Source organism: Jeotgalibacillus terrae, assembly GCF_016908195.1.
GTDB lineage: Bacteria > Bacillota > Bacilli > Bacillales > Jeotgalibacillaceae > Jeotgalibacillus > Jeotgalibacillus terrae.
The window spans coordinates 115,344-230,686 of the sequence record NZ_JAFBDK010000006.1 but is presented as its reverse complement, the minus strand read 5'-3'; the positions used below and the strand labels follow the sequence as shown (position 1 = coordinate 230,686).

Below are 115,343 nucleotides of genomic sequence, written 5' to 3'. Positions count from 1 at the left end.
TGAACGGCGTATTAATTGTAGCTGGTCAGCCGCTGATCAAAACGATTGTTAAAAGGTTTGAGCATAACCTGAAGATCCAGATGGCCATTGGCGCAGTTATTTTTATGGTGTCATTCGGCGTGACTGCTTATGCAGGAAGTTTTCAGGGTTTTCTAGCTGCAATGATCATTCTGACGATTGGTGAGATGCTGATCTGGCCTGCTGTGCCGACTATTGCCAGCAGACTTGCACCAAAAGGCAGAGAAGGTTTTTATCAGGGTGTTGTCAACAGCACAGCTACCGGTGGAAGAATGATTGGACCGCTGCTTGGCGGGATCATGGTGGATCTGTACGGCATGACGCCGTTGTTTTTCCTATTGATCGGATTAATCTTCGTCTCCATTTTTATTACATTCGTTTACGATCTGCCTTTGAAAAAAGAACAGGCAGCCGCTGCAGCTTAAAAAGACTTGCAAGCTTTCAGTCAATTGCATACAATAGGAAATAGTCATTTATAAAAAAGACGTTGAAAAGGAATAGTAACAGTAAGCAGCCGTTAAAAGAGAGTCTGTATGTGGTGAAAACAGACCGGCAGCACTGTGAACTCACCTTTGAGTCGATTATGTGAAAAGAAGTAGCATAATCCGTTTTCCGCGATAAGGATTTGAGCGCGTGTACACGAAATTGGGTGGTACCGCGGGAGTGTATAAGCACCTCCCGTCCCATAATTGGGGCGGGAGTTTTTTGTTTATTAAAGGTAATTTTTTACATTAGGAGGAACTGGTATGAGCTTTGATCATAAAGTGATCGAAAAGAAATGGCAAAAGCACTGGCTTGAAGAAAAAACATTTAAAACAGATGAGGATTTCACAAAGAAGAAATTCTACGCACTTGATATGTTTCCATATCCATCCGGCGCAGGTCTGCACGTAGGACACCCGGAAGGTTATACAGCGACTGATATTCTTGCGCGCTATAAGCGTATGCAGGGCTATAATGTGCTTCATCCGATGGGATGGGATGCATTCGGTCTTCCTGCTGAACAATATGCACTTGATACAGGTAATTCACCTGCTGAATTCACTAAGAAAAATATCGATACATTCCGCAGACAGATCCAGGAGCTTGGCTTCTCTTATGACTGGGATCGTGAAGTAAGCACGACGGATCCTGAATATTATAAATGGACGCAGTGGATCTTCCTTAAGCTGTATGAAAAAGGACTTGCTTATGTAGATGAAGTGGCTGTGAACTGGTGCCCGGCACTTGGAACAGTTCTTGCAAATGAAGAAGTTATTGACGGTAAAAGTGAGCGCGGAGGACATCCGGTAGAGCGTCGTCCGATGAAGCAGTGGGTGCTGAAAATCACTGCTTATGCAGACCGTCTGATTGATGACCTTGAAGAACTCGACTGGCCTGAAAGCATTAAAGATATGCAGCGCAACTGGGTCGGCCGTTCTGAAGGTGCTGAAATTACATTTAACATCGATAATACAAGCGAGAAGTTCGATGTGTTCACAACGCGTCCTGATACACTTTTTGGCGCAACGTATGCAGTACTTGCACCTGAGCATCCGCTTGTTGATCAAATTACAACAGCTGAGCAGAAACATGCAGTTGATGCATATATTGAAAAAATCAAATCGAAAAGTGACCTTGAGCGTACAGATCTTGCCAAAGAGAAGACTGGTGTATTCACAGGCGCTTATGCGATCAATCCGGTAAACGATGAGAAAATGCCAATCTGGATTGCAGATTACGTGCTCATGAGTTATGGAAGCGGTGCGATTATGGCTGTACCTGCCCATGATGAAAGAGACTATGAGTTTGCGACAGAATTCAACCTGCCGATCCGTGAAGTCGTTGAAGGCGGAGACGTTTCTAAAGAGGCTTATACAGGAGAAGGTAAGCATGTGAATTCAGGTTTCCTTGACGGGCTCGGGAAAGAAGAAGCCATTACAAAATCAATTGAGTGGCTTGAAGACAAAGGTCTTGGCACTAAAAAGATTACTTATCGCCTGCGTGACTGGCTGTTCAGCCGCCAGCGTTACTGGGGTGAGCCGATTCCAATCATTCACTGGGAAGATGGAACAATGTCAGGCGTACCCGAATCAGAACTGCCGCTTGAGCTGCCAAAAACAGAAAATATTAAGCCTTCAGGAACAGGGGAGTCACCGCTTGCCAATATTGAAGACTGGGTGAATGTCACTCATCCTGAAACAGGGATGAAAGGCCGCCGTGAGACGAACACAATGCCTCAGTGGGCGGGTAGCTGCTGGTATTACCTGCGCTATATTGATCCAACGAACAGCGAAGCGCTGGCTGATCCTGAAAAAATTAAACACTGGCTGCCGGTCGATATCTATGTAGGTGGAGCTGAGCACGCTGTATTGCACCTGCTGTATGCACGCTTCTGGCATAAAGTACTTTATGATATTGGTGTAGTACCAACAAAAGAGCCGTTCCAGAAGCTGTTTAACCAGGGAATGATTCTTGGTGAAAACAACGAAAAAATGAGTAAATCAAAAGGCAACGTCGTAAACCCTGATGAAATTATCAGAACACACGGTGCCGATACGCTGCGCGTCTATGAAATGTTCATGGGACCGCTTGAAGCATCTGTTGCATGGTCTGAAAATGGTCTTGACGGTGCTAGAAGATTCCTTGAGCGTATCTGGAGACTGCTTGTAACAGACGAAGGGAAGATGACTGATAAAGTTGCTGACCAGCACAGTGATGCACTAGAAAAAGTGTATCATCAGACTGTGAAGAAAGTGACTGAAGATATTGAAGGCATCCGTTTCAATACTGCGATCTCACAGCTGATGGTATTTGTGAATGAGGCATACAAAGTTGACGTCATTCCATCAGACTATATAAAAGGCTTTATTAAAATGCTGTCACCAATTGCGCCGCACTTAGCTGAAGAACTGTGGGAAAAGATTGGTGAAGGTGAACTGAGCTATGCAGAGTGGCCAACTTTTGATGAGTCCAAGCTGACTGATGATGAAGTTGAAATCGTGGTACAAATTAACGGCAAGCTGAAGAAAAAACTGATGGTGCCGCTTGAAGCAACACGTGAAGAAATGGAAGCACTAGCAATGGAGCAGGATGAAGTGAAGTCTGCAACAGAAGGCAAAACGATCCGCAAAGTCATTGCAGTTCCAGGTAAACTCGTCAATATCGTAGCAAACTGATGGTTTTGATTGTTATAATCTAATTATGCTTAAAAGGAAAGGGTGAAGAACATGTCTGAATTAAACACAATTACTGCAAGTGAAGTACAAAAGAAGCTTGAAGCAGGAGAAAACCTGAATCTGATTGATGTCCGTGAAAATGATGAAGTAGCTGAAGGGATGATTCCTGAAGCGACTCACATTCCAATGGGTGACATTTCAATGCACCTTGATGAGCTGGATCAGGATAAAGAATACATCGTGATCTGCCGCTCCGGCCGCAGAAGTGAAAATGTAGGCTGGTTCTTGCATGACCACGGTTATAAAGTAACAAATATGACAGGCGGAATGCTTGAGTATCAGGGCGAGACAAAGCCAAAAGCATAATAAAAAGCCCGTTGCCACATGAGTATTAGTGTGGCAACGGGTATTTTTGTGTTTTAAATTTGATTTGTAGTAATTAGTGAGGCTCTCACACAGCCGCAATCCCTCACTCAGCCGCATTACTCCCGGCAAGTCTTCCCGTCACAAGCGCAGAAGTAATATTATATCCACCGGTGTACCCGTGGATATCAAGCAGCTCACCGCACAGGAATAATCCTTCGCACTTCTTTGATTTCATCGTTTTAGGCTCAATCTCCTTAATAGAAACGCCTCCGCCTGTCACAAATGCTTTTTCAATGGACTGAGTACCATTTACTTTCATATCGAAAGCAGTCAGTAAAGCAGCCATACCGCGGATTTTTTCGGATGAAATAGTACCCGCCTGCTGGTCAGGGTCAATATCCTGATGCTCCATCAGGAAATGGATGTAGCGCTCAGGCGCGAGTCCTTTCCATACATTCTTAACGGCTTTTTTCGCATCATCCTTTGCCATCTGGTTCAGCTGCTGAAAGACGTTTTCGGCATTTTGTCCGGGCATGACATTGATCCGCACTGTCACCGGTGCACCTTTTTGCTTTTTCATTTCTTTTACTGCATATTGACTGCAGCGCAGAATCGCAGGACCTGATAAACCGAAATGCGTAAAGAGCATATCCATCTGGTGCGTGACAATCGGTTTGCCATTTTTCTTCAGTACACTGACTGCAGCATCGCGCAGCGCAAGTCCCTGAAGTGATTTGTTTTTTATAAACGGTTCGTCAGACAACAGCGGAACCTCTGTCGGGAACAGATCGGTTACAGTGTGTCCTGCTTTTTCAACCCACGGGTACCCGTCACCTTCAGAGCCTGTCTGAGGCACAGACTTACCGCCGACTGCTAATACGACTGCGTCAGCCTGAATCTTTTCCTCATTTCTCGTTTCAATTCCAACGACTTGTCCATCTTCGATCAGAAGATCTTTTACAGGTGCATTGGTTCTGATCTCTACATTTAATTCACCAAGTCTGTAGAGCAGGGCATCCACCACAGATTGTGCTTTATTTGACACAGGGAACATTCTGCCGTGGTCTTCTTCCTTCAGCGCCACACCGAGACCCTCAAAAAATTCAATGATATCTTCATTATTAAAGACTGAAAATGCACTATATAAAAAACGCCCATTACCCGGAATATGTTTAATAATCTCATCAATCGGCAGCCTGTTCGTTACGTTACAGCGGCCTCCGCCTGAGATCGCAAGCTTTCTGCCAAGCTTAGTTCCTTTATCAATCAGCAGTACGCGCTCTTTTTTTTCGCCGGCTGCAATGGCTGCCATTAGTCCTGAGGGGCCTCCGCCGACGATGATTACATCATATTTCATGTTGTTTCAACTCTTTTCTGCAATATGCATCTATTCTACCGTGCAAAACACGACAATTCAATGTGCTTATCATTGTCAATCACACTGAGCGGTAGTACACTCTTATATAGTGTGAAAATTCTTGTCAGATGATTAGGAAGTGAATATTAATAGATGTCTACATCAACGCTTGTCAGAGGTACGTTTATTCTGACGCTCGGTACGTTTATCTCAAAGTTTCTCGGACTTTTTTATGTGATTCCATTCAATGAACTCGTACGTGACGAGCCGGGTGCGCTCGCACTGTACGGATATGGATACATTCCTTATACGATTTTCCTTTCAGTGGCGACTGCTGGGGTACCGCTCGCAGTATCCAAGTTTATATCCAAATACAATACGCTCGGTGAATATGAAGTAGGGCGGAAACTGTTCCGATCCGGCCTGATCCTGATGACCCTGACAGGAATTCTGTCATTTCTGATTATGTATTTATTTGCGCCTGTATTTGCTGGGATGGTTATTGCCTCAAATGAGCAGCAGGTGAGCGTGGAGCAGGTCATTACGGTGATCAGAGCGGTCAGCTTTGCGTTAATCATTATTCCTGTGATGAGTCTGATCAGGGGCTTCTTCCAGGGATATGAATCGATGGGGCCGACTGCCGTTTCCAATGTCATTGAACAGATCGTACGTATTGTCTTTCTCCTTGGCGGGGTCTATGTTGTGCTCTTCGTAATGGAAGGCTCAATGACAGAGGCGATAGGGGTTGCGACGTTCGCTGCATTCGTTGGTGGGGCAGCAAGTCTTGCCCTACTCATATATTATTACCTGAAACGTAAGCCTCATTTAGATAAATTAAGTGCGACCGGTAAAAATGAAATGGATGTCTCGATTAAGGATATGTATAAAGAAATTGTTTTATACTCGATTCCTTTTGTACTTGTCGGCGTGGCAAATCCGCTGTTTCAGGTCATTGATACACTGACATTTAATAAAGCGATGGTGTCAATCGGTCTTGCAGCTGTCTCAGATCTTCAGCTGGAGATTTTGAACTTTACTACACACAAACTTGTCATTATTCCTGTGTCGCTTGCAACTGCGTTTGCGATGACGCTGATACCGGTGATTACGTCCAGCTTTTCAACAGGGAACTGGAATAATCTTAACAGACAGATCGACCAGACATTTCAGATTCTGCTTTTCCTGACGATGCCTGCAGCAATCGGGCTGGCACTGCTTGCTGAACCTGCTTACACGGTGTTTTACGGAGCGGATGAGCTTGGAACAGCCGTGCTGAGAACGTATGCGCCTGTTGCGATTTTATTTGCTATTTATACAGTTACTGCTGCGATGATGCAGGGCATTAATGAACAGAGATGGAGTGTGCTCAGCTTACTTGTTGGCTTGTTAATAAAGCTGTCACTCAACATTCCGCTCGTTCAGATGATGGAAGTCCAGGGGGCTGTACTTGCTACTAGCATCGGCTATGTGGCAGCAATCGTGATTAACCTGTTTGTCATTAAATATTATGCAGCTTATAAATACAGAATGGTTGTCAGAAGAACGATGCTGATGCTGATCTTTAATGTGATTATGGCTATACCGGTTCTCGCACTTTATTTTGGACTGGATCTTGTTTTCGATCCGGAAAACAGACTGCACGCAGTGATTATTTTAGCAATATGTGGGCTTGTCGGAGCTTTTGTCTATGCTGTCCTCAGCATGAAATCGCGACTTGCAGACAGACTGTTCGGTGACCGGATTACGCGTTTACGCAACAAATTTTCTTAAAAAGGATGTTTCTGATGAGACTCGACAAACTGCTATCGAATATGGGTTATGGCAGTAGAAAAGAAATGAAAAAATGGCTGAAGTCAGGTGCTGTCACCGTTGACGGCAAGCCTGTTAAAGACGGCAAGCAGCAGGTGAATCCTGAACATCAGACCGTTACAGTGAACGGGGAAGAAGTTCACTACAGAGAGTTCGTCTATCTGATGATGAATAAACCGCAGGGTGTCATTTCAGCGACTGAAGACGGGTTGCATGAAACGGTCATTGACCTGATTGATCCGGATTATCACCTGTTTGAGCCTTTTCCGGTTGGCAGGCTTGATAAGGATACAGAAGGGTTCCTGCTTCTCACGAATGACGGCGGACTGGCACATGATCTGTTATCGCCTAAAAAGCATGTGGCAAAGACGTACTATGCAAAAGTAGCGGGTCATGTAACAGAAGATGATATAGAAACTTTTGAAAATGGTGTCACACTGGATGATGGATATGAAACAAAGCCGGGGGATCTTGTCATTTTACAAAGCGGAGAAACCTCAGAGATCGAACTGACGATTACAGAAGGAAAGTTCCATCAGGTCAAACGGATGTTTCAGGCAGTCGGAAAGGAAGTTGTGTTCTTAAAAAGACTTTCCATGGGGCCGCTCGAACTTGATCCTGAACTCGAACCTGGGGAGTACCGTGAATTGAGTGAGGAAGAATTATTAAAATTACAGAATCGATAAAAGAACTGAGTCATCAGGTTTAACTGACATCCAGCTGACCCTTGGAGCGGGAAACGTAGACTCCCGCGGAAAGGGTCAGCTTTTTAAATCCTCACAATAACAAAACAAGAGCAGCGCTGCGGCGCTGCTCTTTTATACTTTCAATTTATGAAATTTTTACTTTCTTCTCTGTCGTTGTCCATTTGCCCCGACTAGGACTTGTCACTAAATCGTTATAGGCTAACACATTCAAATCCCTTTGAATGGTGCGAGGTGTAATGCCGAATTCATCTACCAAATCATTTGTAGTCACTGTTCCATTGTCTTTAATGAACATATAGACAGATTTGATACGCGTCAGCATTCTGTTCGTAGTTGGTTTCAAAAAACCACTCCCTCATCTTTTTTCCATGGCAATGACGACGGTTAACAGGTTATTCATGCTCAGAAATAAAATTGGATGCCTGACGACAGCCCCTTCTTATTCTTTTTCGACAATTATGATTGTCTGACAATTTCATTGTACACCCCCTTCAAGTAAAATTCCACCCTTTTGTACCTATTTACAAACTATTAACATTTTTTCAAATGAATCGTTCGTTATTGAAAGAAACAGAAACTTTTAGACAGATAAACCGTAAGTATTAAAAAGGGAGTGGGTTTATGCTGAAAGTACATATACAGTCAGGAAGTTACATACCGAATCAATCAACAATCCAACATATACATTTTCAGCTTCAACAGGGCGAGCTGCTTGTAATGATCGGATCTAACGGTGCAGGAAAGAGTACGACGCTGAAAGCGATCATGGGTCAGCTGCCATTTTTAGAAGGGGAAGTAGTATTTCAAAAAAACATACGTTACTCATTTATACCGGAAAGGCCTGTCTTTTATGACGAATTAACACTCCAGGAGCATTTGCAGTTTATTGCTGATATTGAAGAACTGCCGGAAGCGGAATGGAAGCCAAGAGCGAAAATGTGGCTTGAGAAATTTCAGCTGATGAAAGTGATTCATGAACTGCCGGGAACTTTTTCTAAAGGCATGCAGCAAAAAGCGATGCTGCTGCTTGCACTTTTAACAAAACCGTCACTGTGGATAATCGATGAGCCTTTTATGGGACTTGACCCTTCAGCAGTGAAGTTGTTCATGAAGCTGATTGAAGAGGAGAGGAAGAGGGGTGCAGGGATATTGATGTGCACCCATGTCCTTGATACAGCAGAGAAGATCGGAGACAGATTTGTGATTATTGCAGAAGGGACTGTGTCTGCTCAGGGAACGCTTGAGGAAGTATTGTCTCAGCATGGCGCTACGGATCTGTATGGCTGTATTCCGGAGGCTGAGTAACCTTGAAAGGTCTATTACTTACAAGAATCCGGAAAGACTATAATTATCAGTACGGCATTCTCAAGACAGCGATTGACTGGACTGTGATTGTCTACTTTATACTGCCGGTACTTTTTTTCACAGGTCTATTTTACAGATCGCTCTGGATAGAGCCTCCTGATTGGTTTAACTGGTTCGACTGGCGGCTTGCGGCACTCGTCATCGCGCTATCTGTACTGTCTTCAAGGTGGCGGACATTTCTTTATGAAGCGGACAGTGTCTTCTTAATAAAAAGAAGAAATCAGGTTGAATTAATTTTAAAGAAAAGCTTTATTTATAACTTAGTATTTTCATTTATGGAAACAGGCATAGTGATCGTTTTATTGCTGCCTTTTCTGATCAATTTTCTTTCAGTCAGCTGGCTCTCAGTATTTGCATTGTGGATTGCGGCTGCATCCTTACGTGTAAGTGGAAAAGCGTTGTTCTATTTTTCATGGCTGAGATTCAAAGGCTGGGCGCTTCAGGCTGTTGTCATCGTGATTGGAATTGTCCTGTTCATTGGTGCGTTTCCTTTCGTCTGGTTGAGTTTTTACGTGCCGTTCGCGGCTATGCTGCCGCTGATCATATTAATGGCAATCCTTCCTGTATTACTGAAAAACAGCCTGCTCTCTGCAAATAGAATTCTCGATCACGGGTTAAAGGAACGTGAATATAAGACGCGGCTCATTAAAAAAATGTTCTCAATGTCTTATGAAGTGGAGACACCGCCAAAAGCAAAAACACGTTCCAAGCCCTGGCTGTTCGGATACTCGCAGAAGATTTTTAAAAACGCCGGGCCAAAGCAGGCGCTGGCAGAGCTGTTCATCAAACATTATGCAAGGGATAGAGAATTTACCTATCATATTATGCGATTTTTCGGTGCATCAGGCGCATCAGGGTTCTTTGTTCCCACAGGCTGGGGATACTTGATTATCGTATCGTTTTTGGCATTTGGAACAGTCATGGTGCTTGGACAGATGTGGGCTCAGCTGATTGATCAACATGCGATCGGGGGCAAGTATAAAGCCAGGGATGCCTATTTTAAAGTCAGACGAATATTTAATCTGATTGTGATCGTTCCATATCTGATTTTTGCTGTCATCTATTTTATCTGAATCAAATTTCATGGTGATTCCACGAGTGAAATGTTCTATAATAGGACCATTATCAAAGAACGGAGTGAACGCGGTGACGATCAGCTGGACAGATGAAGCAGAAAAAAGAAGAGACGAGATCATCAGGGAACTCAGACAGCTAATCGCGATTCCGAGTGTACTGGATGAATCAGCTGCAGATGATAACGCCCCTTTTGGTAAAGAAGTAAAAGAGGCACTGGATTATTTATTAAACGCCGGTGAGTCAGCCGGATTCAAAAGTAAAAACGTTGGCAATATAGCAGGGCACCTGGAGATGGGACAGGGGGATGAGCTGCTCGGTATTCTTTGTCACGTTGATGTTGTACCGGCAGGCAAAGGCTGGTCGCATAACCCATTTGAAGGTGTTGTTGAAGACGGAAAGCTATTTGGCCGGGGTGCCATTGATGACAAAGGTCCGACAATTGCAGCTTATTTTGCAATGAAGATCATTAAAGAACTTGATCTGAAAATGAATAAAAGAGTCAGGATGATTATTGGTACAGACGAAGAAAGTGACTGGCGCTGTGTAGACCGTTATTTCCAGGAAGAAGAAATGCCTTCAATCGGATTTGCTCCTGATGCCGATTTTCCTGTGATTCATGCTGAAAAAGGAATCATGGACGCCGATTTCCATTTGACAGATTATGAACCTGACGTGCATGCGCCTAAGAGCGAAATGCATACGTTCTATTCCGGCGAACGCTACAATATGGTGCCGGATTATGCGAAGGCAGAACTGACCGTTCATGCTGAACAGACTTATCTGCTGCAGGAATATGAAGAATTTCTGAAGGAGCATGAATTAAGCGGAGATTTTTATGTGAAGAGCGGACTGCTTACGATGGAGCTGAATGGGCAATCTGCTCATGCAATGGAGCCTGACGACGGAATCAACGCAGGCATTATGCTGTTAAGATTCTTATGCATGTTCGGGCTCGATGCCAGATCAAAGGCGTTTGCGGGCTTTGCCAATAAATACTTATATAATGGTTCGAGAGGTGTTGCGCTTGGCATCGCAGGTCAGGATGACATCAGCGGTGATCTGACACTGAACACCGGTCTGATCCGTTATACAGAAGATCAGGCTTATTTCGGACTCAATATACGCTATCCGGTTACATATGATATGGATCAGAAGCGTGACTGGCTGAGTGAAGAAATGAAGAATCACCATATCCGGATTGATGTGAAAGATGATTCAAAGCCGCATCATGTCAATGGTGATGATCCTTTTATCCAGACATTACTGAAGGTCTATGAGAATCAGACCGGTGAAAAAAGTGAACTTCTCGCCATTGGGGGAGGCACTTATGCACGCTCACTTGAAAAAGGAGTAGCATTTGGCGCACTGTTCCCCGGAAAAGAAGATGTAGCACACCAGAAAGATGAATACATTGAAATAGAAGACTTATTAAAAGCCACGGCTATATACGCAGAAGCCATCTATGAGCTCGTCTGCGAAAAGGAATGATAGAGGGGGAGATCAGTTTGGGAACAATTCTTGTAAATGATCAGTTTTTAGACCGAGTAAACGGAACAGTGGATATTGAAGATCGCGGCTATCAGTTTGGTGACGGTGTATATGAAGTTGTCAGAGTATACGGCGGTAAAATGTTTACAGCGAAAGAGCATCTGACAAGGTTATTTGAATCTGCTGAAAAGATATTTCTGACACTTCCTTTCACGCTTGAAGAATTAACAGGCAGGCTGGAAAAGCTGATGGAAGACAATCAGCTTGATACAGGGATTATTTATCTTCAGGTCACACGCGGAGCTTCATCAAGACAGCACCACTTTCCTGACCAGTCAAGCGCAGTCCTCACTGCCTATACAAAGGAGGTAGCGCGTCCTGTTGCTGATATGAGCGCTGGTGTTAAGGCAATTACAACACCGGATGTCAGATGGCTGAGATGTGACATTAAGAGCCTGAACTTACTCGGCAACCTGCTTGCAAAACAGGAAGCAGTATCTAAAGGCGGCTTTGAAGCGATCCTGCACAGAGATAAAATGGTTACTGAAGGATCATCGTCCAATATTTTTATCATTTCAGATAACACGATGTATACGCATCCTGCTACAAATTTGATTTTAAACGGGATTACACGTCGTGAAATTTTAAAGCACTGCGCAGCAATTGGTCTTCAGGTTGCTGAAAAACCATTCACACTTGATGAACTGATGAATGCAGAAGAAGTCTTTATGGCAAGCACCACAGCTGAAGTCATGCCGTTAACACAGGTAAATGACGCACAAATCGCAAACGGCACACCAGGTAACTGGACACGTAAACTGCAGGAAGCATTCGAAGAAGCAGTTGAAAAACAATGCGGGGCATTAACAGAGACAATTACGCTGTAATCGTTAAAATTTAAAATGTGACATGTCAGTATAGGTATATTCAGGTGAGCGTAGCGGAAGGCGGTGACTCCGGGACGATTAGCGGGACAGCTGAGACCCCGCAGAGCGAAGCTCGAGGAGGCTCAGCGACCGCCTGCAGTGAAGTGAACCGGTTATACAGAAAAACAGGCTGAAGAAAAAGATCCCAGCCTGTTTTTTATATGAATATTTTGAGATTTTACCAAAAAAAGCTGCCCCTTGTAGTACAGGACGGAGACTCCCGCCCCAGGAAGGGACAGGTGAGACCCCGCAATGCGAAGCATGAGGAGGCTCACCGCCCGGGGGCAGGAAAGCGCAGTCCTGTACGGAGAGGGGCAGCGGTTCTATATTGTCATATTACTCTATTCATACCTGAACACGTCGCTCGACAGGTATCTCTCACCTGTATCACACGCAATAAACACCACAAACGAATCCTCAGGCAGTGTCTTTGCCACTTCTAAAGCCGCATAACATGCTGCACCTGATGAAGGACCGACTAAGATTCCTTCCTCCCGCGCAAGGCGGCGTGTAATATCATATGCCTGTTCATCTTCAATTTTGTGAATCTTGTCATACACTTCCTGATTCAAAATATCAGGAATAAAACCGGGGCTTGTCCCAACAAGCTTATGCTTTCCGGGCTTTCCTCCGGATAATACAGGAGATCCTGCCGGTTCAACGACATGCACCTGAAGATCCTGATACTTTTCTTTCAGCACTTCACCGGTACCTGTGATTGTACCGCCTGTTCCTGCGGTTGCAACAAATGCACTGAGAGGTTTGCCCAGCTGATCAGCAGCTTCAATAATTTCAAGTGCGGTGGATTTTCTGTGAGCGTCAGGATTAGCAAAATTCTCAAACTGCATAGGCACAAAGCTGCCTTCAATATCTTTAGCGAGCTCATTTGCTTTTTTGATTGCGCCAGGCATTTTTTCATCACCTGGTGTCAGTACCACTTCAGCACCGTATGCTTTCAACAGATTAATCCGCTCAGCTGTCATTGTGTCAGGCATAACAAGAATAGAACGGTAGCCGCGTGCTGCTGCATTCATGGCGATGCCAATGCCAGTGTTACCGCTTGTTGGCTCAATGATCGTAGAGCCTTCCTTTAATAGTCCCGCTTTTTCAGCTTCAAGCATCATATTGAAGGCAGCGCGGTCTTTTACACTTTTACTCGGATTATAATATTCAAGTTTTGCATAGACTGTCGCCCCTTTTTCAGGCTGCAGTCTGTTAAGTTTTACAAAGGGAGTATCCCCGATCAGTTCTGCAATATTATTGACTACTTTCATCATGATCATCCTTTCAAGACAGTTACGTGATTTCATTCTACCTTTAACCGCGCGGGGATTCAATTTAGACTGTCCAGACTTCCAAAAAACGTTATAATGAAGCAAGTACAGCATAATGGAGGATGACAATGGGAACACATTATTTCATTGCGTGCAAATTACCGTATAAAGTAAAAAACAAATTGTATGAGCTGCAGCAGGCTCACATGCAACAGGACTGTTTTAAAAAATATCCTGAACGCGATGACCTTCATATTACCTTGTCATTTTTTGGTGCAGTTTCAGAACAAGAGCTTAAGATTGTCTGCGCGGAGCTCGATAATAAGATTAAAAGCCATAAAGCCTTTCGTGTAACGTTTGATCGAATCGATACGTTTGGTCAAGAGTCTGCACCCAGGGTCTGGTGGGCAGGACCAAAACCTTCTGCACATCTGACTGACCTTTACCGGACCGTTCAGGACATTGCCGGGCTGATCAATAAAAATGAACATAGACCGTTTCGTCCCCATGTCACATTGGCGAAAAAGTGGAAAGGCGAACCGGTTGACGTATATAGAGGACCTGTTGAACCTGTAACAGGCTTTATAGATGAAGTTGTCATCTATGAAATTCATCCTGAAAAAAGACCAATGTATGACATATACGCCTCCTATCAGTTATCAGAAAGCGGTGAAAACGATGGCACAGTTAATTAAACTGCAGGATTACGTTTCAAGATACGAAAAAGATATGATTCGCTATCCTTCACAATATGTCAGGCTGAAAAAACAGCAGTGGACAAAAATTAAACAGCAGTGGGAAGATGGCGGTGTCTACCTTAATGAAGAGGAGATCCAGCGTTTTAAAGAAGAAGTGGAGGGGAAGGATGGGATCTTAAAGAGATTTAAGAAAATTCTTGTCCGGCATGAAGAAGAACCCGAAGTTGAAGAGGAGCCGGATGAAAGTGACGATCTTTCATTTGAACCTTCAGTCTATTATAAACCGGAGACATTAGATGATCTGAAGCACCTTTATCTCGATCAGCTGCTTCAGTTTCAGCTGAAATGGGCGAGCTCAACATTAACTGAAAAATCTTATGTGGATTCGAAATATCACCGGGATGATCACCTGAAGTTTTTCCTGCAGCGCTTTCCCGATACATTTCTATTAATGTATGAACCGATTCTTTTATTGAAGAAAGCGCCCGTAGAATTAGAAGTGCTATTGTTCACCCCGACAGCACTATGGTGCATATCCCTTCTTGATCAGGGTGAAGACACTGTGTTTGTGGGTTCTACAGAGCGTTTTTGGAAGGTGAAAAAAGGTGAAAGCGAGCATACACAGCTGAATCCGTTAATTTCACTGGACCGGACTGCATCTATTCTTCAACAGATATTCGATAAAAACGATGTGGACTTTACGATTCATAAAGCCGTTTTTTCAAGAACAGGGTATGTGGACTTTCCGGACATTCCATATGGCTATAAAGTCATCGATAAAAGGTCTATTCAAAAATGGCATGAACAACAACGCACGATGTCTTCTCCGTTTAAACATATGCAGATGAAAGCAGCCCGCTCCATCATTGAATATGCTCAGACAACCTCTGTCAAACGTATGCAGTGGAGTGAAGCGGATGAAGAGCTGCTGGGTGAACATGAAGAATGAAGAAAATCGCTGTCTTTAATCCTAATGCCGGAAAAGGGTTAAATCAAAAATCACTTACTTTATTGATTCCCGCCTTTAATCAGGCCGGTATTGACGTGTGGATTTCACGGGCTAAGCATGATATTGAAAACAGAATCAGAGAGTGGTGTGATAATCATCCTCTTGAAGAGGTTTGCTTTATCGTATCAGGCGGGGATGGAACGATGCATGAAGCAGTAAACGGGGCAGCAGGTCACAAGCATACAGTGTTTGCTTCCATCCCTGCAGGTTCCGGAAATGATTTTGCGAGACATTTTGGTGGGCTTAAACTGGATATGAACCTGCTTCAGCACCTATCACGTCTGCATAGTGAAGATCAGGATCTTATTACATACAGTATGATCAAAGAGCGGGTCGCCGTCAGTAATATGGGGGCAGGGTTTGATGCGGAGGTCGCATATTCTGCGAACCGCTCAAAAATAAAAAAGCTCCTGAATAAATTGTCAGCAGGTAAATTAGTGTATGTCGTCTTCCTGATTCAGCAGCTGCTCGTCTTTAAGCCTTATTCGCTTACAATCATCGCAGATAGACGTGAAAAGCAATTTAAACGCGTCTGGTTTACGACGATCTCGAATCAGCCTTATTACGGGGGTGGTATGAAAATTGCTCCGAATGCTGATACAAAAGACGGACTGCTGGATGTAACTGTTGTACATGGTCTGTCGAGAATAAAATTTTTACTGGTATTCTTAAGTGTTTTTAAAGGGTCCCACGTGACATTTAAAGAAGTGTATCAAGTCCGTTCTGCCCGAGTGAACTGTATAGCAGACAGAGACGTCAGGGTGCATGCTGACGGGGAGGATAACGGTCTGCTTCCTGCCGGACAGGCGCTTTCAGCACAAATCGCTGCTGATAAAATCCGGGTGGCAGGTCAGTTGGCTCTTGACGAATGACAGGTAAAAACGATAATATTTTAATTGGATAGCGCTTTGTGTAGCTGCTATCTTTTTCTATTCTATGAAGATATTAAACCACTCCGCTATAGAAGGTGAATGAATTGGAACATTTATTTGATGATCAGGACTGGGAGATCATATCTGCAGGAGGGGCTTCAGGAGAAGCTTTTTTCGCCAGATATCATGAACAGAAACTTTTTCTAAAGCGCAACTCATCACCTTTTTTAGCTGTATTATCAGCTGAAGGGATTGTGCCAAGACTAAAGTGGACTAAGCGCCTTGAGAACGGTGATGTGATTACAGCACAGCACTGGCTGAATGGACGTGAGCTTCATGCAGATGAAATGAACGGTCCCCGAATCGCTAAAATGCTGAAAAAAATTCATAGCTCCAGGCCATTAACTTCTATGCTGCAAAGACTGGGTAAAGAACCATACGATCCCTCTCTTATGTATGCGGAAGTGGCTGATACACTTGATACAGAACTGAAGTATCTGCCCCCTGTCAGGGAAGCACTGACGTTTTTGCGTCATAACCTCGACCAGATCTCGGCAGAAAGCTATGTTGTCTGTCATGGAGATGTGAATCATAATAACTGGCTTTTATCAGATGTAGATGAATTATTTTTAATAGATTGGGATGGCGCAATGCTTGCTGATCCTGCTGTTGATGTAGGGATGCTTTTATACTGGTATGTACCTGAAGCAGAATGGAGCAGTTGGATGGCCCATTACGGTGAGGAATTAACAGATGACTTCCGCCTGAGAATGAAATGGTATGTCGTCAGCCAGGCACTTGTCATGCTTCAATGGCAAAAAGACAAAGGCCGCCTGCACGACGTAACCAAATGGATGAACTTCCTGCAGCGCACCCAAAAGAAAGAAAACCTTAAGTAGCCTGATTCTTTTCTGGCAACATCAGAAGAGCACAGGCTATTTTTGATTTAAAAAATGCTTGTCACTATAAGTTCATGTACATGAACAATCGTATTTGATTGACAGGTCGTTTCAAAATGCTTATAGAGCTGGTTCTTATAGTGGAGGACGAGTGCTCACCGCACGGGGGCAGGAAAGCGGAGTCCTCCACGGAAATGAACTGCGTTTCATTAAACCAACTTACTTACAAAGGAGATCACACAATGAGAGCAAGGAATAAACCGTGGGCTGAAGACTATTTGCTGAAGCACCCGGAATACGTGCCGGCTGAACCTGAAACATTTAAAGGCAGCTGGAAGGCAGCAGTATTTGGAAATGATAATGAGCTTCACATTGAAGTCGGGTCGGGTAAAGGCAGATTTATTACTGAAATGGCTAAGATGCATCCTGATGTAAACTATATTGCTATTGAGCTTTCTGAAAGCATTGCAATTACTGCACTTGACCGCATGATTGAAGCAGGTGTACCCAATGCAAGACTGCTGACGATTAATGCAGAAATACTGGGTGATGTATTTGAACAAGGAGAAGTAGACCGCGTCTATCTGAACTTCTCAGACCCGTGGCCAAAAACCAGACATGAAAAGCGGCGCTTAACTTTCAAAAAGTTTTTAGATCTTTATAAAACAGTGCTGCCTGAACATGGAGAAATTCATTTCAAAACGGATAACAGAGGCCTGTTTGAATACTCCTTACAAAGCTTCTCAGCCTACGGTCTGCTCTTAACATACGTTAGCCTTGATCTTCATAACAGTGATTTTGAAGGCAATGTCATGACTGAATATGAAGAAAAATTTTCATCAATGGGCCAGCCAATCTACCGCTGTGAAGTGCGTTACTAATATAACAGCTCTGTTAAAGGTGGCTGTTGATTTCCGCTCCAGGGGGAACGCTTTCCGCAGGGCGTGCGGTGAGCCTCCTCACGCTTCGCGCTGCGGGGTCTCACCTGTCACGCTTCTCCTGCTGGAGTCGTCCCCCTTCCGCTCCAATCACCAGCTGTGCAAGAACAACATTGGACTTTAACTAAGCCAATAAAATATAAGAGACTGCTAGAAAATGCTGCAAGGTGGTAACTAAAATAAGTTTCAATGCAGCGGAAAGATTATATATCCTGTTATTTTTTGTATCAGGGTTTTTTTCTATGTTAATATGAAAGCGTATACATTAGGAGGCGATTCGAGTGGATTCTTTTAAGTTTGGTGACTGGGAGATTTACTGGCTGGATGGCGGTATCACCAATATGGATGGCGGAGCAATGTTTGGTGTTGTGCCAAAACCCCTCTGGTCTAAGAAATATCCTGTAAACGACAAAAATCAGATTGAACTTGTTACAGAACCTTTATTAGTCCGAACAGGTGAGAATAATATTTTGATTGATGCAGGCGTCGGATATGGGAAATATGATGAAAAGAAAAAGCGCAACTACGGAATAACACGAGAAGCGTCGATTGAACGCTCGCTCGAACAACTGAATCTGACAGTAAATGATATTGATACCGTTGTGATGACGCACATGCATTTTGATCATATCGGGGGCTTAACAACACCCGATGGGGAAAAGATGAGATCTGTTTTTCCAAATGCCGTGATCTACACAAGCGAAACAGAATGGAATGAGATCAGAGAGCCGAATATCAGATCGAGAAATACATATTGGAAAGAAAATTGGACAGCAGTTCAGGAGCAGGTAAAAACTTTTACAGATGAACTTGAAGTGTGTCCAGGTATGACAATGATTCACACAGGTGGCCACAGTGACGGTCACTGTATTGTGAAAATGGAGCAAAAAGGTGAAGTGATCCTGCATATGGCTGATCTCATGCCAACACATGCACACCAGAATCCGCTGTGGGTTCTGGCTTACGATGACTATCCGATGACATCTGTCTATGCAAAAGAAAAATGGGTTAAGGACGGACTGAATAACGGCTGGTGGTTCAGTTTTTACCACGATGCATATGTCCGGATGATTAAGTGGAATGAAACAGGTAAAGAAGTAACTGGTGAACTGAAAAGAACACCATTTCCTGATTAACCAAAAGGGGTGTCCAATAAAACTGGACACCCCTTCAAATATTATATTTTATACACGTCCATCACTGTGCCTGTTTTCGCATCAGCAATGAATTCAAATTGTTCAAGTTCACTGCCGTGGTGACGTGATATGCCTCCACGATATACTTTATTCTTTACTGCAAGTACCTGATGATCTTCTGGGTTCATCTGAATCCAGGAGCCATCAATCGGACCATCCTGCTTAAATTGATCTTTCACATTTTGAAGAACCTTTTCAGCAGAAGCCTGATTTGACTGTACAGCATTTGCACTCTGACTGATCACAACACCGGCTGTTAAGCCTACTGCTGCGCCAAGGGCTGCATCTTTCCAATTCATATGATTCACCTCCGGATATTCAATTCAATTTTAAGTATAGCGGATTCATCATTGTGATGCACCACATTTAAGAGCAATATCTTCCAATCTTAATCGTGGAAAGTGGAAAGGTGAAAGAAAGTTCTGTAAAATAAGATAGAATGCATTTATGAAAGGAAGTATACATAATGAATCAGGATACATTAGCGTTATTTAAACAATTGACCGAGCTCCCTGGTGCACCGGGTAATGAGCATGCAATCAGAAAGCTGATGAAAGAAGAACTGTCGAAGTACTCAGATGAAATTGTGCAGGATGGCCTAGGCAGTATTTTCGGATTAAAAAAAGGACCTGAAGACAGCCCGGTTGTTATGGCTGCGGGTCATATGGATGAAGTAGGGTTTATGGTAACCGGAATTACAGATAACGGTATGGTCCGCTTTCAGACATTAGGCGGCTGGTGGAGCCAGGTATTACTGGCACAGCGCGTTGAGGTGATTGCAGGCGATAAAAAGATCACTGGTGTCATCGGTTCAATTCCACCTCATCTTTTAAGTGAAGAGAAGCGGGCAAAGCCGATGGATATTAAGAATATGCTGATTGATGTAGGTGCAGATGATAAAGCGGATGCTGAATCAATGGGCATTTTACCAGGGCAGCAGATTGTGCCTGTATGTGAATTCACTCCAATGGAAAACAAGAAAAAGATTCTTGCGAAAGCATGGGATAACCGGTACGGCTGCGGTATTTCAATTGAACTGTTAAAAGAGCTGCAGAATGAATCACTGCCTAACACGTTATACAGCGGTGCGACAGTGCAGGAAGAAGTAGGACTCAGAGGGGCTCAGACTGCTGCTAACCTGATCAAACCTGATATTTTCTTTGCAATGGATGCAAGTCCTGCAAATGATATGACAGGGGATAAAAATGAATTTGGTCAGCTTGGCAAGGGGACACTGCTCCGCATTCTTGACCGCAGTATGGTGACTCATCGCGGCATGAGAGAATTCGTGCTCGATACAGCGGAGACAAACAATATTCCATATCAGTATTTCGTATCAGCAGGCGGGACAGATGCAGGCCGCGTTCACATCTCGAATGAAGGGGTACCGAGTGCGGTTGTCGGCATCTGTTCAAGATATATTCATACGTCAGCTTCAATGATCCATATCGATGACTATGCTGCTGCGAAAGAACTTCTTGTCAAGCTTGTGAAGTCATGTGACAAATCAACAGTTGAGTCAATCAAACAGGGTTCATAATATGAATCTTGCCGTTGGAACAGTCAATCCAGCAAAAGTTTCTGCAGTGAAAAGCTGCTGGAGCTTTGGTGAAGTGAGAGGGTTCAAAACTGAATCCGGTGTAAAGGACCAGCCCTTTGGTCACGATGAAACAAGACAAGGTGCCATCAACCGTGCTTTCAATGCAGCGGCATTGTTTGATGGTGCTTGCGGTATCGGACTTGAAGGTGGCGTTACAGAACATCAGGACGGTCTATATATCTGTAACTGGGGAGCACTTTTTGTCCCCGGCTTTAAAGAGACATTTACCGCTTCCGGGGCAGGCATCAGACTCCCTGATGAGCTTGCCGCTCCACTCCGGAATGGCGAAGAGCTGGGCCCGCTAATGGAACAGTACAGTATGCAAAAGAACATCAGACAAAATGAAGGGGCTGTCGGATTTTTTTCAAATGGTAGAATCACGAGAGCGCAGATGTTTGAACATATCGTTGAACTGCTGATAGGTCAGTGGGAATACGCAAAAAACAAATAAAAAAAGGGATCGTATGCGCGATCCCTTTTTGCTTATTCAGTCTCAAAAATATAAGACACAGCTTTTAAAGCCTGCTCCGGTGTTTCAACAGTAACCGTTGCCTTACGTGACAACTCCTTTAATGCATGGTGCAGCTTTTCCAGCCTGATCAGAATCAGCGGCTTATTCATCGTAAGTGCAGCAGAAGCATCCATCGCAGTATTCCACTGTTTATACTGCTCTCCAAACAGCGCAATCACAAGATCGGATTTTTGCATCAGAACCTGTGTTCTCAGATTGTTAAATGCAGAAGCTGCATCATCTTTAAAGATTGCATTCGGCTGTTCACCGAGGATTTCTTCACCGATGTCATCAGATCGGCTATGATTTTCCATCGGGCCTGTGAAATGTAAAGTGTAAGGGAGTGAAGACGCCTGGTCCTTCAGCTTTGCGCGCCAGTCACTGTGTATTTCTCCAGCAAGGTAAATCGTCAGTTCCATCAAATCTCCCCTTCTCAATATGTAATAATTTCAGTATAACACGCTGAATTTTTGACTGGAAATTATTTGACGGGGCAAAGGGTTGTCAAATGAACGCCGGATTAGTATGATGTATAGCGAATGGGTTCATAAGGAGGAAGACAATTGAAGAAACATCTGTTTATTTTATTTGTTATTTTCACATCCGCTGTACTTGCAGCTTGTAATACAACAATAGAGCAGGAAAGAGAAAAAACGCTGACAGAAGTTGAGGATATTTTCCTTGATGAAGCTGAGCGTCCGAATACTGAATTAGATGACCTTGAAGTCCACCTTCCTTACATGGCAGAGGTGGCTGAAACATCTGATCACAATGCTGTTATTGAAAAAAGCAACGAAACTTATGTGCTGTTTCATCATTTGAATGAAGAAGCAGGTAATGATGTCATTTATACGATGACAGAAGCTGCTGAAGCAGAGTGGCTGGTGAATGAAACGTTTGAAGAAAAAGACAGATTCGGTTATGTACTGCTTCGTCAGATTGATGAAGAGAACTATGAACTGACAACTGGTATGGACTATACGAAGCTGACGACAGTAACATCGTTAGAAGATATCAGCAGCAATGCAAAATGGATGATGGAAACGGTCAGATCAGCTGACTGGACTGACGACAACCCGGAAGAATAATCTTCCGGGCTTTTTTTATATCACTTAATGATGTGAAACAAAAATAAAAATCTCTTTACAACCTTTACAAGTGTCTTTACACTATTCAAGGGAGGAGAGATAAAAACATGAGCTTTCTTAAGAAAAAAGGCATACATATATCTTTTAAGACTTATTTAATTGACGGCTTAAGTTTTATGGCGCTCGGCCTGTTTAGTTCTTTAATTATCGGGCTGATTATGCAGACTGCCGGTAATGAACTCGGGATCACATTTTTGACTGAAATGGGCGTTCTTGCGATGGGACTTGCAGGACCTGCAATCGGTGCTGCTGTTGCATACGGACTGAAAGCCCCGCCGCTTGTATTATTTGCAGGGGTCATTACAGGAGCCGCAGGATACGCACTTGGCGGACCTGCAGGCGCTTATGTGGCAGCTGTATTTTCAACCGAAATCGGGAAACTGGTCAGTCAGTCCACAAAGATTGATATCATTGTCACGCCTTTTGTTACGATTGCAGCAGGCTATGGGATATCAGCACTTGTAGGTCCTGAAATTCAATCTTTTATGCAGGCAACGGGAGATACAATTGGCTGGGCAACTGAACAGAGGCCATTTGTAATGGGCATGCTTGTAGCAGGATTAATGGGGCTTGCGCTGACTGCCCCGATCTCAAGTGCAGCCATTGCGCTGATGCTTGATCTTGACGGGCTTGCAGCAGGTGCAGCAGCTATTGGGTGCAGTGCACAGATGATCGGATTTGCAGTTGCAAGTTACCGTGATAATAAGCTTGGAGGTTCACTGGCTCAGGCAATCGGCACATCTATGCTGCAGGTTCCGAATATTGTAAGAAATCCGCTGATTCTGATTCCGCCGACAGTAGCTGGTGTTCTGCTTGCACCGCTTGGAACGGTGTGGCTGCAGATGGAGAACAATGCCTCAGGAGCCGGTATGGGTACGAGCGGTTTTGTCGGTCAGATTATGACATTTGATACGATGGGTTTTACGCTTAATGTACTCATAATGGTCGTAATGTTGCATTTCATTGGACCGGCAGTCATCAGCCTGTTACTATCTCATTATATGTTAAAAGCGGGAATGATTAAGCCCGGTCAAATGAGAATCGACACAGGAGGAGTTAAACATGAAAAAGCTTGAATCAATTGAACAGTTTAATGAAATGAAAAATAACGGAAAGCATATTTTTATGTTTTCAGCAGACTGGTGCCCGGATTGCCGGGTGATCGAACCGATTTTACCTGACGTGGAAAGTAAGTATCCTGATCACCAGTTTATTTACGTAGACCGTGATGAGTTTATTGATATTTGCGCTGATCTCAGCGTATTTGGTATTCCGAGCTTTGTGGCTTTCGAAAATGGGACAGAGACTGGCAGGTTTGTCAGCAAAGACCGCAAAACCCAGGAAGAAATTGAACAATTCATCGACGGATTAAAAGTTTCATAATGAATCAAACAGCCCGGATCCTAAAATGAAATGCTTTAGGACCGGGTTGTTTTCGTGTACAATGAAATGCGGAGAAAAAATAATCAATAGACTTTATCAAGATGCATATAGAATGATTAAATTTCTGCACAGCTGTGATTGTAAGTAGCAGCGAGCTCAGGCAGAACGAAATAATCAAACCTGACAAGGAGGGGTACCATGGCTGAAAAAATGGACTCAATAAAAATGAAAAAGATTTTGACAGAGAAGCTTGAAAGACAGGGGCGGAATATCCGCTATAATCGTGAAAAAGATCAGCTTCGCGTAGAAAATGCAGATACAAAAAAGGGTATTGAAGTTTCCCTTCCAAGCGTTGTCGGAAAGTGGAATGAAAAGAAGGATGAAGCAATTGAAGAAACTGTGTATTATATAAACGAAGCCCTTGCAGTAATGGGCACTGAAACCGTGGTTGAAGAGGCAGAGAAGCAGATTTTCCCTGTGATCCGTTCAACATCTTTCCCGGAGGAGTCATCTGAAGGGATTCCATTTATTTTCGACGAGCATACAGCGGAGACAAGGGTGTATTATGCAGTCGATCTCGGCAAGACGTACCGCATGATCGATCAGCAATTTTTAGAGAAGCAATCCTGGTCAAGAGAACAGGTAAAAGAAATTGCGATGTTCAACGTACGCTCGCTTGATACTGAGATGAAGAGAGATGAAGTGGCAGGTAATGTATTCTATTTCCTTAACTCAAACGACGGCTACGATGCAAGCAGAATTTTAAACGAAGCTTTTTTAAAGGAAATGTCTTCAAAAATGGAAGGTGAAATGACGATTGCTGTCCCGCATCAGGATGTCTTAATTATTGGGGATATGAGAAATGAAACGGGCTATGACGTTCTTGCACAGATGGCGATGTCATTTTTTGCAGCAGGCCATGTTCCGATCACTGCTCTCTCATTCCTTTATGAAGAAGGCGAACTTGAGCCGGTATTCATTCTTGGTAAAAATAAAAGTAAAGATGAAGGAGATTCAAAGAAATGAATGTATTTTACAATGAAAAAGGCGTTGGGGAAGTACTGATTATTAAATTAAAGGACACACCGCGTCACGACAAAGCTTTTGAAGAAAAAGGGCAGGTTGTCCAGATTACAAATACTGAAACAGGCGAAGTGACCGGATATAATATCTTTGGTCAGCCTTCTGAGGAATTCAGATCATCCGGACCGGTAGAAATGGATGATGAAAAGCTTGCAAAAGTGAATCAATTGATTCAGGAAAGCGGATTTGATCATCAGATCGCCGCTGACTTTTCACCGAAGTTTGTGATTGGTCACGTTGAAGAAATGGAAAAACACCCGAATGCTGACAAACTGAATGTCTGCCAGGTGAACGTAGGGGAAGAACGTCTTCAGATCGTCTGCGGAGCACCAAATGTTAATGCAGGTCAAAAGGTAGTAGTAGCAAAGGTTGGCGCTGTGATGCCTAGTGGAATGGTCATTAAAGATGCTGAGTTAAGAGGCGTTCCATCGAGCGGCATGATCTGCTCAGCGAAAGAACTTGGACTGCCGAATGCACCTGAGAAAAAAGGAATTTTAGTACTTGAAGATGGACAGGCAGGAGAGCCGTTCAGCCTGTAAGAGAAATCCGCTCTGTTTTTATGACAGAGCGGATTTTTTCCACATTGTCTATCCATTTGACCAATTTTGTTTAAACGGCATGAAAATAGGTTAAAACCTGCTAGAATGAATGAGAACATAATAGAAAGAGTGATGTAGATGAATTGGATTCAAAAACTCTTGTCTTTCGTTCAAAGGCAGGATGAAGAATATATAGAAGAAGATGCTCCGAAAATAAAATCGGGTGAAAGCAGAAAAGATCTGCAGACCAGGGTGTCCTATCAGTATCCTAAAGGTGAATTCAGATTTCCGCTTATCCCTGATGAATCAGCAGCTAAAAAAGAGCGGGGAGAAAAGAAGGAAAAAGCAAAGGAACCGGAAAAATCACGAATCATTGAAAAAAGTCCGCATGCCGGTCCATTTAAGCCGACAGATGTACCGTCTCCTGTCTATGGGTTCAGGGAAAGGCCAAAAGCTAAGCCAGTACATAACAGTGAGCCTGTTGAATATGAAATCTCTTCATTCACGGAATTAAAAAGAAAAATTGCCCGTGAAAAAGAAGAAAAAGAGTCAGAGAAAAAGCCGGCTGAAGTTGACCAGCTTCAAAAAGCCTCATATCAGCAAGTCCCTGAAGAAAATGAAAGTGACACAGCTTCTTTAGGCATAGAACCTGAGCTGCCTTTGCAGGAGGAGGAGACAAGCCCGGAAGTACCTGCCCATGAGGTAGAGGAGCCATCCCAGGAAGAAGACCTGGTAGAACCAATCAATCAGACACCTGAGCCTGATCACCTCGAACCAGTTGATACAGACAGCACACAAGTCACTGATAACGAGATCACTGAACCTGAAAGCCCCATTGAAGAACCGGCAGCTCAGGTGCAGGAGTCTAACAATCAGGAAGCATCTGAACATGTTCAAAAATCAGATGACACCAAGCCCCGCAACCGCGTGCCATTCAATGTGATGATGCTGAAGCAGGATAAGCGCAAAAGGGCAGAAGAACCATATAATAAAGCAGAGACTGAAGTCAAAGAAGAAAAGCCTGTTCATACTGAAACAGCAGCTGAACCTGTGGAAGCATTTCCGCATTTCATGAAACCATCTCTTGATCTACTGGCCCCGCCTGTATTTGCAGAGCCGGATCAGGACTGGCTGGATTATCAGGCGGAGCTGCTAAATGAAACACTGTTCCATTTTAATGTGAATGCAACAGTAAAAAATGTCACACAGGGTCCTTCTGTCACCAGATTTGAATTATTTCCCGATAAAGGGGTTAAAGTAAGTAAAATTACAAGTCTGACAGATGATATTAAGCTTGGACTCGCAGCGAGGGATATCAGAATGGAAGCACCGATTCCTGGGAAGATGGCAGTAGGAATTGAGATACCAAACCCACACAGCCGTCCGGTGGCCATTAAAGAAATTCTTGCTCATGAAGATTTTCAGAATTCAGAGGCAGAACTCCCTGTTGCACTCGGACTTGATATTGAAGGGAAGCCTGTTATTACAGATATCAGTAAAATGCCGCATGGATTAATAGCTGGTGCAACAGGATCAGGTAAGAGTGTATGTATCAATTCCATTTTGATCAGTCTGATGTATCATGCCTCCCCTGATGATGTGAAAATGCTGCTGATCGATCCTAAAGTTGTCGAACTCGCACCTTACAACCATATTCCACACCTGGTGAGCCCTGTTATTACGGACGTGAAAGCTGCAACTGCAGCGCTGAAATGGGCTGTTGAGGAAATGGAAAGACGCTATCAGCTGTTTGCACATGCCGGTGTAAGAGATATTAAACGGTATAATCATAAAGTAAAAAATGAAGGCAACTATTCACAAAAGCTTCCGTACCTTGTCGTTGTCATTGATGAGCTTGCAGATCTGATGATGATGGCACCTGCAGATGTAGAAGAAGCTATCTGCCGGATTGCCCAGAAAGCAAGAGCTTGCGGGATTCATCTGTTAATTGCAACGCAGCGTCCGTCTGTTGATGTCATTACAGGTTTAATTAAAGCGAATGTGCCGACGAGGATCGCATTCTCTGTCAGTTCACAGGTGGATTCGCGTACGATTATTGACAGCTCAGGGGCTGAGAGACTACTTGGTAGAGGCGATATGCTGTTCCTTGAAAACGGCGCTTCTAAACCTGTGAGACTACAGGGTACGTTCGTTTCTGATGATGAAATAGACGATGTGGCAGCGCACGTCAAAAACGAACGCAAAGCGTCATATCTGTTTGAGCAGGAAGAACTACTGGCAAAAGTGGAGTTTCAGGATGAAGAAGACGAATTACTGACAGAAGCATGTGAATTTGTTATTGCGCAGGGCGGAGCATCAACTTCACTGCTTCAGAGACAGTTCAGAATCGGCTATAACCGTGCTGCAAGACTCATCGATATGATGGAGAAAAACGGCTGGATTTCAGAGTCGAAAGGCAGTAAGCCGAGAGATGTCCTGATGGCGCAAGAAGACCTGATGGAGCTTACTGAAACAGCGAAACCCGGAAAATAAACTGTTTATTTGTTCACAATTTAAAACGTGTTATAATAACAAAATATGTGCCAGAATGAAAGATCATTATATACTGTCGAATGCGGTCAGCGCATAAGACTGTTGGAGGTTCAACCATGACAAGTTTTCACTTTGTAGGAATTAAAGGATCGGGCATGAGTCCCCTTGCTCAAATTCTTCACGATATGAATCATGAGGTACAAGGCTCAGATATTGAAAAACGCTTTTTCACTCAAAAGCCCTTAGAAGATAGAGGTATTGAGATTCTTCCTTTTAATAAAGAAAATATTAAGCCCGGTATGACTGTGATTGCAGGTAACGCTTTTCCTGATGACCATGAGGAAATTCAGGCTGCACACGACCAGGGAGTAGAATGTATCAGATATCATAAATTCCTCGGGGATTTTATGAATAATTATATTTCTGTCGGTGTATCCGGTGCCCACGGTAAAACATCAACAACCGGCCTGCTTGCACATGTGATGCAGGGGGCAGATCAGACATCTTATCTGATCGGAGACGGATCCGGAAAAGGGTTTGAAGACAGTAAGTATTTTGTTTTTGAAGCCTGCGAATACCGCAGACACTTCCTGTCTTACTCACCTGACTATATGATTATGACGAATATTGATTTTGATCATCCTGATTACTTTGCTGATATTGATGATGTATTTTCAGCGTTTCAGGAGATGGCAAAACAGGTTAATAAAGGAATTATTGCCTGTGGAGATGATGATCATCTACAGAGCCTGGTTGCCAATGTGCCGGTATTATTTTACGGATTCAATGAAGAGAATGACTTCCAGGCACGCAACGTGGAAACGTCTGCAGCGGGGACGGCATTTGATGTGTTTGTGAGAAATGAATATTATGCTTCATTTGAGATTCCGATGTATGGAGACCATACAATTCTGAATGCTTTATCAGTGATCGCGATCTGCCATTACGAAGGTATACAGACAGAAGTCGTGCAGGCACAGCTGAAAACATTCGGCGGCGTTAAACGCCGTTTCACAGAGAAGCATATCGGCAGCAGAACGCTGATTGATGATTATGCGCATCACCCGACAGAGATTATGGCAACGCTTGATTCTGCTTCAAAGAAATATCCTGACAGAGACATTATTGCAATTTTCCAGCCGCATACTTTTACAAGAACACAGACGTTTCTTGAAGAGTTTGCAGATTGCCTGAAAAAAGCAGACCATGTATACCTGTGTGAGATATTTGGTTCAGCACGTGAAAATCACGGTAAGCTTTCTATTACAGATCTGCAGAACAAAATTGATGGAGCTGAAATTCTGTCAGCTGAAGATCCTTCTCCTCTTGGAAAGCATGATGACGGTGTGTTTCTTTTCATGGGTGCAGGTGACGTACAGAAATTCCAGGAGTCATTTGAATCGTGGATCAATGAACATAAGTGATATGATAGAAGCCGGGAGACAACCTGGCTTCTTTTTTTATTCTGCATGAAGGAAATTCGGAAATCTGTGTAGAATAGGGGAAGGGAGCGTTTAGGTAAGACAGGGCAAGGGTAATACCAAATTATAAATAGAAGGGAGCTGAAAGCAATTATGGAAATGTTACTTTATATCAGTGCGCTGCTTGCAGCGGGAGGATTTTTAATTTTATGTATTAGTCTGGCGGTTACATTAACTGCTGTTAAGAAGACACTCAACAGCCTGGCGGACACCGTTGCAGCGCTACAGAAGCAGCTTGACGGAATTACGACTGAAACAACCGAACTATTACATAAGACGAATGGTCTGGCAGAAGACATCCAGGGCAAGTCAGCTAAGCTGAACTCTGTCGTAGATGCTGTAAAAGGTGTTGGCACTAACGTTCAGCAGCTGAACAATTCGATCGGAAAAATTACTCATTCAGTCACTCAATCTGCTGAACAGAATGAAGAAAAGATTGCACAGGTTGTGCAGTGGAGTAATGTGGCAATGGAGATTCGTAACAAATGGAAAACGCGTAAGAAAGAATACGCTTCGACATCGACTGAAAGATACCCTGAACCTCAGCGCGCATTACCACCGGTTGATGAAAATCAAAAATAAACCAATGCAGGAGGATCAGTTATGGAGAAAAATAATAATTCAAGAGATTTCGTACTTGGCGCACTAATTGGCAGTATTGCAGGAGCTGTAACGGCGCTGTTTCTGGCACCGAAATCCGGCGGGGAATTCCGTCAGGAGCTGAATACACAGGCTGGCAGGCTGAAAGACCGTTCATATGAGTGGAAAGATCAGGCTGTCACAAAAAGCTCTGAAATGGCAGCACTTGCAAAAGAGAAGTCAGCTGTTATTTCAAAAAATGTTCAGGATCAGTCAAGTGGCGTGATGGATAAAGTGAAGTCGTTGCGTTCAAAAGATAAACAGAGTGAGCAGGCTCCTCAGCTGGTAACAGCAAAGGACCCATCACTTCCAACTGTGCATCCTGTCGATCCATTAACACCACCAACATCTGAAGAGCCGCTTAGAACAAACAGGTAGTTTTTCAGGAACGGGAGTTGATCAATTTGGAAAAGATCTCAAGCGTAGAGCAGTTTAACGAGATACTGCAAAACGAAAAGGATTTCTTTATCTTAAAGCACAGTCTGACGTGCCCGATTTCTTCTGCGGCATATTCAGCCTGTCAGTCTTTTTCTGAAAATGAACATGTCAAAATGGTCTATGTGCCGATCCAGGAAACACGGGAAACGTCAAACCATATTGCAAAAGCATTTAATACGCGGCATGAATCACCTCAGGTATTTCATGTTAAAAACGGTGAGCCTGTCTGGAACACTTCACATTCGCGTATTACAGAACGTGCACTGAAAGAAGCAAATACAAAATAAAAAAAGCTGGCCCCCGGGCCGGCTTTTTTTAAGGATGAATAATAATCTTCAATGAATCTCCAGGCATAACAGGAGAGGACAAAGAACATTCTTCATCATTTCTTTTGATTTCAATCTTACTGGCAGCTCCGGGAGGTTTCCAGTCAACGTAATTGAATACGTCCTGAAAAATCATTCCTTCAGACTGCCGATACTTCACATTAATGCTGTCACCGTGCTGTAATCGCGCTTCATCTTCAAGCTTCTGATCGTCTCTCATGACTATAACCTGGTTCAAATCAATCTGAATCGGCTCATCATTAAAGTAAATTGTACTTTTACCACCAGGAAGATCAAGCTGTTTCTTTAAAGCAGATACAGTCCGCTCCGGGGCAGGCGGCAATGAAAGCTTATCATTGTGGCTGACAGTACGGTCCAGCTTACTCAGTGGGAAATTTTTTCCGTTATGAATATACGTCTGATCCCATTGAGGAAAATAAGTTACTTTTCCATCAATCGTCAGGAAGAAGGTCTTTCTGGATTCAGGAACAACAATGCCTGCTTTCATGAATGCTTCAGTAGCAGTTATTTTCTGCTCAATGACAATATCATCTCTATCCTGAACAAATGTTTCGGTGTCTCTTTCAGTGTTATTGACAAAAATCTTTCTTTTAAGCGTCTTTTGCTGGCCGTTTATATAAAGTACCATTGTCAGCGATTCTTCAAGTACGTCTTTGATCTGAATTATAGACTCAGCGCCGTCTTTACCTGCTTTGATGACGATATCATCCTGAGCCTGAATAGCTGTATCGAAGCTTCCCTGCTGCCCATTAATCAATATTTCAGGCGGCAGACCATGTGTACCGGGCAATGTGACTGTAGTCCCGTTGATACTGATCATCTTGGCAAGGCCCGGTTTACCATATAGTTTAGGGACACTCATTCCGGCAGCTAGTACAGCGTCACCAGCCGTCAGATCTCTGATTTCAAAAAGCCGTACGTCATGTCCGTTCACTTTTACCGGCATATAGTTAATTGGCATCTGATTTGCAGCGATTGCAATTCCAGCAGGTGTGACCAGTTCAGGTCCGATGACTGATTTGTGATTTAATTTAAGGCCCTGAATCGCTTCGATGCCTCTGACTGCTACCCGATTCGCCGGTAAACTCAGTCTTTCAGCAAGTTTTTCTGTTAAAAGCGGTGTCATACTCCCGCCTCCGACAAGCATGACTGCTTTAGGAGACTGGTTATGATTCAATGAAATAATTTCCCCGGAAATAGCAGAGGACAATTTATCAATTGCCGGCTGGATTGCCTGAATCACATTCTGTTTTTCAAGCTGTTGTGAAAAGCCGAGAATATCAGTGAATTCGACTTCCTCTCCTTCTCCGCTTAAGCTTCTCTTCAGCTTTTCAGCATCATTAAAATCCAGCAGGAAGCTGTCGCTGAGTGCTTCAGATATTTCATCACCGGCAACCGGTACCATACCGTATGCAGTGACAGTCCCTTCATTCGTTATCGCAATATCAGAAGTACCGGCTCCAATATCGACAAGTGCTACATTCAGCCTTCGCATGGACGGAGGAATGAGTACATTGATTGCAGCAATGGGTTCCAGTGTCAGGGCATTCATTTTAAGATCAGCTCTATGTAAGGAAGCTAAAAGGGATTCTACTACGACTCTTGGAAGGAAAGTAGCAATAATTTCAACCGCAGCAAGATCTCCCTGCTGATCTTCAAGACTTCCAATTTCCTGACCGTCAAGCAGGTACCTGACTACTGAATAACCTACACAGTGGTAGTGCTGGCTATCTTCACTTGCAGCAGCAGCTTCCTGGGCAGATTGGACAGCACTCAGTTCCATATGCAATATATCCTGCTTTGTCATTGACTGGTCTGCAGTGATTGTTTTCTGGAAGGAGGAACGCTGTGTTTTTAAGGCCCGCCCGGCAGCTGCAACCGAAACCTCATCCAATTGACCATGCTTGATCTCAAGCTCCTGTTTAATCTCAGAGATCAGTGAAGCGACAGCGGGGACATGGTGAATCTGTCCATCGAGCATTGCGCGCTCTTTATGTTCTTTCTGGATGTAATCGATCAGTTCATAGCCGGACTCACTGACAGTCATAATCAGTCCGACGATTGAACGGGTACCGATATCCAAAGCAAATAGTTTTTCCACTGAATCACACCTATCCTTTTTCGCTTTACCGCTTAAAAGCGTTTAATTAATAAAATATTTTTCGTGACTTTTTAAAAAACATGATTTATAATGATCTACAATTGATCAGCTAAAAGCTTTTCTCTATCAAAATGTAACACAATTCAGAAAGATGGAAAAGACAGTGAAGCAATCAATGGTATTTTCAAGAGAAAGGAATGTTTTGTTATGACGAATGTAGAATTAGACCAGCTTAGAAAAAAAGTAGATGAGATGAATCTTCAGCTGCTGGAATTGATTAATCAGCGCGCTGAGACAGTACAGGAAATTGGACGCGTAAAAGAAAAGCAGGGAATGAACCGCTTTGAGCCTGTCCGGGAGAGAGCGATGCTTGATCTGCTGAAGGAGCATAACAAAGGTCCATTTTTGAACTCTACCATTGAGCACCTTTTTAAAGAGATCTTTAAAGCAGGTCTTGAACTGCAGAAGGATGACCACCGTAAAGCACTTCTTGTATCAAGAAAGAAAAAATCTGAAGATACAGTTGTGACACTAAAAGGACAACAGATCGGAAACGGGTCACCTCAGTTCATCTTCGGCCCATGCGCTGTAGAGTCTTTCGAACAGGTTGATGCAGTGGCTGAACAGGTAAAAGCAAAAGGCCTTAAGCTGCTTCGCGGGGGTGCATACAAGCCGCGTACATCACCATATGACTTCCAGGGGCTTGGCCTTGAAGGACTGCAGATATTAAAGCAGGCTGCAGATAAGCATGATCTTGCTGTCATCAGTGAAATCGTTAATCCTGCACATATTGAAGAAGCAGCAGATTACATTGATGTCATTCAGATCGGCGCACGTAACATGCAGAACTTTGAACTGTTAAAAGCTGCAGGAGCATCTAAAAAGCCTGTCCTGTTAAAACGTGGACTTTCTGCGACAATTGATGAATTCATCAACGCAGCTGAATATATTATGGCTCAGGGTAACGATCAGATTATTCTTTGTGAGCGCGGAATTCGTACGTATGAAAAAGCAACAAGAAACACGCTTGATATCTCAGCAGTGCCAATTCTGAAACAGGAAACACACCTGCCTGTATTTGTTGATGTAACACACTCTACAGGACGCCGTGACCTGCTTCTTCCAACTGCTAAAGCAGCGCTTGCTGTTGGTGCAGACGGCGTAATGGCTGAAGTACATCCTGACCCGGCAGTTGCACTGTCAGATTCTGCCCAGCAGATGAACTTCGAACAGTTTGACAGCTTCTGGAATGCAATCCAGGAATACCTGGGTGTACATGCTAAATAATTGAACAAAATCTGAAGCTTTTTCATAAAGCTTCAGATTTTTTTTGATTTTGTTGAAAGCGCCTTTATAGTAGCGTATGATTGTTAAATTGAGCAATATGGGGTTAATCCTTCGTTTAAAGGGCTTTTTCGTGTAAAATGAAAATAAATGAAAATGGTTTAAAGGAGTGCTGTCAATGAATATAACAATTTATGATGTAGCACGTGAAGCAAATGTCTCAATGGCTACTGTCTCACGTGTCGTGAATGGAAATCCAAATGTGAAACCTGCAACAAGAAAAAAGGTACTTGAAGTAATTGAACGGCTCGGTTACCGTCCAAATGCCGTAGCACGCGGACTTGCAAGCAAAAAAACTACAACAGTCGGAGTTATTATTCCTGATATCTCGAATATCTTCTTTGCAGAACTTGCTAGAGGAATTGAAGATATCGCAACGATGTACAAATACAATATTATTCTGAGTAACTCAGATCAGAATGAAGAAAAAGAGCTTCATCTGTTAAATACAATGCTTGGCAAGCAGGTAGACGGAATCGTCTTCATGGGTGGACGTATTACTGAAGAACATGTAGCAGAATTCCAGCGTTCTCCTGTGCCAATCGTGATTGCAGGTTCAGTAGAGGAGACGAATCAGACGCCGTCAGTGAACATTGACTACTATCAGGCTTCTATTGATGCAGTCACATCCCTGATTGAAAAAGGCCACAAGGATATCGGTTTTGTAAGCGGGCCATTCCACGATACGATCAACCGTTCAATGAAGCTTGAAGGGTATAAGGCTGCGCTTGAGAACAAAGGACTTACGTACAACGAAGACTTCGTTTTTGAAGGGGACTATACGTATGACAGCGGTCTTGATGCATGGGCAAAACTGCGTGAACTTGATCAAAAGCCGTCTGCTATTTTTGTCGGTAATGATGAAATGGCTCTTGGTGTCGTTCACGGTGCACAAGATGAAGGTTTAAACATTCCCGAAGATGTTGAAGTCATCAGTTTTGATAATACAAAGCTTGCTTTAATGGTACGCCCTCAGCTGACATCCGTTGTGCAGCCTCTTTATGATATTGGTGCTGTTGCCATGCGTCTGCTGACAAAACTGATGAATCAGGAAAAGATTGAGGATCAGACAGTAGTATTGCCTCACCGTATTGAAGAAAGACAATCAACTAAATAATCTTATGCAGGCGGTATTAAATACCCCCTCTTAAATGCCGATAAAAAAGATAGAAATAGTAAAGCTGGTCAGGCGTGTCCTGACTGGCTTTTATTACAAATAACGGGGAGTCAGATCAATGAGACGTTTTGATGCTTTAACACCTGCAGGGGTTATCGCAGGGATTATTTTGATTGCCGCTGCAATTGTCTGGAATAGCGGCACTGAAGGATTTTCATTTTTCTTTCACCTGCCATCGCTGTTAATTGTTCTTGGCGGGGTCATCGCTGCTTTGACAGTGACATTTCCAATTACTGAACTGAAAAGAATATTTACTGTAACGCTGCAGGCATTTAAACACCAGCCTGCAGATATGAAAGAGATTGTCAGCCTGTTCATTAAACTCTCTGAGATCGCCAGACGTGAAGGATTACTCTCACTCGAAAGAGAACTTGAAAAGATCAGCGATCCATTTATGAAAAAAGGTGTGTACCTGGCGATTGACGGCGTTGAAAGTGATACGATCACAGATATCCTTCAGGCAGAGATTCAGTCGCTTGAAGAGCGCCATAAGCGCAATAGACGCATGATTGAAAAGGCAGGGGACTATGCACCTGCATGGGGCATGCTTGGTACATTAATCGGGCTCGTGCTGATGCTTCAGGAATTGAACGATCCTGCAGCGATCGGACCGAATATGGCGATTGCTCTTTTAACAACTTTTTATGGGGTGTTGCTTGCCAATCTATTATTTAATCCGATTGCGAGTAAGCTGGCTCAAAAAACAGAGCGTGAAATTTTCGTGAAGCAGGCGATGATCGATGGTGTGATTGGTGTTCACCACGGTCAAAACCCGAGGGTGCTTGAAGAACAGCTTTCTGTCTATCTATCAGAAAATGACCGTCTGATCCCTCAGGTGAAAGAGGAGAAATCAGATGGCCAGGCGTAGAAGGTTTATTTCAGTCACCCAGTCTGAAAACAGTGCCCCGAAATGGATGATTACATTTGCAGATTTTATGATGCTGATTCTGGTCTTTTTTATCTTATTATTTTCAATTTCACAGGTGGATACTGCAAAATTTGATTCTATCTCCCAGGCGTTCAGAAACCAGGGTGTTCTCGATGGGTCAGACACTGTTATTCCTTTTGATGAAGAGTGGCTGGAAGAAGAGATCAGGGAAGATCAGGAGCTTCAGGAACTGTACGGAGAGATTGAATCATTTCTTGAAGAAAATAACCTCACTGATCAGGTGACGGCTTCAGAAACTGACAGAGGCGTTGTCATTACACTTCAGGAGCAGGTGCTCTTTGATTCAGGCGAAGCAGAGCTGCTGCCTGCAGCAGAACCGGTTCTGCAAATGGTCGGTGATCTGCTTGAAGACATTCCGAACTTTGTAAGAATAGAAGGTCATACGGATAACAGGCCGATTCAGACTGCTGTGTATCCTTCCAACTGGGAATTATCAGCTGCGAGAGCGAGCAGTGTCGTACGCTATCTTGGAGAAAGATATGATATCAGTCCAGAGCGGTTTGCTGCAGTAGGGTATGGTGATACGCAGCCTGTAGCTGAAAATGACGGCCCGGCTGGCTGGGCGATGAACAGAAGAGTGGAAGTTGTTATTTTGAATCAGTATATTGATGAAGGTGGAACGCAGTAAAACCAGGGGATTATCCCTGGTTTTTTGATTTAAGTAATTGGTATAAAGCCTTTTCAATTGTCTGTGCATTTTTTTCAGTAATTTCTTTTTTACGCGGAATCGGTTTGTAAATACCTGAGGGATCCTGCCAAGTTTTAATCAACGGGACAGGAGATTCAGGCTGCCATTTTTCAAGCCATTCTTCAGGTAATTCTGCAGAATCAGGATAGCGGCCGGTCATTTCCATCCAGATACGCGACCATGCTCTCGGAACAACGCGCCAGATATCATATCCGCCCCCGCCTACTGCAATCCATCTGCCATCACAATATTCATGCGCCAGCTCATGGGCAAGCTTTGGAATCTCCTCATAAATTTTCATTGTAGAAGACAAATGTGTCAGCGGATCAAGACAATGGGCATCCGCACCATTCTGCGTAATAATCACATCCGGCCTGAAAAACTCCACTACTTCCCTGAATGACCGTCTGTAAGCTTCCAGGAATGAGTCGTCTTCTGTAAAGGCGTCAAGCGGTATATTAAAAGAGTATCCATATCCTTTTCCATGTCCGCGTTCATTGACAGCGCCGGTTCCGGGAAACAGATACCGGCCTGTCTCATGAAGGGAAAGCGTGCAGGAGGTCGGATCATCGTAAAATGACCACTGGACGCCGTCACCGTGGTGCGCGTCAGTATCAACATATAGTACCCGTGCGTTAAATTTTTCCTGCATATAACGGATTGCCACTGAACTGTCATTGTATATGCAAAAACCTGATGCTTTTCCTCTAAAGCCATGATGCAGGCCTCCGCCAAGGTTTACAGCGTGCTGCGCTTTACCTTTCATGACATAATCCACAGCAGTGAGGGTACCTCCAACTAGTCGGGCACTTGCTTCATGCATATCCTTAAAAATGGGTGTGTCTTCTGTTCCCAGTCCGAAATTTTCGGCTTTATCTCGTGATAATTCTCCCTTACCGGCCAGTTTAACTGCAGATATGTATGAAGAATCATGAATCAGATTCAATTCTTCATCAGATGCGACCCGGGGAGGTATAATGTCCGAATCAGAGATGACACCTGAAAACTTCAATAAATCCAGCGTCAGCTGCAGTCTCTTCTGATTAAATGGATGATCATTTGAAAAACGATAGTTTAATAATTCATCAGAATAAATAAAGACTGCATCTTTTTCTACAGCGGTGAACTTGGAAGATTTGGCCATAATACATCATGCCCTTCTGCGCGCAGATCTTCAATGACGGACATTGGATTCATTGTTTGTACGCGGAATACTAGTACTTTATAATTTTCATCGTGCCGGTCAGGATAGACGAGGACAGAGTGAATATTTGAATGATTTTTCCTGATAATACCGGCCACTTCGTAAAGCATACCCTGTTTATTAGGCACTTTCACTTCAATTTGGGATCCAGGCTGAGTTGCGCCTGTTAATTGAACCAGCGTATGAAGCAGATCTGTTTCTGTGATCATACCAATCAATTTGTCATCACTGACAATGGGCAGACAGCCGATTTTTTCTTCCATAAAAAGAACAGCAACTTCTTCAACAAAGTCGAGTGGGTGTCCGGTAATAACCGGTGTTTTCATAATATCAAGCAGCTTTGTTTCATACAGATCTTTGTTTTCATTCGTCTGAAAAGGAGACGGAGAGAATTCTTTTATATTTCTATCCGTAATGATTCCGACCACTTTTCCGGTCACATCAGTAACCGGGAGATGGCGGACCTTTTTATTATTCATTAATTCAATCGCTTCTGCGAGCGTGGAATCCGGCGCAAGTGTATGTACGTCGCGCACCATCATATCTTCAATGATCACAAGACATCCCTCCTAGTACATAAATCGATTCATAAATCTGAGCTGATCGAACTTCTGTATTGATTCAGGGTCAATCCGGCTGCCAATACGCGCCATGAGACAATTTGCAGGATGGGAACTGATTTCAGGATCGTCAGTCGCATAGTATTCAAGTCCGCCTGCATTCATCATTTTTTCCATCACTTTCCGGTAATCCCACACATTCAGGCCGGTTCCTTTCAGGTCCCAGTGCCAGTAATACTCAGTGGTAATCACAATATAGTCTTCCATTGCATCATCCATCATTGAAACGCGCAGCAGATTTTTACCAACTGAAGCCCCTCTGTATTTAGGAATCACTTCAATCGCACCCAACTCAATCAGATTATCCATCTTTCCCTGAGACCAGCGTTCAAGGGGATCAGGATAAAGGTAGGTTACATATCCTACGATCGTATTATGTTCTCTTGCGATGATAATTCTGCCTTCAGGGAGCCCTGCTATTTCAATCAGCGCTTTATGCTGCTGATCAGGTATTCTGAAAGCAACAAGATCCTCGTGAAACTCCATCGATGCAAGCTGCTCTTTTGATACAGGACCTTCAATCATAATGGTACCTTTAGCTGTTTTCAGTTCTTTGGCATTATAAAGTTTTGGATGGTCCATTTACTGTCACCTACATTTCATAGTAATCCTACTATACAGCATACCTTAATTATAAAAGCGCTTTCAACAAAAACGGGAATTGAATATTGTTTATGACTTTATTATTGTTGTCCGGTGATTTCCGCTGCAGAGGGAGGATTTCTGAAGGACGTATAAAAAGCGTTAGATGGAATATTAAAAAAATTGAGATAATATTGGAAGTGTACTATACTGTAAAAGAACTTGTACATAGGGGGAAGATAATATGAAATTGGAAGCGCTACCAGCAGTTAAAGGGGATTACAATCTTCAAAACTATGAATCTGCAGTTGAATCATTCGACTGGAGTGAGGTAGAAAAAGAATTTTCATGGCATCATACCGGTAAGATTAATATGGCATATGAAGCAATCGACCGCCATGCTGAAGGGGATAAAAAGAACAAAATTGCTCTGTATTACAGAGATGCAAACCGAAATGAAAAATATACATTCAGAGAAATGAAAGAAATGACGAATAAAGCAGCGAACGTGCTGAAAAGTCAGGCAGATATTGAAAAAGGGGACCGCGTGTTTATTTTTATGCCGAGGTCACCTGAACTGTATTTTGCCTTGCTTGGCGCTTTAAAAATCGGTGCGATTGTGGGTCCGCTTTTTGAAGCATTTATGGAAGGAGCAGTCAGAGACCGTCTGGAAGACAGTGATGCTAAAGCGATTATTACGACACCTGAACTTCTTGAACGAATCCCTGTTGATGAACTGCCAAGCTTAAAGCATGTCATTGTTGTCGGCGAAGATGTAAAAGAAGATGAGACATATATTGATTTTACCAAACACTTTAATCAGGCTGACCGTTCATTTGATATTGAATGGCTCGAAAAAGATGACGGGCTAATCCTGCATTATACGTCCGGTTCTACAGGGAAACCTAAAGGAGTTTTACACGTTCAGCGTGCAATGATGCAGCATTATCAGACTGCAAAATGGGTGCTTGATCTGAAGGAAAATGATATTTACTGGTGTACAGCAGACCCGGGCTGGGTGACAGGTACATCATACGGGATATTCGGACCTTGGCTGACAGGCACAACCTCTGTGATCGTTGGGGGAAGATTCAGTCCGGAAGCATGGTATCAGACACTTGAGGATTATGAAGTGACAGTATGGTACAGTGCACCGACAGCATTCCGTATGCTGATGGGTGCAGGTGACGAGCTGGTGAAGAAATATAATCTTTCGAATCTGAGACATGTGTTAAGTGTAGGGGAACCACTGAACCCTGAAGTTGTCAGATGGGGAATGAAAGTATTCAATCATCGTATTCATGATACATGGTGGATGACTGAAACAGGTGCACAGATGATCTGTAACTATCCGGCGATGGAGATCAGACCGGGCTCTATGGGTAAACCGATTCCAGGGGTTGAAGCAGCGATTGTAGACGACCAGGGGAATGAACTTCCGGCAAACCGTATGGGTAATCTTGCCTTGAAAAAGGGCTGGCCTTCAATGATGCATACAATCTGGAACAACAAAGAAAAGTATGAATCTTATTTTATGCCGGGTGACTGGTATGTGTCAGGGGATTCTGCTTATCAGGATGAAGACGGGTACTTCTGGTTCCAGGGACGGATTGATGATGTCATTATGACGTCAGGTGAACGAGTCGGTCCATTCGAAGTGGAAAGTAAACTTGTAGAGCATCCTGCAATTGCTGAAGCAGGGGTCATCGGTAAACCGGACCCGGTTCGCGGCGAGATCATTAAAGCATTCATTGCACTGAGAGAAGGTTATGAAGCAAGTGATGAACTGAAAGAAGAGATCAGACAGCATGTTAAAAAAGGACTGTCAGCACACGCTGCACCAAGAGAAATTGAGTTTAAGGATAAGCTTCCGAAGACACGGAGCGGTAAAATTATGAGACGTGTCTTGAAAGCATGGGAGCTGGACCTGCCAACTGGTGACTTATCTACAATGGAAGACTGATCAGAAAAAGCCTCCGGCAATTTGCCGGAGGCTTTAACTTTGATGGCGCTGTATATAACAGCTCCGTTTTTTTATTCACCGTCACCTGGTGGCTGTTCGTCACCAGGTGGTTCTTCTTCAGCCGGAGGCTCTTCCTCAGCCGGCGGTTCTTCCTCAGCTGGCGGTTCTTCTTCAGCTGGAGGCTCTTCCTCAGCCGGAGGCTCTTCCTCGGCAGGTGGCTCTTCTTCAGCTGGCGGTTCTTCTGGAGGAGGTGTACTACCACCACCTGCACTACCACCACCGCTGTCTGCATTATCTGCAGGCTCTTCGGGTTCTGTTACTTCCGGAGCCGGCTCAGCTCCGATTCGTACTACATTCGATCTTGCAGATTCCTTACCTGCTACATCCACTGCCACAACCTGATAGGTGCCGGCAGGGAGTGTAACTGATCTCGAATCATCAAATTGTCTGATTGCAGCAACACTATTGCCTGAGTACACGCGGTATCCAACAACATCACCGCTGCCTGATCCGCTCCAGCTGACCGTACTGCCGGAAGCACTCGCTGATACACCAGCAGGACTGGCGCCGTCATCATTTAATGTGTTGTCTGCCACAAGCATATTATCAAAGAATCGATTATCTTCAGGGAAAAGCTTTGAAGCATCTCCTCCATATGGGAATAACATCTGTTCAGCAAAGTCAGGGCTTAAGATCGCACCTGTTGATGAGAACTCAGCAGGAGTTGAATCAAGCGCAATATAACGCTGTCCATTTCTGACTACATATCTTGATGTTTCAAGACCTGCATCTTCTCCTGATGGGCTCCATGCAGTTGTAAACAGATCTGATGTGACAAGACCTGCACCGGCACATGCCTGACCTGCAGGAAGACCTGTAAATGTACAGAACGATCGGGTTACAACACCTTCAGGCTGCTGGAATGTGTATTCCGGATCAATTAATTCCGTTCTTAACTCATTGACCCTATTCATCATATTAGCCCACAGATTAATTGCGCGGACTGAACTCTGATATCTTAATTCTTTTGGCGTATCGTAGCCAAGCCATAATCCAAATGTGATTTCAGGGTTTGAAGCAATAAACCAGTTATCTTTTGTATCCTGAGATGTTCCTGATTTACCTGCCCAGTCAGTTGAAAAGTTCAGATACCCTGGTGCACTCCGTCCTGAACCGATTGATGTGAGCGTATCCCGCATCATATCAATTGTGACATAGGAAGCAGCCGCAGAGAACATTTCCTTAGGTGCCTGCTCGTGTTCAAACACAACGTTTCCATCACGGTCCAGAATTTTTTCAATCATATACGGCTCATTGTACTGGCCGTAATTTGCGATTGCTGCATACGCTGATACATTTTCTTCAACACTGATTCCTTTTTCCATTCCTCCAAGAGAGAAGGCAGGATAACTGTATTCCACATCTTTAATTTCTTGTGGGTCAATGACTTCAAGGAATTCACCTGGATTATAACCGCTTTGAAGCATTCTGCCATATAGTCTCGCAGCGGAAAGGTTATGTGAAGCAGCAAGTGCTGTTCTTGCAGGAATTAATCCATATTCTCTGTAAGAAACATAGTTCAGCGGCTCCCAGCCATTATAATTAAACTTGACGTCGGCTAATGGAGATCCTGCACCGATCAATCCATATTGCACAGCTGGAGCATATACTGCTAAAGGTTTTATCGTCGAACCGCTCGATCTGAATGACTGAGTCGCGTGATTCAAACTCATTCTTTCGTGATCGCGTCCGCCAGTGAAGCTGATGATTCTACCTGTATCATTATCCATTAATACTGCTCCAACCTGTTCCTGCTGCATCACAGGAACAAAAGCACCGGCTTCCGTATCCCACTTTTCACCTTCTCGTTCTTCATCAAAACGTTCATAGCTGTTCTTTACTTCTTCCATTGCATCATAGACTTCTTTATCGATTGTAGAGTGAATCTGATATCCGCTCTGACGCATATCACGTGCTGCCAGAAGAGAATATTTTTCAATTAATGTTTCACTTGCATCGACCTGATCACGCGAATAGCCGTCTTTTTCCGCAAGTACATAGGTTAAAATCTCTTCAGCACGTCTTTCAACTTCCTCGGTTACATAAGGATAACGCTCAAGAGCACCTGACGTTGGCGCAACGAAATCCTGTGTTAAATCATAAGCAACTGCTTCATCATGTTCCGCCTGCGTAATGGCTCCGTCTCGCAGCATTCTGGAGAGAACTTCTTCTTTACGGTCTCTCCCTGGCTGAAGACCTTCATCTGACTTCAATTCACCATTGTTCGTAAAAGGTGTATATCCAAATGGGGCCTGTGGGAGCCCTGCGATGAAAGCGGCTTGTGGAAGCGTCAATTCGCTGGCGTTTACCCCGAATAGTCCCTGAGCTGCTGTCTGAACGCCTGCGATATTTCTGCCTGAAGCATTACGACCCATATCAGCTACGTTCAAATAAGCTTCTAGAATTTCATCTTTTTTAAAAAATCTTTCTACACGGAGCGCCAGTAAAATTTCTTTTGCTTTCCGGTCAAAAGATACTTCATTGGTGAGCACCTGATTTTTAATCAGCTGCTGTGTTAACGTACTGCCTCCGGTCTGGTTGGCAGCATTTGTTACTTCCTGAAATATTGCACGCATGATTGCTTTAGGGACTACCCCATCATGCTCCATAAAATATTCGTCTTCCGTGGCAATTACTGCATCAATCAGCATTGGTGAAACATCTTCCAAAGCGACCTCTTCTCTTTCAAGGTCTGTCCGGATCTTACCGAGATATACTTCATTTGCAAAATATAAATCAGATGTTTCAGTATAATTATAAATATTTTGCGCCAATGTCTCCTGTGACTTAACCTCTTCATCTTTTACGAGAGAAGCAAAATACCCTGCACCGACACCTCCGGCAAAAGCGGCACCTATTACAATAAAGATCATTAAGATTAATAATAAGTTCCAGAAAACCTGATAAGATGTGTGCAGCTTCCGTGGCAATCCGATCCGGCTGGAGGTTTCGCTCCATTTTCTGAACCGGTCACGGAATGATTTATTTTGGTCTGACAATATAGATCATCCTCCTTGCAGCATCTTAAAGATTATAACATATTTTATACAGTTGAAATGTAAATTTAAAGAGATTACGAGAGTACAGTAAAGTCTTGACAAAAGAAAATTAATTATGCTAAAACTATCTTTATTAAAACGTATATGAAAATGCACAGAAGAGAACGGAGTAGAGACACTGATCGTAACAGTCAGAGAAGCGGTGGTTGCTGAAAACCGCTACGTCAGGGGATCGAATTACATTCTTGGAGCAGTTTTTCTTTAGCAGGAAAAACCGGAGAGATCCGATATATCATTGAGTGAGGGAGAGTTGACTCTTCTTAAGCCGGGTGGTACCACGCATAAAAGCGTCCCTGCATTGATTGCAAGGGATATTTTTTATGCGTTTTTTTGTACGTGATATTAAAGGAGGAATCATAATGGATTTATTACAGGATTTACAGTGGCGGGGAATTATCTACCAGCAGACAGATGAAGCAGGAATGAAAGAGTTACTTGAAAAAGAATCGGTATCGCTATACTGCGGTGCAGACCCGACAGCTGACAGTCTTCATATCGGTCATCTGCTGCCGTTTCTGACAATGAAAAGATTTCAGGAACATGGACATCGTCCGGTAGTTCTTGTAGGCGGTGCAACAGGTCAAATTGGTGATCCGAGCGGTAAAAAGGAAGAGCGGCAGCTGCAGACGCGTGAACAGGTTGAATACAATGTACAGGCGATTAAAAAACAGCTTGAGACGTTATATACAGCTGAAGGTGACAATAAAGCAATTATGGTTAACAACCTGGACTGGATCGGACAGATTGATATGATTACTTTCCTTCGTGATTACGGGAAGCATATCGGCGTTAACTATATGCTGGCGAAAGATACGATTTCATCACGTCTGGAAACGGGTATTTCATACACAGAATTCACATATACGATTCTTCAGGCCATGGACTTTAACCACCTGTATCAGGAATTCAACTGTAAATTGCAGATTGGCGGAAGTGATCAGTGGGGGAATATCACAACAGGTCTTGAACTGATCCGTAAAATGAATGATGAAGAGGCAAAAGCATTCGGTATGACCATTCCGCTTGTGACAAAAGCAGATGGTACCAAATTTGGAAAAACTGAAGGCGGCGCAATCTGGCTTGATCCGGAAAAAACGTCTCCATATGAGTTTTACCAGTTCTGGATTAACACAACAGACGCAGATGTAGTGAAATACCTGAAATTCTTTACATTCCTTGATAAAGAAACAATTGAAGGACTGGAAAAAGCAGTTGAAGAAGAGCCGCACCTTCGTGCAGCTCAAAAAGCACTTGCTGAAGAAATGACAGGAATGATTCACGGTAATGAAGCACTTGATCAGGCTAAAAGAATCACAGCAGCTTTATTCAGTGGCGATCTGAAGTCGTTGAGCAGTGCTGAGATCCGTGAAGGCTTCAAAGATGTTCCGACTCATCAGGTTAAAGACGGCGAGTCGATCAATCTTGTAGACGTGCTTGTGGATGCCAAAATCTCATCTTCAAAACGCCAGGCGCGTGAGGATGTAACGAATGGTGCAGTATACATTAATGGTGAAAGGGTGAAGGATCTCAACTTCGACCTTGACGCTTCAGTAAGACTCGACAACGAATTTACCATTGTCCGCCGCGGTAAGAAAAAGTACTTCATGATTCAGTACGCTTAAGCACGTCAAAATGTTCGTACTAAATCCCATACAAGAAGAGCATCGAATTGATTCATTCGCGATTCGATGCTCTTTTTTATTTATGTTTAAACATCACCAAATGACACGCTTCACATTTTAATGCCGGGGTTTTCTTAAGTTTAAACCATGCGTCCTTAATGAGCACTTCACTTCCATCCTCAGCCCACGCTGATTCACCTGATTCTGACCAGGAAATTCTTCTGGATGAAACGATATATCCGTTCTTTAACGGTTGATTACATTCAGGACAACTCATGGAATCATTCATCAGAACGATCAACACCTTTCCTTATTTACGCATTTGATATTTCCATGTTAAATGAAGGAGGCTGAATTTTCCATTATCTTGTCATTTCGTTTGTTTAAAATAGACAGTGGTAGGAAATGTTAATAGTATTGCGCGAAGGAGGTTTTTTCAAAATGGGTGAATCATTTATCGACCAATATATTATTAATCAGTCTTACTGGCTTGAAGACGGGGTGCCGGATGCTGAAAAGCTGACCGGCAGCCATGAGACCGATATTCTGATTGCAGGCGCCGGTATTGCTGGTATTACAGCTGGACTGCTGCTTGTTAAAGAAGGATTTAAAGTGACAATTGCTGACGCCAATCGAGTGTTTCAGGGAACAACCGGCTATACAACTGCAAAAGTAACAGCGCAGCACGGAATGGTTTACGATCAGTTTCTGTCTCAGCACGGTAAAGAAAAATCAAAGCTCTATTATGAAGCTAATACAGAAGCGATGAATTGGATGAAACAGCAGATTAATGAATACGAGATTGACTGCGATTTCAGCATTCAGGAAGCAGGTCTTTACACAACCAGCCAGCCGGAGCAGCTTGAGAAAGAGTGGAAGGCTTATCAGGAACTTGGAATTGACGGCGAGTTCACTGATCAAATGCCATATGATGTGGGAGCTTCTGCCGTGTTAAAAATGCCAAATCAATTTCAGTTTCACCCGGTGAAATATTTAAAGGCGTTATTGAATGAATATCTCAAACTTGGCGGAAAGATTTATGAGAAAACGCGGTTGCTCGATGCTGATGAACATAGTAATGGTGTAGAAGTGAAGACTGAAGATGGACATGTTATCAGAGCAAAAAAATTGATTGCAGCCACTCATTTTCCTTTTGTTGATTTTAAAGGCCTCTATTTCTCAAGGCTTAAACCGGAGCGGTCTTATACCTCAGCAGCCATAGTGGAAAAATCATTTGCAGATGGGATGTATATCAGTGCAGAGAATCCGACAAAATCAATCAGAACGACGCCATATCAAGACGGGAAAAAGCTTTTGATAATTGGTGGTGAGGGGCATAAAACCGGTCAGAATGATATTGAAGGAAGCAGATACGAGCGACTTGAGTCATTTGCTAAAGCAAAATTCGGCGTGAGTGATTTTAAGTACAGATGGTCCTCTCAGGATTTATATACAGTCAGCGGTATTCCATATGCAGGTCTGGTTACAGGTCACCATGATCACATTTATATTGCGACAGGCTTCAGAAAGTGGGGGATGACCGGCGGAACAGCAGCTGCTCATATCATCAAAGATTTAATCACCCACAAACATAACCGTTTTCAAAATCTGTTTGATCCATCAGCCCATGATGTATCATCTTCAATCGGAACATTTGTCAGTGAAAATGCCAATGTTGGAGCTGAGCTTGTTAAAGGGAAACTGAAGAGCCCGGGCAAATCTGAAGAGGATATTTTAAGTGGTGAAGGCGGCATTATTAAAGATCAAAGCGGGAAGACAGGCGCTTACCGTGATGGGGAAGGAAAACTTCATAAAGTTGATATTACATGTACACATATGGGGTGTGAATGTGCATGGAATCAGGACGACCGTTCATGGGACTGCCCATGCCACGGTTCACGATTCGCCTTTGACGGCGCTGTACTTGAAGGGCCGGCTGTTACTCCTTTGAAAAAGAAATAGTGAAATTTGGTTCGATCATGAGTTTGTTAAATAAGCTGGCAAAAAATTGACCGGTTCATTTACGTTTCAGACGTAGGCTTTCCGGACGGTGGTCGCTGAGCCTCCTCACCTTCGGTTGCGGGGTCTCAGCTGTCCCACTAATCGTCCCGGAGTCCAGGCCTTCCACTTCAATGAACCTAAGTTATTAATAAAAAGTTTTGTAGTTGAAGAGGCAGTTGCCAATGAATAAAATAGGCGAACTGTCTATTATATTTAATGATTGGTTGAAAAAATGAGATCATAATTAAAAACGGTTGAATATATGACTTAGTATTTATTCAATGCTTTTTCATGAACCTTCACCAAACGCCTCAGGCAGCATTTTAAAACCATCAATCTCTGCATCTTCCTCAATCTCAATCATAATGCAGCGTTTCCCTTTGTAATTAACCTGCCTGACATACTGGAGATCCTGAGGGCTGATTGAAATGTTAGCAATCATTGTCTGGATCTTGATGGACTTCGTCTTGAATTTTGGCACAATACTGCCTGCTTTTAACTCATACGCCTCATTATCTGTAATCAGCTGAAAAGCTTCCTTCACTTTATCAGTCTCCACCTGCTGTCCGCTGTTTGTTAATACGCGCTCAACATCTTTATAGTCGAGCTTAGGCGGCTCATCTTCTTCATTTTCCTCAATTGTTGTATGAATTTCACTATATACTTTTGCAAGTGTGGAAGGGGAGAGCTGGTCACCGACAACGCTCTTAATCACTTCTTCAAAGACAGCCTTATCTTCCTGTGCAGTCATGATATCCTCACCATTCAGCACTTCTTCAATAAAATGAAAGTCCGGCTCATTTGCTTTTGGTGCCGCATACAGTACGTGGTTGACGTCGGATGCATGGTTTGTAATACAAGGAAACAGGAATCCTGTCATTGGATTTTTCAGGTCAATAACCGGATCTACCTCTACTTTATATTTAAATTCTTTTTCAATATAATCAAACTGTATTTCTTTTTTCGGTTCTTCCGTTTTATTGATTGCACATAGTGTAAACGGATGGGAGTAAACAGTGTCCCGGCTGCTTTCTTCTGATTCTTCGCTTCTTTTTCTTGTCGGCTTCATATATTCGCCTCTGATAAAAGTGATCACAATATCTTTTTCAAACGGATTTTGAATCATTTTTTCAGTCATCGTCAGCATCTGTTCCTGCCAGTCTTCACCTTCACTGAGAAGTCCTTTATGTAAAATCAGCTGACTGCTGTTTTCAGCATCGCGCTTAAATTTCAATTCAAATAGTTTTTCATTCATCTGGCCGGTCAGTACTTTTTTGAAATTTTTCATGAAAAGTTCCTGCTGGTCGCTATCGAGCATTTCAAAAGGCTGTCTTTCAGCATGATAAATTTCGGTGGATTCTTTCATGATATATACGTTAAAGATATCAGAAATTCTGAGAAGATCATTATCAGTCTTCAATTGATTACGAATACCGGCTACATCTTTCTTTTCCAAGTGAATCACTCCTGTTAATGGCAAATTTCTGTTCGGCCTCAATTATCTTATCATACACAGTGTGCAAAATCAGACATAAGAAAAGCCTCTGAAATGTCGATTAAACATTTCAGAGGCTTTTTTGATGTTAATCTCAAGCATTCTAAGATTAACGAGAGTAGAATTCTACGATTAGTGCTTCGTTGATATCAGCAGCTAGTTCGTTACGCTCAGGGAAACGAGTGAATGTACCTTCAAGCTTGTCAGCATCGAATGATACATACTCAGGCGTGAAGCTGTTAAGCTCGATTGCTTCCTGAACAATGTTAAGCTTCTGTGATTTTTCACGAAGGCTGATTGATTGTCCTGGCTTTACGCTGTATGACGGGATGTCAACGCGTGAACCATCAACAAGAATGTGTCCGTGGTTTACAAGCTGACGCGCCTGACGACGAGTACGTGCAAGACCAAGACGGTATACAAGGTTATCAAGACGAGTTTCAAGAAGAATCATGAAGTTATCGCCGTGACGTCCAGGTAATTTACCTGCTTTATCGAATAGGTTACGGAACTGACGCTCAGTTACGCCATAAGTGTGACGAAGCTTCTGCTTCTCCTGAAGCTGAAGACCATATTCAGATAGTTTTTTACGCTGAGTAGGACCGTGTGGACCCGGAGCGTAAGGACGCTTTTCTAATTCTTTTCCAGTGCCGCTTAGTGATACACCAAGACGACGAGACAGTTTCCAAGATGGACCTGTATAACGAGCCATAATTTGACTCCTCCTTGTGTTTTTATTTTGTTGTAAAATAAAAACCATGTGATAAACCATCAATCCCCATTTTGTTATCTTGCACCATCGCCCTGCAGCAGGGGTTACACGATGCACCTGTATACAACAGGAACAAAATGAGCAATTCATGTGTTCACAAAAGGCTGCATTATTTTACACAAAGAACATCATACAATTTATAAAACTTTTTGTCAACTTCTTTCAAGGAATTGTGAAGAAACCCGCTGCACTTTTTGGTGAAAAGTCTGTTTTAAAAGTCAAAATGAAACTATAGTATTCAACAGGAATTGTGCTATAATTAATATTTGTAAATATCTGAAAAATACATAAACAAGTAGTAATATTATACCAAAGAGACGAAGGTGAAAAGATGGATTCGCTGAAACCATTTATGGACCGCTTTAAAGCCGGTGTATTTGATATTCTGGCGCACTCTATGTCAGGGGAAATTTCAATTAGGTCTTGGTATCGTCAATTGTCAATTCTGTTAAAAGAACATTTTGATGTGGAAGAAACCTTCTATTTATATATGGAAGGCGATGGTCTGCATGAATATATTGAAAAGCAGCCTGGACGGCCTATCGGCGGTCAGCGGCTGATCGAGCATATTGGTAATGAACCATACATGATTATGGACCGGGATGAATGGATGCTGAAACAGGGAGATATTTTAATTCCCTGCTTCGAAAGGTCTGAATTAATGGGTTTCATTGCAGTCCGGGCTCTTCCTGAAGCTGAGTGGGTAAAGAATCCGGTTATGATTTCAGTACTTGCATGCGATACATCAGTCCTTTATCAGAATGTCCGGAGAATGCTTGTAACAGCTACAGAACGAAAGAGATATCATGAATTGTTCGAGGTGACAGAGGCATTCAATTCCCATATGAATGTTTCCGAAGTGCTTGCAAAAATTATTCACTCTTTAAAAAATACGTTTCCTTATTACACTTTCACGCTCATTCTTTCAGATGATCAGGGAGTGGAGAAAGGTCTGCCAATTGAATATATTGATTATCAGACGAGTAATGAGGCACTGATGCATGCATTTGTTTCCTCAGAAATTACAATTGATGAGCGGGACGATCATTCTGCTATGTACTCTCCTTTAAAAGGTAAGCAGGGGGTTTACGGGCTTTTAAAAACGGAAGGGTCGATCAACAAAGCGCTGAAGAAGCATGAGATTGAATTTATCAAGGTGTTATCAACCACTGCCGGGAACGCACTGGAGAATGCAAAGCTGTATGAGCAATCCAGACAGCTGATTGATGATCTGAAGCTGATTAATGACTTGTCTCATGAATTAAATGCAAACCTGAATTTAAATGAAATGATGGGTTACCTGGCGAATCAGATCAAAAAAGCGCTTAAACCGGATCAGACAGGATTCGTTTGGGTTGAAGGTGATGAGTGGAAAACTGTTGAAGGCAGTTCTGCTTTTTTTGAGACTGTAGAAGGTAAAGTCTATATAGAGAATGTTAAACAGCAACTTTTCGACGGTACCGATGCCGTCTATATGTCTGATTGTGATCTTGAAGCAGGGTATCGCTCACTTATTGCAGTACCAATGGTTCATCACAAGCAGCTGAAGGGATTCTGTGTTGTGCTGCATAAGGACTCGTATGCTTTTTCATTTGAAATGTATAAATTATTTAAATCAATTGTTCACCATTCGGCATTGGCATTAGTTAATGCAATGCTCCGGGTTGAAATGCAGGAAATGATCAACCGTGATCATATGACCGGCTTGTATGCACGTCACTATCTGGATCAGTTTGTAGAAGAGTCAATAAAGCGCGATGAAAAAGGTGTATTCATCTTAATTGATATTGATAACTTCAAAAAGGTCAATGATACGTATGGTCATCAGGTAGGTGATCAGGTCATTATTCAACTGGCGGGACAACTGCGTCTGCTTGAGAAGGAAAATAGCGTTGGGGCAAGATGGGGAGGAGAAGAGCTGGCTCTGTATTTCAGTAATATGTCTTTAAAAGAAGGTGTAGCGCTGACTGAAAAGCTGAGACAGTCTGTTCAGGAAACCACTGACCCATCAGTCACGATCTCATGCGGCGTATCAAACTGGAGCCGCAGTAAGCCTGATCTGATGATTAACCTTGTCAGACGGGCCGATGTTGCATTATATCAGGCGAAAAATTCAGGTAAAAATCAGGTCGTGTGGTTAAATGGTGATGCTGAAAAACTGGATCATCCAAAAGTTAAAATAAACTGATTAGTTGATCGCATACTGACTAAAGGAAGCAGCGTATTTACACAATTGTGTAATAGCTGCTTTTTTTCATATTGGCTATCATATTGAAATTTAATGAAAAACAAGTAAAATAGGAAATGAAAGCGATTACATTTTAAGGGGAGCTTATCATGAGCAAAGAGAGAAAAAGGATTGAAACTGAGGTTATTCACAGCGGGTATGATTCTAAGCAGTATGAAGGTTCATTAACACCACCACTTTTTCAGACATCCACATACACGTTCGATCATGCAGCCCAGGGAGAGAAACGTTTTGCAGGTGATGAAGAAGGATATATATATTCGCGTTTAGGTAATCCGACTGTCAGAGTACTTGAAGACAGGATGACAGCAATTGAAGAAGGCGGCGGCGCGCTTGCATTTGGTTCAGGAATGGCTGCTGTATCAGCGATCTTATTTTACCTGCTGAAGTCAGGCGATCATGTCGTCTGTTCTAAAGGGGTGTATGGCTGTACATTTGGTTTGCTGGAAATGATGGAAGAGAAATTTGGGATTACACATGAATTTGCTGATCTGTCTTCTGAAGAATCAATGAAACAATCGATTTTACCAAATACTGCATGTATTTATGTGGAAACTCCGATTAATCCAACGATGGAATTAATTGATCTTGAACTGGTTTGCCGTATCGCCCAGGAGAAAGGGATTCCGGTCGTTGTGGATAACACATTTTCTTCACCGTATTTACAGAATCCTTTAAAGACAGGGGCAGATTTTGTCTTACACAGTGCGACAAAATATATTGGCGGCCATGGTGATGTCATCGGCGGCCTCCTTGTCGCTAAGTCGGCTGAAGTGATTGGTGAGATCCGCATGACAACGCAGAAAGATATTGGCGGGATAATGTCACCATTTGATGCGTGGCTGCTGCTGCGCGGATTAAAAACACTTGCTGTCAGGCTGGATCGACACTGCGACAATGCAGAAAAAATCTTTGATTACCTGAAAAAGCATCCTTTGGTTAGAAATATTTATTTCCCGGGAGATCAGGATCATCCTTCTCATGATATTGCAGCAAAACAGATGAAGCGGTGGGGTGGTTTGATTTCATTTGATTTCAACGGAACGAAGGAAATGGCACAGGCATTTATGGATGAACTGAAAATGATCAAAATTGCGGTGAGCCTTGGAGACGCAGAAACACTCATTCAGCATCCGGCATCAATGACACATTCAGTAGTGCCTGAAGAAACCAGAAAGAGCATGGGAATCACTGACACACTATTGAGATTATCAATTGGTCTTGAGTCGTGGGAGGATATTAAAGAAGACCTCGATCAGGCATTCAGTAAAATTGAAGAAAAAGTTTCGATGAAAATGGAGAGCTGAAATATAAAAAACAGCACGCGGAGATGCGTGCTGTTTTTAATTATAGGTATTCAACCAATATTTTTGCGAATTGTTCAAGCCCGTTTTGATCTTCTTCGTCAAACCGGTTTTTAACCGGGCTGTCGATATCAAGTACGCCGATGACTTCGCCGTTTTTCTCAAGGGGTACAACAATTTCTGACTGTGAAGCAGCGTCACACGCAATATGCCCTGGAAATGCATGAACATCTTCGACACGCAGCGTGCGGTTTTCTCCTGCTGCAGTGCCGCATACACCTTTACCAAGCGGAATTCTGACACATGCAGGAAGTCCCTGGAATGGTCCGAGGACCAATTCGCCATCTTCTATTACATAAAATCCGACCCAGTTCGTTGTGTCTAAAAATTGATTTAACAGTGCTGATGCATTACTTAAGTTTGCAATTCGGTTCGGCTCACCTTCGAGCAGTGCGCGCAGCTGTTTATGCAGCATATTGTACTGTTTTTCCTTACTGCCTTTATACGTTTCGACATTAAACATAAAATCACCCGCTTAATAGATTTATTTTGACTTTCCCGTGCGTAATTTGAAGAACAGTTCTTAAAGGAAGATAGAAGAAACGTCACGAAATAAGAAATAAGAATAATAAATGTATAACATATCGCGATCGATGAAGCAATTATTTGAGAGGGGGAGTCCGACTTGCAGCGTGAGACGAAATCTGAAGTCATGACAACAGCGGTGGATCTGTTTTTTACAAAAGGATTTCACGGAACGAGTATCAGGGATATATCTGCATCAGCCGGGGTGAACGTGGGGACCGTTTCATATTATTTTTCAGGTAAAAAAGGGTTGCTTGAAGAATGTCTGGTTGCATTTTTTGAACCTTATCTGAACGTGCTCGAAAAATCACTGACTGAAGGGAAGAGACAGAATAACAGTGCGGTCATGTCAGCAGCCTCTGAAGTCATCAGGTTTCAACAGCAGCACCATCGTTTTGCCCGCTTTGCCTGGAGGGAGATCACGCTTGATCATCAATTAATCAGAGAACTGACTGCCTGTTACTTAAGGAAGGAACAGTATTTATGGAAAATGCTGATTGCTGAAGATATTGAAAAAGGGTACAGCTTTAAACTGTCCCCGTCATTTTTTCTTATCCAGTTAAATGCCATGATTACAACACCTTTTCTGCAAAGCCAGACTGTGAGAGAACTCTGGCATGTGAATATTGCAGATCCTTATTTCACGAAACAGTATATAGGATCAGTTGAAACCTGGTTCAACAGTGTAACGACATGCTACGGGTTAAGTGCAATCAGCTGATCTGTTCCCTGCATCAGTCCGCTTGCAGTATGAGCGTCCGATCCGTATACAAGCCTGATGCCCATCTGTTGTGCTGCAGTCGCTATAGCAGCTGATGGATACGTCTCGAGGCAGTAAGGCTTCACTGTCCCGGCACCGTTATAATCCAGTTCAAGTTTATTTAACCGGACAGCTTCAAGTAGACTGCTGATCTCATGCTCGTGTGAATCAAGCGGCGGGTAGAGACGCTGAAACTTTGTCGCAAGCGTCATGTGACCAATTCTTTTCGGTTTGTAGCGTCCAAGGTCAGAATGAACAGACTGTAAGACTGTCTGATAATAAAGAGTGTGAACAGCATCTGCTGATCCGGTCAATGCGATCAGACGTTCAAATGATTCGTGACTGAAGTCCATACAGATATATTCATTAGAAGCTTTCAAGAAATGTACTGACAGAATTGAGTCGTCGAGATGTGACCCATACTGATGTAAAAAATCTGCAGTCTCTTTTTCAAATCCGTCTATATAATCAACTTCAAGGCCTGTATAAATTGTCAGGTCTTTTTTGTATTTCTTTTTTATCTCTTCAACGTCTTTCAGGTAGTGCTCAATGTCATAATGCTTCATTCCGCTATCCTGATCAGGCGTAGGATCAGTGAATCCTTCGGGTAATGGAGCATGTTCTGTAAAAGTGATTTCTTTGAGGCCCGCTTCAATTGCTTTTTCCGCATATAGGGAAAAAGCATCTTTAGAACCGTGTGGGCAATATGGCGTGTGTATATGACCATCTCTTTTTATCATCAAAAACCTTCCTTTCAAAGAAGAAAAAAGTCGTGTCAAAAAATCAAGAAAAAACAAGAAATCTCACTTGTTACATGGTATCATAAAGTCAATACATTTTTCATATTGACATAGACACGGGCTGCTTGAACAGGAGGCATAAGATGGAGTACATAATTGTTGGATCCGTCATTTTAATTATTATATGTATCATAACTGCTTTTGTAATGAGAAAGCAGCAGTATAAACAAGTAGATAAACTTGAAGAACAGAAGCTGGATATACAGCACAGACCTGTTCTTGAAGAAATGACAAAAGTAAAACAGCTGAATATGAACGGTCAGACAGAGGAGCTTTTTGAAAAGTGGAGAGAATCCTGGACGAATATTGTAGACAAACAGCTTGCTGAAGTCGACAGTATGCTGTTTGACGCTGAAGAATATATAGATAAGTTCCGCTTTGGAAAATCCAAAAAAGTACGTGAAGATATAGCTGTCGAACTTAATAAAGCAGAGGAACATATGAATGAAATTCTATCTGAACTTGAAGAATTAATGGGAAGCGATGAAAAGAACCGCGCTGAAATTCAACTTGTCGAATCCGACTATAAGGATGCTGCTTCACTGATCAGGAACAGACGCGGCCAGTTCGGTACAACTGCTGAACCTTTGGATCGCAAAATTCACGCATTAGAACCGAAGCTTGATGAATATCATAAGCTGACTGAAGAAGGGAATTATCTCCAGGCAAGAGAAATTGTTCTTTATCTGACAGGAGAAATGAATGAAATCAGTAATATGCTTGAAGCAGCTCCGGCACTGGCTGATGATCTAACTGAAGAGCTGCCGGGGGATGTAGCTGAACTGAAGGGTGCCTGTAAAGAGATGGATGAACAGCGCTATCCAATCCATCATCTCAATCTTGAAGATATCTGTCTTGAACTTGAAAATAAGCTGAAAGAAGCTGAAAAGCATCTTATCAGACTTGAATTGATTGAAGCTGAAGAAATACGGAATTACATTCAACAGACAGTGGATCAGGCATTTACTGCGCTTGAGGATGAGGTGAATGCGAGAAGCTCACTTCCTGAAAAGCAGGAGCAGGTAAATAAGTTACTTGAAACGGCAAATACCAGAAATCAGGAGCTGCTGAGGGAAATGGATTATGTCCGTCAGGGGTATCAGCTTGACCAGAAAGAGATTGACCTGCCTAAAGAGACAGAAAAGCAGCTCAAGGAATTGTCTCATTCATTTGAATTTCAGACAAAACAGCTTGAAAAACAGCTGGAGCCATATACAGCAGTGTTAAAAGAAATGTCTCAAATTGAAAGTCAGTTGCTGGTGGTCAATGAAGAACACAGTAAGTATGCTTCTGAGCTTGAGCAATTGAGAAGCGACGAAATGTCTGCGAGAGAACAACAGGAATATCAGATCAAAACTGTCAGAGAACAGGAGAAAACAGTGGATAGTGCTAACCTTCCAAAAATTCCTGAATTCTGGTTCTTAGAAAGAAAAGATATTATCAGACAAATCGAAGCGCTTGATACCTATCTGGCTGAACGGCCGATGAACATGAAAGCAATTAATCAGCACACACTGACAACTGAGAAAATGATTGAAACTTTTGCAGCTAACACTGAAGAAATGATTCAGGCTGCAGAGCAGGCTGAGAAGGTCATTCAGTACGGCAACAGATACAGAAGCCGTCACGAAACTGTCTATATCGGCCTGAACGAAGCAGAACTGATGTTCAGAAACGGGGACTATCAAAATGCCCTCGAACAGGCAGCTGAATCAATTGAAAAAATTGAACCTGGTGCACTGAAAAAAATTGACGCACTGTAAGAAAAAGCAGTACTTCCTAAATCAGGAAGTACTGCTTTTTTAATTATTAACTTTGTTAAAGTTAGCTGTTGTTTTAACACAGCTGTTGATTGCAGCCGAATTTAACAAAGCCTAATTATTATATTTTGCAGAAACCTGTGAGCGGGCAGTTCCAGGAACAGCCAATCCAATCAGTCCGCCTAGGATTGCAGGCAGGATCCAGCCCAGGCTCGATGCCATTAATGGAAGAAACGAAAAGGCCGAAGCTAATGCTGTAAAGCCGGCAGCTGCAAGTCCATCCATTACACCGATCAGCAGCGTTGGAATAATTGCACCGACATAGACTGACCTTTTTCCCTTCACCCATTTATCTAAAAATGACATGACGATCAAAACGATTGTCATCGGATAGATCATCACAAGTACCGGAACGGAAACAGCAATCAGCTGAGCCAGACCGACGTTGGCAATGAGCATACTGAAGAGTGAAAATAAAATGACAAATCCCTTATAGGAGATCCCTGGGAATGTTTTTGCAAAATACGTTGAAGTCGCAGATACAAGCCCGATTGATGTAGTCAGACACGCCGCGCCAATGGCAAGTCCAAGTATAATTGCACCTGAAGAACCGTACAGATAACTTGCAGAGGCAGCAAGTAAAGCTCCACCATTATCCTGAACGCCAATCGCATTAAGACTTGTAGCACCAAGATAGCTGAGCGAAATATATACAGCAGCCAGCCCTGTTGCTGCAATCAGACCTGCAAAAGTAGCTGCTCTGACAACATTTTTACGCTCTGTCATCCCTTTTGATTGTATAGCTGAAATGATTACAATAGCAAAAACGAGTGCGGCGATCGCATCGAGTGTTAAATATCCTTCCAGAAAACCTGTTATAAATGGTGATTCGGCATAACCGCCATTCGGCTGGCCTGGTTCACCCATCGGATTTATAAATGCACCCCCAACAAGAACTGCAAGAATGACTACCAGTACAGGTGTAAGGAACTTACCAATCCTGTCTACAAGCTTTGCAGGGTTTAAAGACAGCCATGCTGTTACAGTAAAGAAGAGAATTGAGAATAAAAGAAGCGTCCATCCACCGGCAGAATCCTGCTCCAAAAACGGTAATACACCAATTTCATAAGAAACCGTAGCTGTTCTCGGTATCCCAAAGAAAGGTCCGATTGCCAGGTACAGGATGATTGTAAAGATTATTCCGAAAATTGGGTGTACACGACTTGCCAGTTCCAGCGGGCTCCCGCCTGACTTGGCAATAGCAATGACCCCAAGCAACGGTAACCCTACCCCCGTTAACAAAAAGCCTGCAATTGCAACCCAGCTGCTATCACCCGATTGTTGGCCCAATAGAGGCGGGAAGATCATATTTCCTGCGCCGAGAAACAGTGCAAAAAGCATGAGACCAATCGTGAAAACGCTACCAAATGTTATTTTGTTACTACTCATAATATCCTCCACCAATGTTCAATGTTTTATCCGCAACATCATATCATAGAAAAGTTGAAATTTGTCGAAAATAGCAAAAGTCTAAATATAAGGAATATTCCGCATAATACAGACCTATTTTCAACACATAACATTATCACACCAGATATGTTAGGATTAATTAGATTTAAAACTGATGAGGTTCTTTTTGGAAAGTCTTTGTTAAAGTCCAGTGTTTTTTTAGCACAGCTGTTGATTGGAGTCGTCCCCCTGAAGCGGAAATCACCAGCCATCTTTTTACAGAGCTTTTTGGAAAAGAACTGATGAAAGAGTGATTAAATTGATTTATCTCGATAACAGTGCAACAACTCAGCCACATCCTGAAGTTGTTTCTTCCTATATAAAGGTAAACGAACAATATTATGCTAACCCCTCATCTATTCATACGTTTGGCGAAAAAGCATCGTCTCTTGTTAACAGGGCTAAAGAGCAGTGTGAAGAGCTAACCGGCATGACTGACAGCCGAGTTATTTTCACTTCCGGAGGTACTGAATCCAATAACCTCGCAATCAAAGGAACTGCCTATGCCCGTGCCGATAGAGGGAAACATCTGATTACAACTGAAATTGAACACCCTTCAGTTCTTGAGGTTTTCAAAAGCCTTGAACGGGATGGATTTGACGTCACTTACCTACCGGTTAATCGGGATGGCGTCATTTCATTAGAAAATCTGAAAACCCAACTTAGACCTGATACAATTTTAGTTTCGATTATGTATGTGAATAATGAGATCGGCAGTATACAGCCCATTAATGAGGCAGGAGAGCTTATCCACAGCTGTTCACAAGCTCTTTTCCACTCAGATGCTGTGCAGGCTTTTGGTAAAATGAAAACAGATTTCAGATCACTGGACCTGATGACACTCTCAGCTCACAAGTTTCACGGCATGAAGGGTTCAGGATTACTGGCTGTAAAAAAAGGCATTCAATTAGCGCCTGAAATGCTTGGAGGCGGCCAGCAGGAAGGTGACAGAAGCGGTACTGTTAACACGCCGGGAGCTGTAGCACTTGCAAAAGCTATGAGACTCACAGTAGAAGGGCAGCTGACTGCCGGTGAAAATCTGAAGAAATATCATATCATGCTGAGAGACTTTTTTACTCATCAGCCTGAAGTAACACTGATTTCGTCTGAAAATGCAGCGCCTCATATATTATCTGTAAGTGTACCGGGATTAACCGGAGAAGTGGTTGTACATGCTCTGGCTCAAAAAGATGTCTATATTACAACTTCAAGCGCCTGCTCTTCAAAGCTCAATAAAAAAAGTCATGTGCTGACTGCCTGCGGAGTAAGCGACCGCTCGATACGCGGAGCAGTGAGGATCAGTATGAGCAGTCTGCAGTCAGCTGAAGATATACAGAAATTTATGACACACTGGCAGGAAGTCATTCCGCCATTATTGAAAGGAGTCAAATAAAGATGCAAATTGACCGGATTTTAATCCGTTACGGGGAAATCTCTACAAAGGGAAGAAACCGCAATAAATTTATTAAAAGGCTTCAGCAGAATATAGCAGATTCCTGCTCTGATCTCACACCTTTTCACATTGAATCAGGCAGAGACAGAATGCACCTTGAGCTGAATAATCCTGATGAAGCAGACCAGGTAATGGACAGACTGAAAATCATATTTGGTATTCAGTCATTCAGTCCTGTCATTAAATCAGACCGCGATCTTGATGAAGTAAAAAGAAATGCAGTTGATCTTGTAAGTTCTGTTGTTTCTGAGGGCACTTTATTCAAAGTGAAAGCAAGAAGATCGGATAAAACTTACCCGCTTGATACAAATGAATTGAATTATGAAATCGGATCTCATGTATTAAGACAGGTACCCGGATTAAAAGTTGAAATGAAACGTCCCGAAGTTGAACTGACAGTTGAAGTCAGAAGTGAAGCGGTTTATTTATCAGCCCAAACGATCCAGGGAGCAGGCGGGATGCCAATCGGCTCCGGTAACAAAGCTGTGCTGATGCTCTCAGGCGGTCTCGACAGTCCGGTTGCAGGCTATCAGATGATGAAAAGAGGCGTGGAGCTGGAAGCTGTGCACTTTTTCAGCCCTCCGTTTACAAGTGAGAAATCTAAAGAAAAAGTGAAAATGCTCGCTTCTGAACTCGCAGGGTTCTCAGGATCTGTCAAACTGCATATTGTACCTTTTACAGATATTCAGCAGACCATTCATCAGCAGGTGCCGGAAAATTATACAATGACATCAACCAGAAGAATGATGCTTCGCATTGCAGATGAATTAAAGAAAAAAACAAACTCAAAAGCCATTGTGACAGGAGAAAGCCTCGGTCAGGTTGCCAGCCAAACGCTTGAGAGTATGGAAGCAATCAATGCCGTAACCAACACGCCTGTACTGCGTCCGCTTATCTCATCAGATAAAACGGAAATCATAGACATTGCTAAAGAAATCGGTACGTACGAAACCTCGATCCTGCCTTTTGAAGATTGCTGTACCATCTTTACACCTGCAGCACCAAAAACAAGACCGAAGACAGAAAAAGTGGCGTTTTATGAAAGCTTTATCGATTTTGATGACATGATTCAAAAAGCTGTGGACCAAACAGAAGTCATCACATTGAAACCAGGCTACAACGCTGAAAGTGAAACTGATTCAGCGCTATTTTGATCAAATGTTGACTACTTTATAAGATGAAAATTTCTTAGGAACATTTACCATTAATAAGCCGTGTGTTATTGCACATTCTAATCTCACAAGGAGGTGATAGCACATGGCAAACAGAAGCTCAAACCAGCTTGTTGTTCCAGGTGTAGAACAAGCTCTTGATCAGATGAAATACGAAATTGCTACTGAATTCGGCGTACAGCTTGGAGCTGACTCTACATCACGCGCAAACGGTTCAGTAGGTGGAGAAATCACTAAGCGTCTAGTTCAGATGGCTGAACAACAGCTTAGCGGATACCAGAAATAATGAAATGAAGAACAGCAGGCGCTGAGCCTGCTGTTTTTTGTGCAAGTCGAAGTTTTTCGTCCGGCTGCTGGATGACAGTTTGCGTCTGGATTAAGTTACCTTTTGAATAAATACTGTGACCTTTACGTTTAATTCGATCACCTTTTATGATAATTCTATTAGCTTTAATATTATTTGCAAGAGGATGAATGATTTGCTTCACCTTTGTTATTAATTCTAACAGGTATCAAAATCATTCAATCACCTTTTGATTTATTCGGCCCCATAGTCTGCACAGACCTGACAAACCCCACCCCCAGCAGCTATTACTTTCTCCTGCTTATTACAGCTTACCCATTTGCTTTTTTTCTTCAATTCTCTACAGAATGAAAGCCCAAACACTTCATCTTTCGAAATATTTTTTGTACACTGAGAATAAATGTGTTGAAAGATGAGGGATCTGATATGCTGCAACTATTTAAAAATGGAACAATTTATACCATGGAGCAGGAAGATGCAACAGCAGATGCTGTTTTAACGAGTAACGGTAAAATAAAAGCAGTCGGTACGGAAGCAGAACTGTCAGCTTTAGCAGGCAGTCAGGATATTACTACGATTGACCTGAATGGCAAGACCATGTTTCCGGGATTTGTCGATAGTCATTTACATATTGTGGGGGTGGGAGAAACCCTGCTGAAACTTGACCTATCAGAGATGAAGTCCAGACAGGAAGTACTAGATGCTGTAAAGAAAAAAGCACAGGAGCTGCCAAAAGGAGAATGGATTCAGGGAGACGGCTGGAATGAAAACCAGTGGGAGGACTCTTCAGTACCAACAGCTGCAGAGCTTGATGAAATTGCTCCGGATCACCCGGTTATGTTGAAGAGAATCTGCCGTCATGCAGTCGTGGTCAATTCATTTGCATTATTCCTGGCAAGAATTGATGAACAGACACCTGACCCTGAAGGCGGCGTGATTGAAAAGAAAGATGGCAGGCTGACAGGGCAATTGAAGGATCAGGCTCAGGACCTGATGATTCCTGCACTGCCTCCTATAGAGGATGAATACATTCAGAATGCATTAAGAAAAGCACTTGAGCATGCCTGGTCACTAGGGCTAACAGGAGGCCATACTGAAGACCTGAGTTATTATGGTGATTTCACGCGTACATACCGTGCTTTTCAGAAAGTAATTGAAGAAGAGGGACGTCCGTTCCGCGCACATCTGCTGGTTCACCATCATGTCATTGAAGACTGGCACAGACAGGGGCACTCATTCAGATCAGGTTCGCGCTACGTGGAATTTGGTGCGATGAAAATATTTGCTGACGGTGCGCTTGGTGGACGGACAGCACTGCTGAAAAATGGTTATGCAGATGCGCCTGGAGAAAAGGGTGTAGCCATTCATTCACCTGAAAAACTGAAGCAGCTCGTCTGGAAAGCAAGACAATATGATATGCCGGTTGCGGTGCATACAATTGGTGATCAGGCATTTGAGTATATGCTTGATGCGATTGAAGCTTTTCCTTCAAATGGTGAAAGAGACAGACTGATTCATGCGCAGATTCTGGATGAAGAACTGATCAAAAGAGCTGAAAAGCTGCCAATCGTTCTTGATATTCAGCCGAGATTCGTGCCATCTGATTTCCCGTGGGTGGAAGAACGGATTGGGCAGGACAGAATGAAATGGAACTATGCATGGAAAACCCTGCGGAACAGGGGAATAGCCTGTGCAGGAGGATCTGATGCACCAATTGAACCTGTCTCACCGCTTCTCGGCATTCATGCAGCTGTGACAAGAACGAAGCCTGAGGAACCAGGAACAGTTTACGGTGAAAGTGAAAAGCTGAGTATGTATGAAGGGATCTCACTGTTCACAAAAGGAAGTGCCTATGCGTGCCATCATGAGCATGACAGGGGTGTAATTAAACCTGGTTTTGCAGCTGATTTCACTGTTCTCAGCTCTGATCCTTTTAAAGAAGGTCCTGAAAGTCTTCTGACACTGAATATAGAACGTACAATTGTAGATGGTAAAACGGTCTATTCGAGACCTGTCTAATCGTCTGAATGAATGGGTGGTATGATGGAGAATGAAGAAAGAAAAGGTATAATTTATACTGCCCTTGCTTATACATTATGGGGACTGCTTCCTTTATACTGGAAGTTTGTTCAGCATGTATCTGCTGACGAGATTTTGGCAAACAGAATTTTCTGGTCGTTCTGGTTTATGCTGGTGTTACTGATTGTCACAAAGCAGTTTAGTCATTTTAAAAAAGAGGCACTCTCTCTTTTTAAACGGCCGAAACTTTTTGCTGCTTTAGTTGCTGCATCAGTTCTAATCAGTATTAACTGGTTTGTCTATATATGGGCAGTAAACTCTGAACAAATGGTAGAAGCAAGTTTGGGGTATTATATTAATCCACTGGTTTCAGTACTGCTTGGTGTATTTATTTTAAAAGAAGTGTTATCTAAAGCACAAATCGTATCGTTTATTTTAGCGCTGATCGGCGTATTGATCTTAACGATCTCATATGGTGAATTTCCCTGGATTGCTTTTGCGCTGGCATTTTCATTCGGTTTGTATGGACTGGTGAAAAAAGTGCTCCGTGTTAATGCAGCAGTCGGACTGACGCTGGAGACGCTGACGATCATGCCGATTGCGCTGATCTACCTTGCTTATTTACAGCAGGCAGATCTGTTATCTCTGTTTCATGTCTCAATCGGTACAGATTTGCTGTTATTTGGGGCCGGAGCAGTGACGGCTGTTCCTCTCCTGTTATTTGCAAATGGGGCACAGAGAATTCCGCTCTTTATGGTTGGATTCCTGCAGTATATTGCACCAACTTTGACACTGATTCTCGGCGTATTTCTTTACGGGGAGCCTTTTTCATTGATTGACCTGATTTCGTTTGTATTTATCTGGCTCAGTCTGACGGTTTTTACACTTTCAAGAGTAAGAATCTCAAGGCGTGTCAAAATGCAGAAACAGTAAAAGCTGCGGTTCAATGACCGCAGCTTTTCTCTTAAAGAAATGTTCTTTTAACTTTTTCCCAGAAGGAATTATCTTTCAGTTTCACGGTTTTAACAATCTGGTCACTCAATACAAGATCCACATGATGAACGTGACTGATACCAAGTGCTTCATTATCAAGGCCCATGACAGGGTAATCATTACCGTCCTGAGTCACGGACAGGCGCAGTTTGCGCTGACCGCTCAGTATGAATGAAGAGCCAAGCGTTCTGAAGCGGTTACTGTTCACAGATGCGAGTTCACTGACCTGCATACATGGAAGCATAGGGTCTACCACAGCACCGCCGACAGATTTGTTATACGCCGAACTGCCTGTAGGAGTTGAAATGATCATTCCATCCCCACGGAACGTTTCAAAGTGAAGATCATCAATATGTACATCCATGACGAATGTTTTGATGATACCTGAACGGATACTGAATTCATTCAGACAATGGAAGCTCGTCTCATCATCTACAGTAACCTTGATTGTCGGATACTTTCTGATTTCAATCTGATCCTGTGTCATTGCTTCAATCATGGATGAGACATCATCTACATGGAAATCACAGTAGAGACTCTTTTTCCCTGAGTCAGATACACCTGCATACAGACAGTCCTGTCTGAAACCGGTTTTTCTGACAGCCTGAAGGAAAGCACCGTCACCGCCAAGGCTGACAATAATGTTTGCGATTTTATAATCCTGAACAACATTGAAATGATAACGCTCAGCAAGTTCCTCGAGCATTCTCAGATGTTCTTTGGCCTGTTCAGTTTTACGTGCATAAAAGTAAATATTTCTTCTTTCAGTCATGTGAATACCTCCAAATCAAACTTTAAAGAATGTTGTGTAAACAAAACATACAAAAAGATTGATTAAAGTGTATCATGAAATGAAACATATCTGAAAGAAGAACGTATAGATAAGAGAGATTATCCAGGAGGTTTTCAATATGAATGCTAAAAGATGGATTGCGCTCGGCATTGCTGCATTTTTATTTGTCGTATCAGCAGGAATCAATTTTGCGACTGCAGCACTGTCGACTAACTTTGATGAAATGTTTGCAGGCTTTGAAACGTCAGGAGGTCTTTCTGAAGAAATTCTTGAAGCCGGGAGTGCAAGTGACAGAATTGCTGTCATTGACCTGAATGGAACGATTCAGGATACAGGTGAAGCGGGAGGCCTGCTTGGTGCAGCCGGCTACAACCACACTCATTTTATGAATCAGCTCAATCAGGTAAAAGATGACGATACGATTAAGGGAATCGTATTAAGTGTGAATACACCAGGTGGCGGTGTAGTTGAAAGTGCACAGATCCACGATAAAATTCTTGAAATTCAGGAAACTGGTAAAACCGTCTACGTTTCTATGGGAGCTCAGGCAACTTCAGGCGGTTATTACGTGGCAGCACCTGCTGATAAAATCTATGCGAGCAGAGAAACAATGACCGGTTCACTCGGTGTTGTACTGCAGAGCATCAACTACAGTGAACTTGCGGAGAATTATGGCGTGGAATTTGTCACAGTTACATCAGGGGAGTTTAAGGATATGTTAAACCCTGGTGAAGAAGTTCAGGAAGCGGACCTTGAAATCGTCCGCAGTATTCTGAATGATTCATACGATGGTTTTGTGGATGTCATTGCAAATGGCCGTGATATGCCGGAAGACCGCGTTCGTGAATTGGCGGATGGCCGTATTTATAACGGTGTGCAGGCGCTTGAACTGAACCTCATCGACGAATTCGGTTATGAGGAAGATGTGATCAGTGCTCTTAAAACAGATCTGGATATGGAAAATGCATCTGTCATTCATTACGGTATGCCAAACGACTTAAGTTCACTGCTGTCACTTCAGGTGCAAAAATCATTTGGCGGTTTGGAAGGACAGATTCTTTCAGAAGTGATGAGTCAAACAGGCGGTCCGCGCCCGATGTATTTATATGCTGATTAAAAGGAGGAAGCTTTATGGAAATGAATGAAACCTATCAGCCGGAAACTCAAGTTTTCCTCCCTCATTACGGCGGGTTCTGGATCAGAGTATGCGCGTTTTTATTCGATCTGCTCGTAATCGGGGCGCTTAACGGTCTGCTGATTTATCCGGTATTCAGATTGAGCGGTCTTGAAATGGGAAGCGGCATGTTCAGCGGCGTGAATATCGCTACTGCCATTGTCTTTTTTGCTTATTTTGTACTGATGACAAAGTTCTTCAGCCAGACTCTCGGAAAGATGATTTTCGGATTAAAAGTGATATCAAAAGACGGTGCGAAACCTGGATGGGTAACCGTACTGATCAGAGAGCTCGCAGGACGTTACATTTATACAGCTATCACATTTTTCGGCATTCCATTTTTGGCATTACTTTATATCGTAGCTGGATTCACACCAAAGAAGCAGGGTGTACATGATCTGTTTGCTGATACAACAGTGGTGCATGAAAGAACAGTCATCAGAGCTGAAGCTGTAAAAGTATAATTGAACAAAAGAAGGGCAGTTTATCATAGAGGTGGAGTCTATGATCAAGCTGCTCTTTTTGTTATGTTTGCCACTATTGTTGTTTGTCCGTTTGAAGTGTGCAATAACTGCTGTTTGTAAAGGTAAATCTTTAAAGATTACCATAAACATTAAAATCATGAAGGTGCTTATCAAACAATGGACTATTCCAATTGAGCTGTCATATAACCCTGAGTATAAAGTGAATCATGAGAAGAAAACGTTTACTAAAAATGATATACGGAATATGAAAACTAAATTTCTTATAGTAAAAGAGAAGATTCATCATCTCAAGCATTGCGCAGCTGGAACTTTGAAAGGCTTCAGTATTGATTCTTTTCATGTATCTGCTGGTGCAGGGCTTGAGCGTCCGGATTGGAATGCGTGGCTAAATGGCGGGCTTGCGATCACTCAGGCTCTATTCGTTCAGCAGCTATCGAGAGTCATCCGGCTGAATACACTGCCTCAGTTTTCAATCAAACCCGGCACCCTGAAGCATTTTTCTGCGGATCTCAGCTGCATAATATCAGTATCGGCTGGACATCTTATTAGGGCAGGAATGATGCTGCTGATCAGGAGATTTGGCAGCAGACTGAAAAAACGAAAGAAAGCAGGTGGCTTTGTTGGAGCATCCAATTGAAGGCGTCATGACAACAGCGATGGAACAGCTGAAGGAAATGGTAGATGTAAACACGATCATCGGGGATCCGGTTGAAACCGCAGACGGCAGTACAATTATGACAGTTTCACGGGTCAGGTTCGGATTTGCAGCGGGAGGCAGTGATTATCAGACGACTTACGAAGAAGTGGCTGAACTTCCCTTTGGCGGTGGCAGCGGGGGAGGCGTATCGATTACACCTGTCGCTTTTCTGATTGTAGGGAAAGACGGTATTCATCTGCATCATATGAATGAGGGCGCTCATCTGCTCGAGAAATTAATGGATATGGCACCTGATACAGTCAGCAGAATTACAGATGCATTTCGCCAGGATCAATCATATTAGTTGATTGATACTTCCGCCTTTCAGTATGATTAAAATGAATACATATACTGAAGGAGGATTTTCATGGCTTCTATAACATTTAAAAACAACCCGGTTACATTACTTGGTGAAGAAGTGAAGGTTGGGGATCAGGCACCCGAATTCACAGTGCTTGCAAACGATCTGTCACCATTTCATCTGAAGGACTCTGCTGAAAAAGTAAAAATTATCAGCGTTGTACCATCACTCGATACAGGCGTCTGTGATGCACAGACTCGCAAATTCAATGAAGAAGCTTCAAAGCTTTCAAACACAGAAGTACTTACGATTTCTGTTGACCTTCCATTTGCACAGAAACGTTGGTGTGGTGACAGCGGTCTAGAGCACGTCATTACATTATCTGATCACCGCGATCTGTCTTTTGGAAAAGCCTATGGGGTAGCGATTCAAGAAATGCGCCTGCTGGCACGTGCTGTATTCGTCATTGATACAAATGACCAAGTAGCGTACGTTGAATACGTGAAAGAAGCAACCGATCACCCTGACTACGAAGCGGCAATTGAAGCTGCCCAAAAAGCAGAGTAATCTTAAAAGGAAGCCGTCATGGCTTTCTTTTTTTTATTTACGTGTTAAAATGAAACGTCAGAAATTAAACAGGAGGCACAATATTATGAGCATATCACCTGTAGAATCTATTTTTACATTATTGAATGAAACAGCAGAAGACATACAGCGTGTTCATTCACTTTCATATTTAGAAGCACTTGCTGAGACTGGTGAGCACTGGTTTACCGGCACAGTTGAAGATTCAGATCCTGAACTGAAGCAGAGGCTTGAACTCAAATACCGCGGTATGACGCTCGAATCATTCTCACGGGATGACAGAAGAAAAGCATTCCAGCTTGCTGTTTTAAAAGGTATGAAGGAGCACACGCAGCCAAATCATCAGATGACACCTGATTCAATTGCAATGGTCATCGGTTATCTGCTTGAAAAGTTCACAGAAGGTGAGGAAAAAATCACCCTTCTTGACCCTGCACTCGGAACAGCCAACCTTATTCTATCCATTATGAATCAGCTGGATGGAAAAGTGGAAGTGGCACACGGCGTTGAGATCGATGAAGTCTTGATCCGTCTGGCATACACAGGAGCTAATCTCTCTGAACAGCCAATTCATCTGTATACCCAGGATGCACTTGAACCGCTTTTTATTGACCCGGCAGATGCCGTCATCAGTGATCTTCCGGTAGGGTACTATCCAAATGATGTGAGAGCGGCTGACTATCAGCTTCAGGCAAAAGAGGGCCATTCCTATGCGCATCACTTATTTATTGAACAGGCAATCAAGCATGTGAAAACAGGAGGATATCTATTCTTCCTTGTACCGAATGGTTTATTTGAATCCCCTCTTGCAGGACAGCTTCACGAATTCCTGAAAGAAGAGGCGCATATACAGGGACTGATAAAATTGCCTCAGTCACTGTTCAAAAATGAACAGTCTGCAAAAAGCATTCTGATTCTGCAAAAGCAGGGTGAGGGTACTAAACCGCCTAAGCAGGTACTTCTTGCTGATATGCCAAAACTTTCTAACGGCCCTGCTGTGCAAAACATGATGGCAAAGATCCAGCAGTGGATGAAAGAGAACAAATAATTTAAAACTTTTCAGGATCAAATGTAATAGTGCGAATTAGATATTCAGTGAAACGAAGCGGAAGGCGGTGACTCCAGCGGGATAAAACGGACAGGTGAGACCCCGCAGTGCGAAGCTCGAGGAGGCTCACCGCCGTTCCCGCGGAAAGCACCGCCTGCAGCGCAGTGCAACGGTTATTAAGACTGAGACTAAATGTTTCAGTCTTTTTTCTATAAATGTATTCTGAAAATAAACACTTTTACATGTAAACGTTGCCACAGCAAGCTTTCTCTTGAAGCCTGGTGGTGAGAGTGATTAAATGAACATGGATAGTAAATTGTTTAACTGGGTATATAATGATTACCTACGTTTTCATAATAAAAGGAGCGAATTTATTTATGACTAAAGTCATCGCAATTAACGCAGGAAGCTCTTCATTGAAGTTTCAGCTTTTTGACATGCCCTCTGAAGAAGTTATTACAAAAGGATTAATTGAACGAATCGGGTTAAATGATAGTGTATTTACAATTTCAGTAGATGGGGAAAAGCAAAAAGAAGTGACAGATATCCCTGACCATGAAGTAGCTGTTAAGCTGTTGCTTGATAAGCTGACATCTGCAGGTATCATTCAATCACTCGATGAGATCAATGGTGTAGGGCACCGCGTCGTTCACGGCGGTGAAGTATACAGCGATTCAGTAGTCATTACAGATGAAGCAATTGCAAAGTTTGAAGAACTTTCAGAGCTTGCACCTCTTCATAACCCTGCAAATATCACAGGAATTAAAGCCTTCCAAAACGTATTGCCAAATGTACCTGCCGTAGCAGTATTTGATACAGCGTTCCATCAGACAATGCCGGAAAGCTCATTTTTATACAGCCTTCCTTATGATTATTATAAAGACTTTGGTATCCGTAAATACGGTTTCCACGGTACTTCTCATAAATATGTATCACAACGTGCATCTGAAATGCTTGGACGTCCGCTTGAACAGCTTCGTCTGATCTCATGTCACCTTGGTAACGGTGCGAGTATCGCTGCAATTGAAGGCGGTCATTCAATTGATACTTCAATGGGCTTCACACCGCTTGCCGGCGTTACAATGGGTACGCGAAGCGGTAATATTGACCCTGCATTGATTCCATTTATTATGGAAAAAACTGACCAGACAGCTGAAGGCGTATTGAACGTACTGAATAAGCAGTCAGGTATGCTTGGAGTATCAGGATTCTCAAGTGACCTTCGTGATATCGAGATTCAGTCTGCTGAAGGAAATGAACGTGCCAAGCTTGCACTAGATGTATTCTCAAACCGTATTCACAAATATATCGGCTCATATGCTGCGCGTATGAATGGCGTGGACGCGATTATTTTCACGGCAGGAATTGGTGAAAATAGTGACGTAATCCGTGCTGAAGTATTAAAAGGTCTGGAGTTCATGGGCGTATATTGGGATCCTGCATTAAATAAGACACGCGGTGAAGAAGCATTCATTAACTACCCGCACTCACCAGTTAAAGTCATCGTGATTCCGACTGATGAAGAAGTTATGATCGCACGTGACGTCCTGCGATTAACATAATCAATTTTAGAGAAGGCACATCTATGAGCGATCATTGGTGTGCCTTTTTTGTATCTGTAAAAATTTCTGATAAATAGTATAATGAAGCAAAAGATAAGCGGGGTGGTTTTTATGAGCTGGTCAGCACGCGATCAGGAAGTGTATCAGGAAATTGAGCTCTGGAGACAATCACTGAATGAAAGATCAGGCAACGATCTGACAAATGTCTATTCAAAATGGATTGAACGCTCTTTCTCACTATTACCTGAGGACATAAAAAAAGAAATTTTTGCGCACATCGATACATCTTTGTTTCATATACATAGCACCATGCAGGGGTTTCAGCTCCAGCAGGATGAAAGAGAAAACATATTGAGAACGGCTAAAGCGTTCGATGATTCCATCACGCAGGTAGAGGATATACGCAGGCTTTCGATTGATCAGCTGAACTATCTTTCACTGCAGCAAAGCGGCCGGCACAGACTATATTCATTTCTTCAGGGTGGAATTGCAGGCTCAGGAGGCGCAGCAGCCTTTTTAAGTGACCTGGTTGCATTATTAATTATTAATATACGTGCCATTCAATTTACTGCATCTGCATACGGGCGCGATGTCCATACACCTTATGAAATGACGATTGCACTGAAAGTATTTCATGCATCCACATTGCCCAGAAAATTTCAGGGTGAGGCATGGGATGATCTGATTGATACGCTGCATCACGTCCAAAGCGACTACTTTTTTACCGGCAGTGATGAGCTGACAAATGAACGCTGGCTTGAGGGACCGGGCCTTCAATTGTTTAAAACACTTGCTATTAAAATGTTTAAAAATAAACGCGCAGGCGGTTATCCGGTGATCTCAATGACAATTGGCGCCACAGCCAACTATCAGCTGACCAGAACAGTCACTGAATATGCAGAGCGTTTCTACCAATATAGATATCTTACTGAAAAGAACAGCTGAGACTGTTCTTTTTTCTGCGTTATAAGCGAATATTATTTTATGTAACGCGTCCTGCCTGTTGTGATGAATGGTTGTGACGGGTAAATAATTGCACCTGACCCGTAACCCTGGGGATATGACCCGAACAACTTTATCCGAGCTTTCTTTTAAGATACTTTGGTCACTGCAACATGAATAATGACGTTACCAATCGAATCACACTTCATCTCCATTTAAAAACCTCTGCAAACTCCAATGTATAAAATCAGAATATTTAATCTTTAAGAATTTTTATAAGAAGTGTTGCATCTTTATAAATACCCTGTTATGATACATTCATCATATAAAGAATAAATATACAAGATAATTAATAAAAATACGAAAGAGGTTGATTCATATGACACAAAACAAAAAAGTAGTACTAGCATATTCAGGCGGACTTGATACATCAGTAGCGATCCAATGGTTAAAAGACCAGGGATATTCAGTTGTAGCATGCTGCCTTGACGTTGGAGAAGGTAAGGATCTTGACTTTGTAAAAGAAAAAGCACTGACTGTCGGTGCAGTAGATAGTTATGTGATTGATGCTAAAGAAGAGTTCGCACAGGATTTTGCTTTAATTGCACTTCAGGCTCATACAATGTATGAAGGGAAATACCCGTTAGTATCAGCACTTTCAAGACCACTGATTGCAAAGAAGCTGGTTGAAGTGGCAGAAAAGACAGGCGCATCAGCTGTAGCACACGGCTGCACAGGTAAAGGGAATGATCAGGTAAGATTTGAAGTGGCAATTAACGGTCTGAACCCTGAACTTGAAGTACTTGCACCGGTTCGTGAGTGGGGCTGGTCAAGAGAAGAAGAAATTGAATATGCAAAAGAGCATAACATTCCAATCCCGATCAATCTTGACAGCCCATACTCAATTGATCAGAATCTCTGGGGAAGAAGTAATGAATGCGGTATTCTTGAAGATCCATGGGCAGCTCCACCGGAAGGCGCTTATGATCTGACAGCTTCACTTGAAACAACACCGAACGCGCCGGAAACAATCGAAATCACTTTTGAAAACGGTGTGCCGGTTGCATTAAATGGACAGGGCATGGAACTTTCTGCGATGATCCTCAAACTGAATGATATTGCCGGTAAACATGGCGTCGGAAGAATTGACCACGTGGAAAATCGTCTTGTCGGAATCAAATCAAGAGAAGTGTATGAGTGCCCGGGTGCGATTACACTGATGAAAGCCCACAAAGAACTTGAAGACTTAACGCTTGTAAAAGAAATGGCACACTTCAAGCCAGTTATTGAGAAAAAGCTGACTGAAGTGATCTATGAAGGGCTATGGTTCTCGCCGCTGACTGATGCACTGAAAGCATTTTTGCAGGAAACACAGCAGTATGTAAATGGTGTTGCCAGAGTGAAGCTGTTTAAAGGGCATGCGATTGTAGAAGGCAGAACGTCACCAAATTCTCTTTATAATGAAAAGCTCGCAACTTATACTTCTGATGATGAATTTGATCACGGTGCAGCTGTAGGGTTTATCAAGCTGTGGGGACTTCCTACTAAGGTTCATTCAATGGTTCAGAAGGAATCAAAAGGTGTGACCACTTCATGAGCAAACTCTGGGGCGGACGCTTTTCACAATCACCCGAGGAGTGGGTTGACGAGTTCAACGCATCGATCGGGTTCGATCAGAATCTTGTAATGGAAGACCTTGAAGGGTCTGTTGCCCACGTAACCATGCTTGGGGAGTGCGGCATACTCGAACCATCAGAAGTCAAACAGATTATTGAAGGCCTTTCTGTACTGAAAGAAAAAGCACAGAAGGGTGAACTTTCTTACTCTGTACAAAATGAAGATATTCACCTGAACCTTGAACATTTTCTTATCCAGGAAATCGGACAGATAGGTGGCAAGCTTCATACAGGAAGAAGCAGAAATGACCAGGTGGCAACGGATATGCACCTGTATTTGAAAAACAGAGTGATTGAAATTATGGAACTGATCCGTGCTGTTCAGCAGGCAATTGTTAATCAGGCAGAAGCGCATGTAGAAACAATTGCACCTGGCTATACGCATCTGCAGCGTGCCCAGCCTGTATCATTCGGCCATCATCTTATGGCTTATTTCTGGATGCTTGAAAGAGATTATAACCGTTTCAATGATTCATTAAAGAGAATCGATATCTCACCACTTGGAGCAGGGGCACTTGCAGGAACAACATTTCCAATTAATAGAAAGCGTTCTGCGGAATTGCTGGGCTTCAGTGATATTTATGAAAACAGTATGGATGCTGTCAGCGATCGTGACTTTATCGTTGAATTTTTATCTAATGCGTCGATGACGATTATGCACCTTTCGAGATTTTCAGAGGAGATGATCATCTGGTCGAGTCAGGAATTCAGGTTTATTGAGCTGGCTGATGCTTTTTCAACAGGCAGCAGTATCATGCCGCAAAAAAAGAATCCTGATATGGCTGAACTGGTAAGAGGGAAGACGGGCAGAGTATTTGGACACCTGGTATCAATGCTGACAGTACTCAAAGGTCTGCCGCTCGCTTATAACAAAGATATGCAGGAAGATAAAGAGGGTATGTTCGATACTGTGCATACGCTGATGGGCTCGCTGAAAATTTTCGCCGGCATGATCAACACAATGAAAGTGAACACAGAGCAGCTGTCAAAAGCGGTTAATGAAGACTTTTCTAATGCAACAGAGCTGGCGGATTATCTGGCTTCTAAAGGAATGCCATTCCGTGAAGCGCATGAAGTAGTGGGGAAACTCGTATTAACCTGCATCCAGCAGGGTATCTACCTGAAAGACCTTCCAATGAGCGAAATGCAGGCTGCATCTTCATTGATCGAAGAAGATATCTATCAGGTGCTTGAACCCGCAGAAGCAGTAAAACGCCGTGAATCAGAAGGCGGAACAGGGTTTAAACAGGTGAGAAATCAGCTGAATAAGGCTGAAAGTATTATTAAGGCTCATGTGAAGTCCTAATCTTTTATATCAGCTAAAGATAATAGCTAAATTTAATAGATGGAAATTCAAGTGGAGCGCAGCGAAACGATTAAAGAGGGTGAGACATTGTATGTATAATGTCTCACCCTCTTATTTTTTAAATATCCAAATCTTTCGCTTCTTTTTCCGGAGGCTGGTCAGTGCGGACAACCAGTACATCGCATTTTGCTGCCCGTACAATATGCTCAGAAATACTTCCGATCAGGAACCGTTCCATTGCATTAAGACCAGTCGCGCCACAAATGATCAGATCTGCTTCAACTTTATGTGCAAATTCTTTTGGAACCAGCACTTTAGGAGAACCGTATTCTACAAAAACGTTAACCTTTGAAACACCTTTGCTTTCAGCTTCTTTCTTGTAATCATTCAGCATTTCTTCAGCAAAGGTTTCAGCTCTTTTCGCAACGCTTCTGTCGTACGCTTCAACAACCGCAAATGAGCGGGTATCAATGACGTGAAGCAGGTTCAGCGTTGCATCATTTCTTTTCGCGATATCAATTGACTTTTTGAATGCCCATTCCGCTTCCTTAGAACCGTCTACAGCAACGAGAATGTGGTCATAGCTTAATGTCATGTTGATCGCCTCCTTTACTTATATATTACACCGAATCGTGTCAATATTCCTGCTAATTATGAGAAATTTCTGACTGATTTGTGGCGTATTTTTGTAAAAGAGGATAAAAGGCTGAAGCAGCTGCGAATACAATAAGACCGGGTGATACACTGTCCGGTAGAATAAAGTAAACAGGCATAAAAATACCCACTGTAACAAGTGCTGGAATATTTGTATAGTGACCGCCTCTGCCAAGACGGGCTAAGTGTTCAGGTGTAATTGACAGTTTCTTCACCACGGCATAGTCAGCAATAATGACAGCAGATAATGGAACGATAGCTGCACCGAGAAGCGAAATATATTGCTCTGCTTCATTTACGATGGAAGGAAACAGACTGAGTCCAGTTGCAGCGCAGCCAAAAATCACAGCGCTCTTCACACGGCCAAGAAGAGGCAGAGCATTTAAAAGACTGTAACCGCCAGTGTATGCATTACTGAGATTAATAGAAATCATGGAAATAACAGCCCCTGCAGCAATCAGCAGGATCGCAGCTGAAGAATCTGTCAGCTGACTTGCAGCAACAAACGGATTCACCGACTGCAGTGCTGCCGCAAACAGTGACCCAAGGACTGCAACGACTGCAAACCCTGCAATATTACCCACAAGAACGCCTGTAAATCCTTCACGTGGTGATTTAGCGTAACGAGTGATATCTGACGATGCACTAACGCCTGAGACATATTGCATAAAAGCGAGACTCCCATAAAATAAACAGGTTCCAAATGAGAATTCCCCTGTCATCATGACCGTTTTATCACTCATGATCAGGTCTATAATCAGATAAAGCATTAAGAGCTGACTTAGAAATAACAGCGGTATAAACCACTTAATCGTTTTTTTAACGGCCTCAAACCCGATTAATGCAAGTACTGACATAATAACTGAAAATAGTGGGGCAAGTATGTATAAAGAGATTTGAATGTCTGCGAACTCCATCAGCAAAAACTGTACAACAATTGAGCCGCCAATCGTCTGGACGGCAAACCAGTACAGTGATGTGAGAGATCTTACAGGTGAAGCAAAATACATAGACAGTCTCGATCCAATCATTGTACGAATGACATATTGGGCAGGCAGACCGTATCTGGCGCCTGGTAGTGACAATAGAGAGACAAGTATAAAAGCGAGAATGGCTCCGGTTAATGTTGACGTGATCGCCCAGCCTGCTGACAGTCCTCCTGCTGTGACGGCAAGGGCAGGGACGAGCACATTTCCTGTATTAACTGAAAAAGCCATCTGTATAAAAGCATAGTCAAACCATTTTGTTTTTTTCTCAGATTCGGGCACTTCAGATAAACCAATGGTTTCAATCTGGACCCGTTTCTTATTTACCATTGTCATAATCAGTCTCCTGTCGTATGAATACAGTCATTTTAACACATTAGCGCAATAGCGAAAACGGTTTCAAAAAGTGCGAATAGTTAATCAATTTGGAAGTGTGAAATAAGTAAGGACAAGGCATAGGGGATTTGTTAAAATGGAACTGCATAAATGAAGCATCAAATTCTATCATGATACAGGAGGAATAAACATGCGTGTCGGGATTCCAAGAGAGATAAAAAATAATGAGAATCGTGTAGCGATTACTCCATCAGGGGTTTATCACTTTGTTAAACAGGGTCATGAAGTATTAGTTGAAGACGGAGCCGGTCTTGGCTCAGGTTTTACAAATGATGATTATACTGCTGCCGGTGCACAGATTGCTTCAACAGCTGCAGATGCATGGGCTTGTGAAATGGTGATGAAAGTAAAAGAACCGATTGAGAGCGAGTACGGTTACTTCCGTGAAGGACAGATCCTGTTTACGTATCTGCACCTTGCACCTGAACCTGAACTGACAAAAGCACTGATTGATAACAAAGTTGTTTCTATCGCATATGAAACAGTTCAGCTTCCTAACGGTTCACTCCCACTGCTCACACCAATGAGTGAAGTGGCCGGTAGAATGTCTACACAGATCGGCGCGCAATTCCTTGAAAAAATCCATGGTGGGATGGGTATCCTGCTTGCAGGTGTACCTGGGGTCTCAAGAGGAAAAGTAACAGTCATTGGCGGAGGCGTAGCAGGAACAAATGCTGCAAAAATGGCTGTAGGACTCGGTGCAGATGTGACAATTCTTGACCTGAACCCGGAAAGACTGCGTCAGCTTGATGATTTATTTGGAAAAGATGTAACAACATTAATGTCTAATCCGCTTAATATCGCTGACAGTGTAGCAGACTCTGATCTTGTGATCGGGGCTGTGCTGATTCCTGGAGCAAAAGCGCCTAAGCTTGTGAGTGAAGAGATGATTAAAGCAATGAAGCCTGGGGCTGTTGTGGTGGATATCGCAATTGATCAGGGTGGAATTTTTGAAACAACAGATAAAATTACAACACATGATAACCCGACTTATACAAAGCACGGTGTTGTACACTATGCGGTAGCGAACATGCCGGGTGCTGTTCCGCGTACTTCTACAATTGCGCTGACGAATGTGACTGTTCCTTATGGCATTCAGATTGCAAATAAAGGGTACCGTCAGGCATGTATTGATAACGAAGCGTTAATGAGCGGTATCAATACGCTTGATGGATATGTGACGTATAATGCAGTAGCTGAAGCGCATAACCTCGAGTATGCGAATGTAAGAGATCTGCTGATTAATTAATACGAGAAGCGCCTGCGGATGATAATCCGTCAGGCGCTTTTCATTTAATAGGTTTGCAGCGTTTTAGGGAATTTCGTTAACGTTTCATAACCGTCTTTCGTTACCAGTACATCATCTTCAATTCTGACACCCGCTACGCCGTTTACATAAATGCCCGGTTCAATCGTAAATGTCATGCCTTCTTCAAGTACAAAATCACTTTCAGAAGTAATGGAAGGGAACTCATGAACATTCAGACCGAGTCCGTGACCAAGCCGGTGTGGGAAGTAGTCCCCGTAACCTGCATCCTCAATCACTTTTCTTGCCGCCAGATCCAGTTCACTCGCTTTTACGCCAGGTTTGACCATCTCAAGCGCAGTCATTTCCGCCTTTAACACAGTGTCATAGATTTCACGCTGTTTCCCGTCGATCTCACCGAATGCTACTGTTCTCGTAATATCTGAGCAGTACCCTTTATACACAACGCCAAGATCAAATAACACTAGATCCCCTTTTTTGATTCTTGTATCACCCGGTGTGCCGTGTGGCGAGGATGCATTTTCGCCTGTCAGTACCATCGTTGAAAACGACATTTCAGTGATCCCTTTTTTCTTTAATTCATATTCAATTGTAGAAAGCACATCAAGTTCCGTTTTACCTTCTACGAGTTCTCTGCAGGCAGTTTCAATCGCAAAGTCTGCAAACTCAGCCGCCTTTTTCAAAAGTTTGATTTCAGACTCGCTTTTAACGACTCTTAGTTCATTCATGAAATGTTCTGCAGGATGGATCGTCAGCTGTCCAAATACGTCCTGGAGCAGCTCAAGTCTCTCAACAGTCAGATGGTTTTTTTCAATCGCAAGACTGCCGATTGATGGAACGCGTTTTTTCAAAAGAGCGAGCGGATTTTCTGTATCGCTGTAGCCAATGATATCCCCGTCCCAGCCTGCATGTTTCGCGTCTTCAGTCTCCATGCCGGGACAGATCAGTACTGCGTCACCATCAGCAGGAATAAATACTGCGAGCCATCTTTCGTGAGGGTCACTTCTGAATCCGGTTGTGTATGTCACATTTTCTGTTGATGTCAGAAAAGCACCTTCAATATTCTCTTTTGTTAAGTATGTCTGAACTTTTTTGATCATGTTAAAACATCCTCTCATAATCAGTCTGTTCAAAATTATCATTTAAATTAGCACATGTAAATGTTTCAGCAGCTGCAGGAAGGGAAAAGTTGAGTGATAACACGGAACTTAGGAGGAATAATGATGAAAATTTTTTATCATGGACATTCTGTTGTTAAAATCGAAACAAACGGCAAAACAATCCTGATCGACCCTTTTATTAACGGAAATGAACAGACAGATTTAAAGGCAGATGATCAGAATCCTGATGTGATTCTTCTGACGCACGGTCATAATGATCACGTAGGTGACACAGTTGAGATCGCAAAACGGAGCGGGGCATTGGTTGTAGCACCGTTTGAACTGGCAAATTACATGGAAATGCAAGGCCTTAACACACACCCGATGCACATTGGTGGTGCTTATGAATTTGATTTCGGGAAAGTGAAATTCACTCAGGCCTTCCACGGATCATCCTATACAACTGAAGATAATCAGATTATCTATACAGGTATGCCAGCAGGTATATTATTCATGGCTGAAGGCAAGACAGTTTATCATGCTGGAGACACTGCACTGTTCAGCGATATGAAACTGATCGGCGATCGACACCCGATTGACCTTGCGTTCCTGCCAATCGGTGACAACTTCACCATGGGCCCTGACGATGCTGCCTATGCAGCTGAACTGTTAGGAGCCAAACAAGTCGTCCCGATTCATTACGACACCTTCCCGCCAATTAAACAGGACCCGGAAAAATTCATCAGTATGCTCAAAGAAGGCCAGGGCAAAATGATGAAAGCCGGCGACAGTACGGAACTATAATAAAAAGAAGATGCGTCCTGCGCATCTTCTTTTTATTATAGTTGTGTTATAGGTGTACCGTGGACGTAGAACTGCAACGAATCAGCCGGATAAGGCGTTCGATTGTGCATACGCGACATTCGCCTGTGCATATACGACCTCCAATCCGGGCGTATCCGACCTTCACGAAGCAGCACGCGACGTTCAACTGCCAATATACGAAAGTTCGAGTATGCGAAAGCCCTCAAAAGCCACCGTATTTCCCCGTACAGAAATCAAAAACCACCAGTCAGCTTCATCAGAAATATCATATTATTTCAAGTGGATTTGAACCTTTCTTACCACTGCGGTTATAATATAAACACGTACACAGGACGCAGAAAGCGGGGATTAGCGATTGGCTACAAAACACGAACAGATTCTTCAGCATATAGAATCCCTGCCTGTCGGAAATAAAATTTCAGTCAGACAGGTAGCAAAACATATGGCGGTAAGCGAAGGAACTGCATACCGCGCGATAAAAGAAGCAGAAAACAAAGGACTCGTCAGCACGATCGAACGTGTCGGAACCATCAGAATTGAAAAGAAAGTACGAGAAAACATTGAGCGGCTGACCTATGCAGAGGTCGTCAACATTGTGGATGGACACGTTGTGGGTGGCCGCACGGGCCTTCATAAAACGCTTAATAAATTCGTCATCGGAGCGATGAAGCTTGAAGCGATGATGAGATATACAGAAGCCGGCAACCTGCTGATCGTAGGTAACCGGACAAAAGCACATGAATATGCTTTAAATGCAGGAGCAGCAGTCCTGATCACTGGTGGATTTGATGCAGATGAATCTGTGAAGAAACTCGCTGATGACCTTGAGCTTCCTGTTATTTCAACGAGCTATGACACATTTACAGTTGCGGCGATGATTAATAGAGCGATCTATGATCAGATGATCAAAAAAGAGATTGTACTTGTTGATGATATACTGATTCCGCTAGAACGCTCTTATTATCTGACTTCAAAGTCATCAATCCGTCAGTGGGAAGAAATGAATAAAGAAACTCAGCACAGCCGCTTCCCTGTTGTAGATGCCACCACGCTGAAAGTTACCGGAATGGTGACGGCTAAAGATATTCTTGGGCGCAATAAGGATGAAGTGCTTGAAAAAGTCATGACAAAATATCCGCTGACTGTCAATGCAAAAACAAGTGTTGCATCAGCAGCTCATATTATGATCTGGGAAGGGATTGAGCTGTTGCCGGTGGTGAATGAATCTCATCAGCTGCAGGGCGTGATCAGCAGGCAGGATGTATTAAAAGCCATGCAGATGATTCAGCGTCAGCCCCAGATGGGAGAAACGATTGATGACCTGATTCTAAAGGAGCTGCAGGTGGAGAAAACAGAAAGTAAACGTCAGACGTTTCAGGTAACACCACAGATGACCAATCACCTTGGCGCTATTTCTTATGGGGTATTTACAACGCTCGTGACAGAATCTGCTAATCAACTCCTGAAAGAATACAAGCGCAGTGACCTGGTGGTAGAAAATATTACCATTTACTTTATTAAACCGGTTCAGATGGAAAGTGAACTTGAGATTGTCCCGAAACTGTTGGATGTCGGACGGAAATTCGGGAAAGTTGACGTGGAAGTATTCAGCGAAAACATCCTCGTAGGAAAAGCCATGATGATGTGCCAATTGCTGGAGAAATAATGAAACCGGCTGCTTTCAGCCGGTTTCAGTCCTTTCATTATTCATTCCAGTTACGATCTTCCTCTTCCATGAGAGGTGTAAAATGCTTTACAGCTTTATACCGGATCCATGCGCTTGAAAAACCAATGATAATAAACAACAGCGCAATGATATAAGTAAAGATCAGATTTGTTGCGATCTCAAAGTTAAAAAGAAAAAATGTATTCAGGCCGACTAAGCCCATCAGTGCACCAAGTGCCATACCTGCACGGCTTTTCTGCCAGGCTTTTTCAGCGGGGCGTGGTGTGCGGATCTGCTTTGTTTTGAAATACAGGTAAGCAACTCCGGACATAATAATTAAAAAAACTAATATCGCCATTTCGATTCCTCCAATAATAAACTACTATTATTGTAATGGCTTATGAGCCTAAATTCCACTAAATCAGGGAGTGACATTCATTGAAAGAGCAAATCATTCAGGAAATTAAAAAATATGACACAATTATACTACATAGACATGTAAGACCGGACCCGGACGCCTATGGTTCACAGGCGGGGTTAGCAGAGCTGATCAAATCTTCATTTCCAGATAAAAAAGTATTAACGGCAGGAACAGCTGAGCCGACTCTTGCTTTTCTGCATAAACTTGATGATATTGCAGATGAAGATTTTAAAGGTGCGCTTGTGATAGTCTGTGATACAGCAAACACTGACCGCATTGACGACCAGCGTTATAAACTTGGTGAGAAGTGTATCAAAATCGATCATCACCCAAATGAGGATGCGTATGGTGACCTGTTGTGGGTGGATACTTCAGCAAGTTCTGCGAGTGAAATGATCTATGAGTTATATCTTTCCGGCGTGCAGGAGGGTCTGAAAATGTCCGACAGTGCTGCACGATTGATTTATGCGGGAATTGTCGGCGATACCGGCCGCTTTTTATATCCAAGTGCTACGCAGAAAACATTTGATTACGCGGGTGAACTGATTAAATACTCATTTGACCGTACAGCGCTGTACAACTCCCTGTATGAAATGGATGCTCACGTATTAAAGCTTCAGGGGTATGTATTGCAGAATTTCCATATGTCAGAGAACGGAGCGGCGCATGTCAAGCTGACAAAAGAGCAGCTTAAGGAGTTCGGTGCAGCACCATCGGAAGCTTCGCTGCTGGTCAGTACGCTCGGCAGTGTAAAAGGAATTCGGGCATGGGTCTTTTTTATAGAAGAAGAAAAAGAAATACGAGTAAGACTACGCTCTAAAGGACCGATTGTGAATCAGCTGGCGAAAGAATATAACGGCGGCGGTCATCCGGTTGCAGCAGGGGCATCAATTTACAACTGGAATGAAGCAGAAGATGTGATCGAAAAGCTTGAAGCGATTTGTAAAGCTTAAGTATTGAAAGGAGATTGAAGATGGCTTTTACACATTTGCAGGTAACAAGTGCATACAGTCTATTGAGCAGTACAGTATCGATCCCTCAGCTGATCAGACTTGCAAAGCGTGAGAAGCTGTCTGCACTTGCCTTAACTGACCATAATACGATGTATGGTGCAATTCCGTTTTATAAAGCTTGTATAAACGAAGGAATAAAGCCGATTATCGGACTGAAAGCAGATATCAGCGGAAATGATGATCAATCATTTCCGCTTGTTTTACTTGCTGAGAACAATGAAGGATATAAAAACCTGATTAAAATATCAAGTGCGATCTTAACGACAGGTAAGCCACTCCCTGAAAAATGGCTGAAAGCATATGCAGCCGGACTGATTGCCATTACACCGGGAGACACCGGAGAGGTTGAACAGCTATTAATGCAGGAGCAATTTGAAGAAGCGTCAGCACGGGTGAATGATTTAAAAGAAGTGTTGGGGGAGAACCATTTCTTTCTCGGGCTTTCAGTTCACAGTAAAAGAGAAGACCATGAACTCAATCAGCAGTTAGCAAGGCTCTCTGCCGAAATGTCTGTACCGCTCGCTGCTACTGCAGAAGTCAGATACAGTGAGGCAGATGATAAGAAAGCATATGAAGCGATGACTGCACTCAGAGACGGACTCACTTTAGATGAAGTACAGGTCGAAGGTGACTATCATTTTCAAACACCTGCAGCTGTAGAAGTTTCTTTGGGTGACTATCCTGAAGCGCTTGAGCATACGTACAATATTGCCTCACGCTGTCAGATGGAGATCGATTTTAACAGCTCCCATCTGCCGGTTTATCCTGTACCGGACGACGTCACTCAAAAAGAAGTGCTTGCCCACCTGTGTGAAGAAGGGCTGAAAAAAAGAGTCGGCAAGATGGATGACCGGTACATGAAGCGACTGCGTTATGAGCTTGATGTCATAGACCGCATGGGTTTTAATGATTACTTCCTGATTATATGGGACGTGATGAAATTTGCGCGTGAACAGCATATTTTAGCCGGGCCCGGGCGTGGCTCAGCGGCCGGAGCTTTAACTGCTTATGCACTTTATATTACACACGTGGATCCGATTGAACATAACCTTCTTTTTGAAAGATTCTTAAATCCTGAGCGGGTAACCTTACCGGATATCGATCTTGATTTTCCGGATGACAGACGGGATGAAGTGATTCAGTATACTGTCGAAAAATACGGGATGAAAAAAGTAGCCCAGATTGCAACATTCGGTTCGTTGTCAGCAAAAGCTGTGGCGCGTGATATGGCAAGGGTGTACGGCATGAGCTCAGGGGAAATGGAAGTAATCTCAAAATCGATTCCGTCTTTGCACGGCATTACACTTAAGGAAGCTTTTGAGCAGTCACAGTCACTGCAGCGTTTCGTGAATCAGTCAGAGCGGTATCAGGAATGGTTTGCAACAGCAGTGAAACTTGAGGGGCTGCCGAGACACACTTCTGTTCACGCTGCAGGTGTCATCATCAGTGATATTCCTCTAGCAGATGTTGTCCCGCTTCAAAAGGGAACAGCATACGCGCATATTACCCAGTGGCCGATGGGCGTCCTTGAAGAAATCGGTCTTTTAAAAATGGATTATCTGGGTTTAAGAAACCTCACCATTTTAGACAGGGTCATTCAGGCCGTCAGAAAAACGGATGCCCGTTTTACGATTGATGGCATTCCGCAAAATGATCAGGCAGCTTTTGAACTGCTTGGCAGAGGCTGGACGAGCGGGATCTTTCAGTTTGAGGCTGAAGGGGTTACAAAAGTTCTGATGACGCTTAAGCCGACTGAATTTGAAGACCTCGTTGCAGTGAACGCCTTAAACAGACCCGGACCAATGGAATTTATTCCGCAATATATAAAAAGAAAGTACGGTCAGGAAAAAGTGACGTATATTCATGATGATCTTAAGCCTGTTTTAGCCTCAACGTACGGGATTATCATTTATCAGGAGCAGATTATGGAGATTGCATCAAAATTTGCAGGGTTCAGTCTCGGGCAGGCAGATGTACTGAGAAGAGCGGTCAGTAAGAAAAAGAAAGAGGACCTTGACCGTGAAAGAGAAAGATTTACTGAGGGTGCTGTGAAAAAAGGATACTCAAGTGAGGCAGCGAATGAATTGTATGATCTGATTGTCAGGTTTGCTGACTATGGTTTCAATAGAAGCCACGCAGTTGCATACAGTAAAATCGGGTATCAGCTTGCCTACTTAAAAGCACATTATCCGGTAGAATTTATGGCGTCACTGATGACGACAGCAACCGGCAATGAAGATAAAACCGCACAGTACATTAAAGAGTGCAGAAGACTTTCCATTCAGGTTCATCCTCCGGATATTAACAGGAGTATGAGATATTTCAAAGGAGAGAAGAATTCAATCATCTACAGCTTCAGTGCGATTAAAGGGATCAGCAAAGCTGCTGCAGAAGAATTAATTCAAAAAAGACAGGACAAACCTTACCGCGACTTTTTTGATTTATGCTCAAGGCTTGACCCGAAACTGGTTAACCGCAAACTGCTTGAACCCCTGATATTCTCAGGTGCGCTTGACAGTTTTGGACAGGACAGATCCGTTCTGCTCGCTTCTATTGATATTGCTGTTAACCATGCAGGTCTCACTCAGGGTGAAGGAAGTCTGTTTGAGGATCTCGATATCAAACCGAAGCATGCCAAAGCATCTCCAATGCCGGTGGATCAGAAGCTCTCTTATGAAAAAGAAGTGCTTGGCATTTATCTATCCTCCCATCCTGTATCACTGTACCGGAAGCAGCTCGATTCAGCCGGGGCTGTAAAAATTGATGAAGTAGGACCCGGAAGTAAAGGGATCATTGGCGCATTTATCAACGATGTACGGGTGATCAGAACGAAAAAAGGGGAGAATATGTGTTTTATCGCGTTAAGTGATGAAACCGGAGATATAGATGGGGTCGTATTCCCTGAACCATTCAGGAAATTTTCTGCTATTCTTCAAAAAGGTGTTACTGCAGTACTGACTGGAAAAACAGAGGAAAGAAACGGGAAAAATCAATTTGTTGTACAGCAGGCAGTGCCGGCTGATCAATTCACGCATACAGAAAGAATGAAAACACTTTTCCTCAGAATTCCGTCATCCATGGATGAACAGGAATCAATGATGTTGATATTGAAATACTGCAGACAATTTGAAGGGACTTCACCTGTCGTTGTATACGATGAAAGTTCAGGAGAGAAAATGAAGCTTCAGATAAGAGGAGTGAGACTTCAGGAAGAGCTGCTGGCAAGGCTTGTACAGCTCTTAGGTCAAAAGAATGTAGTTGAACAATAAATTGCAAAAGCCGAATACATTTTGTTATAGTGAATGAGAATGTGGTCGGACCAATTGTTAAATAAAGGGGTAACCCAATAATAGGAGTGAAGTTCGTTGTCATTACGGGATGAAGCACTGCATATGCACAGAGTGAATCAGGGGAAACTGGAGACAAAGTCAAAAGTATTGGTTAGAAATGCTGAGGAATTAAGTCTGGCATATTCACCTGGTGTAGCAGAACCTTGTAAAGAAATTTATGATAAGCCGGAAACGGTATATGACTATACAATGAAGGGCAATATGGTAGCAGTTGTATCGGATGGTACAGCTGTTCTGGGACTTGGAAATATCGGTCCTGAAGCCTCACTGCCGGTAATGGAAGGTAAAGCAGTATTGTTTAAGAGTTTTGCAGGAGTTGATGCTTTTCCAATCTGTCTGAATACGACTGAGATTGATAAGATCGTAGAGACAGTAAAATTGATGGAACCGACATTTGGCGGTGTCAACCTTGAAGATATTGCAGCACCGCGCTGCTTTGAAATTGAAGAGCGCCTGAAAAAAGAAACAAACATACCAATTTTCCATGATGATCAGCATGGTACAGCCATTGTTACTGTAGCAGGTCTTGTAAATGCGTTGAAAATTACAGATAAAGAATTTTCTTCGATTAGAGTTGTCATGAATGGAGCAGGGGCTGCAGGCATTGCTATTATTAAACTTTTATATAGTTATGGTGTAAGAGATATTATTATGTGTGATTCAAAAGGTGCAATATATGAAGGTAGACCGTATGGCATGAACGAGGTAAAGCATAATGTTGCTAAGATCACAAATCGCGAGCGCCTTGATGGCTCTTTAGATGATGTGATCGAAGGTGCAGATGTCTTTATTGGCGTATCAGTTGCCGGCGCGCTGACTGAAGAGATGGTTCAGAAAATGAATGACGACTCCATCATCTTTGCAATGGCGAATCCGGTACCTGAGATTATGCCGGCCCTTGCAAAAGCAAATGGAGCAAAAGTCGTTGGAACGGGGCGCTCTGATTTCCCTAATCAGGTCAACAATGTACTTGCATTTCCGGGTATCTTCAGAGGCGCATTAGATGTAAGAGCAACTCATATCAATGAAAAAATGAAAATTGCAGCTGTTGAAGCGATCGCTTCGCTGATCGGTGAAGATGAGCTCCATGAAGATTATGTGATTCCTGCACCGTTTGACGCAAGAGTGGCGCCGGCAGTAGCGTCACGTGTTGCAAATGCTGCAATGGAAACCGGAGTTGCAAGAATTAAAGTTGACCCTGAAGAAGTCAGGGAAAAAACTGCCCGCCTTTCACAAATCGGAAAAGGCGAGTGACAGTCATTTGAAAGAACATAAAAGGTATATTTCTGTTGTCCACCAAATCAGGGATATGATTCAGCAGGATCGCCTTACAGCGGGAAGCAGAATTCCATCGGAGCGTGAACTGTCGGAAAGATTCGGCGTTGCACGCTCTTCTGTGCGTGAAGCATTAAGAGCGCTTGAACTGCTTGGTCTGATAGAAACCAGAAGAGGCGAAGGGACTTATCTGAGAGATTTCAGAGACCATCATCTGATTGACCTGCTTGGTATGTTTATTCTGCAGGATGGCCGTGCAGTCAATGATGTTGCACAAGTAAAATCATGGATGGAAGCCGACGCAATCCGAAGACTCAGAGCGTGTTCAAAAGATCAGATTTCTCATACGATTGAACATATTTCAGCAAAGTACAAGCGTTCAGAACTGCAGACACTTTCTCATTTAAAAAAAGAGATCGTGGAAGCAGGAGGTAATCAGCTGTACGTTAAGATCTGGCTAGTGCTGAATGATTTCTATATTAGTGAAGGTGAACATTCAGCTGCACTGACAGATGACATCATGAATGAATTTTTAGGGTACCTGATGAATGATGAAACAGAACAATCATTGAGATTGCTTGCTGACCGCTAGCACAACATAACGGGGAGGACGACAGGTTGCTGAAGGATATATTTGCAAAAAAGAAAAAGTATGCAACAATCCCATCTGAGCACGATAAAAATGATGTGCCTGAAGGGATTCTGACGAAATGTCCAAAATGTAAAAAAATTATCTATACAAAAGAAATCTATAAAAATAAAAAAGTCTGCCTTCAGTGTGGATATCATCATCCGATGAACGCAGCTGAAAGAATCGAATGTCTTGCTGATGAAGGTTCATTCAAAGAATTTAATCACCATTTAACATCTGAAAATCCGTTAGATTTCCCTGATTATCTTGAGAAAGTTGAAAAAGATAAGAAGAAAACAGGATTAAATGAAGCTGTCGTAACTGGAACTTGTGAAATTGACGGACATGAAGCAGTTCTTGCCATCATGGACTCAACTTTCCGTATGGGGAGTATGGGATCGGTAGTCGGAGAGAAAATTGCAGAAGCTGTCCGCACTGCTGAAGAACGCGGATTACCATTTATCATATTTACTGCAAGCGGCGGGGCACGGATGCAGGAAGGGGTATTATCCCTGATGCAAATGGCAAAAACGAGTACAGCGCTTAAGCGTTTCAGTGATAAAGGCGACCTGATTATTTCAATGATGACCCACCCGACAACCGGTGGTGTTTCAGCGAGTTTCGCCTCACTCGGTGATTACAATTTTGCTGAACCCGGTGCACTGATCGGATTCGCCGGACGCCGTATCATTGAACAGACAATAAGAGAGAAACTGCCAGAAGATTTCCAGACTGCAGAGTTTTTAATGGAGCACGGTCAGCTTGATCAGGTTATATCCCGACTTGAAATGAAAGAAAAGCTGAGCGTATTGCTTTCGCTTCATAAGAAAGGGGGAGAGTCCTGGTGAATGAATTGGAATTTGAAAAACCGTTGAATCAGCTACGAGAAAAGATTAATGAACTGAAGGCTTTTACTGCTGATTCTGAAGTTGATCTCAGTGAAGAAATCTCTAAGCTTGAAGAGCGGCTAATACGGCTTGAAGCTGACATTTATTCGAATATTAAACCATGGGACCGTGTCCAGCTTGCGCGTCATCCGGAACGTCCGACAGCACTTGAATACATAGAAGAGCTGTTTGAAGATTTTATGGAAATGCATGGAGACCGCCTGTATGGTGATGACCACGCAATTGTAGGCGGAATTGCAAGTTATAAAGGCAAACCCGTTACTGTAATTGGTCACCAGAGAGGAAAAGATACGAAAGAGAATATTAAGCGTAACTTTGGAATGCCTCACCCGGAAGGTTACCGTAAAGCGCTCAGGCTGATGAAACAGGCTGAAAAGTTCAAGCGGCCGATTATCTGCTTTATCGATACAAAAGGTGCTTACCCGGGTAAAGCAGCTGAAGAACGCGGGCAGAGTGAAGCAATCGCAAGAAACCTGTTTGAAATGGCAGGGCTGACTGTGCCGGTGGTCTGTATAGTCATCGGAGAAGGCGGCAGTGGAGGTGCACTGGCGCTTGGCGTTGGAAATCACCTTCATATGCTGGAGAACTCGACTTATTCAGTTATTTCACCTGAAGGAGCGGCCTCAATTCTCTGGAAAGATGCAGGACTTGCAAAACAGGCGGCTGAATCCATGAAAATTACAGCACCTGACCTGAAAGAGATGGGAATCATTGATGAAATCATCCCTGAAGTCAAAGGTGGTGCACACCGTGATGTGAAGACCCAGGCTAAGTCAATTGACGAGGTACTCCTTTCCTCTCTAAAGGAATTATCTGCTCTTGATGAAGAATCTCTCGTTGATCAGCGTTATAAAAAGTTTCAGTCTATCGGTGAATTTACAAAAGAACACGTCTGATTAAAAAACCTTCTCGGAACATTTTCCGAAAAGGTTTTTTCTTTAGTTAAATGTGTAAACAATAGAAGAGTGGGACAATCAGGTTATTATGTGTCTATTGTGTGAATTTTTTTAAAGAGTGAAGCGTTTACATGAAATGCTTAGTAAGAAGTTTTCATGAGTTAAAAGACTTATGATTGAGAACAAGTCAGCTTCATGTTATTTTTAAAAGGATGAAAACGGACTTGTACATCCAACTTCGGAACACTATTTCTGTGAAATAGTTAACATATTTTTCAATTAAAGGTGGGAACATCATAATGAAAAGAATTGGCGTACTGACGAGTGGCGGAGACGCGCCCGGAATGAATCCGGCTGTCAGAGCAGTTGTACGTAAAGCCATCTATCACGGTCTTGAAGTATACGGGATCTACCAGGGGTATCAGGGGCTGATCTCCGGTAATATTGAAAAGCTTGAGCTCGGTTCTGTTGGTGATATCATTCACCGCGGGGGAACGAAACTTTATTCTGCACGATGTGAAGAGTTTAAAACACTTGAAGGTCAGAAAAAAGGGATTGAACAGCTGAAGAAGTTCGGTATTGAAGGTCTTGTTGTGATCGGTGGCGACGGCTCTTATATGGGAGCAAAAGCATTAACTGAACATGGTTACCCATGTGTAGGCGTACCGGGTACAATTGATAATGATATCCCGGGAACTGATTTTACAATCGGGTTTGACACTGCACTGAATACAGTGATCGACGCAATTGATAAAATCCGTGATACAGCCACTTCACATGAACGCACATTTATCATTGAAGTAATGGGAAGAAACGCAGGAGACATTGCCTTATGGTCAGGACTTTCAGGAGGAGCAGAATCGATTTTGATCCCGGAAGACCCTTATAACCTTGAGAAGGTTGTAGATAAAATTAAAAAAGGTCATGCGCGCGGCAAAAAACACAGTATTATTATTGTGGCCGAGGGCGTCATGTCAGGTGGAGAATTTGCTGCACTGATGAAAGAAAAAACCGGTGTTGATACAAGAGTATCAGTGCTTGGTCATATGCAGCGCGGAGGCTCACCAACTGCTTCAGACCGGGTACTCGCAAGCCGTCTCGGTGCACGTGCAGTTGAGCTGCTGATGGAAAACAAAGGCGGGCGTGCCGTGGGTATACAGCGCAATGAACTGGTTGATTATGATATTATTGAAGCATTGAAAATGGAACACAAAGTGGATGTGGATCTTTACCGCTTATCACAGGAATTATCGATTTAATAGATTTCCAGGAGGTATAAAATGAGAAAAACTAAAATTGTATGTACGATTGGACCGGCAAGTGAGAGTATTGAAAAGCTGACACAGCTGATGGAAGCAGGCATGAATGTTGCACGCCTGAACTTTTCACATGGTGACTTTGATGAGCATGGTGCAAGAATCAAAAACATTCGTGAAGCAGCTGCAAAGCTTGGTAAAAATGTAGGGATCCTGCTTGATACAAAAGGGCCGGAAATTCGTACAAACACGATGGAAAATGGCGCAATCGAGCTTGTAGCAGGTAACGAGATTATTGTTTCTATGGAAGAAGTAGTAGGAACAACTGAAAAGTTTTCTATTACTTACAGTGACCTTGTAAATGATGTATACGAAGGGTCAAAAATTCTACTTGATGATGGGCTGATTGGTCTTGAAGTACTATCGGTGGATAAAAACGCCGGTGAAATCAAAACAAAGATTATGAACACAGGTACGTTAAAAAATAAAAAGGGTGTAAACGTTCCTGGCGTTTCAGTTAACCTTCCTGGTATTACAGATAAGGATGCAAATGACATTCTTTTCGGTATCGAGCAGGGTGTTGACTTTATCGCGGCTTCATTCGTACGCCGTGCCTCAGACGTGATGGAAATCCGTGAACTTCTTGAGAAGAACGGTTCTCCAAAAATCAATATCATTCCTAAGATCGAAAACCAGGAAGGCGTAGATAACATTGATGAAATTCTCCAGGTATCTGACGGCTTAATGGTTGCCCGTGGAGACCTTGGTGTTGAGATTCCGGCTGAAGAAGTACCACTTGTACAAAAGCAGCTGATCCGCAAATGTAACGCTGTTGGGAAACCGGTTATTACTGCAACACAAATGCTTGATTCTATGCAGCGTAACCCGCGTCCGACACGTGCAGAAGCCTCTGACGTAGCGAATGCGATCTTTGATGGTACAGATGCGATCATGCTTTCAGGTGAAACGGCTGCAGGTGATTACCCGGTCGAATCAGTTCAGACGATGAACAATATCGCTTCAAGAGCTGAAGAAGCACTTGACTACAAAGCAATCCTTTCTAAGCGCAGCAAGCGTTTTGAACGTAACATGACTGATGCAATCGGTCAGGCAGTTGCTCATACTGCACTAAACCTTGAAGTGAATGCCATTATTGCGCCGACTGAAAGTGGTCATACAGCAAAAATGATCTCAAAATACCGTCCTGAAGCAACAATCGTAGCTGTTACATCTGATTCATCAGTATCAAGACGTCTTGCGCTTGTATGGGGTGTTTATCCTCAGGTAGGAGCTAAGACTGAAACAACGGATGAAATGCTTGATATGGCTGTAACAGAAAGCTTAAACAGCGGCTGTGTGAAGCATGGTGATCTAGTTGTGATTACTGCAGGTGTTCCTGTCGGTGAATCAGGTACTACTAACCTGATGAAGATTCATATCGTTGGAGACGTACTTGCTAAAGGTCAGGGAATCGGACGCAAATCCGGCTTTGGTAAAGTTGTTACAGCATCAAATGCTTCTGAAGCACTTGAAAAAGTAACAGACGGCTCAATTCTTGTAACCATTGGTACTGACAAAGAAATGATGCCGGCGATTGAAAAGTGTTCTGCACTAATCGTTGAGGAAGGCGGCCTGACTAGTCATGCTGCTGTAATCGGTCTGAACCTTGGCATTCCTGTCATTGTAGGTGTTGATAACGCAGTAGCAACATTTACAGATGGTCAGGAAGTAACAGTTGATGCTGAACGCGGCGTCGTTTATAACGGCCACGCAAGCGTCCTGTAAGAATAAATTGATCTGCCTGAACGGACTCGTCCGTTCGGGTTTTTTTAAATCCTTACATTAATATGCTAAAATAAAGGCAGCGCGTTATATTGAAAGGAGAAATTCCTTGTGAGATGGCTCATGCTTTTGATTATTATTGTTCCGGCAATTGAGATTGCGATATTGATCAGTGCAGGTAACCTGATTGGGGTTATCCCGACAGTTCTGCTGATTATTTTAACTGGTGTATTAGGGGCTTACCTTGCAAAGTCTCAGGGTCTTCAGGCTTTGAAAAAGGTACAGAATATGACAATGATCGATGGTCCTGGCGATGCAGTGATTGATGGTATATGTATCCTGATTGGTGGGGTTGTCCTTTTAACACCCGGCTTCATTACTGATGCAATAGGCTTTTTGCTCTTATTTCCAGTAACAAGAAATAAATTAAAGCCTTTTATTTACAAATGGATTCAAAGAAAAATGAGAAATGGAAATGTAATCATTCACAGACCATAACACACAGCATTTGCTGTGTGTTTTTTTATATTTACGCAGTGAATTTACCGCTTTTTACATAAAGCCAGATCATATAAAATAGTTTTGCCTTAATCAAAACAGATAACACAATCAGGAAAAAAGGAGTCAGAAACAAGCCCTTCAAACCTGTCAGCTGAACAGATACATAAAGTACCATTAAAGCCAGTAGTGGGTGAATGCCCATACTTGTCCCTATCATTTTCGGCTCCATCACCTGTCTCACACCAACAATCACAAGATAGATGAGGAGCACAAAAAGAGCTTCTGGACCTGACTCAAAAAAACAGAAAATCATCAAAGGCAAAAAAAGCAGCAGTGATCCGGCAACGGGAACAAAATCAAGCATTGCTGATAACAAAGCCATCAAAAAAGGATGCTCAAAGCCGAGAAACAAAAACCCAGTCATGGAAATCATAAAAGTAATCATTGCAAGCAGAAATTGGGCTGCGACATATGAACCTGCTTCGTGAATGCCCAGTGTGCCGACATTCTTCAGCTTTGCAGTCCAGTCCTTCGGTAACTGCTGCAACCAGGCTTTAAAATCCGCCAGCACATAATAAGACACAATCAGAACGATCCCTGCAGAAAAGAAGTAGGAGGGTAAAGCGACTGCCCATGATGAAGAAGCAGTAACCAGCTGTTTTCCGGCTGTCAGTATAAGCTTTCCGGTTTCATCAGTCACCAGGGCGAGCTGCTCATTTGATATGTATGGTTCAGTCAGTTCCTGCAGTGACAGAGGAAGCGTGTAGATAAAATTCTTGATTATCCCTGCGTAGTCAGGAATATAGCGGATGAATGATGATAACTCATTTTCAAATAATGCAAAGAAGCCGGTTATAATCAACGGTCCTGTTATAAACGCAACCATTAATCCGAATATGACACTCAGCCGGTAAGGAATTTTCAGAAGGGTGAACATAAATTTGACCACAGGATAAACAATAAACGATAGCAATGCGCCGGCTGCAAAAGGCCATAAGTAATCAAAAACCAGTCGGAGCAGTCCCAATATGATAATGATTGTTATAATGACATGAAGTGCACGTCTGAACATCACATAGTCCTTTCCTGGCTAATGTTTTTATTTTATTGAAGGAGGTATATATAAATGATTAATCCCGCTATGATTTTTTTGATTTTATTACTGGCAATCGGTTTTTTTGCTAAAAATAATTCGCTGATGATTGCCGTGTTATTTTTAATTCTATTAAAAGTTGCCGGTGCTGATGAGAAGATTTTCGCATTCATTCAGGGTAAAGGAATTAACTGGGGGGTCACGATCATCACGATCGCGGTTTTAGCACCAATTGCAAGCGGTGCAATCGGTTTTAAGGAATTAACAGATGCAGTGAAATCCCCTTATGCATGGGTGGCACTGGCTTCCGGGATTGCCGTCGCGCTGATTGCAAAAGGTGGAATCTCGCTTTTACAGGATGATCCGCATATCACGGTGGCACTGGTATTCGGTACCATCTTAGCGGTTGCGCTGTTTAACGGGATTGCTGTCGGACCATTAATAGGAGCCGGTATTGCATACAGTGTGATGAAGATATTCGAGTGGGGTGGAAATCTGTTTGGAGGATGACAAAATCCGGCAAATTAAAATAATCCCGGCAAATTAATGCGTTTTCATTCACAAAGTTCTGATTATTGATTATAATGGACAATGTAAGCGCATCCGAAATGACGAATTTGATTCTGTCAGCTGACTGAGCATCCGCTCAGTTTTTATGTGATGTCTATGCCGTATTTTAAACGCCGGACCGGCTTTAAATACAAAGACTAAGATTAAAAGGAGAGATTTTTATGACAGCAACGAGAGGATTAGAAAATGTAGTCGCTACTACTTCATCGATCAGCTCAATTATTGATGACACACTTACATACGTTGGTTACAATATCGACGACTTAACTGAGAATGCAAGCTTTGAGGAGATCATCTATCTTTTATGGCACTTGCGCCTTCCAAAAGAAAATGAACTGTCAGAACTTAAAAAGCAGCTTGCTGATAATATGGCAATTCCTGATGAAGTGATTGCTCAAATTAAAGCAATGCCGGTTCAGAACATTCATCCAATGGCTGCAGTGCGTACTGCAGTATCAGCACTTGGTCTTTTCGACGAAGAAGCTGATGTAATGGAAGAGGAAGCAAATTACCGTAAAGCAGTCCGCCTGCAGGCTAAAATTGCGACAATCGTGACGGCATTTGCACGTATCCGTAAAGGCCAGGAACCGGTTGCTCCTAAATCAGACCTGAGCTTCGCTGCTAACTTCCTGTATATGCTGAATGGCGAAATGCCTGAAGATATTGAAGTGGAAGCAATGAACAAAGCACTGGTTCTTCATGCTGACCATGAACTGAATGCATCTACATTCACAGCACGCGTATGTGTTGCAACGCTGTCTGACGTATATTCTGGCGTAACTGCAGCAATCGGAGCACTTAAAGGACCGCTTCACGGTGGTGCAAACGAGCAGGTAATGAAGACACTTACAGAGATCGGCTCAGTTGAAAATGTAGAATCAGTGATCCGCAAAAAGCTTGAAAACAAAGAAAAAATCATGGGCTTTGGTCACCGCGTCTATCAGCAGGGAGACCCGCGTGCAAAACACCTTCGTGAAATGTCTAAAAAGCTGACTGAACTTCGTGGAGAGTCTAAGTGGTACGAAATGTCTCTGAAGATTGAAGAGATCGTGACTTCAGAGAAGAAACTTCCACCAAACGTGGACTTCTATTCTGCCTCTGTCTACCACAGTCTTGGTATTGACCATGATCTGTTTACACCAATCTTTGCTGTAAGCCGTGTATCAGGCTGGCTGGCTCATATCCTTGAGCAGTATTCAAATAACCGCCTGATCCGTCCTAGAGCTGAGTACACAGGTCCTGGTATGCAGGAATATGTACCTGTTGAGAAGCGATAATTTCACAGAACATTTTACAAACTGACAGATAACTGATGTAATAGTATACAAAGCCTGGGGACTGACGGCTCACGTCAGTCCCCGGCCAATGATATTTGGAGGGAAAGACTTATGACACAAGGTGAAAAAATTTCAGTATCAAACGGTAACCTACAGGTGCCAAACAATCCAATCGTACCTTTTATTGAAGGTGACGGTACAGGCCCTGATATCTGGGCATCTGCACAGCGTGTATTAGACGCTGCAGTTGAGAAAGCATATAACGGAGAAAAGAAAATTGAGTGGAAAGAAGTACTTGCGGGTCAAAAAGCATTTGACCAGACTGGAGAGTGGCTTCCACAGGCAACACTTGATGCAATCAACGAATACTTTATTGCAATCAAAGGACCTCTTACAACACCAATCGGTGGCGGGATCCGTTCATTGAACGTAGCGCTTCGTCAGCAGCTTGACCTTTTCACTTGCCTGCGTCCTGTACGCTATTTCGAAGGTGTACCATCACCTGTTAAGCGTCCTGAAGATACAGACATGGTTATTTTCCGTGAAAACACTGAAGATATCTATGCAGGTATTGAGTTTGCTGAAGGATCAGATGAAGTGAAAAAGCTGATTAACTTCCTTCAGGATGAAATGGGTGCAACAAATATCCGTTTCCCTGACACTGCAGGAATTGGTGTGAAGCCGGTTTCTAAGGAAGGTACTGAGCGTCTTGTCCGTGCTGCTATTAACTATGCACTGACAGAAGGCCGTAAGTCAGTAACACTTGTACACAAAGGTAATATCATGAAATTTACTGAAGGTGCATTCAAGCGCTGGGGTTATGATCTTGCAGAGCGTGAATTCGGAGATAAAGTATTCACGTGGAATCAGTATGATCAGATTAAAGACGAGCAGGGTACAGATGCTGCAAACAAAGCACAAAGCGATGCAGAAGCTGCCGGTAAGATTATCGTAAAAGATTCAATTGCTGATATCTTCCTTCAGCAGATTCTTACACGTCCCGCTGAGTTTGATGTCGTTGCAACAATGAACCTGAACGGTGATTACATCTCTGATGCACTTGCTGCACAGGTTGGCGGAATCGGAATTGCACCGGGAGCAAACATCAACTACGATACTGGACACGCTATCTTTGAAGCAACTCATGGTACAGCGCCGAAGTATGCAGGTCTTGATAAAGTAAACCCATCTTCAGTAATTCTTTCAGGCGTTCTTCTTCTTGAGCACCTTGGATGGAATGAAGCTGCTGATCTGATTTCAAAATCAATGGAGAAAACAATTGCTTCTAAAGTTGTAACGTATGACTTTGCACGTCTGATGGACGGCGCTACAGAAGTTAAATGTTCTGAATTCGGAACTGCGTTAATTGAAAATATGTAATAAGACATGGGCCGGCATTTGCCGGCCTTTAACTACATAATTTTATAACAGGGGGATTTGAAATGGCATTTACACGAAATAAAATCTCAGTAGTCGGAGCAGGTTTTACAGGAGCAACAACTGCATTATTTTTAGCTCAAAAAGAACTCGGAGATATAGTGCTTGTAGATATTCCTCAAAATGAAGATCCAACAAAAGGAAAAGCGCTCGACATGCTTGAAGCAGGTCCGGTGTTTGGCTATGACGTAACGATTAAAGGGACTTCAGATTACGCGGATACAGCCGGTTCTGATGTCGTCATTATTACAGCCGGACTGCCAAGAAAGCCTGGTATGAGCAGAGATGACCTTGTTCAGACAAACGAAAAGATTATGAAGTCTGTTACAAAGGAAATCGTGAAGCATTCACCTGATACCACGATTCTTGTATTATCTAACCCGGTCGATGCGATGACTTACACAGTTTATAAAGAATCCGGTCTTCCGAAAGAACGCGTAATCGGACAATCAGGTGTGCTTGATACAGCACGTTTCAATACATTTGTAGCTGAAGAGCTCGGTTTATCAGTGAAAGATATTCAGGGGTTTGTACTTGGAGGTCACGGGGATGATATGGTGCCTCTTACGCGCTATTCTAGTGCAGGCGGCGTGCCGCTTGAAACACTGATCCCAAAAGACCGTCTTGATGCGATCATTGAACGTACCAGAAAAGGCGGCGGAGAAATTGTTGCACTGCTTGGAAACGGTTCAGCTTACTATGCACCGGCTGCAGCTTTAATGGAAATGACTGAAGCGATCCTGAAAGATCAGAAACGCGTTCTTCCATCAGTGGCATTCCTTGAGGGTGAGTATGGATTCGAAGGCATTTACCTTGGTGTTCCGACCGTCCTTGGAGGCAATGGCATCGAAAAGATTATGGAACTTGAACTGACTGATGATGAGAAACAACAGCTTCAAAAATCAGCAGACTCAGTACGCAGCGTGATGAGCGCACTGTCATCAACATAATTGCAATGAGGAACTGCTGATACTGGCAGTTCCTTTTTAACATGAGCATCAGGCAAAAAATATTTTGAATATTGCAGAAATGCTTTATAATAAGGTTAACTTATTTTCAGGAGAAAGATTAATGTTATCAAGGGGGAGTCATCATGTTATTGGGGAAGAAAAGAAAAATTGGACGTCAGATAGAAGAAATGTCAATCGGCGAAAAATTGACGCTTACTGAAAAAATTGAAGATAAAGACCTGCTGCTGTTTTTAGGGTTAACAAACGACTCAAACCCGCTGTATATTCAGCATGACTATGCGTCACAGACTTCATATAAAAAGCCGATCGTTCCGACGATCATGCTGACAGGTTTTGTTACTTCAGCCGTGTCTAAATACATGCCGGGCCCCGGCTCACATATTAAAAGTCATTCACTAAGCTTTCCAAAGCCGCTCTACCATTATGCAACAGTAGATTATGTATTTGAAATTAAATCAATCGACAGACCCAAATCAGAAGTTGAAATCAGCGTACGCGGTACAGACGAAAGTGGAGATACGGTTATCAGTGGAACAGTCATCGCGTGCCCACCGTCAAAACTCCAAAAGTTCGAAGGCTCCGCACTTGATAATTTTTAAATAATAGGCTCTGATAAGCTGGCTGCCCGATTCCGCTGCAGGGGGAACGCTTTCCGCAGGGCGTGCGGTAAGCTTCCTGACCCCCTTTCGCTCCAATTCCGAGCTGTGCTAAAACAACATTGGTCTTTAAAAATTAACGTATTTTTTATTTTTTAACTTGCAGTGAACCGAACCGTTTTCTGAAAGTCGAGACATATTGTCGCGGCTTTTTTTAATGGAAAACATAATAGAAGCACCATCCTTACTGAATTTGTACTATAATGAAATCGGATGATTAGGGGTTAATAATAGCTTCTGGAGGTACACAATGAAGAAAAAAGTACTTGTTGTAGATGATGAACAATCAATCGTAACACTATTAAAGTACAATCTTGAACAGTCAGGATATGAAGTACTGACAGCTTATGACGGTGCAGAGGGAATTGCACTTGTGGAAAGTGAGAATCCTGATTTGCTTGTGCTCGATCTGATGCTGCCTGTGATGGATGGGATCGAAGTCTGCAAGCAGCTCAGACAAAAACAGATTCATATACCGATTATTATGCTGACTGCAAAAGATGAAGAATTTGATAAAGTACTTGGTCTCGAGCTTGGAGCGGATGATTACATGACAAAACCGTTCAGCCCGAGAGAAGTCGTTGCAAGAGTGAAGGCGATCTTAAGAAGAGCCGGCCGTCTGGAAGTGAAAGAACCTGAAGTTGAAGAGGATTTCATCGAATTGGGTGAAGTAAAAGTTTTTCCGGAGCAATATGAAGCTTTTTTCCGTGGTGAACAGATCGAGCTGACACCGAAGGAATTCGAACTGCTTGTCTATTTAATTGAGAATAAAGGGCGTGTGCTGACGCGTGATCAGCTGCTTCAGACCGTCTGGAATTATGACTTCGCCGGGGATACAAGAATTGTTGATGTTCATATCAGCCACCTCCGTGAAAAAATAGAAGAGAATACGAAAAAGCCGGTGTACATCAAAACAATTAGAGGCCTGGGTTATAAAATGGAGAAGCCGAAAGTCACGTGAAACTGACTTCTTTTAAAGGGCGGCTGTTATTTGCATTAATTACTCTGATCTTTTTGGTCCTGATCGGCTTAGGGATCATTATTGGCGAGCTGGTTAAATCTTATTATCTGAATGCACTGCATTCAAGAATAGAAAAAGAAATGAATATTGTCATCAACCAGACTGAACAGGAGCCTTCTTTTGCTGAATTGAGATCTGTTTTATTTGATGAACTAAGTGAAGTGCTTGAAACAAGAATTACGATACTAACAGAAGATACGGATGTTGTATACGATTCAGGACAGGCTGTTTCAGATATAGACCATAATCAGATGATGACTGAAATCAATAGCTCCTTGCCTGACACTGATGATGGCATTGTGCGAATTCCTGCAGATGACAGTAACTTTTATTATATCAGCAGTGTTGAAACCGGCTCAGAAAGCGGATATGTCATACTTGCTGCTTCATTTGATAATTTGGAAGACGTTTACCGCCAAATCTGGCTGATTCTTGCTATTACGCTGGGTGCTGCAATGGGAATGATTATTTATATCGGTGCAAGAATTACCAACCAATACACAAAACCGATTGAATCGGCCACTGAGGTAGCGATACAGCTGGCCAAAGGTAATTATAAAGCAAGAACGTTTGAGGACCGTGCGGATGAGACAGGGATGCTCAGTAATGCGATTAACATTCTTGCAAGAAATCTGCAGGAAATGGTCAGTGAACAATCTGTTCAGCAGGACCGTTTGAGAACACTGATTGAAAATATGGGCAGTGGCTTAATCATGATTGATAAGCAGGGGTATATCGTTCTTGTTAATCGCCCGTTCCTGAATTTTTTCCATTCCCGGATAGAAGATGTATTGAACGAGAGCTATGTCGATGTTTTCAAGAATGTTCAGGTAAATGAGCTTGCCGAAGAAGTGTTTCTGACAGAACAGCGGGTCAGAAAGCAAATTCTTATTGAAGAAACGTTTCCTCACAAGCACCTTGAAGTATATGGTGCACCAATTATTGGAGAGCGGAGTGCATGGCAGGGAATCGTCCTTGTATTTCATGATATATCTGAGCTGAAAAAACTTGAGCAGATGCGAAAAGATTTTGTGGCAAATGTATCGCACGAAGTAAAAACGCCGATTACATCAATAAAAGGTTTTACTGAAACATTGCTCGATGGTGCGATGCACGATCAGGGAGCGCTTGAATCATTTTTAAGTATTATTGCAAAAGAAAGTGACAGGCTTCAGATGCTGATTCAGGACCTGCTTGAACTCTCACGTGTGGAACAGCAGGGATTCAAGCTGTCATTAAAGCAGGTCGATCTTGCTGACATTCTTGAAGACGTATCTGTCATGATGGCCCATAAGGCAAGTAAGAAGAATGCACAGGTCAGGTTAGATATTCAAAGGCCTTTGATCATCGAAGGGGATGCTGACCGGTTAAAACAGGTGTTTATTAATCTTGTGACAAATGCCATTACTTATTCTTATCCGGATCAGGATATCGTTATCAGATCTGAAAAAGTGAAAGAACATATTCAACTGCAGTTTATCGATCAAGGAATCGGCATGGAACAAGAAGAACTGTCCCGTATCTTTGAGCGCTTCTATCGCGTAGATAAAGCCCGCAGTAGAAACTCAGGGGGGACTGGCCTCGGACTTGCAATTGTAAAACATATCATTGAAGTGCACAATGGCGAGATTAAAGTTGAAAGTGAACCTGAAAAAGGAACGGTTTTCACCATAACATTACCGATTCACATGAATAAGTAATGGAAATCTTTACATGGAATTTACACAAAAGTGACAGTGGTTTAATATTTCATTGATAAGATACTAAGTGAAAACCCCTTCATCCAGGGAACCCCATTAAAAGCGTGAACAGACCCCGTTCACGCTTTTTCTCATGTGCAAATGAAATTTCCTGAAACCTTTTTGTAACATTTCCGTATCATAGGTAATACATAAAGAAAGGGAGTTTGCCCAGTGAGTATGAGAAGAATCATGGCTGGAATCGGGATTGTCGTAGGGTCGGCAATATTACTGGTTGTACTGTTTACTTCATGGTATACAGTAGATGAATCTGAACAGGCGCTCGTTCTGACATTTGGTGAAGCAAATGAAACGATCACAGAGTCAGGTTTGAAATTTAAATTGCCATGGCCAATACAGCAGGTTGAAATATTGTCAAAAGAAACGTTCAGTCTCCAGTTCGGATATGAAGAAGAAGATGGAGAAATTAAATCATTTCCTGAAGAAACAGTAATGATTACAGGTGATGAAAATATTGTGTTAGCTGATCTGGTCGTTCAATGGAAGATCACTGAACCGAGAGATTTCTTATTTAATGCTGAAGATCCTGAGGAAGTCTTGTTTGACGCAACTTCTGCCTCGATCAGAAGTATTATCGGAAGCTCAACAATTGATGCTGCATTGACTTCGGGTAAAGCGGAAATTGAAGCCGAAACGAGAGATTTACTGGCATCATTAATTGAAAAATATGAAATAGGTATATCAATTCAGGCAGTGCAACTACAGGATGTAGAATTGCCGAATCAGGAAGTACGTAAGGCATTTACTGCTGTAACAGATGCACGTGAAACAATGATTACAAAGGAAAATGAAGCAAAAAAATATCAGAGTCAAAAGCTGAATGAAGCAAAAGGTGAAGTGAAGGCCATTGCGTCGAGAGCTGAAGGTGAAAAAACTTCGAGAATTGAACAGGCGCGCGGTGACGTTGCTGTTTTTAATAAGATTTTAACTGAGTATCAGAATAATCCTGATATTACACGACAGCGTCTAACGCTTGAAACACTTGAACAGGTGCTTCCTGGAACAAAGCTTTATATCATGAATGATGATGGAAATACGATGAAATATCTGCCTTTGCAGCCTGACCGTCAACAACCGCCAGCTGTGGCTGAAGAAAGTGAGGAATCTGCAAATGGACAATGATCAGAATAAGATTTTTGAGTTTAATAAAAAGCCGAAGACAGACAAACCGAAAGTGGATATTGAGTGGAAAAAATTCACTAAAGTCTTTATTGTCATTGGACTATTGCTGTTCCTTCTGATTGTAACGCTTTTGAATGTCTTTATCGTTAAAGAAGGTGAATATCGCGTTGTCCGCCAATTTGGTGAAGTCGTTAAAATTATAGATGAACCGGGATTAAATGCAAAAATTCCATTTGTTCAATCTGTCACTACACTTCCGAAATATCAGATGACATACGATGTGTCAGAAGCTGAGATTAATACAAAAGATAAAAAGAGAATCATCATTGATAATTACTCAGTCTGGCGGATAACAGATCCGGTGAATATGATTTCAAATGCCGGTACTATGATCAATGCTGAATCAAGAATGGAAGAATATATATATTCTGTTGTCCGGTCAGAGCTGGGACAGTTTGAATACGATCAGATCATTAATGATGAGAAATCATCGCGTGGCAGCCTGAATGACCGTGTAACAGAAAGAGTAAATGAGCTGCTTGCACAGGAGCAATTTGGGATTGAGGTAGTCGATGTCCGGATGAAACAGACGAACCTTCCACAGGCAAACGAAGAAACTGTTTATACCCGGATGATCTCTGAACGTCAGACTACCGCACAGGATTACCTTTCTACTGGTGATGCAAATAAAAACATTATCGAAGCAAATACAGACCGTGAAGTAAGGGAAATGATTGCTACAGCTAAAGCGGATGCAGATATCATACGTGCTGAAGGAGAAGCGGAAGCTGCAAGAGTTTACAACGAAGCATTTTCTAAGGACCCGGAATTTTATGAACTGTATAGAACACTTGAATCTTACAAAACAACTTTAAATGATGAGACAATGATTATTCTTCCTTCAGATTCTCCTTATGCGGAGCTTCTGCAAGGTATCACCGAATAAGCCACGCTGTTTTCCCTTTCATTTTGGACATGCTAAAATGAAAAGGGAAAACAGCTTTTTTATTTGCTTATATGAATAAGTGACAGAACATGCGCTGAAGTGTTCAAAAGCGTAATGAACATAAAAGTTTTGAATATAAAGGAGATGGCTGGTTTGTCTAAGAAATTAGTACTGATTGATGGGAACAGTATAGCGTATCGTGCATTTTTCGCGCTGCCGTTGCTGAATAATGATAAAGGTATACATACGAATGCGATTTACGGATTTACAACCATGCTGATGAAGCTGCTTGAAGAAGAACAGCCGACTCACCTGATGGTTGCTTTTGACGCTGGTAAAACAACGTTCCGCCACAAAACATTTGAAGACTATAAAGGTGGAAGACAGAAAACACCGCCTGAGCTGTCTGAACAGTTTCCGTTTATCCGCGACTTATTAAACGCTCATAATATCAAATACTATGAGCTTGATCAGTACGAAGCTGATGATATTATCGGCACGCTCAGTACGCAGGCTGAAAAAGATGGATTTGATACGGTTATTATTTCAGGAGATAAGGATCTAACTCAGCTGTCATCAGAACGGATCAGAGTGGATATCACGAAAAAAGGGATCACTGACCTCGAACAATATACACCGGCGCATATTAATGAAAAGTATGGACTTACACCGGACCAGATCATTGATATGAAAGGTCTGATGGGAGATGCTTCAGATAATATCCCGGGTGTTCCGGGTGTCGGCGAAAAAACAGCGATCAAGCTGCTGAAGCAGTTTGGCACACTTGAAAACGTACTTGATTCAATCGATGAAGTCAGCGGTAAGAAGCTGAAAGAAAAGCTCGAGGAAAACAAGCAGCTTGCAGAAATGAGTAAAAAGCTTGCAACGATTACCAGAACTGCACCTGTTGAAGTCAAGCTTTCAGAGCTTGAAAAGCAGGAAGCCAACTATGATCAGCTGACAAAGCTGTATAAAGAGCTGGGATTTAATTCGCTTCTAGATAAGCTGGATGGGGAAGAAGAAGAAATTGAATTGAAGGATATCAAGTGGGAGGAGGTAACTGATTTTACAGATGAACTTCCATCCCACGCAGAGCTGTATGTAGAGCTCTATGATGTGAATTACCATACAGCCGATATACTCGGGATTGCTTTTCATGCTGATCAGAAAACCTATTTTATCTCACCGGAGCACGCTGCAGAGTCAGAAGCTTTTAAAAAATGGATTGAAGATGACAGTAAAACAAAATCTGTCTATGATGCAAAAGAATCGATAGTTGCATTTGACCGCCTGGGAATGAAGCTGCAAGGAATCGACTTTGATCTGTTGATCGCCTCTTATGTGATTGATGCTTCTGAAGCTGCTGATGATTTTTCGTCTATTGCAAAAAGACACGGTGCTGATGCAGTTCCGACGGATGAATCAGTCTATGGAAAAGGCGCCAAAAAGAAGGTGCCGGAAAAGAATGAACTGATGCAGCATACTGCAAGAAAAGCTGCAGCGATTCACGCGATCAAAGAAACCTGTATCACTTCTCTTGAAAAAAATGAACAGCTTGAGCTTTTTGAAAAACTGGAACTGCCGCTGGCCACTGTTCTTGCAGAGATGGAGAGAAAAGGAGTGCAGGTGGATATCGACCGCCTGAAAGACATGGGCGTTGAGCTGAAGAAAAAGCTTGAAGAGATTCAGTCAGACATTTACCGGATTGCAGGCGAGGAATTCAATATTAATTCTCCAAAACAGCTGGGTGTGATTCTGTTTGAAAACCTGAAACTTCCTGTGCTGAAGAAAACAAAAACAGGATATTCAACTTCAGCAGATGTTCTGGAAAAACTGAAGCCTGAGCATGAAATCATTGATCATATTCTCCATTACAGACAGCTTGGCAAGCTTCAATCGACTTATATTGAAGGCTTATTAAAAGTTATCCATGATGATACAAATAAAATTCATACGAGATATAATCAGGTGCTGACTCAAACCGGCCGTTTGAGCTCGACGGATCCTAATCTTCAAAACATCCCGATCAGGCTTGAAGAAGGTCGTAAAATCAGACAGGCGTTTGTCCCATCCGAAAAAGACTGGGTCATGTTTGCTGCAGACTACTCACAGATCGAACTGAGGGTGCTTGCACATATCTCAGATGATGAAGGACTGAAAGAAGCTTTCCACCAGGGCATGGACGTTCATACTAAAACTGCGATGGATGTCTTTGGTGTATCAAAAGAAGACGTAACATCAGGAATGAGAAGACATGCAAAAGCTGTTAATTTCGGCATTGTCTACGGGATCAGTGATTATGGACTCTCCCAAAGCCTTGATATCACAAGAAAAGAAGCAGCAGAGTTTATCAAAAAGTATCTCGACAGTTACCCGAAAGTAAAAGAATATATGGATGATATTATTCACGAGGCGAAGCAGAAGGGCTATGTTGAGACACTGCTGCACCGCCGCAGGTATATTCCTGAGATCACAAGCCGTAATTTTAATCTGAGAGGATTTGCAGAACGGACTGCGATGAATACACCAATTCAGGGAACCGCTGCAGATATCATTAAAAAGGCAATGATTGAAATGGCAGACAGGCTGAAGGCGGAATCCCTTCAGACACGCATGCTATTGCAGGTTCATGATGAATTAATTTTTGAATGTCCAAAAGATGAAATCGAAAAACTCGAAAAAATTGTACCTGAAGTGATGGAATCAGCCGTGGAATTGTCCGTTCCGTTAAAAGTGGACTATTCATACGGCAACACGTGGTATGACGCGAAATAAGAGAGGAGTGACGGGACATGCCTGAATTACCGGAAGTTGAACATGTAAAAAGGGGTCTCGCTCCCAAAATTGAAGGACTGACAATAAAGGAAGTCTCATTTTCAGAGACCGTGATAAAAGCGCATGAAGCAGGCAGGAAAGCTGTTGTAAAAGGAGAAGGGCTGGATTCTTTTAAGTTTGCAGTAGAAAACAGTGAGATTGCCTCCATTGAAAGAAGGAGTAAGTATTTGCTCTTTCGTCTTGGAGGCGATGGGATGCTGATTCTTTCACACCTGGGTATGACAGGCGCCTGGTTTGTGGTGAATGAACTCGGGGAGATCTTAGAAGACCGTTTTAGAAATCACGTACATGTCATATTCACTCTTTCTAATGATCAGAAACTGGTTTATTCTGATATCCGGCGGTTTGGTGAAATGAGATTTCTGCCGTCAGAAGAAGCGCATCCCCCGCTTGCTGAAATTGGTCCTGAACCATTTGATGAAGATGCAGAGTTCAGGTTTTTAGCAGCCTTATCTCTGCCGAAGTTTTCGCGTAAAGCGATTAAGGAATCTATTATGCATCACAGTGTGATCGCGGGGTGCGGCAATATTTATGCAACAGAAGCTTTATTCAGAGCAGGTGTCAGTCCGAAAAGAAGAACTGACCGACTCAGCCTGAAAAAGAAAAGAGAGTTGTTTCAGCACATTGTAGATGTACTGCGTGAAGGTATAGCTGCTGGCGGAAGCAGCATCTCAGATTACAGAAACGTAAATGGTGAAGCAGGAGGGATGCAGGAGCGGCTTCAGATGTATGCAAAATCTGTCTGCCCTGTCTGCCAGTCACCGGTTAAAAAAGCAGTTGTTGGAGGCAGAACCTCACACTACTGCACCACATGTCAAAAGTAAGGGGACACTTATGATTATTGGATTAACAGGAAGCATTGCAACGGGTAAAAGTACAATCGCAGGCGAGTTGATCCGTCTGGGATATACAGTAATTGATGCTGACCAGTCAGCGCGGAAAGTAGTTGAGCCCGGGCAAGAAGCACATCAAAAAATCAGAGAGACGTTTGGTGATGAAGTTTTTACTGAAGATGGTACCCTTGACAGACCAAAACTCGGGGAGATCATTTTTAATGACGAACAAAAACGCAGTCAGCTGAATCAGATTGTACATCCGGCAGTTCGTGCAGATATGCTTGCTCAGAAAGACCGGGCATTTGCTTCAGGAAAGCATACTGTTTTTCTCGATATTCCACTATTGTTTGAAAGTGAACTTCAATGGATGGTTGAGAAAATACTGGTTGTCTACGCACCACCCCAGGTTCAAAAAGAACGATTGATGAATAGAAACAGCTATACTGAGCAGGAAGCCGAATCAAGAATCGCATCACAGATCTCCGTTGAAAAAAAACGTGAGCAGGCAGATGCAGTCATTAATAACAGCGGTTCAATCGAACAATCATATGAACAGCTTCAACAGCTGATCAAAGAGTGGGAACTGACACCTTGATTGTGATAGTGAACCGCCTATTAAAGACCTGACAAACCCGTCAGGCTTTTTTTATTCAAAATTGTCATTATGTATTTGCAAACGCTTTTAATATGTTATACTAATGCTAGTTAATTTGAAAATAAGTATAACATTATTAGGGGGATCCTCATGAACAAGACGAACATTGCAATCAACGGGTTTGGCCGAATCGGCCGTATGGTGTTTAGAAAAGCGGTAATGGAAGATACACTTAATATCGTAGCGATCAATGCAAGCTACCCGCCGGAAACACTGGCTCACCTGATTAAATATGACTCGACTCATGGTGCGTTCGCTGCAGAAGTAATTGCAAAAGAAGACGCATTAATTGTGAATGGGAAAGAAATCAAACTTGTCAGCGACAGAGATCCTGCAAATCTTCCATGGGCTTCGATGAATATCGATATTGTCATTGAAGCAACAGGTAAATTCAATGCGCGCGATAAAGCAGCTCTTCACCTTGAAGCCGGTGCTAAAAAAGTCGTGTTGACTGCACCTGGAAAACAAGAAGATGTGATGATTGTAATGGGCGTAAATGAAAAGGATCTGAACGTTGAAAAGCACGATGTGATCTCAAATGCATCATGTACAACAAACTGTCTTGCACCAGTAGCCAAAATTCTTGATCAGGAGTTCGGAATTGAAAACGGACTGATGACAACTGTACACGCATATACAAATGATCAGAAAAATATAGATAATCCACATAAAGACCTGCGCCGTGCACGATCATGCGGACAGTCAATTATCCCGACTTCTACAGGTGCAGCAAAAGCGCTCGGCAAAGTACTTCCAAACCTTCAGGGGAAACTGCACGGAATGGCACTGCGTGTACCAACACCAAATGTGTCACTCGTAGACCTTGTAGTAGATGTTAAGCGTGAAGTAACTGTTGAAGAAGTGAACCAGGCGTTCAAGAAAGCTGCAGAAGGTGATTTGAACGGTATTGTGTCATACACAACAGAACCTCTGGTATCCATTGACTTCAATACAAACTCTAACTCAGCGATCGTGGACGGACTTTCAACCATGGTCATGGGTGCAACAAAAGTGAAAGTCCTGGCATGGTACGACAACGAATGGGGCTATTCATGCCGCGTAGTAGACCTTGTTCAGCACCTTGCTAACCAAATGGAACAATCACAGAGAGAAGTAACTGCTTCATAATTTAATAAGCTTTTGACACGAGAACTGCTGAGTAACGGCAGTTCTTTTTTATATCATGTTGAGGGAACCAGAGCGTGAGGCGGACGACTCCAGCGCGAATAGTCGGACAGGGGAGACACCGCAGGCTCAGGCGGGGAGGCTCACCGCCGACCGCGTGGAAAGCGCCCGCCTGGAGCGCAGGTTCCCCGCATATAAAAACTATATTTTGTTCAATATCTCAAAATAAAAACAAATCATTGCAAAATCATTCAAAAAACCTTATACTGATTTTCGTGATCTTATTCCGGTTCACACAACATAACTTCTGCTTAAAGGGTTAGGACCTCATTGGACTAACTTTCCCCCGTGGCAGCAGGTTTGCTTAACCGGGTAAGTTCAAATTTTCAGTAAGGGGGAACGATCAATGGAAACAATGGGTCGTCATGTAATAGCGGAATTATGGGGCTGTGACTTTGAAAAGTTAAACAGCATGGAGTTAATTGAACAAACATTTGTAGATGCTGCACTAAAATCAGGTGCTGAAGTAAGAGAAGTCGCATTTCATAAATTTGCACCGCAGGGAGTAAGTGGCGTTGTGATTATTTCAGAATCACATCTGACAATCCACAGCTTTCCTGAGCACGGTTATGCAAGCATAGATGTATACACTTGTGGAGATCTTGATCCGAATGTAGCTGCAGATCACATTGCAGAATCACTTGGAGCTGAGACCCGCGAAACAGTGGAAGTACCAAGAGGAATGGGTCCTGTTAAAGTACCACAATCAACAGTACACGCAGGTTAATACGACAAAAGAGGTGCATTTTCGCATCTCTTTTTTATTTTCTCCAAAAAACTGATAAACTATTGGTATAGACGCTTGAGGAGGAATTACGTTGGCCAAGTTAAAAGGAGTATTTAAAAGATTCAGCCAGGAATGTGAAACGGCTGACCGTCACCAGGAAAAAGAACTGGAAACGCGGTATTATAAAGTTTCACTCGATAAAGTATACGATGAAGTGAAACGTTATTTTTCAGCAGATGGATACGACATTTCTTCAGAATCAAAAGATCATGGAGAAATTATGATTACGCGAAATAAAAATCCTAAAATGTTCTTAATTGCAACCGTTGTCAGTACGAGACCAATGCATACTGCAGTTGATCTGAAAGCCTCTACTGACCAGATGGTGGTCGGCGGTGCTTATCCAAAGTTAAAACAGGAAATTACAGCCTGTTATGAAGCGCTTTCAAAGGAAATGAGAGAAGCTGAAAAGTAAGAGCAACCCTTGTGATTTCAACGTTTTTTCAGTATGATTAAAGGAAATAGATTTGATGTGGAGCTGGTGAAATGAAATGTCCATCCTGCCATGAAAACGCAACAAGAGTCATCGATTCCAGACAAGTTGATGATGGGAAATCGATCCGGCGCAGAAGAGAATGCGAAGACTGTCAATATCGCTTTACAACTTTTGAAAAAGTGGAAGAGATTCCGTTAATTGTTGTGAAGCGGGACGGAATCAGAGAACAATTCAGCAGGGAAAAAATCCTGCGCGGCCTGATCAAATCATGTGAGAAGCGCCCTGTTCCATTTGAAAAGCTTGAACAGATTGCTTCTGATATTGAGAGAGAACTCCGGAGCCAGGGTATCTCTGAAATTCCATCTGTTGATATTGGCGAAATGGTTATGGACAGGCTTTCGTCAGTTGATGAAGTTGCTTACGTAAGGTTTGCATCCGTTTACCGCGAATTCAAAGATTTAAATGTATTTATTGAAGAAATGAAAGAACTGTTGAATAAGGAAAGAAAATAAAGAGCAGTGATCTGCTCTTTTTTTATAGACATTCTATGTTAAAGTTAAATGTTTTTTTAGCACGGCTAGTGATTGGAGCGGAAATCACCACTCAACTTTAACAAAGGGTAGCCTATAGATTTGCAAACAAGAAAGGTCTGAGCTTATGACGGGTTTATGGAAAGAAATTCTGCCATCAGATGAATATTTGATTCAGCTGAATGGCCAGCTGAGTGAAAACGACAGGGAATTGTTGTCTTTTTTATATCAGCCATTGCTCGGAGCCGATGCGATCAGTCTGTACAATATCATGTGGCTTGAAGTTGAACGTTATACACTTGAAAGTCAACCGCGTACACATAAAAACCTCATGGACCTGTTAGGGGTCCCGCTCGAGAGAATCTTTCAGGCGAGAATCCGTCTTGAAGGGATGGGACTTTTAAAAACGTACCTGAAAACAGGAGAAACAAAATCATACGCATACCAGCTTCAGCCGCCACTCAGTGCAAAGGCATTTTTTGAAGATCCGATGCTGAGCGTATTTCTATACCGGCAGATCGGTGCGAGTCAATTCCAGCGGCTTAAGAAAAGATTTATTGTATCTTATGAGAAGCTGACTGCTTATGAAGAAGTGACACGATCGTTTCAGGATGTGTTTTACTCAGACGCCAATATTTCTCCCCATATGCCGGAAAAAATTGAAGACGGGCAGTCTCTGACTTTTAAAGCTGACAGTGAAGGTGTGCGTACTGATTTTCAGACTTTTGACTTTCACGCATTGTTCGCAGGGCTGTCAGAAGCCATGGTTCCCAGAAAAGCATTGACCTACGATGTGAAACAGCTGATCGTAAAACTGTCTCTATTATATGGGCTGTCTGAACAGGAATTGAAGAATCCGATTTTATCATCTGTTACAGAGGAAGATAAAATTGATATGGAAGCCTTAAGGAAGGCATGCCGTGATGTTTTTCAGCTGAAAAGTAAGTCAGCACTTCCTGCATTGAAACATTATGCTCTAAACGCGGAACCGGTGCAGGAGCTGCCTGGTTCAGAAGATCAGACGCTTCAGTATTTAAAGAAAAATTCGCCGGTTCAGGTGCTGATTGATGCCTCTAAAGGGGTAAAACCTTCGAATGCTGAACTTGAGCTGATCGACCATTTGATTCATGAGAAAAAACTTCCTGATGAAGTGATTAATGTTCTGATTCAATTTGTTCTGCTTCGAACAAACATGAAGCTGACGAAAGGCTTTACAGAACAAATTGCTTCACAGTGGGTCAGAATCGGCCTGAAAACGGCTGAAGAAGCAATGGCTGAAGCAAAGAAGGAACATAAAAATTACTTAACATGGAAGAAGTCAGGCGGGAAGCAGTCTGCTAAAAAAGAACGAACGATCCGCAAAGAGAAGCTTCCGGAGTGGTTTCAATCTTCAGATGACGCTGATGAAGCAGAAGACCCTGAATTCCTTAAAGAACGTGAACGCTATCTGAAAGAGCGTGAAAAGAATAAACGCAAGGCAGGTGATGAATAATGGATCCGATCAACAGAACAATCAGGCGTATATCCGGTTCAAATCAATTTCAGCAGCGTTATGAAATGATGAAAAAAGAAATCGCATCTGACCCTGAAATTCAGCATTTTCTGCAAAAGCATAAGGAAAAGCTAGCGCCAAATGCAGCCGATCAGGGAATGATTAAATTATATGAATTTATGACCCGTTCAAGAAAATGTGCCGACTGTCCAAGCCTGGCAGAGTGCAAAAACACAATGAAGGGGTACGAGCCGAAGCTCCTCATTCAAAACGGGTATATTGATATGCAATACGCTCCCTGTCCAAGACAGATCGCTTCTCAGGAACAGCGACAGACAGAAAAGCTTGTTCAAAGTATGTATGTTCCTAAGGATGTCTTAAAGGCTACTTTTGATCAGGTGGATGTTGATCACCCTTCAAGAATGAAAGCACTTCAGGCTGCGGAAGAAACAGTCCGTCTGTTAGTATCAGACCCTGAACATTATAAAGGCCTCTATCTGCACGGGAAATTTGGAGTAGGGAAAAGTTATTTGCTCGGCGCTATTGCTAATGAGTTAAAGAAGCAGAATAAAGCAAGCTTTATTCTGTACTTCCCTGAATTTTTAAAAGAAATGAAGCAGTCGCTTGGTGATCAGTCATTCTCCGGCAAAATTGATGCAGTGAAAAGAGCATCGATCTTAATGCTTGATGACATTGGAGCAGAGTCGCTTTCTAGCTGGGCGCGAGATGAAGTGCTTGGAACCATTCTTCAATACCGTATGGCAGAAGGACTTCCAACATTCTTCAGTTCAAACTTCGACTATCATGAACTTGAACATCACCTTACTTACTCCCAGCGCGGGGAAGAAGAACCAATCAAAGCGGCAAGAATTATG

General features: G+C 42.8%; 105 protein-coding genes and 2 other annotated features (2 of these 107 cut by a window edge). Of the genes, 83 read left to right on the top strand and 22 right to left on the bottom strand.

Annotation, left to right across the window (positions count from 1 at the left end):
* The 3 genes from JOD21_RS08260 to JOD21_RS08250 all read left to right on the top strand — a co-directional run.
* Positions 1 to 443 carry the final stretch of an MFS transporter gene (locus JOD21_RS08260; protein ID WP_204729144.1) on the top strand. Its footprint begins 739 nt before the window's first position, so 443 of the gene's 1,182 nt are visible here — the last part of the coding sequence; its start codon lies beyond the left edge, outside the window; it ends in the stop codon at positions 441 to 443.
* Positions 444 to 496: 53 nt separating this feature from the next.
* Positions 497 to 707 (top strand) — a binding site (T-box leader).
* A 57-nt stretch (positions 708 to 764) separates the two neighbouring features.
* Entirely contained in the window at positions 765 to 3,176 is a 2,412-nt protein-coding gene (leuS, locus tag JOD21_RS08255) for a leucine--tRNA ligase (protein WP_204729143.1), read from the top strand.
* Positions 3,177 to 3,227: 51 nt separating this feature from the next.
* Complete coding sequence (locus JOD21_RS08250) at positions 3,228 to 3,542, top strand: rhodanese-like domain-containing protein (protein ID WP_204729142.1); 315 nt, start codon at positions 3,228 to 3,230, stop codon at positions 3,540 to 3,542.
* A 103-nt stretch (positions 3,543 to 3,645) separates the two neighbouring features.
* Here JOD21_RS08250 and JOD21_RS08245 read toward each other — a convergent pair whose 3' ends face one another.
* On the bottom strand, positions 3,646 to 4,899 hold the full coding sequence (locus tag JOD21_RS08245) for a BaiN/RdsA family NAD(P)/FAD-dependent oxidoreductase (RefSeq protein WP_204729141.1): 1,254 nt from the start codon (positions 4,897 to 4,899) through the stop codon (positions 3,646 to 3,648).
* Between the two features lie 153 nt (positions 4,900 to 5,052).
* Between JOD21_RS08245 and JOD21_RS08240 the strand changes: the two genes are divergently transcribed.
* Entirely contained in the window at positions 5,053 to 6,669 is a 1,617-nt protein-coding gene (locus JOD21_RS08240; protein ID WP_204729140.1) for a putative polysaccharide biosynthesis protein, read from the top strand.
* A gap of 14 nt (positions 6,670 to 6,683) precedes the next feature.
* The gene (locus tag JOD21_RS08235) at positions 6,684 to 7,394 is read left to right on the top strand and encodes a pseudouridine synthase (protein WP_204729139.1); all 711 of its coding nucleotides are present in this window, start codon (positions 6,684 to 6,686) and stop codon (positions 7,392 to 7,394) included.
* A gap of 145 nt (positions 7,395 to 7,539) precedes the next feature.
* Here the strand turns inward: JOD21_RS08235 and JOD21_RS08230 are convergent, their stop codons facing one another.
* Complete coding sequence (locus tag JOD21_RS08230; protein WP_041122957.1) at positions 7,540 to 7,758, bottom strand: DeoR family transcriptional regulator; 219 nt, start codon at positions 7,756 to 7,758, stop codon at positions 7,540 to 7,542.
* A gap of 278 nt (positions 7,759 to 8,036) precedes the next feature.
* Between JOD21_RS08230 and JOD21_RS08225 the strand changes: the two genes are divergently transcribed.
* The 4 genes from JOD21_RS08225 (at position 8,037) to dat (ending at position 12,232) form a co-directional block, all read left to right on the top strand.
* Positions 8,037 to 8,720 (top strand): ABC transporter ATP-binding protein, encoded by a 684-nt coding sequence (locus JOD21_RS08225; protein ID WP_204729138.1) that lies wholly within the window; start codon positions 8,037 to 8,039, stop codon positions 8,718 to 8,720.
* A gap of 2 nt (positions 8,721 to 8,722) precedes the next feature.
* The gene (locus JOD21_RS08220; RefSeq protein ID WP_204729137.1) at positions 8,723 to 9,853 is read left to right on the top strand and encodes an ABC transporter permease; all 1,131 of its coding nucleotides are present in this window, start codon (positions 8,723 to 8,725) and stop codon (positions 9,851 to 9,853) included.
* Between the two features lie 73 nt (positions 9,854 to 9,926).
* The gene (gene pepV, locus JOD21_RS08215) at positions 9,927 to 11,345 is read left to right on the top strand and encodes a dipeptidase PepV (protein WP_338032889.1); all 1,419 of its coding nucleotides are present in this window, start codon (positions 9,927 to 9,929) and stop codon (positions 11,343 to 11,345) included.
* 17 nt (positions 11,346 to 11,362) lie between these two features.
* Positions 11,363 to 12,232 (top strand): D-amino-acid transaminase, encoded by an 870-nt coding sequence (gene dat, locus JOD21_RS08210; protein WP_204729135.1) that lies wholly within the window; start codon positions 11,363 to 11,365, stop codon positions 12,230 to 12,232.
* Positions 12,233 to 12,612: 380 nt separating this feature from the next.
* Here dat and cysK read toward each other — a convergent pair whose 3' ends face one another.
* Positions 12,613 to 13,545: a cysteine synthase A gene (gene cysK, locus JOD21_RS08205; RefSeq protein WP_204729134.1), complete on the bottom strand. Its 933-nt coding sequence runs from the start codon at positions 13,543 to 13,545 to the stop codon at positions 12,613 to 12,615.
* A 128-nt stretch (positions 13,546 to 13,673) separates the two neighbouring features.
* Here cysK and thpR point away from each other — a divergent pair, with 128 nt between their 5' ends.
* From thpR to JOD21_RS08175, 6 genes are all read left to right on the top strand, one after another.
* Positions 13,674 to 14,240 (top strand): RNA 2',3'-cyclic phosphodiesterase, encoded by a 567-nt coding sequence (gene thpR, locus JOD21_RS08200; RefSeq protein WP_204729133.1) that lies wholly within the window; start codon positions 13,674 to 13,676, stop codon positions 14,238 to 14,240.
* Entirely contained in the window at positions 14,224 to 15,192 is a 969-nt protein-coding gene (locus JOD21_RS08195; protein WP_204729132.1) for an NERD domain-containing protein, read from the top strand. Before thpR ends, JOD21_RS08195 begins: the two co-directional genes overlap by 17 nt.
* Entirely contained in the window at positions 15,189 to 16,124 is a 936-nt protein-coding gene (locus tag JOD21_RS08190; protein WP_204729131.1) for a diacylglycerol/lipid kinase family protein, read from the top strand. Before JOD21_RS08195 ends, JOD21_RS08190 begins: the two co-directional genes overlap by 4 nt.
* A gap of 104 nt (positions 16,125 to 16,228) precedes the next feature.
* Positions 16,229 to 17,023: a phosphotransferase family protein gene (locus JOD21_RS08185; protein ID WP_204729130.1), complete on the top strand. Its 795-nt coding sequence runs from the start codon at positions 16,229 to 16,231 to the stop codon at positions 17,021 to 17,023.
* A gap of 242 nt (positions 17,024 to 17,265) precedes the next feature.
* Positions 17,266 to 17,904: a tRNA (guanosine(46)-N7)-methyltransferase TrmB gene (gene trmB, locus JOD21_RS08180; RefSeq protein ID WP_204729129.1), complete on the top strand. Its 639-nt coding sequence runs from the start codon at positions 17,266 to 17,268 to the stop codon at positions 17,902 to 17,904.
* A 338-nt stretch (positions 17,905 to 18,242) separates the two neighbouring features.
* Positions 18,243 to 19,097: a YtnP family quorum-quenching lactonase gene (locus JOD21_RS08175; RefSeq protein WP_204729128.1), complete on the top strand. Its 855-nt coding sequence runs from the start codon at positions 18,243 to 18,245 to the stop codon at positions 19,095 to 19,097.
* A 41-nt stretch (positions 19,098 to 19,138) separates the two neighbouring features.
* Here JOD21_RS08175 and JOD21_RS08170 read toward each other — a convergent pair whose 3' ends face one another.
* Complete coding sequence (locus JOD21_RS08170; RefSeq protein ID WP_204729127.1) at positions 19,139 to 19,456, bottom strand: hypothetical protein; 318 nt, start codon at positions 19,454 to 19,456, stop codon at positions 19,139 to 19,141.
* A 167-nt stretch (positions 19,457 to 19,623) separates the two neighbouring features.
* On the opposite strand from JOD21_RS08170, the gene JOD21_RS08165 reads away from it, so the two are divergent.
* A complete protein-coding gene (locus tag JOD21_RS08165; RefSeq protein WP_204729126.1) occupies positions 19,624 to 20,697 on the top strand; it encodes a M42 family metallopeptidase in 1,074 nt (357 codons plus the stop codon).
* Between the two features lies 1 nt (position 20,698).
* The gene (locus JOD21_RS08160) at positions 20,699 to 21,208 is read left to right on the top strand and encodes a DUF84 family protein (RefSeq protein WP_204729125.1); all 510 of its coding nucleotides are present in this window, start codon (positions 20,699 to 20,701) and stop codon (positions 21,206 to 21,208) included.
* A gap of 32 nt (positions 21,209 to 21,240) precedes the next feature.
* On the opposite strand, the gene JOD21_RS08155 is transcribed toward JOD21_RS08160, so the two are convergent.
* Positions 21,241 to 21,687, bottom strand: a complete 447-nt coding sequence (locus tag JOD21_RS08155) for a YtoQ family protein (protein WP_204729124.1) — start codon at positions 21,685 to 21,687, stop codon at positions 21,241 to 21,243.
* Positions 21,688 to 21,831: 144 nt separating this feature from the next.
* Between JOD21_RS08155 and JOD21_RS08150 the strand changes: the two genes are divergently transcribed.
* The 10 genes from JOD21_RS08150 to ytxJ all read left to right on the top strand — a co-directional run bounded on the left by JOD21_RS08150 (position 21,832) and on the right by ytxJ (position 30,759).
* Positions 21,832 to 22,356 (top strand): hypothetical protein, encoded by a 525-nt coding sequence (locus JOD21_RS08150; RefSeq protein ID WP_204729123.1) that lies wholly within the window; start codon positions 21,832 to 21,834, stop codon positions 22,354 to 22,356.
* Positions 22,357 to 22,463: 107 nt separating this feature from the next.
* The gene (locus JOD21_RS08145; RefSeq protein WP_204729122.1) at positions 22,464 to 23,492 is read left to right on the top strand and encodes a PTS sugar transporter subunit IIC; all 1,029 of its coding nucleotides are present in this window, start codon (positions 22,464 to 22,466) and stop codon (positions 23,490 to 23,492) included.
* Positions 23,479 to 23,799 (top strand): thioredoxin family protein, encoded by a 321-nt coding sequence (locus JOD21_RS08140; RefSeq protein WP_204729121.1) that lies wholly within the window; start codon positions 23,479 to 23,481, stop codon positions 23,797 to 23,799. Before JOD21_RS08145 ends, JOD21_RS08140 begins: the two co-directional genes overlap by 14 nt.
* Positions 23,800 to 24,009: 210 nt before the next feature.
* A complete protein-coding gene (locus JOD21_RS08135) occupies positions 24,010 to 24,825 on the top strand; it encodes a DUF1444 domain-containing protein (protein ID WP_204729166.1) in 816 nt (271 codons plus the stop codon).
* A complete protein-coding gene (ytpR, locus tag JOD21_RS08130) occupies positions 24,822 to 25,421 on the top strand; it encodes a YtpR family tRNA-binding protein (RefSeq protein ID WP_204729120.1) in 600 nt (199 codons plus the stop codon). The genes JOD21_RS08135 and ytpR overlap by 4 nt, the downstream gene beginning before the upstream one ends.
* A gap of 138 nt (positions 25,422 to 25,559) precedes the next feature.
* Positions 25,560 to 27,914 (top strand): DNA translocase FtsK, encoded by a 2,355-nt coding sequence (locus tag JOD21_RS08125; protein ID WP_204729119.1) that lies wholly within the window; start codon positions 25,560 to 25,562, stop codon positions 27,912 to 27,914.
* Positions 27,915 to 28,030: 116 nt separating this feature from the next.
* Complete coding sequence (gene murC, locus JOD21_RS08120) at positions 28,031 to 29,338, top strand: UDP-N-acetylmuramate--L-alanine ligase (RefSeq protein WP_204729118.1); 1,308 nt, start codon at positions 28,031 to 28,033, stop codon at positions 29,336 to 29,338.
* Positions 29,339 to 29,488: 150 nt separating this feature from the next.
* Positions 29,489 to 29,977: a DUF948 domain-containing protein gene (locus JOD21_RS08115; protein WP_204729117.1), complete on the top strand. Its 489-nt coding sequence runs from the start codon at positions 29,489 to 29,491 to the stop codon at positions 29,975 to 29,977.
* 21 nt (positions 29,978 to 29,998) lie between these two features.
* Positions 29,999 to 30,412: a YtxH domain-containing protein gene (locus tag JOD21_RS08110; RefSeq protein WP_204729116.1), complete on the top strand. Its 414-nt coding sequence runs from the start codon at positions 29,999 to 30,001 to the stop codon at positions 30,410 to 30,412.
* A 26-nt stretch (positions 30,413 to 30,438) separates the two neighbouring features.
* On the top strand, positions 30,439 to 30,759 hold the full coding sequence (gene ytxJ / locus JOD21_RS08105) for a bacillithiol system redox-active protein YtxJ (protein ID WP_204729115.1): 321 nt from the start codon (positions 30,439 to 30,441) through the stop codon (positions 30,757 to 30,759).
* Between the two features lie 28 nt (positions 30,760 to 30,787).
* Here the strand turns inward: ytxJ and JOD21_RS08100 are convergent, their stop codons facing one another.
* Positions 30,788 to 32,920, bottom strand: coding sequence for a cell division FtsA domain-containing protein (locus tag JOD21_RS08100; RefSeq protein ID WP_338032888.1), 2,133 nt, complete (start codon positions 32,918 to 32,920; stop codon positions 30,788 to 30,790).
* A 207-nt stretch (positions 32,921 to 33,127) separates the two neighbouring features.
* Between JOD21_RS08100 and JOD21_RS08095 the strand changes: the two genes are divergently transcribed.
* The 4 genes from JOD21_RS08095 to JOD21_RS08080 all read left to right on the top strand — a co-directional run bounded on the left by JOD21_RS08095 (position 33,128) and on the right by JOD21_RS08080 (position 37,018).
* Positions 33,128 to 34,207 (top strand): bifunctional 3-deoxy-7-phosphoheptulonate synthase/chorismate mutase, encoded by a 1,080-nt coding sequence (locus JOD21_RS08095; protein WP_204729114.1) that lies wholly within the window; start codon positions 33,128 to 33,130, stop codon positions 34,205 to 34,207.
* A gap of 175 nt (positions 34,208 to 34,382) precedes the next feature.
* Positions 34,383 to 35,381 carry a catabolite control protein A gene (ccpA, locus tag JOD21_RS08090; RefSeq protein WP_204729113.1) on the top strand — a complete coding sequence of 333 codons (999 nt, stop codon included), beginning with the start codon at positions 34,383 to 34,385 and terminating at the stop codon, positions 35,379 to 35,381.
* Positions 35,382 to 35,499: 118 nt separating this feature from the next.
* The gene (locus tag JOD21_RS08085) at positions 35,500 to 36,309 is read left to right on the top strand and encodes a MotA/TolQ/ExbB proton channel family protein (RefSeq protein ID WP_204729112.1); all 810 of its coding nucleotides are present in this window, start codon (positions 35,500 to 35,502) and stop codon (positions 36,307 to 36,309) included.
* Complete coding sequence (locus tag JOD21_RS08080; RefSeq protein ID WP_204729111.1) at positions 36,296 to 37,018, top strand: OmpA family protein; 723 nt, start codon at positions 36,296 to 36,298, stop codon at positions 37,016 to 37,018. The genes JOD21_RS08085 and JOD21_RS08080 overlap by 14 nt, the downstream gene beginning before the upstream one ends.
* Before the next feature lie 10 nt (positions 37,019 to 37,028).
* Here JOD21_RS08080 and JOD21_RS08075 read toward each other — a convergent pair whose 3' ends face one another.
* Genes JOD21_RS08075 through JOD21_RS08065 form a run of 3 tightly spaced genes read right to left on the bottom strand, consistent with a single transcriptional unit; the run spans position 37,029 to position 39,484 of the window.
* Positions 37,029 to 38,222, bottom strand: coding sequence for an acetoin utilization protein AcuC (locus JOD21_RS08075; RefSeq protein WP_204729110.1), 1,194 nt, complete (start codon positions 38,220 to 38,222; stop codon positions 37,029 to 37,031).
* Positions 38,192 to 38,839 (bottom strand): CBS domain-containing protein, encoded by a 648-nt coding sequence (locus tag JOD21_RS08070; protein ID WP_204729109.1) that lies wholly within the window; start codon positions 38,837 to 38,839, stop codon positions 38,192 to 38,194. Before JOD21_RS08070 ends, JOD21_RS08075 begins: the two co-directional genes overlap by 31 nt.
* Before the next feature lie 12 nt (positions 38,840 to 38,851).
* Complete coding sequence (locus JOD21_RS08065; RefSeq protein ID WP_204729108.1) at positions 38,852 to 39,484, bottom strand: GNAT family N-acetyltransferase; 633 nt, start codon at positions 39,482 to 39,484, stop codon at positions 38,852 to 38,854.
* Between the two features lie 244 nt (positions 39,485 to 39,728).
* Here JOD21_RS08065 and acsA point away from each other — a divergent pair, with 244 nt between their 5' ends.
* Positions 39,729 to 41,447, top strand: coding sequence for an acetate--CoA ligase (acsA, locus tag JOD21_RS08060; protein WP_204729107.1), 1,719 nt, complete (start codon positions 39,729 to 39,731; stop codon positions 41,445 to 41,447).
* Between the two features lie 71 nt (positions 41,448 to 41,518).
* On the opposite strand, the gene JOD21_RS08055 is transcribed toward acsA, so the two are convergent.
* Positions 41,519 to 44,506: a transglycosylase domain-containing protein gene (locus tag JOD21_RS08055; protein WP_204729106.1), complete on the bottom strand. Its 2,988-nt coding sequence runs from the start codon at positions 44,504 to 44,506 to the stop codon at positions 41,519 to 41,521.
* 146 nt (positions 44,507 to 44,652) lie between these two features.
* Positions 44,653 to 44,864, top strand: a binding site (T-box leader).
* A gap of 61 nt (positions 44,865 to 44,925) precedes the next feature.
* Between JOD21_RS08055 and tyrS the strand changes: the two genes are divergently transcribed.
* Complete coding sequence (gene tyrS / locus JOD21_RS08050) at positions 44,926 to 46,188, top strand: tyrosine--tRNA ligase (protein WP_204729105.1); 1,263 nt, start codon at positions 44,926 to 44,928, stop codon at positions 46,186 to 46,188.
* A 76-nt stretch (positions 46,189 to 46,264) separates the two neighbouring features.
* Here the strand turns inward: tyrS and JOD21_RS19315 are convergent, their stop codons facing one another.
* A complete protein-coding gene (locus JOD21_RS19315) occupies positions 46,265 to 46,465 on the bottom strand; it encodes a PF20097 family protein (protein WP_239581498.1) in 201 nt (66 codons plus the stop codon).
* Positions 46,466 to 46,629: 164 nt separating this feature from the next.
* On the opposite strand from JOD21_RS19315, the gene JOD21_RS08045 reads away from it, so the two are divergent.
* Positions 46,630 to 48,150: an FAD-dependent oxidoreductase gene (locus JOD21_RS08045; protein WP_204729104.1), complete on the top strand. Its 1,521-nt coding sequence runs from the start codon at positions 46,630 to 46,632 to the stop codon at positions 48,148 to 48,150.
* A 328-nt stretch (positions 48,151 to 48,478) separates the two neighbouring features.
* Here JOD21_RS08045 and JOD21_RS08040 read toward each other — a convergent pair whose 3' ends face one another.
* Both JOD21_RS08040 and rpsD read right to left on the bottom strand, forming a co-directional pair.
* Entirely contained in the window at positions 48,479 to 49,645 is a 1,167-nt protein-coding gene (locus JOD21_RS08040; protein WP_204729103.1) for a DUF4317 domain-containing protein, read from the bottom strand.
* A 148-nt stretch (positions 49,646 to 49,793) separates the two neighbouring features.
* Complete coding sequence (rpsD, locus tag JOD21_RS08035; RefSeq protein ID WP_041122919.1) at positions 49,794 to 50,396, bottom strand: 30S ribosomal protein S4; 603 nt, start codon at positions 50,394 to 50,396, stop codon at positions 49,794 to 49,796.
* Between the two features lie 391 nt (positions 50,397 to 50,787).
* On the opposite strand from rpsD, the gene JOD21_RS08030 reads away from it, so the two are divergent.
* Together JOD21_RS08030 and megL are read left to right on the top strand one after the other, a co-directional pair.
* On the top strand, positions 50,788 to 52,644 hold the full coding sequence (locus tag JOD21_RS08030) for a sensor domain-containing diguanylate cyclase (protein WP_204729102.1): 1,857 nt from the start codon (positions 50,788 to 50,790) through the stop codon (positions 52,642 to 52,644).
* A 149-nt stretch (positions 52,645 to 52,793) separates the two neighbouring features.
* Positions 52,794 to 54,011, top strand: coding sequence for a methionine gamma-lyase (gene megL, locus JOD21_RS08025; RefSeq protein ID WP_204729101.1), 1,218 nt, complete (start codon positions 52,794 to 52,796; stop codon positions 54,009 to 54,011).
* 40 nt (positions 54,012 to 54,051) lie between these two features.
* Here megL and JOD21_RS08020 read toward each other — a convergent pair whose 3' ends face one another.
* Complete coding sequence (locus JOD21_RS08020; protein ID WP_204729100.1) at positions 54,052 to 54,531, bottom strand: GAF domain-containing protein; 480 nt, start codon at positions 54,529 to 54,531, stop codon at positions 54,052 to 54,054.
* A 162-nt stretch (positions 54,532 to 54,693) separates the two neighbouring features.
* Here JOD21_RS08020 and refZ point away from each other — a divergent pair, with 162 nt between their 5' ends.
* Complete coding sequence (gene refZ / locus JOD21_RS08015; protein ID WP_204729099.1) at positions 54,694 to 55,314, top strand: forespore capture DNA-binding protein RefZ; 621 nt, start codon at positions 54,694 to 54,696, stop codon at positions 55,312 to 55,314.
* Here refZ and hisJ read toward each other — a convergent pair.
* Entirely contained in the window at positions 55,290 to 56,093 is an 804-nt protein-coding gene (gene hisJ, locus JOD21_RS08010) for a histidinol-phosphatase HisJ (protein ID WP_204729098.1), read from the bottom strand. The genes refZ and hisJ overlap by 25 nt on opposite strands.
* 143 nt (positions 56,094 to 56,236) lie before the next feature.
* On the opposite strand from hisJ, the gene JOD21_RS08005 reads away from it, so the two are divergent.
* Positions 56,237 to 57,916: a septation ring formation regulator EzrA gene (locus JOD21_RS08005; protein ID WP_204729097.1), complete on the top strand. Its 1,680-nt coding sequence runs from the start codon at positions 56,237 to 56,239 to the stop codon at positions 57,914 to 57,916.
* A gap of 111 nt (positions 57,917 to 58,027) precedes the next feature.
* Here the strand turns inward: JOD21_RS08005 and brnQ are convergent, their stop codons facing one another.
* Positions 58,028 to 59,362 carry a branched-chain amino acid transport system II carrier protein gene (gene brnQ / locus JOD21_RS08000; RefSeq protein WP_204729096.1) on the bottom strand — a complete coding sequence of 445 codons (1,335 nt, stop codon included), beginning with the start codon at positions 59,360 to 59,362 and terminating at the stop codon, positions 58,028 to 58,030.
* Between the two features lie 310 nt (positions 59,363 to 59,672).
* Between brnQ and JOD21_RS07995 the strand changes: the two genes are divergently transcribed.
* The 5 genes from JOD21_RS07995 to rarD all read left to right on the top strand — a co-directional run bounded on the left by JOD21_RS07995 (position 59,673) and on the right by rarD (position 65,303).
* Positions 59,673 to 60,815 carry a cysteine desulfurase family protein gene (locus tag JOD21_RS07995; protein WP_338032887.1) on the top strand — a complete coding sequence of 381 codons (1,143 nt, stop codon included), beginning with the start codon at positions 59,673 to 59,675 and terminating at the stop codon, positions 60,813 to 60,815.
* Positions 60,816 to 60,817: 2 nt separating this feature from the next.
* Positions 60,818 to 62,029 carry a tRNA uracil 4-sulfurtransferase ThiI gene (gene thiI, locus JOD21_RS07990; RefSeq protein WP_204729094.1) on the top strand — a complete coding sequence of 404 codons (1,212 nt, stop codon included), beginning with the start codon at positions 60,818 to 60,820 and terminating at the stop codon, positions 62,027 to 62,029.
* Between the two features lie 103 nt (positions 62,030 to 62,132).
* On the top strand, positions 62,133 to 62,333 hold the full coding sequence (locus JOD21_RS07985) for an alpha/beta-type small acid-soluble spore protein (protein WP_041120899.1): 201 nt from the start codon (positions 62,133 to 62,135) through the stop codon (positions 62,331 to 62,333).
* A gap of 444 nt (positions 62,334 to 62,777) precedes the next feature.
* Entirely contained in the window at positions 62,778 to 64,370 is a 1,593-nt protein-coding gene (locus JOD21_RS07980; RefSeq protein ID WP_204729093.1) for an amidohydrolase, read from the top strand.
* Between the two features lie 24 nt (positions 64,371 to 64,394).
* Complete coding sequence (gene rarD / locus JOD21_RS07975; RefSeq protein ID WP_338032886.1) at positions 64,395 to 65,303, top strand: EamA family transporter RarD; 909 nt, start codon at positions 64,395 to 64,397, stop codon at positions 65,301 to 65,303.
* Between the two features lie 31 nt (positions 65,304 to 65,334).
* On the opposite strand, the gene JOD21_RS07970 is transcribed toward rarD, so the two are convergent.
* Positions 65,335 to 66,135, bottom strand: coding sequence for an NAD kinase (locus JOD21_RS07970; protein ID WP_041120903.1), 801 nt, complete (start codon positions 66,133 to 66,135; stop codon positions 65,335 to 65,337).
* A 139-nt stretch (positions 66,136 to 66,274) separates the two neighbouring features.
* Here JOD21_RS07970 and sppA point away from each other — a divergent pair, with 139 nt between their 5' ends.
* From sppA to argH, 10 genes are all read left to right on the top strand, one after another.
* A complete protein-coding gene (gene sppA / locus JOD21_RS07965; protein ID WP_204729091.1) occupies positions 66,275 to 67,273 on the top strand; it encodes a signal peptide peptidase SppA in 999 nt (332 codons plus the stop codon).
* A gap of 14 nt (positions 67,274 to 67,287) precedes the next feature.
* The gene (locus JOD21_RS07960) at positions 67,288 to 67,794 is read left to right on the top strand and encodes an RDD family protein (RefSeq protein ID WP_204729090.1); all 507 of its coding nucleotides are present in this window, start codon (positions 67,288 to 67,290) and stop codon (positions 67,792 to 67,794) included.
* A 331-nt stretch (positions 67,795 to 68,125) separates the two neighbouring features.
* The gene (locus JOD21_RS07955; RefSeq protein WP_204729089.1) at positions 68,126 to 68,452 is read left to right on the top strand and encodes a hypothetical protein; all 327 of its coding nucleotides are present in this window, start codon (positions 68,126 to 68,128) and stop codon (positions 68,450 to 68,452) included.
* Entirely contained in the window at positions 68,433 to 68,816 is a 384-nt protein-coding gene (gene ytfJ / locus JOD21_RS07950) for a GerW family sporulation protein (protein ID WP_041120907.1), read from the top strand. The genes JOD21_RS07955 and ytfJ overlap by 20 nt, the downstream gene beginning before the upstream one ends.
* A gap of 63 nt (positions 68,817 to 68,879) precedes the next feature.
* Positions 68,880 to 69,380 (top strand): thiol peroxidase, encoded by a 501-nt coding sequence (gene tpx / locus JOD21_RS07945; protein WP_204729088.1) that lies wholly within the window; start codon positions 68,880 to 68,882, stop codon positions 69,378 to 69,380.
* Positions 69,381 to 69,465: 85 nt separating this feature from the next.
* Entirely contained in the window at positions 69,466 to 70,446 is a 981-nt protein-coding gene (locus tag JOD21_RS07940; protein WP_204729087.1) for a class I SAM-dependent methyltransferase, read from the top strand.
* Between the two features lie 377 nt (positions 70,447 to 70,823).
* On the top strand, positions 70,824 to 72,008 hold the full coding sequence (locus JOD21_RS07935) for an acetate kinase (protein WP_204729086.1): 1,185 nt from the start codon (positions 70,824 to 70,826) through the stop codon (positions 72,006 to 72,008).
* 111 nt (positions 72,009 to 72,119) lie between these two features.
* Positions 72,120 to 72,953, top strand: coding sequence for an EcsC family protein (locus tag JOD21_RS07930; protein ID WP_204729085.1), 834 nt, complete (start codon positions 72,120 to 72,122; stop codon positions 72,951 to 72,953).
* 376 nt (positions 72,954 to 73,329) lie between these two features.
* Positions 73,330 to 74,547: an argininosuccinate synthase gene (locus JOD21_RS07925; protein ID WP_041120912.1), complete on the top strand. Its 1,218-nt coding sequence runs from the start codon at positions 73,330 to 73,332 to the stop codon at positions 74,545 to 74,547.
* Complete coding sequence (argH, locus tag JOD21_RS07920; protein ID WP_204729084.1) at positions 74,544 to 75,932, top strand: argininosuccinate lyase; 1,389 nt, start codon at positions 74,544 to 74,546, stop codon at positions 75,930 to 75,932. Before JOD21_RS07925 ends, argH begins: the two co-directional genes overlap by 4 nt.
* 118 nt (positions 75,933 to 76,050) lie before the next feature.
* Here argH and JOD21_RS07915 read toward each other — a convergent pair whose 3' ends face one another.
* Both JOD21_RS07915 and JOD21_RS07910 read right to left on the bottom strand, forming a co-directional pair.
* On the bottom strand, positions 76,051 to 76,527 hold the full coding sequence (locus JOD21_RS07915; protein WP_041120914.1) for a universal stress protein: 477 nt from the start codon (positions 76,525 to 76,527) through the stop codon (positions 76,051 to 76,053).
* 52 nt (positions 76,528 to 76,579) lie between these two features.
* Positions 76,580 to 77,908 (bottom strand): purine-cytosine permease family protein, encoded by a 1,329-nt coding sequence (locus tag JOD21_RS07910; protein WP_239581485.1) that lies wholly within the window; start codon positions 77,906 to 77,908, stop codon positions 76,580 to 76,582.
* A gap of 190 nt (positions 77,909 to 78,098) precedes the next feature.
* Between JOD21_RS07910 and ald the strand changes: the two genes are divergently transcribed.
* The gene (gene ald / locus JOD21_RS07905) at positions 78,099 to 79,217 is read left to right on the top strand and encodes an alanine dehydrogenase (RefSeq protein WP_204729083.1); all 1,119 of its coding nucleotides are present in this window, start codon (positions 78,099 to 78,101) and stop codon (positions 79,215 to 79,217) included.
* A gap of 44 nt (positions 79,218 to 79,261) precedes the next feature.
* Here the strand turns inward: ald and JOD21_RS07900 are convergent, their stop codons facing one another.
* A complete protein-coding gene (locus JOD21_RS07900) occupies positions 79,262 to 80,335 on the bottom strand; it encodes a M24 family metallopeptidase (protein WP_204729082.1) in 1,074 nt (357 codons plus the stop codon).
* 123 nt (positions 80,336 to 80,458) lie between these two features.
* On the opposite strand from JOD21_RS07900, the gene JOD21_RS07895 reads away from it, so the two are divergent.
* Both JOD21_RS07895 and JOD21_RS07890 read left to right on the top strand, forming a co-directional pair.
* The gene (locus JOD21_RS07895; RefSeq protein ID WP_204729081.1) at positions 80,459 to 81,139 is read left to right on the top strand and encodes a metal-dependent hydrolase; all 681 of its coding nucleotides are present in this window, start codon (positions 80,459 to 80,461) and stop codon (positions 81,137 to 81,139) included.
* A 376-nt stretch (positions 81,140 to 81,515) separates the two neighbouring features.
* Positions 81,516 to 82,826: a DRTGG domain-containing protein gene (locus JOD21_RS07890; RefSeq protein WP_204729080.1), complete on the top strand. Its 1,311-nt coding sequence runs from the start codon at positions 81,516 to 81,518 to the stop codon at positions 82,824 to 82,826.
* Between the two features lie 37 nt (positions 82,827 to 82,863).
* Here the strand turns inward: JOD21_RS07890 and JOD21_RS07885 are convergent, their stop codons facing one another.
* Entirely contained in the window at positions 82,864 to 83,184 is a 321-nt protein-coding gene (locus tag JOD21_RS07885) for a YtpI family protein (RefSeq protein ID WP_204729079.1), read from the bottom strand.
* An 80-nt stretch (positions 83,185 to 83,264) separates the two neighbouring features.
* Here JOD21_RS07885 and JOD21_RS07880 point away from each other — a divergent pair, with 80 nt between their 5' ends.
* The 9 genes from JOD21_RS07880 to JOD21_RS07840 all read left to right on the top strand — a co-directional run bounded on the left by JOD21_RS07880 (position 83,265) and on the right by JOD21_RS07840 (position 94,856).
* A complete protein-coding gene (locus JOD21_RS07880; RefSeq protein ID WP_204729078.1) occupies positions 83,265 to 84,200 on the top strand; it encodes a DHH family phosphoesterase in 936 nt (311 codons plus the stop codon).
* Between the two features lie 20 nt (positions 84,201 to 84,220).
* Positions 84,221 to 87,529, top strand: coding sequence for a DNA polymerase III subunit alpha (dnaE, locus tag JOD21_RS07875; RefSeq protein ID WP_204729077.1), 3,309 nt, complete (start codon positions 84,221 to 84,223; stop codon positions 87,527 to 87,529).
* 96 nt (positions 87,530 to 87,625) lie between these two features.
* A complete protein-coding gene (ystJ, locus tag JOD21_RS07870; protein ID WP_204729076.1) occupies positions 87,626 to 88,864 on the top strand; it encodes an NADP-dependent malic enzyme in 1,239 nt (412 codons plus the stop codon).
* A 7-nt stretch (positions 88,865 to 88,871) separates the two neighbouring features.
* Positions 88,872 to 89,477: a FadR/GntR family transcriptional regulator gene (locus tag JOD21_RS07865; protein ID WP_204729075.1), complete on the top strand. Its 606-nt coding sequence runs from the start codon at positions 88,872 to 88,874 to the stop codon at positions 89,475 to 89,477.
* Between the two features lie 26 nt (positions 89,478 to 89,503).
* A complete protein-coding gene (gene accD, locus JOD21_RS07860; RefSeq protein WP_204729074.1) occupies positions 89,504 to 90,364 on the top strand; it encodes an acetyl-CoA carboxylase, carboxyltransferase subunit beta in 861 nt (286 codons plus the stop codon).
* Complete coding sequence (accA, locus tag JOD21_RS07855) at positions 90,358 to 91,320, top strand: acetyl-CoA carboxylase carboxyl transferase subunit alpha (protein WP_204729163.1); 963 nt, start codon at positions 90,358 to 90,360, stop codon at positions 91,318 to 91,320. Before accD ends, accA begins: the two co-directional genes overlap by 7 nt.
* A gap of 299 nt (positions 91,321 to 91,619) precedes the next feature.
* A complete protein-coding gene (gene pfkA / locus JOD21_RS07850; protein WP_204729073.1) occupies positions 91,620 to 92,579 on the top strand; it encodes a 6-phosphofructokinase in 960 nt (319 codons plus the stop codon).
* Between the two features lie 21 nt (positions 92,580 to 92,600).
* Positions 92,601 to 94,361 carry a pyruvate kinase gene (gene pyk / locus JOD21_RS07845; protein ID WP_204729072.1) on the top strand — a complete coding sequence of 587 codons (1,761 nt, stop codon included), beginning with the start codon at positions 92,601 to 92,603 and terminating at the stop codon, positions 94,359 to 94,361.
* 108 nt (positions 94,362 to 94,469) lie between these two features.
* On the top strand, positions 94,470 to 94,856 hold the full coding sequence (locus JOD21_RS07840) for an FxsA family protein (RefSeq protein ID WP_338032885.1): 387 nt from the start codon (positions 94,470 to 94,472) through the stop codon (positions 94,854 to 94,856).
* A 31-nt stretch (positions 94,857 to 94,887) separates the two neighbouring features.
* Here the strand turns inward: JOD21_RS07840 and JOD21_RS07835 are convergent, their stop codons facing one another.
* Complete coding sequence (locus tag JOD21_RS07835) at positions 94,888 to 95,931, bottom strand: AI-2E family transporter (protein ID WP_204729071.1); 1,044 nt, start codon at positions 95,929 to 95,931, stop codon at positions 94,888 to 94,890.
* A gap of 54 nt (positions 95,932 to 95,985) precedes the next feature.
* Between JOD21_RS07835 and JOD21_RS07830 the strand changes: the two genes are divergently transcribed.
* The 18 genes from JOD21_RS07830 to dnaI form a co-directional block, all read left to right on the top strand.
* Positions 95,986 to 96,462, top strand: coding sequence for a DUF441 domain-containing protein (locus JOD21_RS07830; protein WP_204729070.1), 477 nt, complete (start codon positions 95,986 to 95,988; stop codon positions 96,460 to 96,462).
* Positions 96,463 to 96,683: 221 nt separating this feature from the next.
* Positions 96,684 to 97,799, top strand: a complete 1,116-nt coding sequence (gene citZ / locus JOD21_RS07825; RefSeq protein WP_204729069.1) for a citrate synthase — start codon at positions 96,684 to 96,686, stop codon at positions 97,797 to 97,799.
* 111 nt (positions 97,800 to 97,910) lie between these two features.
* Positions 97,911 to 99,179 carry an NADP-dependent isocitrate dehydrogenase gene (icd, locus tag JOD21_RS07820; protein ID WP_041120932.1) on the top strand — a complete coding sequence of 423 codons (1,269 nt, stop codon included), beginning with the start codon at positions 97,911 to 97,913 and terminating at the stop codon, positions 99,177 to 99,179.
* 62 nt (positions 99,180 to 99,241) lie between these two features.
* Complete coding sequence (gene mdh, locus JOD21_RS07815) at positions 99,242 to 100,186, top strand: malate dehydrogenase (RefSeq protein ID WP_204729068.1); 945 nt, start codon at positions 99,242 to 99,244, stop codon at positions 100,184 to 100,186.
* A gap of 143 nt (positions 100,187 to 100,329) precedes the next feature.
* A complete protein-coding gene (locus JOD21_RS07810; RefSeq protein WP_041120934.1) occupies positions 100,330 to 100,806 on the top strand; it encodes a MaoC/PaaZ C-terminal domain-containing protein in 477 nt (158 codons plus the stop codon).
* A 307-nt stretch (positions 100,807 to 101,113) separates the two neighbouring features.
* Positions 101,114 to 101,824, top strand: a complete 711-nt coding sequence (locus JOD21_RS07805) for a response regulator transcription factor (protein ID WP_204729067.1) — start codon at positions 101,114 to 101,116, stop codon at positions 101,822 to 101,824.
* 2 nt (positions 101,825 to 101,826) lie between these two features.
* Positions 101,827 to 103,584: a two-component system histidine kinase PnpS gene (gene pnpS / locus JOD21_RS07800; protein ID WP_204729161.1), complete on the top strand. Its 1,758-nt coding sequence runs from the start codon at positions 101,827 to 101,829 to the stop codon at positions 103,582 to 103,584.
* Between the two features lie 219 nt (positions 103,585 to 103,803).
* Positions 103,804 to 104,766 (top strand): FtsH protease activity modulator HflK, encoded by a 963-nt coding sequence (gene hflK / locus JOD21_RS07795; RefSeq protein WP_204729160.1) that lies wholly within the window; start codon positions 103,804 to 103,806, stop codon positions 104,764 to 104,766.
* Positions 104,756 to 105,712 carry a protease modulator HflC gene (gene hflC, locus JOD21_RS07790; RefSeq protein ID WP_204729066.1) on the top strand — a complete coding sequence of 319 codons (957 nt, stop codon included), beginning with the start codon at positions 104,756 to 104,758 and terminating at the stop codon, positions 105,710 to 105,712. Before hflK ends, hflC begins: the two co-directional genes overlap by 11 nt.
* Positions 105,713 to 105,856: 144 nt before the next feature.
* Entirely contained in the window at positions 105,857 to 108,487 is a 2,631-nt protein-coding gene (gene polA / locus JOD21_RS07785) for a DNA polymerase I (protein WP_239581497.1), read from the top strand.
* Between the two features lie 17 nt (positions 108,488 to 108,504).
* Positions 108,505 to 109,371 carry a bifunctional DNA-formamidopyrimidine glycosylase/DNA-(apurinic or apyrimidinic site) lyase gene (mutM, locus tag JOD21_RS07780; protein ID WP_204729064.1) on the top strand — a complete coding sequence of 289 codons (867 nt, stop codon included), beginning with the start codon at positions 108,505 to 108,507 and terminating at the stop codon, positions 109,369 to 109,371.
* Between the two features lie 10 nt (positions 109,372 to 109,381).
* Positions 109,382 to 109,978 (top strand): dephospho-CoA kinase, encoded by a 597-nt coding sequence (gene coaE / locus JOD21_RS07775; RefSeq protein ID WP_204729063.1) that lies wholly within the window; start codon positions 109,382 to 109,384, stop codon positions 109,976 to 109,978.
* A 150-nt stretch (positions 109,979 to 110,128) separates the two neighbouring features.
* Positions 110,129 to 111,166, top strand: coding sequence for a glyceraldehyde-3-phosphate dehydrogenase (locus JOD21_RS07770; RefSeq protein ID WP_204729062.1), 1,038 nt, complete (start codon positions 110,129 to 110,131; stop codon positions 111,164 to 111,166).
* Positions 111,167 to 111,569: 403 nt separating this feature from the next.
* On the top strand, positions 111,570 to 111,950 hold the full coding sequence (gene speD / locus JOD21_RS07765) for an adenosylmethionine decarboxylase (RefSeq protein ID WP_041120941.1): 381 nt from the start codon (positions 111,570 to 111,572) through the stop codon (positions 111,948 to 111,950).
* A 91-nt stretch (positions 111,951 to 112,041) separates the two neighbouring features.
* Positions 112,042 to 112,425, top strand: coding sequence for a cytosolic protein (locus JOD21_RS07760; protein ID WP_204729061.1), 384 nt, complete (start codon positions 112,042 to 112,044; stop codon positions 112,423 to 112,425).
* A gap of 71 nt (positions 112,426 to 112,496) precedes the next feature.
* Positions 112,497 to 112,958 (top strand): transcriptional regulator NrdR, encoded by a 462-nt coding sequence (gene nrdR / locus JOD21_RS07755; protein WP_204729060.1) that lies wholly within the window; start codon positions 112,497 to 112,499, stop codon positions 112,956 to 112,958.
* A gap of 145 nt (positions 112,959 to 113,103) precedes the next feature.
* Positions 113,104 to 114,468 carry a replication initiation and membrane attachment family protein gene (locus JOD21_RS07750; protein ID WP_204729059.1) on the top strand — a complete coding sequence of 455 codons (1,365 nt, stop codon included), beginning with the start codon at positions 113,104 to 113,106 and terminating at the stop codon, positions 114,466 to 114,468.
* Positions 114,468 to 115,343 carry the 5' portion of a primosomal protein DnaI gene (dnaI, locus tag JOD21_RS07745; RefSeq protein ID WP_204729058.1) on the top strand. Its footprint extends 63 nt past the window's final position, so 876 of the gene's 939 nt are visible here — the first part of the coding sequence; it begins with the start codon at positions 114,468 to 114,470; its stop codon lies off the right edge, out of view. Before JOD21_RS07750 ends, dnaI begins: the two co-directional genes overlap by 1 nt.

Excerpts from the sequence above, each read along its gene's own strand:
- polA (WP_239581497.1), top strand. The coding sequence starts at position 105,857 with ATGGCTGGTTTGTCTAAGAAATTAGTACTGATTGATGGGAACAGTATA.
- JOD21_RS08110 (WP_204729116.1), top strand. The coding sequence starts at position 29,999 with ATGGAGAAAAATAATAATTCAAGAGATTTCGTACTTGGCGCACTAATT.
- JOD21_RS08045 (WP_204729104.1), top strand. The coding sequence starts at position 46,630 with ATGGGTGAATCATTTATCGACCAATATATTATTAATCAGTCTTACTGG.
- JOD21_RS07915 (WP_041120914.1), bottom strand. The coding sequence starts at position 76,527 with ATGACATTAAGCTATGACCACATTCTCGTTGCTGTAGACGGTTCTAAG.
- ytpR (WP_204729120.1), top strand. The coding sequence starts at position 24,822 with ATGAATGTATTTTACAATGAAAAAGGCGTTGGGGAAGTACTGATTATT.
- JOD21_RS07910 (WP_239581485.1), bottom strand. The coding sequence starts at position 77,908 with ATGACAATGGTAAATAAGAAACGGGTCCAGATTGAAACCATTGGTTTA.
- JOD21_RS08065 (WP_204729108.1), bottom strand. The coding sequence starts at position 39,484 with ATGGACCATCCAAAACTTTATAATGCCAAAGAACTGAAAACAGCTAAA.
- thiI (WP_204729094.1), top strand. The coding sequence starts at position 60,818 with ATGCAAATTGACCGGATTTTAATCCGTTACGGGGAAATCTCTACAAAG.
- hflC (WP_204729066.1), top strand. The coding sequence starts at position 104,756 with ATGGACAATGATCAGAATAAGATTTTTGAGTTTAATAAAAAGCCGAAG.
- mdh (WP_204729068.1), top strand. The coding sequence starts at position 99,242 with ATGGCATTTACACGAAATAAAATCTCAGTAGTCGGAGCAGGTTTTACA.
- JOD21_RS07830 (WP_204729070.1), top strand. The coding sequence starts at position 95,986 with ATGATTAATCCCGCTATGATTTTTTTGATTTTATTACTGGCAATCGGT.
- coaE (WP_204729063.1), top strand. The coding sequence starts at position 109,382 with ATGATTATTGGATTAACAGGAAGCATTGCAACGGGTAAAAGTACAATC.
- JOD21_RS08155 (WP_204729124.1), bottom strand. The coding sequence starts at position 21,687 with ATGGAACTGACGATTTACCTTGCTGGAGAAATACACAGTGACTGGCGC.
- JOD21_RS07770 (WP_204729062.1), top strand. The coding sequence starts at position 110,129 with ATGAACAAGACGAACATTGCAATCAACGGGTTTGGCCGAATCGGCCGT.
- nrdR (WP_204729060.1), top strand. The coding sequence starts at position 112,497 with ATGAAATGTCCATCCTGCCATGAAAACGCAACAAGAGTCATCGATTCC.
- dnaE (WP_204729077.1), top strand. The coding sequence starts at position 84,221 with ATGGCTTTTACACATTTGCAGGTAACAAGTGCATACAGTCTATTGAGC.
- JOD21_RS08075 (WP_204729110.1), bottom strand. The coding sequence starts at position 38,222 with ATGGCCAAATCTTCCAAGTTCACCGCTGTAGAAAAAGATGCAGTCTTT.
- icd (WP_041120932.1), top strand. The coding sequence starts at position 97,911 with ATGACACAAGGTGAAAAAATTTCAGTATCAAACGGTAACCTACAGGTG.
- JOD21_RS19315 (WP_239581498.1), bottom strand. The coding sequence starts at position 46,465 with ATGAGTTGTCCTGAATGTAATCAACCGTTAAAGAACGGATATATCGTT.
- rpsD (WP_041122919.1), bottom strand. The coding sequence starts at position 50,396 with ATGGCTCGTTATACAGGTCCATCTTGGAAACTGTCTCGTCGTCTTGGT.
- JOD21_RS07930 (WP_204729085.1), top strand. The coding sequence starts at position 72,120 with ATGAGCTGGTCAGCACGCGATCAGGAAGTGTATCAGGAAATTGAGCTC.
- JOD21_RS07805 (WP_204729067.1), top strand. The coding sequence starts at position 101,114 with ATGAAGAAAAAAGTACTTGTTGTAGATGATGAACAATCAATCGTAACA.
- JOD21_RS08085 (WP_204729112.1), top strand. The coding sequence starts at position 35,500 with ATGAGACGTTTTGATGCTTTAACACCTGCAGGGGTTATCGCAGGGATT.
- JOD21_RS08005 (WP_204729097.1), top strand. The coding sequence starts at position 56,237 with ATGGAGTACATAATTGTTGGATCCGTCATTTTAATTATTATATGTATC.
- acsA (WP_204729107.1), top strand. The coding sequence starts at position 39,729 with ATGAAATTGGAAGCGCTACCAGCAGTTAAAGGGGATTACAATCTTCAA.
- JOD21_RS08080 (WP_204729111.1), top strand. The coding sequence starts at position 36,296 with ATGGCCAGGCGTAGAAGGTTTATTTCAGTCACCCAGTCTGAAAACAGT.
- JOD21_RS08095 (WP_204729114.1), top strand. The coding sequence starts at position 33,128 with ATGACGAATGTAGAATTAGACCAGCTTAGAAAAAAAGTAGATGAGATG.
- JOD21_RS07750 (WP_204729059.1), top strand. The coding sequence starts at position 113,104 with ATGACGGGTTTATGGAAAGAAATTCTGCCATCAGATGAATATTTGATT.
- JOD21_RS07980 (WP_204729093.1), top strand. The coding sequence starts at position 62,778 with ATGCTGCAACTATTTAAAAATGGAACAATTTATACCATGGAGCAGGAA.
- JOD21_RS08190 (WP_204729131.1), top strand. The coding sequence starts at position 15,189 with ATGAAGAAAATCGCTGTCTTTAATCCTAATGCCGGAAAAGGGTTAAAT.
- JOD21_RS08020 (WP_204729100.1), bottom strand. The coding sequence starts at position 54,531 with ATGTTTAATGTCGAAACGTATAAAGGCAGTAAGGAAAAACAGTACAAT.
- JOD21_RS07985 (WP_041120899.1), top strand. The coding sequence starts at position 62,133 with ATGGCAAACAGAAGCTCAAACCAGCTTGTTGTTCCAGGTGTAGAACAA.
- tpx (WP_204729088.1), top strand. The coding sequence starts at position 68,880 with ATGGCTTCTATAACATTTAAAAACAACCCGGTTACATTACTTGGTGAA.
- ccpA (WP_204729113.1), top strand. The coding sequence starts at position 34,383 with ATGAATATAACAATTTATGATGTAGCACGTGAAGCAAATGTCTCAATG.
- citZ (WP_204729069.1), top strand. The coding sequence starts at position 96,684 with ATGACAGCAACGAGAGGATTAGAAAATGTAGTCGCTACTACTTCATCG.
- trmB (WP_204729129.1), top strand. The coding sequence starts at position 17,266 with ATGAGAGCAAGGAATAAACCGTGGGCTGAAGACTATTTGCTGAAGCAC.
- JOD21_RS08245 (WP_204729141.1), bottom strand. The coding sequence starts at position 4,899 with ATGAAATATGATGTAATCATCGTCGGCGGAGGCCCCTCAGGACTAATG.
- JOD21_RS07810 (WP_041120934.1), top strand. The coding sequence starts at position 100,330 with ATGTTATTGGGGAAGAAAAGAAAAATTGGACGTCAGATAGAAGAAATG.
- JOD21_RS08165 (WP_204729126.1), top strand. The coding sequence starts at position 19,624 with ATGAATCAGGATACATTAGCGTTATTTAAACAATTGACCGAGCTCCCT.
- JOD21_RS08235 (WP_204729139.1), top strand. The coding sequence starts at position 6,684 with ATGAGACTCGACAAACTGCTATCGAATATGGGTTATGGCAGTAGAAAA.
- mutM (WP_204729064.1), top strand. The coding sequence starts at position 108,505 with ATGCCTGAATTACCGGAAGTTGAACATGTAAAAAGGGGTCTCGCTCCC.
- JOD21_RS08140 (WP_204729121.1), top strand. The coding sequence starts at position 23,479 with ATGAAAAAGCTTGAATCAATTGAACAGTTTAATGAAATGAAAAATAAC.
- JOD21_RS08195 (WP_204729132.1), top strand. The coding sequence starts at position 14,224 with ATGGCACAGTTAATTAAACTGCAGGATTACGTTTCAAGATACGAAAAA.
- JOD21_RS07935 (WP_204729086.1), top strand. The coding sequence starts at position 70,824 with ATGACTAAAGTCATCGCAATTAACGCAGGAAGCTCTTCATTGAAGTTT.
- speD (WP_041120941.1), top strand. The coding sequence starts at position 111,570 with ATGGAAACAATGGGTCGTCATGTAATAGCGGAATTATGGGGCTGTGAC.
- JOD21_RS08240 (WP_204729140.1), top strand. The coding sequence starts at position 5,053 with ATGTCTACATCAACGCTTGTCAGAGGTACGTTTATTCTGACGCTCGGT.
- JOD21_RS08115 (WP_204729117.1), top strand. The coding sequence starts at position 29,489 with ATGGAAATGTTACTTTATATCAGTGCGCTGCTTGCAGCGGGAGGATTT.
- brnQ (WP_204729096.1), bottom strand. The coding sequence starts at position 59,362 with ATGAGTAGTAACAAAATAACATTTGGTAGCGTTTTCACGATTGGTCTC.
- JOD21_RS07970 (WP_041120903.1), bottom strand. The coding sequence starts at position 66,135 with ATGACTGAAAGAAGAAATATTTACTTTTATGCACGTAAAACTGAACAG.
- JOD21_RS07895 (WP_204729081.1), top strand. The coding sequence starts at position 80,459 with ATGAAAATTTTTTATCATGGACATTCTGTTGTTAAAATCGAAACAAAC.
- megL (WP_204729101.1), top strand. The coding sequence starts at position 52,794 with ATGAGCAAAGAGAGAAAAAGGATTGAAACTGAGGTTATTCACAGCGGG.
- JOD21_RS08030 (WP_204729102.1), top strand. The coding sequence starts at position 50,788 with ATGGATTCGCTGAAACCATTTATGGACCGCTTTAAAGCCGGTGTATTT.
- JOD21_RS07835 (WP_204729071.1), bottom strand. The coding sequence starts at position 95,931 with ATGTTCAGACGTGCACTTCATGTCATTATAACAATCATTATCATATTG.
- argH (WP_204729084.1), top strand. The coding sequence starts at position 74,544 with ATGAGCAAACTCTGGGGCGGACGCTTTTCACAATCACCCGAGGAGTGG.
- JOD21_RS08135 (WP_204729166.1), top strand. The coding sequence starts at position 24,010 with ATGGACTCAATAAAAATGAAAAAGATTTTGACAGAGAAGCTTGAAAGA.
- JOD21_RS08250 (WP_204729142.1), top strand. The coding sequence starts at position 3,228 with ATGTCTGAATTAAACACAATTACTGCAAGTGAAGTACAAAAGAAGCTT.
- murC (WP_204729118.1), top strand. The coding sequence starts at position 28,031 with ATGACAAGTTTTCACTTTGTAGGAATTAAAGGATCGGGCATGAGTCCC.
- JOD21_RS07925 (WP_041120912.1), top strand. The coding sequence starts at position 73,330 with ATGACACAAAACAAAAAAGTAGTACTAGCATATTCAGGCGGACTTGAT.
- JOD21_RS08145 (WP_204729122.1), top strand. The coding sequence starts at position 22,464 with ATGAGCTTTCTTAAGAAAAAAGGCATACATATATCTTTTAAGACTTAT.
- tyrS (WP_204729105.1), top strand. The coding sequence starts at position 44,926 with ATGGATTTATTACAGGATTTACAGTGGCGGGGAATTATCTACCAGCAG.
- pyk (WP_204729072.1), top strand. The coding sequence starts at position 92,601 with ATGAGAAAAACTAAAATTGTATGTACGATTGGACCGGCAAGTGAGAGT.
- JOD21_RS07940 (WP_204729087.1), top strand. The coding sequence starts at position 69,466 with ATGAGCATATCACCTGTAGAATCTATTTTTACATTATTGAATGAAACA.
- JOD21_RS08160 (WP_204729125.1), top strand. The coding sequence starts at position 20,699 with ATGAATCTTGCCGTTGGAACAGTCAATCCAGCAAAAGTTTCTGCAGTG.
- JOD21_RS07960 (WP_204729090.1), top strand. The coding sequence starts at position 67,288 with ATGGAAATGAATGAAACCTATCAGCCGGAAACTCAAGTTTTCCTCCCT.
- cysK (WP_204729134.1), bottom strand. The coding sequence starts at position 13,545 with ATGAAAGTAGTCAATAATATTGCAGAACTGATCGGGGATACTCCCTTT.
- ald (WP_204729083.1), top strand. The coding sequence starts at position 78,099 with ATGCGTGTCGGGATTCCAAGAGAGATAAAAAATAATGAGAATCGTGTA.
- hflK (WP_204729160.1), top strand. The coding sequence starts at position 103,804 with ATGAGAAGAATCATGGCTGGAATCGGGATTGTCGTAGGGTCGGCAATA.
- rarD (WP_338032886.1), top strand. The coding sequence starts at position 64,395 with ATGGAGAATGAAGAAAGAAAAGGTATAATTTATACTGCCCTTGCTTAT.
- JOD21_RS08225 (WP_204729138.1), top strand. The coding sequence starts at position 8,037 with ATGCTGAAAGTACATATACAGTCAGGAAGTTACATACCGAATCAATCA.
- JOD21_RS07885 (WP_204729079.1), bottom strand. The coding sequence starts at position 83,184 with ATGGCGATATTAGTTTTTTTAATTATTATGTCCGGAGTTGCTTACCTG.
- thpR (WP_204729133.1), top strand. The coding sequence starts at position 13,674 with ATGGGAACACATTATTTCATTGCGTGCAAATTACCGTATAAAGTAAAA.
- hisJ (WP_204729098.1), bottom strand. The coding sequence starts at position 56,093 with ATGATAAAAAGAGATGGTCATATACACACGCCATATTGCCCACACGGT.
- sppA (WP_204729091.1), top strand. The coding sequence starts at position 66,275 with ATGAATGCTAAAAGATGGATTGCGCTCGGCATTGCTGCATTTTTATTT.
- JOD21_RS08125 (WP_204729119.1), top strand. The coding sequence starts at position 25,560 with ATGAATTGGATTCAAAAACTCTTGTCTTTCGTTCAAAGGCAGGATGAA.
- JOD21_RS08170 (WP_204729127.1), bottom strand. The coding sequence starts at position 19,456 with ATGAATTGGAAAGATGCAGCCCTTGGCGCAGCAGTAGGCTTAACAGCC.
- JOD21_RS07900 (WP_204729082.1), bottom strand. The coding sequence starts at position 80,335 with ATGATCAAAAAAGTTCAGACATACTTAACAAAAGAGAATATTGAAGGT.
- pfkA (WP_204729073.1), top strand. The coding sequence starts at position 91,620 with ATGAAAAGAATTGGCGTACTGACGAGTGGCGGAGACGCGCCCGGAATG.
- leuS (WP_204729143.1), top strand. The coding sequence starts at position 765 with ATGAGCTTTGATCATAAAGTGATCGAAAAGAAATGGCAAAAGCACTGG.